This window comes from Streptomyces sp. NPDC050549 (genome assembly GCF_040655035.1).
Taxonomy (GTDB): Bacteria; Actinomycetota; Actinomycetes; order Streptomycetales; family Streptomycetaceae; genus Streptomyces.
This window is the reverse complement of the sequence record NZ_JBFAJD010000012.1, coordinates 55293-163271: the sequence shown is the minus strand read 5'-3', so window position 1 is coordinate 163271 and position 107979 is coordinate 55293. Positions and strand designations below refer to the sequence as shown.

General features: G+C 71.3%; 90 protein-coding genes and 5 pseudogenes (1 of these 95 cut by a window edge). 42 read left to right on the top strand and 53 right to left on the bottom strand.

Annotated features, from left to right (window positions below):
* Positions 1 to 176: 176 nt before the first annotated feature.
* Both AB0I51_RS19890 and AB0I51_RS19885 read right to left on the bottom strand, forming a co-directional pair.
* Positions 177 to 1958 carry an ABC transporter ATP-binding protein gene (locus AB0I51_RS19890; protein ID WP_362976797.1) on the bottom strand — a complete coding sequence of 594 codons (1782 nt, stop codon included), beginning with the start codon at positions 1956 to 1958 and terminating at the stop codon, positions 177 to 179.
* The gene (locus AB0I51_RS19885) at positions 1955 to 3796 is read right to left on the bottom strand and encodes an ABC transporter ATP-binding protein (RefSeq protein ID WP_362976795.1); all 1842 of its coding nucleotides are present in this window, start codon (positions 3794 to 3796) and stop codon (positions 1955 to 1957) included. The genes AB0I51_RS19890 and AB0I51_RS19885 overlap by 4 nt, the downstream gene beginning before the upstream one ends.
* 195 nt (positions 3797 to 3991) lie before the next feature.
* Between AB0I51_RS19885 and AB0I51_RS19880 the strand changes: the two genes are divergently transcribed.
* The 3 genes from AB0I51_RS19880 (at position 3992) to AB0I51_RS19870 (ending at position 7952) form a co-directional block, all read left to right on the top strand.
* Positions 3992 to 4741, top strand: coding sequence for a L,D-transpeptidase family protein (locus tag AB0I51_RS19880; protein ID WP_362976793.1), 750 nt, complete (start codon positions 3992 to 3994; stop codon positions 4739 to 4741).
* 10 nt (positions 4742 to 4751) lie between these two features.
* Positions 4752 to 6392, top strand: a complete 1641-nt coding sequence (locus tag AB0I51_RS19875; RefSeq protein WP_362976791.1) for a peptide-N4-asparagine amidase — start codon at positions 4752 to 4754, stop codon at positions 6390 to 6392.
* A 174-nt stretch (positions 6393 to 6566) separates the two neighbouring features.
* Positions 6567 to 7952, top strand: coding sequence for a cation:dicarboxylase symporter family transporter (locus AB0I51_RS19870; RefSeq protein ID WP_362976789.1), 1386 nt, complete (start codon positions 6567 to 6569; stop codon positions 7950 to 7952).
* Here the strand turns inward: AB0I51_RS19870 and AB0I51_RS19865 are convergent.
* Both AB0I51_RS19865 and AB0I51_RS19860 read right to left on the bottom strand, forming a co-directional pair.
* On the bottom strand, positions 7924 to 8244 hold the full coding sequence (locus AB0I51_RS19865; RefSeq protein WP_362976787.1) for a hypothetical protein: 321 nt from the start codon (positions 8242 to 8244) through the stop codon (positions 7924 to 7926). The two genes, AB0I51_RS19870 and AB0I51_RS19865, sit on opposite strands and share 29 nt — an antisense overlap.
* A 72-nt stretch (positions 8245 to 8316) precedes the next feature.
* On the bottom strand, positions 8317 to 9297 hold the full coding sequence (locus AB0I51_RS19860; protein ID WP_362976785.1) for a GlxA family transcriptional regulator: 981 nt from the start codon (positions 9295 to 9297) through the stop codon (positions 8317 to 8319).
* 96 nt (positions 9298 to 9393) lie between these two features.
* On the opposite strand from AB0I51_RS19860, the gene AB0I51_RS19855 reads away from it, so the two are divergent.
* The gene (locus AB0I51_RS19855; protein ID WP_362976783.1) at positions 9394 to 10032 is read left to right on the top strand and encodes an HD domain-containing protein; all 639 of its coding nucleotides are present in this window, start codon (positions 9394 to 9396) and stop codon (positions 10030 to 10032) included.
* A 21-nt stretch (positions 10033 to 10053) separates the two neighbouring features.
* Here the strand turns inward: AB0I51_RS19855 and AB0I51_RS19850 are convergent, their stop codons facing one another.
* A complete protein-coding gene (locus AB0I51_RS19850; protein ID WP_362976781.1) occupies positions 10054 to 10521 on the bottom strand; it encodes a MarR family transcriptional regulator in 468 nt (155 codons plus the stop codon).
* A 130-nt stretch (positions 10522 to 10651) separates the two neighbouring features.
* Here AB0I51_RS19850 and AB0I51_RS19845 point away from each other — a divergent pair, with 130 nt between their 5' ends.
* Both AB0I51_RS19845 and mltG read left to right on the top strand, forming a co-directional pair.
* The gene (locus AB0I51_RS19845; RefSeq protein WP_362976779.1) at positions 10652 to 12460 is read left to right on the top strand and encodes an ABC transporter ATP-binding protein; all 1809 of its coding nucleotides are present in this window, start codon (positions 10652 to 10654) and stop codon (positions 12458 to 12460) included.
* Positions 12461 to 12503: 43 nt separating this feature from the next.
* Entirely contained in the window at positions 12504 to 13349 is an 846-nt protein-coding gene (mltG, locus tag AB0I51_RS19840; protein ID WP_362976777.1) for an endolytic transglycosylase MltG, read from the top strand.
* A gap of 16 nt (positions 13350 to 13365) precedes the next feature.
* Here the strand turns inward: mltG and AB0I51_RS19835 are convergent, their stop codons facing one another.
* The 4 genes and pseudogenes from AB0I51_RS19835 to AB0I51_RS19820 form a co-directional block, all read right to left on the bottom strand.
* A complete protein-coding gene (locus AB0I51_RS19835; RefSeq protein WP_362976775.1) occupies positions 13366 to 14442 on the bottom strand; it encodes an NAD(P)-binding domain-containing protein in 1077 nt (358 codons plus the stop codon).
* A gap of 4 nt (positions 14443 to 14446) precedes the next feature.
* Positions 14447 to 14998 (bottom strand): annotated as a pseudogene (locus AB0I51_RS19830) (LLM class flavin-dependent oxidoreductase); the annotation flags it as partial.
* Positions 14999 to 15011: 13 nt separating this feature from the next.
* Positions 15012 to 15392, bottom strand: a pseudogene (locus AB0I51_RS19825) (ABC transporter permease); the annotation flags it as partial.
* A gap of 126 nt (positions 15393 to 15518) precedes the next feature.
* A complete protein-coding gene (locus AB0I51_RS19820; RefSeq protein ID WP_362976930.1) occupies positions 15519 to 15602 on the bottom strand; it encodes a putative leader peptide in 84 nt (27 codons plus the stop codon).
* A 122-nt stretch (positions 15603 to 15724) separates the two neighbouring features.
* On the opposite strand from AB0I51_RS19820, the gene AB0I51_RS19815 reads away from it, so the two are divergent.
* Positions 15725 to 16147, top strand: a complete 423-nt coding sequence (locus tag AB0I51_RS19815) for a secondary thiamine-phosphate synthase enzyme YjbQ (RefSeq protein ID WP_362976773.1) — start codon at positions 15725 to 15727, stop codon at positions 16145 to 16147.
* A gap of 67 nt (positions 16148 to 16214) precedes the next feature.
* On the opposite strand, the gene AB0I51_RS19810 is transcribed toward AB0I51_RS19815, so the two are convergent.
* From AB0I51_RS19810 to AB0I51_RS19780, 7 genes are all read right to left on the bottom strand, one after another.
* Positions 16215 to 16517: a ferredoxin gene (locus AB0I51_RS19810; RefSeq protein ID WP_362976771.1), complete on the bottom strand. Its 303-nt coding sequence runs from the start codon at positions 16515 to 16517 to the stop codon at positions 16215 to 16217.
* Positions 16514 to 17833 (bottom strand): NADH-ubiquinone oxidoreductase-F iron-sulfur binding region domain-containing protein, encoded by a 1320-nt coding sequence (locus tag AB0I51_RS19805; protein WP_362976769.1) that lies wholly within the window; start codon positions 17831 to 17833, stop codon positions 16514 to 16516. The genes AB0I51_RS19810 and AB0I51_RS19805 overlap by 4 nt, the downstream gene beginning before the upstream one ends.
* Positions 17830 to 18615, bottom strand: coding sequence for a ferric reductase-like transmembrane domain-containing protein (locus AB0I51_RS19800; protein ID WP_362976767.1), 786 nt, complete (start codon positions 18613 to 18615; stop codon positions 17830 to 17832). The genes AB0I51_RS19805 and AB0I51_RS19800 overlap by 4 nt, the downstream gene beginning before the upstream one ends.
* Entirely contained in the window at positions 18612 to 19799 is a 1188-nt protein-coding gene (locus AB0I51_RS19795; RefSeq protein WP_362976765.1) for an FAD:protein FMN transferase, read from the bottom strand. The genes AB0I51_RS19800 and AB0I51_RS19795 overlap by 4 nt, the downstream gene beginning before the upstream one ends.
* Positions 19796 to 20095 carry a hypothetical protein gene (locus AB0I51_RS19790; RefSeq protein ID WP_362976763.1) on the bottom strand — a complete coding sequence of 100 codons (300 nt, stop codon included), beginning with the start codon at positions 20093 to 20095 and terminating at the stop codon, positions 19796 to 19798. The genes AB0I51_RS19795 and AB0I51_RS19790 overlap by 4 nt, the downstream gene beginning before the upstream one ends.
* A 92-nt stretch (positions 20096 to 20187) precedes the next feature.
* Positions 20188 to 21591, bottom strand: coding sequence for a HAMP domain-containing sensor histidine kinase (locus tag AB0I51_RS19785; RefSeq protein WP_362976761.1), 1404 nt, complete (start codon positions 21589 to 21591; stop codon positions 20188 to 20190).
* On the bottom strand, positions 21588 to 22274 hold the full coding sequence (locus tag AB0I51_RS19780) for a response regulator transcription factor (RefSeq protein ID WP_362976759.1): 687 nt from the start codon (positions 22272 to 22274) through the stop codon (positions 21588 to 21590). The genes AB0I51_RS19785 and AB0I51_RS19780 overlap by 4 nt, the downstream gene beginning before the upstream one ends.
* 176 nt (positions 22275 to 22450) lie before the next feature.
* On the opposite strand from AB0I51_RS19780, the gene AB0I51_RS19775 reads away from it, so the two are divergent.
* The gene (locus AB0I51_RS19775) at positions 22451 to 24775 is read left to right on the top strand and encodes a heavy metal translocating P-type ATPase (protein ID WP_362976757.1); all 2325 of its coding nucleotides are present in this window, start codon (positions 22451 to 22453) and stop codon (positions 24773 to 24775) included.
* A gap of 101 nt (positions 24776 to 24876) precedes the next feature.
* Here the strand turns inward: AB0I51_RS19775 and AB0I51_RS19770 are convergent, their stop codons facing one another.
* Positions 24877 to 25281 (bottom strand): DUF302 domain-containing protein, encoded by a 405-nt coding sequence (locus AB0I51_RS19770; protein WP_362976755.1) that lies wholly within the window; start codon positions 25279 to 25281, stop codon positions 24877 to 24879.
* Positions 25282 to 25456: 175 nt separating this feature from the next.
* On the opposite strand from AB0I51_RS19770, the gene AB0I51_RS19765 reads away from it, so the two are divergent.
* The 3 genes from AB0I51_RS19765 (at position 25457) to AB0I51_RS19755 (ending at position 28027) form a co-directional block, all read left to right on the top strand.
* On the top strand, positions 25457 to 26824 hold the full coding sequence (locus AB0I51_RS19765) for an MBL fold metallo-hydrolase (protein ID WP_362976753.1): 1368 nt from the start codon (positions 25457 to 25459) through the stop codon (positions 26822 to 26824).
* Between the two features lie 70 nt (positions 26825 to 26894).
* Positions 26895 to 27284: a rhodanese-like domain-containing protein gene (locus AB0I51_RS19760; RefSeq protein WP_362976751.1), complete on the top strand. Its 390-nt coding sequence runs from the start codon at positions 26895 to 26897 to the stop codon at positions 27282 to 27284.
* Positions 27281 to 28027 (top strand): sulfite exporter TauE/SafE family protein, encoded by a 747-nt coding sequence (locus AB0I51_RS19755; protein WP_362976749.1) that lies wholly within the window; start codon positions 27281 to 27283, stop codon positions 28025 to 28027. The genes AB0I51_RS19760 and AB0I51_RS19755 overlap by 4 nt, the downstream gene beginning before the upstream one ends.
* Before the next feature lie 21 nt (positions 28028 to 28048).
* Here the strand turns inward: AB0I51_RS19755 and AB0I51_RS19750 are convergent, their stop codons facing one another.
* A complete protein-coding gene (locus tag AB0I51_RS19750; RefSeq protein ID WP_075032675.1) occupies positions 28049 to 28336 on the bottom strand; it encodes a metal-sensitive transcriptional regulator in 288 nt (95 codons plus the stop codon).
* Between the two features lie 83 nt (positions 28337 to 28419).
* Here AB0I51_RS19750 and AB0I51_RS19745 point away from each other — a divergent pair, with 83 nt between their 5' ends.
* Both AB0I51_RS19745 and AB0I51_RS19740 read left to right on the top strand, forming a co-directional pair.
* Complete coding sequence (locus tag AB0I51_RS19745; RefSeq protein ID WP_362976747.1) at positions 28420 to 29007, top strand: rhodanese-like domain-containing protein; 588 nt, start codon at positions 28420 to 28422, stop codon at positions 29005 to 29007.
* Positions 29008 to 29389: 382 nt separating this feature from the next.
* Entirely contained in the window at positions 29390 to 30136 is a 747-nt protein-coding gene (locus AB0I51_RS19740) for a phosphotransferase (RefSeq protein ID WP_362976745.1), read from the top strand.
* A 46-nt stretch (positions 30137 to 30182) separates the two neighbouring features.
* Here the strand turns inward: AB0I51_RS19740 and AB0I51_RS19735 are convergent, their stop codons facing one another.
* Positions 30183 to 30983 carry a class I SAM-dependent methyltransferase gene (locus AB0I51_RS19735; protein ID WP_362976743.1) on the bottom strand — a complete coding sequence of 267 codons (801 nt, stop codon included), beginning with the start codon at positions 30981 to 30983 and terminating at the stop codon, positions 30183 to 30185.
* Positions 30984 to 31082: 99 nt separating this feature from the next.
* Between AB0I51_RS19735 and AB0I51_RS19730 the strand changes: the two genes are divergently transcribed.
* Complete coding sequence (locus AB0I51_RS19730) at positions 31083 to 31775, top strand: TetR/AcrR family transcriptional regulator (RefSeq protein WP_362976741.1); 693 nt, start codon at positions 31083 to 31085, stop codon at positions 31773 to 31775.
* Between the two features lie 120 nt (positions 31776 to 31895).
* On the opposite strand, the gene AB0I51_RS19725 is transcribed toward AB0I51_RS19730, so the two are convergent.
* Entirely contained in the window at positions 31896 to 32228 is a 333-nt protein-coding gene (locus AB0I51_RS19725) for an aldehyde dehydrogenase family protein (protein WP_362976739.1), read from the bottom strand.
* A gap of 152 nt (positions 32229 to 32380) precedes the next feature.
* Here AB0I51_RS19725 and AB0I51_RS19720 point away from each other — a divergent pair, with 152 nt between their 5' ends.
* The 6 genes and pseudogenes from AB0I51_RS19720 to AB0I51_RS19695 all read left to right on the top strand — a co-directional run bounded on the left by AB0I51_RS19720 (position 32381) and on the right by AB0I51_RS19695 (position 37914).
* On the top strand, positions 32381 to 32911 hold the full coding sequence (locus tag AB0I51_RS19720; protein ID WP_362976737.1) for an SMP-30/gluconolactonase/LRE family protein: 531 nt from the start codon (positions 32381 to 32383) through the stop codon (positions 32909 to 32911).
* On the top strand, positions 32821 to 33366 hold the full coding sequence (locus AB0I51_RS19715; RefSeq protein ID WP_362976928.1) for an SMP-30/gluconolactonase/LRE family protein: 546 nt from the start codon (positions 32821 to 32823) through the stop codon (positions 33364 to 33366). Before AB0I51_RS19720 ends, AB0I51_RS19715 begins: the two co-directional genes overlap by 91 nt.
* Positions 33367 to 33451: 85 nt before the next feature.
* Positions 33452 to 34294, top strand: coding sequence for an SDR family NAD(P)-dependent oxidoreductase (locus tag AB0I51_RS19710; protein ID WP_362976735.1), 843 nt, complete (start codon positions 33452 to 33454; stop codon positions 34292 to 34294).
* A gap of 67 nt (positions 34295 to 34361) precedes the next feature.
* Positions 34362 to 35585 carry an amino acid deaminase/aldolase gene (locus AB0I51_RS19705; protein WP_362976733.1) on the top strand — a complete coding sequence of 408 codons (1224 nt, stop codon included), beginning with the start codon at positions 34362 to 34364 and terminating at the stop codon, positions 35583 to 35585.
* Between the two features lie 27 nt (positions 35586 to 35612).
* A pseudogene (locus AB0I51_RS19700) lies at positions 35613 to 36395 on the top strand (D-arabinono-1,4-lactone oxidase); the annotation flags it as partial.
* Positions 36396 to 36561: 166 nt separating this feature from the next.
* Entirely contained in the window at positions 36562 to 37914 is a 1353-nt protein-coding gene (locus tag AB0I51_RS19695) for a beta-1,3-glucanase family protein (protein ID WP_362976731.1), read from the top strand.
* 76 nt (positions 37915 to 37990) lie between these two features.
* Here AB0I51_RS19695 and AB0I51_RS19690 read toward each other — a convergent pair whose 3' ends face one another.
* Positions 37991 to 42262, bottom strand: coding sequence for a discoidin domain-containing protein (locus tag AB0I51_RS19690; protein WP_362976729.1), 4272 nt, complete (start codon positions 42260 to 42262; stop codon positions 37991 to 37993).
* A gap of 570 nt (positions 42263 to 42832) precedes the next feature.
* On the opposite strand from AB0I51_RS19690, the gene AB0I51_RS19685 reads away from it, so the two are divergent.
* A complete protein-coding gene (locus tag AB0I51_RS19685) occupies positions 42833 to 43243 on the top strand; it encodes a hypothetical protein (protein ID WP_362976727.1) in 411 nt (136 codons plus the stop codon).
* A gap of 28 nt (positions 43244 to 43271) precedes the next feature.
* On the opposite strand, the pseudogene AB0I51_RS19680 reads toward AB0I51_RS19685, so the two are convergent.
* From AB0I51_RS19680 to AB0I51_RS19670, 3 genes and pseudogenes are all read right to left on the bottom strand, one after another.
* Positions 43272 to 43376 (bottom strand): annotated as a pseudogene (locus AB0I51_RS19680) (DNA-binding response regulator); the annotation flags it as partial.
* A 716-nt stretch (positions 43377 to 44092) separates the two neighbouring features.
* Entirely contained in the window at positions 44093 to 44341 is a 249-nt protein-coding gene (locus AB0I51_RS19675; RefSeq protein WP_362976725.1) for a helix-turn-helix transcriptional regulator, read from the bottom strand.
* Positions 44341 to 44997: a DUF2975 domain-containing protein gene (locus AB0I51_RS19670; protein ID WP_362976724.1), complete on the bottom strand. Its 657-nt coding sequence runs from the start codon at positions 44995 to 44997 to the stop codon at positions 44341 to 44343. Before AB0I51_RS19670 ends, AB0I51_RS19675 begins: the two co-directional genes overlap by 1 nt.
* 289 nt (positions 44998 to 45286) lie before the next feature.
* Here AB0I51_RS19670 and AB0I51_RS19665 point away from each other — a divergent pair, with 289 nt between their 5' ends.
* Entirely contained in the window at positions 45287 to 47107 is a 1821-nt protein-coding gene (locus AB0I51_RS19665; protein WP_362976722.1) for a peptidoglycan recognition family protein, read from the top strand.
* On the opposite strand, the gene AB0I51_RS19660 is transcribed toward AB0I51_RS19665, so the two are convergent.
* Positions 47031 to 48203 (bottom strand): helix-turn-helix transcriptional regulator, encoded by a 1173-nt coding sequence (locus AB0I51_RS19660; RefSeq protein WP_362976720.1) that lies wholly within the window; start codon positions 48201 to 48203, stop codon positions 47031 to 47033. The two genes, AB0I51_RS19665 and AB0I51_RS19660, sit on opposite strands and share 77 nt — an antisense overlap.
* 369 nt (positions 48204 to 48572) lie before the next feature.
* Here AB0I51_RS19660 and AB0I51_RS19655 point away from each other — a divergent pair, with 369 nt between their 5' ends.
* Together AB0I51_RS19655 and AB0I51_RS19650 are read left to right on the top strand one after the other, a co-directional pair.
* Complete coding sequence (locus AB0I51_RS19655; RefSeq protein WP_362976718.1) at positions 48573 to 49007, top strand: OsmC family protein; 435 nt, start codon at positions 48573 to 48575, stop codon at positions 49005 to 49007.
* Positions 49008 to 49136: 129 nt separating this feature from the next.
* Positions 49137 to 50882 (top strand): hypothetical protein, encoded by a 1746-nt coding sequence (locus tag AB0I51_RS19650; RefSeq protein ID WP_362976716.1) that lies wholly within the window; start codon positions 49137 to 49139, stop codon positions 50880 to 50882.
* A gap of 54 nt (positions 50883 to 50936) precedes the next feature.
* On the opposite strand, the gene AB0I51_RS19645 is transcribed toward AB0I51_RS19650, so the two are convergent.
* The 6 genes from AB0I51_RS19645 to AB0I51_RS19620 all read right to left on the bottom strand — a co-directional run bounded on the left by AB0I51_RS19645 (position 50937) and on the right by AB0I51_RS19620 (position 61523).
* A complete protein-coding gene (locus AB0I51_RS19645) occupies positions 50937 to 51578 on the bottom strand; it encodes a cutinase family protein (protein ID WP_362976714.1) in 642 nt (213 codons plus the stop codon).
* 95 nt (positions 51579 to 51673) lie between these two features.
* Entirely contained in the window at positions 51674 to 52927 is a 1254-nt protein-coding gene (locus AB0I51_RS19640) for a helix-turn-helix domain-containing protein (RefSeq protein WP_362976712.1), read from the bottom strand.
* A gap of 122 nt (positions 52928 to 53049) precedes the next feature.
* Positions 53050 to 53973: an alpha/beta hydrolase family protein gene (locus AB0I51_RS19635; RefSeq protein WP_362976926.1), complete on the bottom strand. Its 924-nt coding sequence runs from the start codon at positions 53971 to 53973 to the stop codon at positions 53050 to 53052.
* A 113-nt stretch (positions 53974 to 54086) separates the two neighbouring features.
* Positions 54087 to 58148 carry a beta-ketoacyl synthase N-terminal-like domain-containing protein gene (locus AB0I51_RS19630; protein WP_362976710.1) on the bottom strand — a complete coding sequence of 1354 codons (4062 nt, stop codon included), beginning with the start codon at positions 58146 to 58148 and terminating at the stop codon, positions 54087 to 54089.
* On the bottom strand, positions 58145 to 59887 hold the full coding sequence (locus tag AB0I51_RS19625; protein ID WP_362976708.1) for a fatty acyl-AMP ligase: 1743 nt from the start codon (positions 59885 to 59887) through the stop codon (positions 58145 to 58147). The genes AB0I51_RS19630 and AB0I51_RS19625 overlap by 4 nt, the downstream gene beginning before the upstream one ends.
* Before the next feature lie 67 nt (positions 59888 to 59954).
* Positions 59955 to 61523, bottom strand: coding sequence for an acyl-CoA carboxylase subunit beta (locus tag AB0I51_RS19620; RefSeq protein ID WP_362976924.1), 1569 nt, complete (start codon positions 61521 to 61523; stop codon positions 59955 to 59957).
* 213 nt (positions 61524 to 61736) lie between these two features.
* Between AB0I51_RS19620 and AB0I51_RS19615 the strand changes: the two genes are divergently transcribed.
* A complete protein-coding gene (locus AB0I51_RS19615) occupies positions 61737 to 62588 on the top strand; it encodes a hypothetical protein (RefSeq protein WP_362976706.1) in 852 nt (283 codons plus the stop codon).
* Here the strand turns inward: AB0I51_RS19615 and AB0I51_RS19610 are convergent.
* Complete coding sequence (locus AB0I51_RS19610) at positions 62556 to 63017, bottom strand: MarR family transcriptional regulator (protein ID WP_362976704.1); 462 nt, start codon at positions 63015 to 63017, stop codon at positions 62556 to 62558. The genes AB0I51_RS19615 and AB0I51_RS19610 overlap by 33 nt on opposite strands.
* Before the next feature lie 64 nt (positions 63018 to 63081).
* On the opposite strand from AB0I51_RS19610, the gene AB0I51_RS19605 reads away from it, so the two are divergent.
* Positions 63082 to 63450: a VOC family protein gene (locus tag AB0I51_RS19605; RefSeq protein ID WP_362976702.1), complete on the top strand. Its 369-nt coding sequence runs from the start codon at positions 63082 to 63084 to the stop codon at positions 63448 to 63450.
* Between the two features lie 109 nt (positions 63451 to 63559).
* Here AB0I51_RS19605 and AB0I51_RS19600 read toward each other — a convergent pair whose 3' ends face one another.
* From AB0I51_RS19600 to AB0I51_RS19590, 3 genes and pseudogenes are all read right to left on the bottom strand, one after another.
* Positions 63560 to 64561, bottom strand: a complete 1002-nt coding sequence (locus tag AB0I51_RS19600; RefSeq protein WP_362976936.1) for a transposase — start codon at positions 64559 to 64561, stop codon at positions 63560 to 63562.
* Positions 64562 to 64575: 14 nt separating this feature from the next.
* On the bottom strand, positions 64576 to 64785 hold the full coding sequence (locus AB0I51_RS19595; RefSeq protein WP_362976934.1) for a hypothetical protein: 210 nt from the start codon (positions 64783 to 64785) through the stop codon (positions 64576 to 64578).
* A 154-nt stretch (positions 64786 to 64939) separates the two neighbouring features.
* Positions 64940 to 65086, bottom strand: a pseudogene (locus AB0I51_RS19590) (transposase family protein); the annotation flags it as partial.
* Positions 65087 to 65184: 98 nt separating this feature from the next.
* On the opposite strand from AB0I51_RS19590, the gene AB0I51_RS19585 reads away from it, so the two are divergent.
* Together AB0I51_RS19585 and AB0I51_RS19580 are read left to right on the top strand one after the other, a co-directional pair.
* Positions 65185 to 66138 (top strand): glycosyl hydrolase family 28 protein, encoded by a 954-nt coding sequence (locus AB0I51_RS19585; protein WP_362976700.1) that lies wholly within the window; start codon positions 65185 to 65187, stop codon positions 66136 to 66138.
* A gap of 97 nt (positions 66139 to 66235) precedes the next feature.
* Positions 66236 to 66775 (top strand): GNAT family protein, encoded by a 540-nt coding sequence (locus AB0I51_RS19580; protein ID WP_362976698.1) that lies wholly within the window; start codon positions 66236 to 66238, stop codon positions 66773 to 66775.
* A 22-nt stretch (positions 66776 to 66797) separates the two neighbouring features.
* On the opposite strand, the gene AB0I51_RS19575 is transcribed toward AB0I51_RS19580, so the two are convergent.
* Positions 66798 to 68147 carry a glycoside hydrolase family 125 protein gene (locus AB0I51_RS19575; RefSeq protein ID WP_362976696.1) on the bottom strand — a complete coding sequence of 450 codons (1350 nt, stop codon included), beginning with the start codon at positions 68145 to 68147 and terminating at the stop codon, positions 66798 to 66800.
* A 229-nt stretch (positions 68148 to 68376) separates the two neighbouring features.
* On the opposite strand from AB0I51_RS19575, the gene AB0I51_RS19570 reads away from it, so the two are divergent.
* The 4 genes from AB0I51_RS19570 to AB0I51_RS19555 all read left to right on the top strand — a co-directional run bounded on the left by AB0I51_RS19570 (position 68377) and on the right by AB0I51_RS19555 (position 72710).
* Entirely contained in the window at positions 68377 to 69339 is a 963-nt protein-coding gene (locus AB0I51_RS19570; RefSeq protein ID WP_362976694.1) for a sugar ABC transporter permease, read from the top strand.
* Complete coding sequence (locus AB0I51_RS19565) at positions 69323 to 70234, top strand: carbohydrate ABC transporter permease (protein WP_362976692.1); 912 nt, start codon at positions 69323 to 69325, stop codon at positions 70232 to 70234. The genes AB0I51_RS19570 and AB0I51_RS19565 overlap by 17 nt, the downstream gene beginning before the upstream one ends.
* 52 nt (positions 70235 to 70286) lie before the next feature.
* Complete coding sequence (locus tag AB0I51_RS19560) at positions 70287 to 71585, top strand: extracellular solute-binding protein (protein WP_362976690.1); 1299 nt, start codon at positions 70287 to 70289, stop codon at positions 71583 to 71585.
* A gap of 135 nt (positions 71586 to 71720) precedes the next feature.
* Positions 71721 to 72710 (top strand): LacI family DNA-binding transcriptional regulator, encoded by a 990-nt coding sequence (locus AB0I51_RS19555; protein ID WP_362976688.1) that lies wholly within the window; start codon positions 71721 to 71723, stop codon positions 72708 to 72710.
* 2 nt (positions 72711 to 72712) lie between these two features.
* Here the strand turns inward: AB0I51_RS19555 and AB0I51_RS19550 are convergent, their stop codons facing one another.
* Entirely contained in the window at positions 72713 to 73882 is a 1170-nt protein-coding gene (locus AB0I51_RS19550; protein WP_362976686.1) for a glycoside hydrolase family 76 protein, read from the bottom strand.
* 204 nt (positions 73883 to 74086) lie between these two features.
* Between AB0I51_RS19550 and AB0I51_RS19545 the strand changes: the two genes are divergently transcribed.
* Together AB0I51_RS19545 and AB0I51_RS19540 are read left to right on the top strand one after the other, a co-directional pair.
* A complete protein-coding gene (locus tag AB0I51_RS19545) occupies positions 74087 to 75700 on the top strand; it encodes a ricin-type beta-trefoil lectin domain protein (RefSeq protein WP_362976684.1) in 1614 nt (537 codons plus the stop codon).
* Between the two features lie 33 nt (positions 75701 to 75733).
* Positions 75734 to 77194: a glycoside hydrolase family 76 protein gene (locus AB0I51_RS19540; RefSeq protein ID WP_362976682.1), complete on the top strand. Its 1461-nt coding sequence runs from the start codon at positions 75734 to 75736 to the stop codon at positions 77192 to 77194.
* Between the two features lie 7 nt (positions 77195 to 77201).
* On the opposite strand, the gene AB0I51_RS19535 is transcribed toward AB0I51_RS19540, so the two are convergent.
* Both AB0I51_RS19535 and AB0I51_RS19530 read right to left on the bottom strand, forming a co-directional pair.
* Complete coding sequence (locus tag AB0I51_RS19535; protein WP_362976680.1) at positions 77202 to 78119, bottom strand: pyridoxamine 5'-phosphate oxidase family protein; 918 nt, start codon at positions 78117 to 78119, stop codon at positions 77202 to 77204.
* Positions 78116 to 78814 (bottom strand): hemerythrin domain-containing protein, encoded by a 699-nt coding sequence (locus AB0I51_RS19530; protein WP_362976678.1) that lies wholly within the window; start codon positions 78812 to 78814, stop codon positions 78116 to 78118. The genes AB0I51_RS19535 and AB0I51_RS19530 overlap by 4 nt, the downstream gene beginning before the upstream one ends.
* A gap of 167 nt (positions 78815 to 78981) precedes the next feature.
* Between AB0I51_RS19530 and AB0I51_RS19525 the strand changes: the two genes are divergently transcribed.
* Positions 78982 to 82407 (top strand): BTAD domain-containing putative transcriptional regulator, encoded by a 3426-nt coding sequence (locus tag AB0I51_RS19525; protein WP_362976676.1) that lies wholly within the window; start codon positions 78982 to 78984, stop codon positions 82405 to 82407.
* A 21-nt stretch (positions 82408 to 82428) separates the two neighbouring features.
* Here AB0I51_RS19525 and AB0I51_RS19520 read toward each other — a convergent pair whose 3' ends face one another.
* Complete coding sequence (locus AB0I51_RS19520; RefSeq protein WP_362976674.1) at positions 82429 to 83328, bottom strand: amidohydrolase; 900 nt, start codon at positions 83326 to 83328, stop codon at positions 82429 to 82431.
* Positions 83329 to 83605: 277 nt separating this feature from the next.
* Between AB0I51_RS19520 and AB0I51_RS19515 the strand changes: the two genes are divergently transcribed.
* Complete coding sequence (locus AB0I51_RS19515) at positions 83606 to 85087, top strand: MFS transporter (RefSeq protein ID WP_362976922.1); 1482 nt, start codon at positions 83606 to 83608, stop codon at positions 85085 to 85087.
* 3 nt (positions 85088 to 85090) lie between these two features.
* On the opposite strand, the gene AB0I51_RS19510 is transcribed toward AB0I51_RS19515, so the two are convergent.
* The 5 genes from AB0I51_RS19510 to AB0I51_RS19490 form a co-directional block, all read right to left on the bottom strand.
* Positions 85091 to 86914: an ATP-binding SpoIIE family protein phosphatase gene (locus tag AB0I51_RS19510; RefSeq protein WP_362976672.1), complete on the bottom strand. Its 1824-nt coding sequence runs from the start codon at positions 86912 to 86914 to the stop codon at positions 85091 to 85093.
* A 53-nt stretch (positions 86915 to 86967) separates the two neighbouring features.
* Positions 86968 to 87648, bottom strand: coding sequence for a class I SAM-dependent methyltransferase (locus AB0I51_RS19505; RefSeq protein ID WP_362976670.1), 681 nt, complete (start codon positions 87646 to 87648; stop codon positions 86968 to 86970).
* A gap of 195 nt (positions 87649 to 87843) precedes the next feature.
* Positions 87844 to 90018, bottom strand: a complete 2175-nt coding sequence (locus AB0I51_RS19500) for a hypothetical protein (protein WP_362976668.1) — start codon at positions 90016 to 90018, stop codon at positions 87844 to 87846.
* Between the two features lie 99 nt (positions 90019 to 90117).
* Positions 90118 to 90795, bottom strand: coding sequence for an HAD family phosphatase (locus AB0I51_RS19495; protein ID WP_362976666.1), 678 nt, complete (start codon positions 90793 to 90795; stop codon positions 90118 to 90120).
* A gap of 19 nt (positions 90796 to 90814) precedes the next feature.
* Positions 90815 to 91291, bottom strand: coding sequence for an Lrp/AsnC family transcriptional regulator (locus AB0I51_RS19490; protein ID WP_362976663.1), 477 nt, complete (start codon positions 91289 to 91291; stop codon positions 90815 to 90817).
* A gap of 170 nt (positions 91292 to 91461) precedes the next feature.
* Between AB0I51_RS19490 and AB0I51_RS19485 the strand changes: the two genes are divergently transcribed.
* Both AB0I51_RS19485 and AB0I51_RS19480 read left to right on the top strand, forming a co-directional pair.
* Complete coding sequence (locus AB0I51_RS19485) at positions 91462 to 92973, top strand: FUSC family protein (RefSeq protein WP_362976661.1); 1512 nt, start codon at positions 91462 to 91464, stop codon at positions 92971 to 92973.
* 60 nt (positions 92974 to 93033) lie between these two features.
* Positions 93034 to 94071 carry a lactonase family protein gene (locus AB0I51_RS19480; RefSeq protein WP_362976659.1) on the top strand — a complete coding sequence of 346 codons (1038 nt, stop codon included), beginning with the start codon at positions 93034 to 93036 and terminating at the stop codon, positions 94069 to 94071.
* A gap of 117 nt (positions 94072 to 94188) precedes the next feature.
* Here the strand turns inward: AB0I51_RS19480 and AB0I51_RS19475 are convergent, their stop codons facing one another.
* From AB0I51_RS19475 to AB0I51_RS19460, 4 genes are all read right to left on the bottom strand, one after another.
* A complete protein-coding gene (locus tag AB0I51_RS19475) occupies positions 94189 to 95112 on the bottom strand; it encodes a hypothetical protein (RefSeq protein WP_362976657.1) in 924 nt (307 codons plus the stop codon).
* 95 nt (positions 95113 to 95207) lie between these two features.
* A complete protein-coding gene (locus AB0I51_RS19470; RefSeq protein ID WP_362976655.1) occupies positions 95208 to 96209 on the bottom strand; it encodes a BadF/BadG/BcrA/BcrD ATPase family protein in 1002 nt (333 codons plus the stop codon).
* 194 nt (positions 96210 to 96403) lie between these two features.
* Positions 96404 to 97081, bottom strand: a complete 678-nt coding sequence (locus AB0I51_RS19465) for a uracil-DNA glycosylase (protein ID WP_362976653.1) — start codon at positions 97079 to 97081, stop codon at positions 96404 to 96406.
* Between the two features lie 172 nt (positions 97082 to 97253).
* The gene (locus AB0I51_RS19460) at positions 97254 to 98339 is read right to left on the bottom strand and encodes an exo-alpha-sialidase (protein ID WP_362976921.1); all 1086 of its coding nucleotides are present in this window, start codon (positions 98337 to 98339) and stop codon (positions 97254 to 97256) included.
* 281 nt (positions 98340 to 98620) lie between these two features.
* Here AB0I51_RS19460 and AB0I51_RS19455 point away from each other — a divergent pair, with 281 nt between their 5' ends.
* Entirely contained in the window at positions 98621 to 99205 is a 585-nt protein-coding gene (locus AB0I51_RS19455; RefSeq protein WP_362976651.1) for a hypothetical protein, read from the top strand.
* Between the two features lie 68 nt (positions 99206 to 99273).
* Here AB0I51_RS19455 and AB0I51_RS19450 read toward each other — a convergent pair whose 3' ends face one another.
* Positions 99274 to 101274 carry a HEAT repeat domain-containing protein gene (locus AB0I51_RS19450; RefSeq protein WP_362976649.1) on the bottom strand — a complete coding sequence of 667 codons (2001 nt, stop codon included), beginning with the start codon at positions 101272 to 101274 and terminating at the stop codon, positions 99274 to 99276.
* 86 nt (positions 101275 to 101360) lie between these two features.
* Positions 101361 to 103028 carry an acyl-CoA dehydrogenase family protein gene (locus AB0I51_RS19445; RefSeq protein ID WP_362976647.1) on the bottom strand — a complete coding sequence of 556 codons (1668 nt, stop codon included), beginning with the start codon at positions 103026 to 103028 and terminating at the stop codon, positions 101361 to 101363.
* A gap of 74 nt (positions 103029 to 103102) precedes the next feature.
* On the opposite strand from AB0I51_RS19445, the gene AB0I51_RS19440 reads away from it, so the two are divergent.
* Entirely contained in the window at positions 103103 to 103858 is a 756-nt protein-coding gene (locus tag AB0I51_RS19440; RefSeq protein WP_362976645.1) for a PaaX family transcriptional regulator C-terminal domain-containing protein, read from the top strand.
* Between the two features lie 39 nt (positions 103859 to 103897).
* On the opposite strand, the gene AB0I51_RS19435 is transcribed toward AB0I51_RS19440, so the two are convergent.
* Positions 103898 to 104692, bottom strand: coding sequence for a pectate lyase (locus AB0I51_RS19435; RefSeq protein ID WP_362976643.1), 795 nt, complete (start codon positions 104690 to 104692; stop codon positions 103898 to 103900).
* 32 nt (positions 104693 to 104724) lie between these two features.
* Positions 104725 to 105678, bottom strand: coding sequence for a polysaccharide lyase family 1 protein (locus AB0I51_RS19430; protein WP_362976641.1), 954 nt, complete (start codon positions 105676 to 105678; stop codon positions 104725 to 104727).
* A 249-nt stretch (positions 105679 to 105927) separates the two neighbouring features.
* Between AB0I51_RS19430 and AB0I51_RS19425 the strand changes: the two genes are divergently transcribed.
* Both AB0I51_RS19425 and AB0I51_RS19420 read left to right on the top strand, forming a co-directional pair.
* Positions 105928 to 107256: a PHB depolymerase family esterase gene (locus tag AB0I51_RS19425; RefSeq protein ID WP_362976639.1), complete on the top strand. Its 1329-nt coding sequence runs from the start codon at positions 105928 to 105930 to the stop codon at positions 107254 to 107256.
* Between the two features lie 52 nt (positions 107257 to 107308).
* Positions 107309 to 107979, top strand: partial view of an SGNH/GDSL hydrolase family protein gene (locus AB0I51_RS19420; RefSeq protein ID WP_362976637.1) — the 5' portion only. It continues 619 nt past the right edge of the window; the window shows 671 of its 1290 coding nt (coding positions 1-671); it begins with the start codon at positions 107309 to 107311; the stop codon falls past the right edge of the window.

Genomic DNA, 107979 nt, shown 5'->3' with positions numbered 1-107979 from the left:
ATCGTGGGCGACCGGCACCGACTCCAGGTGCTCCAGGAAGGTCGGCCCGCCGTACCAGTCCATGTTCGCGGACGGGTCCACCACGTTGGGCCCCCACCGGCCCGCGGCCGAGCCACGTCCCTCCCCGGCCGGTCACCACACCGACGCCCGGTGCAGTCACCGTCCGACGGGCGGAACTACCCGTGCCAGGACCGCCAGAGCGCCGCGTACGCACCCTCCGCCGCCACCAGCTGATCGTGGCTGCCCAGTTCGCTGATCCGGCCGTTCTCGACCACGGCGATGACGTCCGCGTCGTGCGCGGTGTGCAGCCGGTGGGCGATCGCGACGACCGTGCGGCCGTCGAGGACACGGGCCAGGGACCGTTCCAGATGGCGGGCCGCACGCGGGTCGAGGAGCGAGGTCGCCTCGTCCAGGACCAGCGTGTGCGGATCGGCCAGCACCAGCCGGGCCAGCGCGATCTGCTGAGCCTGGGCCGGGGTGAGCGCCAGCCCGCCCGAGCCCACCTCGGTGTCCAGGCCCTCGTCCAGCGCCCGCGCCCATCCGTCCGCGTCGACCGCGCCAAGCGCCGCCCAGAGCTCCGCGTCCGCCGCGTCGGTCCGGGCGAGCAGGAGGTTGTCGCGCAGGGAGCCCACGAAGACGTGGTGCTCCTGGTTGACGAGGGCCACATGGGAGCGGACGTGTTCGGCGGTCATCCGGGAGAGTTCGGCGCCGCCGAGGGTGATCCGGCCGTCCCGGGGCGCGTAGATACCGGCGAGCAGTCTGCCCAGGGTGGACTTGCCCGCACCCGAAGGGCCGACCAGGGCCAACCGGGTGCCGGGCGCGACCTCCAGGGACACCTTGCGCAGCACGTCGACGCCCTCGCGGTAGCCGAAGTGCACCCGGTCCGCGTGCACGTCCCGGCCCTCGGGGGACAGCCCGGCGTCCCCGGCATCGGGTTCGATGTCCCGGACGCCGACCAGCCGGGCCAGCGAGACCTGGGCGACCTGGAGCTCGTCGTACCAGCGCAGGATCAGGTTCACCGGGTCGACGAGCATCTGCGCGAGCAGGGCGCCCGTCGTCAGCTCGCCCACCCCGATCCAGCCGTGCAGGACGAACACCCCGCCGAGCATCAGGACCGAGCAGAGCACTGTCACGTGCGTGATGTTGATGACCGGGAAGAGCACCGACCGCAGCCAGAGCGTGTAGTTCTCCCAGTCGGTCCACTCCTTGACGCGGCGCTCGGAGAGGGTGATGCGCCGGTCGCCGAGGCGGTGTGCCTCGACGGTGCGGCCGGCGTCCACGGTCTCGGCGAGGGCCGCGGCCACGGCGGCGTACCCGGCGGCCTCGGAGCGGTAGCCGGCGGGTGCGCGCCTGTAGTACCAGCGGCAGCCGACCACCAGCAGCGGCACCGCGATCAGCACGGCCGGCGCCAGCGCCGGCACGGTCACGACAAGGCCGCCGAGCAGCAGCAGCGCCCATACGACACCGATCGCCAGTTGCGGTACGGCCTCGCGCATCGCGTTGGCGAGCCGGTCGATGTCGGTGGTGATGCGGGACAGGAGGTCGCCGGTGCCCGCCCGTTCCAGGACACCCGGCGGCAGTCCGACCGACCGTACGAGGAAGTCCTCGCGCAGATCGGCCAGCATCCGTTCGCCGAGCATCGCGCCGCGCAACCGCACCTGCCGGATGAACACGGCCTGGACGGCGAGCGCGGCCCCGAACAGCCCGATGGTCAGGCCCAGATGAAGTTCCCGCGCCCCGTCCGACACCCGCTCGACCAGGTCGCCGAGCAGATAGGGGCCCACCATCGACGCGATCACGGCGACCGTGTTCACGGTGACCAGGATGAGGAAGGCCCGGCGATGCCGACGGAACAGTTCGGACACGTAGGCGCGTACGGTCGCGGGGGCGCCGACCGGCAGGGTGTTGGCCGTGGTCGGAGCCGCCGGGTCGTACGCCGGGGGTGCCACGCCGATCATGCGCTCTCCTCGATTTCTTCCAGTGCGCCGCGCAGCGCGACATCGTGGTCGTCCAGGGTGCTCCGCAGAGCGGCCTCGTCGGCGACGGCGTTCCGCAGTGCCGTCTCCTCTTCCGTCTCGCGGGTCACCACGGCCCGGTACCGGGGCTCGCTCCGGAGCAGTTCCCGATGGGTGCCGACCGCCACGACCTGGTCCTCGTGCACGAGGACCACCCGGTCCGCGTGGTCCAGGAGCAGGGGCGAGGAGGTGAACACCGCCGTGGTCCGGCCGGTCCGCAACTTCCTCACGCTGTCCGCGATCCGGGCCTCGGTGTGGGAGTCGACGGCGGAGGTCGGCTCGTCCAGGACGAGTACCTCGGGATCGGTGATCAGTGACCGGGCCAGGGCGAGCCGCTGGCGCTGGCCGCCGGAGAGGGAGCGCCCGCGTTCGGTGATGCGGGCGTCCATCGGGTCGTCGGTGTCGAGCGATCCCTGCGCCAGCGCCACCAGCACGTCACCGCACTGCGCGGCGGCCAGGGCCTCCTCCGCGCCGACCGTACCCGAGGAGGGCACATCGAGCAGTTCGCGCAGCGAACCGGACAGCAGCACCGGGTCCTTGTCCTGGACGAGGACGGCGGTGCGTGCCGAGGCGAGGGGGAGTTCGTCGAGCGCCACGCCGCCCAGGAGCACGGAGGTGCCCGCCTCGGCGGGGTGTCCACCGAGGCGTTCCGCGAGTCGCCCGGCCGCGTCGGGGTCGCCGCACACCACGGCGGTGAACCGGCCGGACGGCACGAGCAGACCGGTGGCCGGGTCGTACAGATCCCCGGCCGGCACCTCGGCCGCGCGCGTTCCCACGGTGTCGGTGGCCCGCTCCAGGGACAGCACGCGCGCGGCGCGTTTGGCCGAGGGACGGGAGAAGGAGTACGCCATGGCGATCTCCTCGAAGTGCCGCAGCGGGTAGGACAGGACCATCACCGCGCTGTAGACGGTGACCAGTTCACCCACCGTGATCCGGCCCTCGCGGGCCAGGTGCACACCGTGCCAGACGACGACGATCAGCAGCAGACCCGGCAGCAGCACCTGGATCGCGGAGATCAGGGACCACATCCGGGCACTGCGCACGGCCGCGTGGCGGACCTCCTGGGAGGCGCGGCGGTAGCGGTCGAGGAAGAGTTCCTCACCGCCGATGCCGCGCAGTACCCGCAGTCCGGCGACCGTGTCGGAGGCCAGTTCGGTGGCGCGTCCCGCCTTCTCGCGCTGGACGTCCGCACGCCGGGTGGCGCGGGGCAGCAGCGGCAGCACGGAGACCGCCAGCACGGGCATGCCCACGGCGACGACGACACCGAGGGCCGGTTGGTACACGAACAGGCCGACGCACACGATGACGACGGTCAGCGCGGCGGCCAGGAAGCGGGACAGCGCCTCGACGAACCAGCCGATCTTCTCGACGTCACCCGTGGACACGGCCACGACCTCGCCGGCCGCGACCCGCCGGGTCAGCGCCGAGCCGAGATGGGCGGCCTGTCGGCCCAGCAGCTGCTGGACGCGGGCGGCGGCCGTGATCCAGTTGGTGACTGCGGCCCGGTGCAGGAAGGTGTCGCCCACGGCGATACCCGCTCCGCACAGCGCCATCAGCCCACCGGTCAGGGCGAGCCGGCTGCCGGAGCGGTCGATCACGGCCTGGACGGCGAGTCCCACGCAGAAGGGCAGCGCACAGACGGACACGAAGTGCAGCAGTCCCCAGGCGAGCGACTTGAACTGTCCGCCGAGCTGGTTCCGGCCGAGCCACCACAGGAATCGGGGCCCCGAGCGGGCGTCCGGCACGCCAGGGTCGGGATACGGAAGGTCTTGAATCTGCATGACGTCCCAGTGGCTCTGGTCGGGGCGGCGGAGGGAACCGCGGAGTGCGGCAACAAACCGTGAAAGGTTCGCCTCGCAGCGTGGTCGGAAGCAAGCGGTTTTCCCTCCCGGGGGTCAGAACCGGCGTTCACCCATCCGTGGCGAGATGTCCGTTACCTGAGGCAATGTCGCCGAACGCGATGTGACCATGGGCCGATGCAGAGTGGCGGCACACGACGTGCGATGGTCGCGATGGCGGCTCTCGGTTCCCTCCTGACGATGACGACCCTGTCCGCGTGCGGAAGCACGGAAACAAGACACACCGGCGGCCGGGAGGGAAGACCGGGCCCCCGGGCGACCCACCCGCGAAAAGCCGTCGCCGCCCCGACCCGCATCCCGGACGTCGGCGACCGGCTCCACCGCGAGATCCCCGCCGGGACACGCCAGGTCCTGGCTGTCTACGGCGACGGCAAGGACTCCCCGTACTCCACCGCCGTCCTGTTCACGAAACACGGCTCCACCTGGGACCGGACCCGCAGTTGGCCCGCGCACAACGGCAAGCGGGGCTGGACCCTCGACCACCACCTCGGCGACGAACGCAGCCCCGTCGGCGTGTTCACCCTGACCGCCGCGGGCGGTGTGCTCGACGACCCGGGCACGGCACTCCCGTACAGCCAGGACGAGTCGTACGAGGCGCCGCGCGACTGGGACGAGTCCCACTGGCACGATTTCGACTACGTCATCGCCATCGACTACAACCGCGTCAAGGGCACCCCGCCCGACGACGCGGAGCAGCCCGAGGGCGAGGACAAGGGCGGCGGGATCTGGCTGCATCTGGACCACGGCAGCGGTACGTCGGCCTGCGTCAGCCTGCCCAAGGAGGCGATGGAGTACCTGCTGCGCACGCTCGATCCCGAGCGGCATCCCGTGGTGCTGATGGGGGACAGGGCGGACCTCAAGGGGTAGAACCCCGCCCATGAGAAGCCGGATAGTCATGTCCATGCTCGCCGGGGCGACCCTCCTGGCGAGTACCCTCCTAGGCGTGAGCCCGGCCCGGGCGGCCGATGCCAAGGCCCCAATGGCCGATACCAAGGCTCAATCGGCCGATGTCCCCGCCGAGTTCGGCACCGACTGGCACGACCCCCTGACCGCCGCCCCGCCGATCGCCGAACCCACCACCAAGTCCTGCCAGGTCACCCTCGCCGACACCGAGTTCCGCGACTTCACCCCCTACGAGGGCACCTACACACCACCCAGGGCCTGCGGCGACCACTGGAGCAAGGTGGTGCTCCGCCTCGACGGCATGGTCAAGGGGCGCCAGTACGACAGGCTCGGCTACCTGCATGTCGGCGGTGTCGAGATCCTGCGCACCTCGACACCTGAGCCCTCGCCCGACGGCATCGCATGGTCCGTCGAGAAGGACGTCACCCGCTACAGCGCCACCTTCCGCAGCACACAGAACGTCGAGATGCTCATCGGCAACGTCGTCGACGACACCTACACCGGAGTCATCGGCGTCAAGGCCACGCTGACGTTCTACGAGGGGAGACCGCCGGCGGCGCAGACCCCCGACCGTGTCCTCACCCCCGGCACCGACTCGACCGTCACCACCCCGCGCAACAGCGAACGCATCGTCGCCGAGGTGTACGCCACCGGATCCGGCGGCGGCTGCGAGGAGTTCTGGTATCTCGCCGTCCCCGACTCGGTGCCGTACTCCTGCCAGGCCGACAAGGGCCCGTACCGAGAGGTGCAGATCAAGGTCGACGGCCAACTCGCGGGAATCGCCGCGCCGTTCCCGAACGTGTGGACCGGCGGCTGGTCCGACCCCTTCCTCTGGTACGTCATTCCGGGACCGCGCGCCTTCGACGTCAAGCCGATCGAATACGACCTCACCCCCTTCGCCGGGCTGCTCAACGACGGCCGCCCGCACCACGTCGACGTCTCCGTCGTGGGCGTGCCCGAGGGACAGAGCGGCTGGAGCGCGCCGGTGAACGTGCTCGTCTGGCAGGACGCGCAGCGCGCCCACGTCACCGGGAGGCTCACGCTCGACCGGGCGGGCGAACTCGCCAACTCCTCGACGTACACGCCCGGTTCGGAGGAACGCGTGGACACCGACGCGGGCCACCGGCTGACCGTCGCCGGTTACGTCGACACCTCGCACGGGCGGGTGGCGACCACTGTCGACCGGAAGCTCGCGAACACCTCCGTGCACCGCTGGATCGACGGCGAGAACATGGACGGGCTCGACGCGACCTGGACGGACGACGAGTCGGTGACCGTCGACGGGCGGGGACCCGCCCGGACGACGGCCATGCATCGGACGTACACGATGGACGGTGAGACGACGATCGGGACGGACGACCGGCTGCGTACCGTTCTCACGCTGGGCGACCGGGCGGCGGTCGTCGACACGCGCGACGGCCGGCGGACCGGGTGGTCGCGGCTCGACGACACCTACCGCGGGGACGCGACGTACACCCTCAATGTGCCCCGTGATCAGCGGCATGCCGTCGGCACATCGAGCGAGCGCTATCGGTTGTACAGCCCGGGCGGCTGCTACGACCGTTCGCTGGCGACCGCGCAGGGGGCGCTGACCGAGGACCGAAGCGGCTGCTGAGCCGTCGTGCGTGCGACGCGTCACTCAGGTGCGTGTTTTACACGGCTGTCACACGGAGGTTTTCCAGGGGATCAACAACGGCTCCAAAGTGATCCACCGGAAGCCGCTTTCCGTATCGCAGAAGTCGCCCCACCCTGCTTCCGCGAACGACCGTCCCCCCTCCAAGGAGTGCCCGTGCCGCCGTCCGTCCCGTCCCTGCCGCGACGCGTCGCACGCATATTGCGTACCTCTCTCTTCGCGCAGGTCGCCTGCGCGCTCGTCCTCGGAATCCTCGTCGGAAAGCTGTGGCCCGACGTGGCCACGGACTTCCAGCCCCTCGGCGACGGATTCACCCGGCTGATCAAGACGATCATCTCGCCGCTCGTGTTCTGCGTGGTCGTCGTCGGCATCGCCAAGGCCGGTGACCTCAAGGCCTTCGGACGGATCGGTCTCAAGGCGCTGATCTGGTTCGAGGTCGCCAGCACCGCGGCGCTGATCATCGGTCTCGTCCTCGGCAACGTCGTCCAGCCGGGCTCCGGGATGCATGTCGACCCGTCCACCCTCAACACCTCGGCGGTGGACGCGAAGACGGGCGGTGCCGCGCTGCCCTCGACGACCGAGTTCGTCGTCAACGCGCTGCCCACCAGTTTCATCGGCGCCTTCGCCGAGAACTCCCTGCTCCAAGTCCTCATCCTGGCCTGCCTGGTGGGCGCCGCGCTGCTCCACCTCGGCAACACCAAGGTGCCGCAGGTGCTGCCCGCGATCGAGCAGGCCCAGGAGATCATCTTCGCGATCGTCGGCTTCGTCATGCGGCTCGCCCCGCTCGCCGTGTTCGGCGCGATGGCCGTCCTCGTCGGCCAGTACGGGCTCGGCGTCATCAAGACCTACGCCAAGCTGATCATCCTCTGCTACGTCGCCGCCGCGCTCTTCGTCGCACTGCTCGCCGTTGCGCTGCGGATGGTCACCGGGCTCAGCCTCTGGAAGTTCCTCCGCTACATCCGGGAGGAGATGCTGCTCGCGCTCGGCACCGCCTCCACCGAGTCCGTCATGCCGCGCGTGATGCAGAAGCTGCGCAAGGCCGGGGCCCGTGACGACGCGGTGGGTCTGGTGCTGCCCACCGGCTACTCCTTCAACCTCGACGGCGCCTCCCTCTACCTGTCCATCGGCACGCTGTTCATCGCCCAGGCCGTCGGTGTCGACCTGAGCCTCGGCCAGCAGATCACTGTGATCCTGGTGCTGATGCTCACCAGCAAGGGCATGGCCGGCATCCCCGGTTCGGCCTTCCTCGCCCTGTCGGCGACAGCTTCCTCGCTGGGCGCGATCCCGGCCGGTGCGGTCGCCCTGCTCCTCGGCGTGGACCGCATCATGGACTCGATGCGCGTCGTCACCAACCTCCTCGGCAACTGCGTCGCCGTCTTCGCGGTCTCCCGCTGGGAGGGTGCGTTGGACATCGAGCGGGCGAAGAAGGTCCTCGACGGCGAGATCACGGTCGTAGAAGACGACGTCGTGGAGAGCCATCAGGAGGCGGACGCCGAGATCCCCGCGCAGCTCGTCAAGGAACCGGCCTCCGAGGCCGGTTGAGCCCAGTCGTGACGGGTCGCGGCTCCTGATCCACCCCTGGGGTGGGCAGGCGCGGCCCGTTCTTCTGTGCGTGGTCGACGAGGTCGACCGGGTAGGGCTCGTCGAAGTCGGCCGAGCGGCTGACCGGTTCCCATGCGGCCGCCTGTGCGATCTGGTCGTGGGAGTAGTTCTGTGCGAGCTCCACGGCGCAGGCACCCAGGATGAGGTGGGAGGGCAGGGTCGGCTGCTCGACGACCCTCACCAGGATCTCCCCGGCGCGTTGGCGCACGCGGTCGTCGATGTCGAGCCCCAACTCGCCCGCATCCTGGGCGTGTTGCTGGAAGGGATGCGGTCGAACGCGGCGTGAGGCCGGGGCCGGCGCGGTTCACGGTGTGGGCGTACGGCCGCGCGTGCTCGCGAAACGGCTGCGGTAGTGCGTCGGCGTGGTGTCCAGGTGACGGGCGAAGGCGCGGCGGAGGGTCTCGTCGGTGCCGAGCCCGCTGTGGTGTGCCGCGGAGGTGACGCTGTGGCCTTCGAGGAGCAGGTGCTGGGCGCGGTCGAGACGGACCCGTTCGACCCAACGGGCGGGTGTGGTCCCGAGTTCGGTGCGGAAGAGCCGGGTCAGGTGCCGGGTGCTGACGGCCGCGGTCGCGGCCATGGCGGGCAGGCTGTGATCGGCGGCGGGGTCGGCCAGCACGGACGCGATCAGTGACCGCAGGGGATCGGTGCGCGGTGGCGGGGTGGTGGTCGCCGCGGAGAACTGCGACTGCCCGCCCGGGCGTTGCATGAAGACGACCAGTTCGCGTGCGACGTCCCTGGCCACGGCCGCTCCGTGGTCGTCCTCCACGAGGGCGAGCGCCAGGTCGATCCCGGCGCTGATGCCCGCCGAGGTGACGAAGCGGCCGTCGCGGACGTGGATGGCGTCCGGCTCGACGTGAACCCGGGGGTAACGGCGGGCCAGGGTCGCGGCCTGCCGCCAGTGGGTCGTGGCCGAACGGCCGTCGAGCAGGCCGAGTTCGGCCAGGACGAAGGCGCCCGTGCAGACGGACGTGACCCGTGTCGCCCGGTCGGCGAGGGTGCGGGTCGTGCTCAACAGCCATTCCTCGGCGGGGTGTTGGGCCAGCAGGTCGCCCCCGGCGACCACCACCGTGTCCACCGGCCCGGCGTCGGCCGCGGTCACCGTGCCGGTCAGGGTCAGTCCGTTGGCGGTGGTGACCGGGCCGCCGTGCGGAGAGACCAGCACCAGCTCGTAGGGACGGCCGAGTTTGCCCGACTGGTGCAGCACCTCGGCCGGGCCGCTGACGTCGAGCAAGGTCACACCGTCGAAGACGACGAAACCGACCCGAGGGGGCGGGGCCGCTGTCATGTCCGAATCCGTGGTTTTCGTGGCTCTGGGGACATGGCTCCAGCGTACGCCGCCGAAGATCCTGGAGGCACAGGCCGACGAGGAGAGGGAAGAACGATGACCGAAGTGATCGCAGGCGTGGAGATCCCGGACACCGCTCTGGTGCGGGAGGCGACGGAACTGGTGCGCGAGGCCGCGTCGCCGCTGCTGTTCGACCACTCGCGGCGGGTGTTCCTGTGGGGCGCGCTGCGCGGCCGGGAGCAGGGTCTCGGCTACGACCCCGAACTGCTCTATGTGGCCGCGATGTTCCACGATCTCGGGCTCACCGGGAAGTTCCGCCGGACCGACCAGCGCTTCGAGATCGACGGTGCCGACGAGGCCCGTCGGTTCCTGTACGCGCACGGCATCACCGGTGAGCCGGCCGACCGGGTCTGGACGAGCATCGCCCTGCACACCACCCAGGAGATCCCGCTGCACATGTCGCCCGAGATCGCCCTGGTCAACCGGGGTGTCTCGCTGGACGTCGTGGGTATCGGCTACGACGCCGTGTCCGACGAGCAGCGCGCGGCCGTGGTGGCGGCGCATCCCCGACCGGACTTCAAGAACGGGATCCTCGCCGCCTTCACCGAGGGCATCAAGGACCGCCCCGAGACCACGTTCGGCAACATCAAGGCGGACGTGCTGGCCCACTTCGTACCGGGCTTCGTGCGCGGCGACTTCGTCGAGAAGATCAAGAACTCGGACTGGCCGGAGTGACACGGCAGCGACCGCGGCTGGTCAGCAGGGCCGCCCGTGCTCCTCATGGGTGCCGGGCGCTCCGTCCACCAGTGTGTCCAGCAACGTCCGCAACACCTCGCGTTCCACATCCGTGAGCGGCGCGAGGATCTCGTCCGCCGCGCTCCGCCGCGCGCCGCGCAGCTCGCTCAGCGCCTTGCGGCCGTCGTCCGTGATCTCGATCCGGATGACCCGCCGATTGGACGGGTCGGGCACCCGCCGTACCTTGCCGCTCGCCTCCAGGCCGTCGACCAGCGTCGTCACGGCACGCGGCACCACCTCGAGGCGCTCGGCGAGGTCGGCCATGCGGGGCGGCGAGCCGAAGTGCGCGAGGGTGCGCAGCAGGCGGGACTGGGCCGGAGTGATGCCGAGGTCGCGCTGCTCCAGATGGTGCTTCTGGATGCGGTGCACCCGGCGGGTGAGCCGCAGCAGCTGCTCCGCGAGGAGGCCGTCGGAATCGGGGGTGGTCATGCGGGAACAATATCAGGACCTGGTTCATTGTGAGTATAGGTAACAATGAGCTATGCTCCACGAGATCTCATTGCCCCACGAGTTCCGAGTGCTCGACCAGTCCTGATCGCCTCACCATCCGTAGGAGACCATGCCCCGCGACGACATCAACTGGACACCGTCCCCAGGCACCTCGACCGACCAGCCCCGGCAGGTGCGCCGCATCCTCAGGCTCTTCAAGCCCTACCGCGCCCGGCTCACGGTCGTCGGCCTCCTGGTCGGCGCCGCATCCCTGGTCACCGTGGCGACCCCGTTCCTGCTGAAGGAGACGCTGGACGTCGCCATCCCGCAGGGCCGCACCGGACTGCTGAGCCTGCTCGCGCTCGGCATGATCCTGAGCGCCGTCCTGACCAGCATCTTCGGCGTGCTGCAGACCCTCATCTCGACGACGGTCGGCCAGCGCGTCATGCACGACCTGCGCACCGCCGTCTACGGCCGGCTGCAGCGCATGTCGCTCGCCTTCTTCACCCGGACCCGCACCGGCGAGGTCCAGTCCCGCATAGCCAACGACATCGGCGGCATGCAGGCCACCGTCACCTCCACGGCCACCTCCCTGGTCTCCAACCTGACCAGCGTGGTCGCCACGATCATCGCGATGATCGCCCTGGACTGGCGGCTCACCGTCGTCTCACTGCTGCTGCTCCCGGTCTTCGTATGGATCAGCCGCAGGGTCGGCAACGAACGCAAGAAGATCGCCACCCAGCGCCAGAAGCAGATGGCCTCGATGGCAGCCACAGTCACCGAGTCGTTGTCCGTCAGCGGCATCCTGCTCGGCCGCACCATGGGCCGCTCCGACTCGCTCACCCAGTCCTTCTCCGAGGAGTCCGAGGGCCTGGTCGACCTGGAGGTCAGGTCGAACATGGCGGGGCGCTGGCGCATGGCCGTCATCTCGATCGTCATGGCCGCGATGCCCGCCGTCATCTACTGGACCGCCGGAATCGCCCTCCAGATGGGCGGCCCGGACGTCTCGATCGGCACCATCGTCGCCTTCGTCTCGCTCCAGCAGGGCCTGTTCCGCCCGGCCGTCAGCCTGCTGTCGACCGGCGTCCAGATCCAGACCTCGCTGGCGCTCTTCGCGCGCATCTTCGAGTACCTCGACCTCCCGATCGACATCACCGAGCGTGAGAACCCGGTCCACCTCGACAGCATCAAGGGTGAAGTCGCCTTCCAGGGCGTCGAGTTCCGATACGAAAGCAACGACAAGCGCCGTCCGATCCTCGACGGCATCGACATCACCGTCCCGGCAGGCAACAGCCTCGCGATCGTCGGCCCGACCGGCGCCGGAAAGTCGACCCTCGGCTATCTCGTACCCCGGCTCTACGACGTGACGGGCGGCCGGGTCACCCTCGACGGGGTCGACGTCCGTGACCTGGACTTCGACACGCTCGCGCGTGCCGTCGGCGTCGTCTCCCAGGAGACGTACCTCTTCCACGCCACGGTCGCCGACAACCTCCGCTTCGCCAAGCCGGACGCCACCGACGAGGAGCTGTACGCGGCGGCGCGCGCGGCGCAGATCCACGAGCACATCGCGGGCCTGCCCGACGGGTACGACACGGTCGTCGGCGAGCGCGGTCACCGGTTCTCCGGCGGCGAGAAGCAGCGGCTGGCCATCGCGCGCACGATCCTGCGCGACCCGCCGGTCCTCATCCTCGACGAGGCGACGAGCGCCCTCGACAACCGCACCGAAGCGGCCGTTCAGGACGCCATCGACGCCCTGTCGGCCAACCGCACCACGCTCACCATCGCCCACCGCCTGTCCACCATCCGCAGCGCCGACCAGATCGTGGTCCTCGACTCCGGACACGTGGCAGAACGGGGCACGCACGAAGAACTGCTGGAACTGGACGGGCGGTACGCGGCCCTCGTACGCCGGGATGCCCAACTGGAACCGACAAGCTGAAGATATGCCGGGATTGTGGCGATATGCGGGTTACCGTGCCCGCATGCAGATGAACACTCCGCCACGGAGCACGATTCGACTGACCCGCCGGGGCCGGGTCGCCCTCATCGCGACCGGGGCCGTCGTGGCCGGCACCGCCGTGGCGGTGCCGCTGCTCAGCCTGGAGGACGAAGGGGACACGCGCCCCACCTCACTGGTCATCCCGGAGGGCTGGCGCTCGGGCCAGATCTACGAAGCCGTCGACAAGGCCCTCGCGCTCCCGCCCGGCACCACCAAGAAGTCCATCCCGAAAGCCGGACTGAAACTGCCGAACGACGCGGAGGGCAACCCCGAGGGCTACCTCTTCCCGGCGACCTATCCGCTGAAGGGGAAGGCGACGCCCGCGTCGCTGCTGTCGTTCATGGTCGGCACCGCGAACCAGAAGTTCAACGGAGCGCCGGTCGCCGCCGGTGCGCAGCGCAACGCGATGAACGTCTACCAGGCGGTCACCATCGCGAGCATCGTGCAGGCCGAGGCGGCGTCCAAGGCCGACATGGGGAAGGTGGCCCGGGTCATCTTCAACCGCCTCGAACGCGGGATGCCGCTCCAGATGGACTCGACCATCAACTACGCGCTCAACCGCACCACGCTGAGGACGACCACGAGCGACACCCGGGTCGACAGCCCCTACAACTCCTACCAGCGCATGGGCCTGCCGCCCACCCCGATCGACAACCCGGGCGAGGACGCGATGCGCGCCGCGATCAACCCGCCCCCGGGCGACTGGCTGTACTTCGTCACGGTCAAGCCCGGCGACACCCGCTTCGCGGCCACCTACGAGGAACACCAGCGCAACGTGGCCGAGTTCAACGCGGCCCAGAAGAGCGGCAGTTCACAGCCCGCGAAGTGACCCGCCCGGGACAGCGTCAGACGGCGACCGGCTCCCCGGCCAACAGCCGTCTGATGTCCCGTACGGCCGCACGTCCCGCCCGGTTGGCGCCGACGGTACTCGCGGAGGGTCCGTAGCCGACGAGATGGACGCGCGGATCGGCGGTCACCCGGGTGCCGTCGAGGCGGATGCCGCCGCCCGGGCCGCGCAGCTTCAGCGGTGCCAGGTGGTCGATCGCGGCCCGGAACCCGGTCGCCCACAGGATGACATCGGCGTCCAGATGCCGGCCGTCGTCCCAGTCCACGCCGTCGGGTGTGATCCGGTCGAACATCGGCTGCCGGTCCAGGACCCCGTCCGCGACGGCCTGCCGGATCGCGTCGTTCAAGGGCAGCCCGGTCACGGAGACCACGCTCCTCGGTGGCAGCCCCTGACGTACCCGTTCCTCCACCAGCGCGACGGCCGCCCGCCCGACGTCCTCGGTGAACGGACCCTCGCGGAAGACCGGCGGGCGCCGGGTCACCCACGTCGTGGCCGCCGCGTACGGCGCCAGCTCCATCAGATGCTGCGTACCGGACGCGCCTCCGCCCACCACGACCACCCGCAGCCCGGCGAACTCCTCGGGTCCCGGGTGCTGGGCGGTGTGCAACTGCCGCCCCCGGAAGGTCTCCTGGCCCGGATAGCGAGGCCAGAACGGCCGGTCCCAGGTGCCGGTCGCGTTGATCAGCGCCCGCGTCGACCAGGTCCCGTCGGACGTCTCGACGAGCAGCCGCCCACCCTCGCCCTCCCGTACCGCCTTCACGTCCACCGGCCGCCGTACCCGCAGGTCGAAGGCGCGCTCGTAGGCGCCGAAGTACTCGGCGATCACCTCGGCGGACGGGCGGGCCGGATCGGCGTCGGTGAGTTCCATGCCCGGCAGCGCGTGCATCCCGTGCACCTTGCCGTACGTCAGTGACGGCCACCGGAACTGCCAGGCGCCGCCCGGCGCGGGCGCGTGGTCCAGCACCACGAAGTCGCGCTCCGGCTCGAAACCGGTGCGCCGCAGGTGATAGGCGCCGGCCAGTCCTGCCTGCCCGGCGCCTATGACGACCACGTCGACCTCACGAGAGTTGTTCACGTTTCTACGAACAGCCCCGGGGTCGTGGATCTTCCCGCGCGCAGCGCCCGCTGCCCACCGGGAACGGCACACCAGGCCGCGCCGCGCCCTCGGCCGGCCCGCGCGCCGCCAGCGCGGGAATCACACCCTCCCCGAACCAGTACGCCTCCTCCAGATGCGGATACCCCGACAGCGCGAAGTGCTCGACACCCGGCGAGTGGTACTCCTCGATCAGATCGGCCTCGGCGTGGCTGCCCACGAGCGCGGTGCCCGCGCCGCCCCGGACGAGACCCGCCCCCGCCCACAGGTTCGGGTGGATCTCCAGTTCGTCGCGCGAGCCGCCGTTCAGTGCCGGCATCCGCTGCCGGCCCACCGACTCGCTGCGCCCGAGCGCGGTCCGCGCAGCCGCGATCGTGTCCGCGTCGAGGTCGTGGAGCAGCCGGTTCACGGTCGCCCACGCCTCGGCCGACGAGTCCTGCGAGATGGTGTGCAGCCGCACCCCGAACCGCACGTCCCGCCCCTCGCGCTCGGCGAGCCCGCGAATCCAGTCGAGCTTCTCCTTGACCTGCGCCGGCGGTCTCCCCAGGTGACAGGCCGGAGACGAGGGCGAGTCCGGTGCCGACGACGGTGCCGAGGAGGAGTCCGATCGCGACGCGCTGCAGCGATGTCGTCATCGCCGAGGGCAGTGAACCGTCGGCGACCAGATCCCAGCCGACGTGCGCGATCCAGCCGGGCGAGGCGAGCACGTCGGAGGTCAACACGCCTGTGCCGCTGAGGAGTTGCCACAGCGCGAGCAGTACGAGCGAGCCGGTGGTGCGGCGCAGCCGGCGGGGGACACTGGTGCGACGTGAGGAGGTGGGGACGAGGGGGACGAGATCGAGGGGCGCGTGGCCGTCCGGGCCGGTCTCCGGGGTGGGTATACGGGAAATATCGGGCCCGGAGGAGCCGGGTGGGGCATGGCTGGTGCTCATGGGTGCTCCACGGAGTGGGGGCGAGCGTCCGGTGAGGAAGGGGTACGCCTCAACGCCGCCGCGTCACGACGGTGTACGCGGGCGCGGCGGAGTGCGGGGAATGAGGGGGCGAGGCGGAAGAAGGCGTCAGGGGCCGCGACAACACGCGGCGGAGGCCACCCGCAGCAGGTCGACGTGACCGCGCGTGGTGAGCAGGACTGAACGCAACATGCGGCCGAAACTGGGTCGGATGGCGTGCCACGGCCAACGGTGTCTCGCGTACTGGAAGCCTCGTATCACGGGCCGGTCGACCGGCCGGGTGGGCGACCCGGCGCATGGGTCAGGATGGGAGCATGTCAGCTGCCTTCACCACCCGAGTTCTGCATGTCGCCACCGGCTCCCGGGAGCGGGTCATGGATCTGACCCGTGACTGCGAGGCCTTCCTGCGGGAGGCGGCGGCCGGCCGTGACGGCCTCCTCAACGTCTTCGTCCCGCACGCCACCGCGGGCATCGCGATCCTCGAAACGGGCGCCGGCAGCGACGACGACCTCCTCGCCGCCCTGCACACCCTCCTCCCCGCCGACGACCGCTGGCAGCACCGCCACGGCAGCCCCGGCCACGGCCGCGACCACGTCCTCCCGGCCTTCGTGCCACCGCACGCGACGCTGCCGGTGCTGGGCGGGCGGTTGGAGTTGGGGACGTGGCAGTCGGTCTGTCTCGTCGATACGAACCGCGATAATCCGGACAGGGTGGTTCGGCTGTCGTTCCTCGCATGAGGCACCGGGCTCGGCGACTTCAGATGTGATGCGCGACTGGTTCCATCCAGGTGTGGATGACAGACAGTCATCCAGGCTGTCCGTGGGACACCGTTGGGCGCGGTGCGGTTGTGCCGCGGCTCGGGCGGCGATCGGGCGGAGGCGTGGGGACGCGGTCGAGGCGGAGAGCCATCACCGGGCAGGCGGCGACCGCGCGTCGGGCGTGGGGGAGCAGTTCGGCCGGGACCGTGGGGCTGTGGAGCACGGGGTAGCCCCATTCGTCCAGGCCGACCAGTTCGGGGAGCAGTTCGGCGCAGAGGCCGTGTCCGTCGCAGGCGGCGAAATCGACGGCCAGTACATGGGCCCGGGCGTCGGCCTGGGTGCGGGTCATCGCCATTCCTCCTCCTCGGGGGGCCGTGGAGCGGGCACGGGCAGGACGAGGGGGGCGTACGCGGCGCGGCACGGTCCTGTGTGCGCGTGCCGGTGGACGTCGTCGGCGAAGACCCGCAGCGCGGAGGCGGCCAGCCGCGCCGCGCCGTCGGGATGGCTGCACGCGCCGCGCCCCGGGAGCAGCCCGAGGCGGTGGTGCAGCCGGTCGATCCGCCGGGCGTCGGCGGTGCCCCGGGCGAGCGCGGCGAAGTCCTCGGCGACGCCCGGCAATCCGAACCGGCACGGACCGCACTGCCGGGCGCTCTGCGCGGCGAAGTACTCCAGCACGGCCGCCGTCTCGGCGAGACCGCAGGTCCCTTCGGGCAGGGCCACCAGGACGCCCGCGCCCCGTTCCGGCGCCGTGGTGCTCAGCGGCAGCGGCAGCCAGCTGCCGAAGAAACCGCCCGCGAGCACGGCGCCGAGTCGGCCCTGAGGGCCACCGGCCCGGGCCAGGGCGGCGGGTACCGGACTGCCCGCCGGGATCTCGTAGACCCCCGGGTGAGCCACGGCGCCCGAGACCGTGACCAACGTGGTGCCCGGTGCCCGGGAGCTGCCGCTCTCGCGGAACCAGGCGGGGCCGTAGCGGGCGATCAGCGCGAGGTGGGCCAGGGTCTCCACGTTGCCGATCAGGGTGGGCCGTTTGCCGACGCCCTTCTCGAAGGGGCGCGGTGGAGTGGCCAGGGGGCGGGCGTCGCCGCCGTTGAGCCACCTCACCAGGGACGTCTCCTCGCTGGACACGAAGTGGTGGGGCAGCGTGTGGACCTTCACCGGTACCGGGTCGAGCCGGGCGCGGCGCCGCTCGGCGACCGCCGTGGTGAGCTGGTCCGCCTGCGTCGCCCGGGTACGGGGCACGCACAGGTGCACCGCGTTCGCGCCGACCGCGACGGCCGCAAGTATCGCGCCGTCCAGGACGAGGTGCGGGGCGAGCGAGAGCAGCACCTCGTCCTTGTGGCTGGCCGGTTCGCTCTCCATCCCGTTGGCGACGACCACGGCGGGCCCCTTCGCCCCGGCGACCGAGCGGAGTTTGCGGCCGGTGGGGAAGCCCCCGCCGCCCCGGCCGGTCAGCCCGGCCTCCTCCACGGCGCGCACCAGCGGCATCGCCGTCCCACGGCCGCGTGCCGACGACAGCGGGACCGGGCCGTACCGGCCGAGGTGTTCCGTCAGGTCGGCGGTCCGGCCGGTGTCGTACCAGCCGTGGAGCAGGCGTTCGCCGTAGGGGCCGCTGGGGGCCGTCGCCGAGTGTTCTCCGGCGAGTACGGTCCCGGTGTCGGGGTTCATTCGGCGTCGTCTCCCTCGTGTTCGGCTTGCTGATCGGACTGCTGCGGTGGGGTCGGCGACTGGTGGGGGACCGCCGGGGAGGTGGACTGGGCCGGGGCTTGTGCCGTGCCGCCCGCGCGGTGTGCCCAGCCGGGCCGCAACGGGCCGCCCGCCAGGAACGCGACCAGTGCCACGGGCACCAGCACCAGGGCCGCCGTCGCCCACCGGCGAATCCGGACCGCTTCCGCTCCGGCCCGGACCAGCCGCCACCACACGGCGGCCACGACGGTCAGCAGACAGCCCGCGTACAGCACCAGTTGCGGGCCCAGACGGGTGTCCGTGCCGGTGCCGGCCGCGTGGAAGAGCGCCACCGGCCAGGACGCGTACGCCAGCCAGTGCACCGCCTTCCACCGGCGCAGGCCGAGGCGTCCGCGGACCGCGCTGGTGATCGCGACCGCCAGCAGCAGGTCGAGGGCCACCGCGCCCAGGCCCACCCACAGCGGACGGTAGGAGGCGATGAAGGGGACGAAGGCCGACGGCCAGGTCAGGTGGGCGTAGCTGTCGGCGATGGCGGTGACGATGTGCATCCCGAGGAAGGCCAGGGTGAGCAGTGACAGGTTGCGGTGCAGCGCGGACACCTCGAACCGGCCCAGGCGAACCGGCGCGTACCGTCCCGCCGTCGCGATGCCGAGCGCGACCGTCGCGGTCAGCAGCACCAGCGAGACGGTGCCGCCGGCCCTGGTGGCGTACCAGAGCGGGCTGGGGCCGGACGTTCCCGCGGCGAGCAGGACGGCGCTGTTCATCGGTCGCCCCCGTCGGCGGGCCAGGCGCCCAGGCACAGCACGCTTCCGTCGGTGCGGACCAGCCGGGCCGGCAGGCCGGTGCCGCGCAGCCAGTCGGGGGCGCGTTCGCCGAGGACCAGGGCGGCGGTGGTCGCGGTGTTGGCGTCCACGCAGGTGCCGGCGGCGACACTGACGGTGCGCCAGACGGGCGGCGGGACGTCGCCGGTGGCCGGGTCGACGATGTGGTGGAGGGTCCGGCCGCCGCGCCGCCAGGTCCGTACGGTCGTACCGGACGTGGCGAGGCCGCCGTCGCGGATCGAGACGACCGGGGGTCGGGGGGCGGCGTCCGGGACCGTGTGGTTGTCGGTGGTCGCAGGCTGCGGGCCGGTGTGCGGGGCCGTCCGGCGATCGACGGGCGGGGCCTGCGTACCGGCGTTCGGGGCTGTGTGGTCGTCCGCGATCCCGGCCCGCCAACTGGCCGCCGGGCCCGCGTGGTTGTCGGCGATGGCGACGCGCCAGCCGCCGTACGGCGGTTCGCCCGCCGCCGACAGGTCGCCGCCGAGGTTGACGAGGACTCCGCAGCCCACCGCAGCGGCGGCGTGGTGGGCCGCCCGGTCCGCGGCCAGGGCCTTGGCCGTGGCGCCGAGGTCGAGCGTGGTTCCGGCGGGAAGGCGCAGGAGCCGTAGGGCCGGGTCCCAGCGGACGGACCGCCAGCCGGGGGCGGGCCGGGGCGAGGTCGCCGGACCGGTGTCCTCGGGTCGCCGCGCGGCGACCTCGGCGAAGGTGCGGTCGTAGCCGAGTGCCACGACCGCCGGGCCCACTGTGGGATCGACGGCTCCGTCGGTGAGTTCGGCGGCGCGCAGGGCCACCTCCACGGCCTCGGCGAGCAGGGCGCTCACCGGTACGGGCCCGTTGCCCGCGGCGGCGTTGACCCGGGACAGCTCGGAGTCCGGACGGAACCGGCTGCACGCCGCGTCGACGGCGGCCAGCTCGGCCCGCAGGATCAGCAGCGCGTCGTCGGCGCGGCCCGGGTCGGCGGTCAGGAGTACGGCGGTGGTGCCCAGCGCGGAGAAGACCGCGGTCGCGGGCTCGGCGACGGCCGAAGTGGCGAAGGCGGGAGCAGTCGTGACCGTACGAACGGTCGCCGCCGGGAGCGCGGCGCCACCTCCGACTCGGCCGCGTGCGCCCGCCGACGTGGCGCTCACGACGCACCCGACTGGGTCTGCGGCGCCTGCCCGGTCGGCGCGGGCGCCTGCCCGGCCGGCTGAAGGCCACCGCTCGTGCCCGTACTGGTGCCGCTGCCGTGCTGGGCGGACCCGGTCGGCAGGGGGATGCCGGGGAGCGCGTGCGCGTACCCGGCGCCCAGTACGGCGGTGCCCGCGACGGCCGCGGCGGCCACCCAACGGGTCGTCACGCTCACCCGGCGCAGCCCTCGTTCGCGGCGCCGGACGGCATCGCGGACGGATCGGTCGGCTGCTGCGGGCTGCTCGGGAAGAGGCATGGATGAACTCCTCGCTCGGAGGGCGGTCTGTCCCACCACCCAGGCTGCCCGGTGGCCCGTCGGGAACCGGTTCAGGAGTTCTTCAGAAGAGGTTAAGATCCCGCCCGCAGGCCGCGCGACGGCCCCTGCGACGGCGGCGCGGGCAGTTCCAGCACCACGGTCAGCCCCCCGCCGACCGTGTCTTCGAGCCGGACGGTGCCGCCGTTGGCGGTGACCAGCCGGTGCACGATGGCGAGCCCGAGGCCGCTGCCGGACGCCTCCGGATTGCCGAACCTCCTGAAGGCCGCCTCACGTGCCGCCGCGCTCATCCCGGGGCCGTCGTCCACCACCCGCAGCAGCACACCGTCGCGCGTCGCCCTCCCCTCGACGCGGACAGCCGCGCCCCCACCCACCGCGTCCAGGGCGTTGGCCACCAGGTTGTCGATCACCTGCTCCAGGTCTCCCGCTCCCAGGTACGCGGTGAGCCCGGTGCCGCAGCGGCCGACGAGCGACACCCGCCGCTCCCGTGCCACCGGCTCCCACGCGGTGACCCGCTCGTCCACCACATGGTCCACCCGGACCGGAACCGGCCTGGGCACCGCGGTCTCCGCACGGGCCACCGCGAGCAGCCCGTCCACCAGCCGGGACAGCCGGGCGATCTCCTCCTGGGCGGCGGCGAACTCCGCCGCCGTGGCCTCGTCGGCGCCCGCCGCCAGCAGGTCGAGCCGCAGCCGCAGCGCCGTCAACGGCGTGCGCAGCTGGTGCGAGACGTCGGCGACGACCGCCCGATGCCCGTGGATCAGGGCCTCCATACGGGCCGCCATGGTGTTGAACGTCGAGGCGAGCCTGCGCACCTCCTGCGGGCCGTGCCCGCCCGGCGCCCGTACGTCGAGGGCGCCTTCGCCCAGCCGCAGCGCGGCGGCGTCCACGGCCCGCAGCGGACGTCCGACCCAGCGGGCCAGCGCCAGCGCCACCAGCCCGCCCGCCACCAGGCCACCGGCGCCGATCAGCGCCAGCCGCCCCCACATCGCGCCGATCCGTTCGTTCGTGGTCTTGGCCGACCGGGACAGCACCGCCACCCCGACCGGACGCGCGGTGTCGCCGATGGGCACGGCGACGACCAGCCGGTCGTCCCGCTCACGGGTGGCCGTCTGCGGGTGGGCGAGCACCTGGCGCGCCAGGTCGCCCCAACTGCCGGCGGCCTCGTCCTCCGTGCCGTCGTCGCCCGTCCGCCCGGGGCATTCGGTGGCCGCGACGACCTGTCCCGACGCGTCGAAGACCGCGGCGCAGTCCCCGGCCCGCTCGGCCTGTTCCAGGAGCTGTCGCATGGAGGCGGCGGAACGGTGGTCCGACAGGTGCTCCTCGGCCGCGGCGGCGATCGTCCGGTCCACCGCCTCGGTCGTGTCCCGGAAAGAGGTGCGCTCGCGCTGCGCCAGCGACAGTCCCAGCGGCACCACCGCCAGGACCAGCAGCATGACGATCAGCGCGATGAAGGCCAGTGCGATACGCCGGGTCATCGCGCACCGACGTCGGGGTCCTGGCCGGCATCGGGTGCGCCGAGGCGGAACCCACGGCCGTACACGGTCTCCACCAGTCCGGGTACGCCGAGCTTGCGGCGCAGCGCCGCGATGTGCACGTCCAGCACCTTGGTGGGGCCGTACCAGTGCGCGTCCCAGGCACGTTCCAGGACCTCCTGCCGGGTGACCACCCGTCCGGGGTCGGCGGCCAGGCACTCCAGGATGTCGAACTCCTTCGGTGTGAGGGCGACTTCGCGGCCGCCGACGGTCACCTTGCGGGTCCGCAGGTCCACCGCGAGGGGCCCGTGCCGCAGCAACTCGGAGTCGGGCGGCTGGACGCGGCGCAGCACGGCCCGGATCCGGGCCAGCAGCTCCGCCAGGCCGAACGGTTTGACCAGGTAGTCGTCGGCGCCCTCGTCCAGGGCCGCGACCCGGTCGGCCTCCTCCCCGCGCGCCGTCACCACGATGATTGCCGCCCGGGAACGGGCCCGCAGCCGGCGGCAGACCTCGACACCGTCCAGGTCGGGCAGCCCCAGGTCCAGCAGCACCACATCGGGCTCCGGGGCCGCGGCCAGCGCTTCCCGCCCGGTGCCGACGCGGCGCGTCCGGTACCCGGCCCGCTCCAGCCCCAGCACCAGGGAGGCAGCGATCCCCGGGTCGTCCTCGACCACCAGCACATGCACGTCGACATCCTACGATTGCGCCGCCCCTGCCCGAATTGGCCGACCGGCCCGTCGTTGTGGACCGTTCGGCCCTGCCGCCCGGTGCGCAGCGCGCGGTTGCATGGAAACCCGGGGATGCTGTCGCGCCCGGCGGCGTGCGTGCCCGGAGAAGCGGGAGGGCCGCTGTCGTGTCACGGATGGGAGCCACCGGAGACGGGCAGGGGCGGCAGGCCCGCAGTGTCCGTGGACTGCTCGAACCGGCCCTGCTGGCCGTGACGGCGACCGCCCTGCTGAGCGGGGGAGTCGCCTGGGCGGCGGGGAGCCGGGGCGTCGCCGACGCCTGCTGGGCGGCCGGCACGGTGGTGGCCCTCGTTCCCGCCGTGGCCTGGGTCCTGGCCGCGGTGCGGAAGGGGCGGGCCGGTGTCGACCTGATCGCGGTGCTGGCCCTGGCCGGGACCCTCGCGGTGGGCGAGTACCTGGCGGGTGCGCTGATCGCGCTGATGCTGGCGACCGGCCGGGCGCTGGACGCCGCCGCCGAGCGCCGGGCCTCGCACGACCTGCGGGCCCTGCTGGAGCACGCGCCCCGCTCGGCCCGCCGCCGGACCGGCCGGGAGGTGTCAGTGGTCCCGCTCGCCGAGGTCGTCGTCGGCGACGTGCTCGTGGTCGGTCCGGGAGACGTGGTCCCCGTCGACGGCAGTGTCCTGGACGGTACGGCGGAACTCGACGAGTCCGTGCTGACCGGCGAGTCCGCCCAGGTCGAGCGCGGCATCGGCGAGGCCGTACGCAGCGGCGTCGTCAACGCGGGCGGTGTCTTCGAACTCCGGGCGACCGCCACCGCGCAGGACAGCACGTACGCGGAGATCGTACGGCTGGCTCAGCACGCGGGCGCCGAACGGGCGCCGACCGTGCGGTTGGCGGAGCGTTACGCGGCCTGGTTCCTGCCGCTGTCGCTGGGGTTGGCCGGTGTCGCCTGGCTGCTGAGCGGGTCCGCCGTCCGCGCGGTCGCCGTCCTCGTCGTGGCGACCCCCTGCCCGCTCCTGCTCGCCGCGCCGGTCGCCATCGTCTCCGGGCTGTCGCGGGCGGCCCGCCGGGGTGTCATCGTCCGGGACGGCGGAGCGCTGGAGCGCCTGGGCCGGGCCCGCACCCTGGTGATCGACAAGACCGGCACCCTGACGGTCGGCCGACCGCACGTCCTGGCGGTTGCCACAGCCCCCGGGTGGTCCCCGTCCGAGGTGCTGCGCCTGGCCGCCTCGCTCGACCAGGTCTCCGCGCATGTGCTGGCCGACGCGATCGTCCGCGAAGCGCGAACCCGGGGCCTCGCGCTGTCGATGCCCGCAGACGTCACGGAAGAAGCGGGGCGCGGCCCCTCCGGCGCAGTGGACGGCCTCCGCGTCCGTGTCGGCAGGACCGGCCTCCCGCAGGCGGCCCTCCCCGACTGGGCCCATGCCGTGGACAACCGGGCCCTTCTCGACGGGGCCGCCATCGCCTGGCTCACCGTCGACGACGCCCTCGCCGGCGCCGTCCTGCTCCAGGACCCGCTGCGCCACGACGCCCCGCGCACGGTACGCCGACTGCGGTCGGCGGGACTGACCAGGCTCCTCATGCTCACCGGGGACCGCGCCGAACCCGCCCGCGAAGTGGGGGCCGTCCTGGGCCTCGACGACGTCAGGGCCGGTCAGCTCCCCGCCGACAAGGTCGCGGTGGTACAGGAGGAACGCGCGCGGGCCGTCACCGTCATGGTGGGCGACGGTGTCAACGACGCGCCCGCGCTGGCCGCCGCCGACATCGGTGTGGCCATGGGGGCCCGCGGCTCCACCGCGACCTCCGAAGCCGCCGACATCGTCCTCACGACCGACCGGGTCGACCGCCTCGCCGACGCCATGGAGATCGCCGTACGGGCCCGCCGGATCGCGGTCCAGAGCGCCGCGGGCGGCATGGCGATGTCACTGCTCGCCATGATCGCGGCCCTCCTCGGGTGGCTGCCGCCCGCCGTCGGCGCCCTTCTTCAGGAAGCCATCGACGTAGCTGTCATCCTCAACGCCCTGCGCGCACTGCTGCCGGCCCGTGGCGCCGGTACCGCTCTCGAACCGGACGCCGAGGACCTCATCCACCGCTTCGCGGCCGAGCACGACGACCTCCGGGACGCCCTGGACGCCATCCGTGAGGCCGCCGGCCTGCTCTCCGCGCAGGACGGTCCGGGATCACTGGCCGCCGTGCGCCACGTCGACCAGCTGCTCACCACCCGGGTGCTGCCGCACGAATACGCGGAGGAACACCAGCTGTATCCCGCGCTGAACCGACGACTCGGCGGCCCGGAAACCACCGAGACCATGAGCCGGGCCCACACCGAGATCGCCCGTCTGTCCCGCCGTATCACCACCCACCTCCGCATGGCCGACGAGGCGGGCGCCCTGAAACCGGAACAACTCGACGACCTGCGCGCCTGTCTGTACGGGCTCCACTCCGTCCTCCGCCTGCACTTCAGCCAGGAGGAGGAGAGCTACTTCTCGCTCGCTCCCTGAGCCGGCCCGCCGATGGGAGCCTGTTCCGGGACCGTCGTCCGCACGTCTTCTCCGCCGGGTCGGTCCGCGAGGACTCGTAGGACCCGGTGCCCGGCGCGATGTCAGCTGTCCGCGTCGGCCGTGGTGAGGGAGGCGAGGGCGGCGTCGAGGCGCTGGGTGGCCTCTTCGGCGACGGGGCGTAGCGCGTCGAGTCCGGTGAGGGCGACCATTGTGCCGGGGTCGAGTGCCTGTACGGCGGTGCGGTTGCCGTCGGTGCGGACGACGACGTTGCAGGGGAGCAGCAGGCCGATGGTGCGGTCGGTGTCCAGGGCGCGGTGGGCGAGGGGCGGGTTGCAGGCGCCGAGGATGACGTAGTCCTCCATGTCGTGGTCGAGCTTGGCCTTGAGTGTGGCGGTGACGTCGATCTCGGTGAGGATGCCGAAGCCCTGTGCGGCGAGGGCTTCGCGGACGCGGCTGACGGTGGTGGCGAAGTCGGTGTCGAGGTGGACTGTGCGGTCGTAGCGCATGGCGGTGGCCCTTCCGGTCGGTTCGCGTGGCGTGGGACGGGTGTCCCGCCGTGGGTGAGGCACTCGTGAAGCGTTTCCCGGACTTTCCCTGCCCTGGGAAATACCCCCTGGGGTACTAGTGTTACGGTCGTAAGCATACCCCCCGGGGTAATTCTTCGTTGGAAGGGAGTACCGCGTGTTCTTCGTCGACACGATCGAGGTGTCAGGGCTCGGCAACCGCAGCTATCTCGCGGGCGGTGAGCGGACGGCGGTGGCGGTCGATCCGCCGCGCGACGTCGACCAGGTGATCGCGGCAGCGGCGCGGCGGGGCGTGCGGATCTCGCACGTCGTCGAGACGCACGTCCACAACGACTACGTCACCGGCGGCCTGGAACTGGCCCGGATCACGGGTGCTGCCTACCTCGTTCCGGCCGGGGCCCGTGTCTCCTTCGCACGCGTGCCGGTGCGTGACGGCGACCGCACGGAGATCGACGCCGCCGCGGGCCTGACCCTGCGCGCGCTCGCGACGCCCGGTCACACCCCGCACCACACCTCCTACGTGCTGGAGGAGAACGGCACGGCGGTCGCGGTGTTCACCGGCGGTTCGCTGCTGATCGGCACGGTGGGCCGCCCGGATCTCGTGGAACCGCGGCTCACGCACCACCTGGCCCGGGCCCAGCACGCCTCCGCACGCCGGCTCGCCACCGAACTGCCCGACGAAGCGGCCGTGTTGCCCACGCACGGCTTCGGCAGCTTCTGCTCGTCCGCCCAGGCGCAGGGCAGCGACACCACCATCGGCAAGGAGAAGGCCTCCAACGAGGCCCTCACCCGGGACGTGGACGACTTCGTCGCCGGCCTGCTGGCCGGTCTGGACGACATCCCCGCCTACTACACGCACATGGGTCCGGCCAACGCCGCCGGACCCGCGCCCGTCGATCTGACCCCGCCCGCCGTCGCCGACGCCGGGGAGATGGCCGCCCGGCTGGCGGCGGGGGAGTGGGTGGTGGACCTGCGCAGCCGTGTCGCCTTCGCCGAAGGGCATGTGTCCGGCTCGTTCAACTTCGAGGCCGAGGGGCAACTCGCCACGTATCTGGCCTGGTTGATTCCGTGGGGCAAGCCCGTGACGCTGCTGGCCGAGTCGCCCGCGCAGCTCGCCGCCGCCCAGCGCGAGCTGGTCCGGGTCGGCATCGACCGCCCCGCCGCCGCGGCGACCGGCGCACCGGCCGAGTGGGTCCGGGAGGGAGAGACCCCGGCTTCCTTCCCGCGGGCCACGTTTGCCGACCTTGCCCGCCGGTATCCGGCGCAGGGCGTCGTCGTCCTTGATGTGCGACGCGGCTCGGAGCGGGCGGCCGGGTACATCGAGGGCTCGGTCCACATCCCGGTCCACGCCCTGCACCGCCGTCTCGGCGAGGTTCCCGCCGGTGAGGTGTGGGTGCACTGCGCGGGTGGGATGCGTGCCGCGATCGCCGCCTCCCTGCTGGACGCGGCCGGCCGTGAGGTCGTCGCCGTGGACGACTCCTTCGACGCGGCCGAGAAGGCAGGACTCACCGTACGGACGCCCTGACGGCGTCGGATGCCGTAGGCGTTCCACCGATCTTCACTGCCGACATGGGAAACAGGAGCGAGAAACCGAGATGAGCATCTTCCGACGAGGCCGGGGAGGCCCGGGCCGGGTGAGCGTGCAGGAGGCGGCCGCGCGCACCGGGCACGGCGACCCCGCCGAAGTCCCCACCGACGCCGTGCTGCTGGACGTGCGCGAGCCGTACGAGTGGCAGGCGGGGCACGCTCCCCGAGCCGTACACCTGTCCCTCTCGGCGCTGGCCGCCGGGACCGGACTGCCCGCCCGGGCGCAGGCGCGGCCCCTGGTCGTGATCTGCCGCTCGGGCAACCGCTCCCGGCAGGCGGCCGAACTGCTCGCCGCGCGGGGTGCGGAGGCCGTGGACGTGATCGGCGGCATGCGCGACTGGGCGGGAGCCGGTCTTCCGGTGGTGGACGCGAACGGCGGGAACGGCACCGTCGCGTGAGCACTCTCATACTCGCCCTGGCCGCCGGTGCGGTCATCGGCCTGGCGCTCGGCGCGCTCGGCGGCGGCGGCAGTGTGCTCGCCGTCCCCGCCCTGATCTACCTGCTCGGCTTCACCCCGGTCGCGGCCACCACGGCGAGTCTGGTCATCGTCACGCTCACCTCGGTCACCGCGATGTCCGCGCACGCCCGCGACGGGCACGTCCGCTGGCGGACGGGGCTGCTGTTCGCGGCGGCCGGGATCGGCCCGGCGATGCTCGGCGGCGCGCTCGCCGGTCGTATCCCGGCGGCCGTGCTGACAGCGGCCTTCGCCGTGGTCGCGGGAGCGGCCGCCCTGCGCATGCTGCGGTCCCGGCCGGCCGCGGAGGGCGCCGTGACGGTGCAGCCGGTGCGGGTAGCGGCAGCCGGTGGCGGGCTCGGCGCGGTCACCGGTGTCCTCGGTGTCGGCGGCGGCTTCCTCGCCGTACCGGCGCTGGTGGGGGTGCTGGGCCTGCGGATGCGCTACGCGGTGGGCACCAGCCTGCTCGTCATCACCGTCAACTCGCTGGCCGCGCTGGCGATGCGCGCCGGTACGGTCGAGGGGCTGGACTGGTCGGTCGTCGGGCCGTTCGTCGCGGCTGCGGTCCTCGGCGCCTGGGACGGCAAGCGGCTTGCCGTGAAGGTCTCCGGGCACACGCTTCAGCGGGTCTTCGCGCTGGTGCTGCTGGCGGTGGCGGCCTTCATGCTGACCGACGCGGTGCTGTGAGGGCTGCCGGGTCGGGAGCCCTCACGCCAGGGACAGGAACAGCTTCTCCAGGCGGGCGCGCATCTGCTGGGCGTCCTCGCCGTTCTTGCGGCCGGACTCGATGTCGGTCATGCACTGCTGCATGCCGGTCGCGATGATCGCGAAACCGGCACGGTCCAGCGCGCGGGAGGCGGCGGCGAGCTGGGTGACGACGTCCTCGCAGTCGCGCCCCTCCTCGATCATCCGGATCACGCCGGAGATCTGACCCTGCGCACGGCGCAGGCGGTTCAGCACGGCCTTCAGGTCCGCACCCTCAAGCTCCAGCTCCACGACCACTCCTCAAAGAAAATACCCCTAGGGGTACTGTACGTCCCGGTTCGGGACGGCGTCGACCATGAAGGATCACATCTGACATGACCAGCTCTCCCCTCCCCGTCACCCTCGCCACCGAGCAGGCCCGTACCCGGCTGCACGAGCTCACCGTCATCGACGTGCGCACGCCCGCCGAGTACGCCTCCGGCCATCTGCCCGGCGCCCTGAACATCCCCCTGGACCACGTCCGCCGCGCCCTGCCGGAGATACGCCACGCCTCGGAGCAGGGTGACGTCCTCGTCGTGTGCGCTTCCGGCGCCCGCTCCGGGAACGCCTGCAAGCTCCTGGCCGAGCAGGGCATACCGACCGCCACCCTCGCCGGGGGCACCGGCGCCTGGGCCGCCGACGGCCACGACCTGCACCGTCCGGCCGCCTGCGACACCCGGGCCGGCTGGAGCATGGAGCGCCAAGTGCGCTTCACCGCCGGCACGGTGGTGCTCCTGGGACTCCTCCTCGGCCTGCTCGTGCACCCCGCCTTCCAGCTCCTGGCCGTCGGCATCGCGGGAGGCCTCGTCTACTCGGCGGTCACCGACACGTGCGGCATGGCCGCCGTCCTGGGCAGGCTGCCCCACAACCGCCCTCGGGCAGCCGGCCTCGACGCCGCGCTCGCCGTCCTGCGCAGCCGCTGAACCGGTGTTCCCCGGTGCGCGGGCGCCCTGGAACGCGCCGGGGTGCCACCCTCGTTCCCTCGCGCCCGAGCCGGTGGGTCTCCTCGGGGCGGGGAAGTACACGCCGGTCGGTCACGGCGGGCAGGAGACCGGGGCCCGTGCAGCCGAAGAGGCCGGCGGCGTGCGACTCGGCAGGCTCGCGGCCCACGACCGGCGCCTGGCGGACACCGCGGCCGAACTCGGCTTCGGTGACGATCAGTTGGGGCTACGGCTGCATTCCGCCGGGTTCGGCCACCTGCTGCGCCAGGACGTCCCGGACAGATACCGGAAGCGGCGGCGAACCTGGGGCCGACGAGGCAAAACCCGGCGACGTCGGCGATCGTCCCCGGGATACTGGTCGCCCATGGATGAGGTCGAAGTCGTCGTCGCGCATTCCGAGCGCGCGACCCTGCGCGTCGGTGACGTGTTCCTGAAGGTCGACGCCGATCAGGCGCGCATCGACGTCGAGGTCGAGGCGATGTCCCTCGCGCCGGTCCCGACGCCGGAGGTGCTGTGGTGCAAGCCGCACGTGCTCGCGGTCGCCGCGCTCCCGGGGACGACGGTTGGACGCCTCGGCGGGCCGTCGACCGGCTCGCCGGCGGCGTGGGCCGCGGCGGGCGCCGCCATCCGCAAGCTGCACGACGCGCCGCTGCCGCCCCGGACCGGCGGGGCCGGCCGGAGCGTCGCCGAGCTGGCGGCGGAGCTCGACGACGAGTGCGCGTCGCTCGTCACGAACGGCCTCCTGCCCGCCGGCCTGGTCACCCGCAACCGCCGGGTCGCCGAGGCCGCGCTGCGGCCGTGGACTGCGGCGTTCACCCACGGCGACCTGCAGATCGCGCACGTCTTCGTCGACGGCGACGAGGTCACCGGCATCATCGACTGGTCCGAGGCGGGCCGGGGCGATCCCCTTTACGACCTTGCGACCTTCACGCTCGGACACGAGGAGCAGCTCGACGACGTCCTTGCCGGCTACGGCGCCGACGTCGACCTCGATGTGATCCGCGCGTGGTGGTCGGTGCGGAGCCTGCTGGCGGTTCGCTGGCTGAGCGAGCACGGCTTCGACCCGTTCGCGCCGGGCTGCGAGGTCGACGTGCTGAGATCCCGGATGTGAGGCTGCCCGGGCACCGCCGCGTTGCTCCTCACGGGGAGGACCGTGCCTACGGGTACGCCATATAGACGGTCGCGGTCGTTGGCGCCGTCACAGGACCGGTGCCGAGCCGGTCCGTCATCTTCCGCGTGACGGCGTCCCGGAGGGCCTGCGCGTCCTCGCGGGCCTCCACGGCGGCGCTCACCGGTGTGCCGGTGAGGAACCCGGTGGCGACGGAGGCCGCGGACTCCGCGACGCCTTCCAGCGTGACCTCCTCGGCGGCGGCCAGGGTCAGTCCGGCGGCCGTGAGGTCCGCGGTGACCACGGCCGGGTCCGAGTAGCCGTGGGGCACGTCGTTCAGGAACGAGGGTGCCCCGTCGGGCATGGACTGTTCCAGGGCGGTCTGGAAGGCCGCCCCGAATCCGTGCGAGGCCAGCGGGCCCCAGCTGTTGAACAGGAACCGCCCCCGCGGGGTCAGGACCCGGCGCACCTCGGTGTACGCGGCGGGCCTGTCGGGGAAGAACATCACCCCGAACTGGCACAAGACAAGGTCGAAGCTGCCGTCCTCGAAGGGCAGCTCCTGGGCGTCCGCCTGCCGCCAGTCCGCACGCGGTTCCCGGGCCGAGCCCGCGGTGACCATCGCTTCGTTGAGGTCGGTCGCCACCACCGAGGCCGTGGGCACCGCGGTGAGCAGGGCCGAGGTCAACGCCCCTGTTCCGGCGGCGAGTTCCAGGACCGTGCGGGGCCGCAGCGCCGCCGCCCTGGCAGCCAGGTCGGTGGCGAAGGGCCGGAAGAAGACCGGGACCAGGTGGCGTTCGTAGGCCTCGGGCATGGACCGTGTCCACCGCCGGTTCGCATCGTCTGTGCTCATCCGACAGACACTAGGCCCCGCGGGAACTCCGACGGTGGACGGCCGCGGCCACGGCTGCTTCGTGTCATGTTGGTCGACCGTCCAAGACGCTGCGATAGCATGAAGGCACACGCATTCCCGTTCCCGAAGCAGAAAGCGGGCCAGATGTCTCGTATGGCGGCCAAGGACCGACGCGAAGAGCTGATCGCGGCGGCGCAGCGAGTGATGATCCGCGACGGAGTCACGAAGGCGACCACGCGCGCGATCGTCAACGAGGCGAAAATGCCGCTCGGCGTCTTCCACTACTGCTTCACCTCGCGTGAGGAACTGCTGCAGGAAGTCCTCACCCGCTTCACCGACAGCACGGTGGCCGCCGCGCGCAAGATGTTCGAGGGGGAGGGGGACCTCGGATCACGGATCACCAGGAGCCTGGGTGCCTTCTGGGGCACGGTCGAGCTCAACCCGGGGGAACACCAGGTCAGTTACGAGCTGACGCACTACGCGCTGCGCCAGGCCGGGTTCGAGGACCTGGCCCGACGCCAGTACCAGCACTACCGCGAGGTCCACGAGGAACTCCTGGCGGAGGCCGCCGAAGCCGCGGACATCGAATGGGCCGTGCCCGTTCCGGTGCTCGCCCGCTATCTCAACTCGGTGCTCGACGGCATCACCCTGAGCTGGCTGGTCGACCGCGACGGCGAACAGAGCCGCGAGGTCCTGCGGCTGACCGGCGAGCACCTGCTGTCGCTGGCCCGCGAGCGGACCCGGCCGGCGGCCGGGCCGAGCCCGGTGGCGGAGCCGGGCCCGGCGTCGTAGACGCGCGCTGTCGGGGGTGTGCCTACTCGAACAGGTCGGGCTCTGCCGCCGTGACCTGATCCCACGGCGGACGGAACTGGAACCAGCCCGGCAACGGACCGGAGATCTGGTCACGGACCGTCAACGCCGTCTCGGGGTCGATGAGTCGAGGCTCTCCGGCGGCCATGGCCAGCAGCTGGGCCTGGCAGGACCGCTCCCGCTCGCGCAGTAGACGATCTCGACGACCGCGTCCTCCCGCGCCTTGCCGTTCTCCTCGACGACGAGGTCGGCGATCTCCTCCCGGTGGGCCAGCAGCCAGCGGCGGCCCCGCGCGAGGAACTCGGCGCGGGCCCGCGTGTCCAGCTCGGCCCAGCCCCGCTGCGCCCGCCGGGCGCGCTCCACCGCCTGCGCCGCCTCTGCCGCGGACGTGTCGGGCACTTCACCGACAACCGCTCCGGTGGCGGGGTTGTCCACCGCGATTCCCGTGCCCGCCGGGGGCCGTCCGCCATCAGGGCTTGATTCTGCGTCACCGAAAACTCCCCACCGGAACGTTGACTTCTCTTCATCCAGAATGTGACGGTCAATCGTCCAAGTCGTGCGTCTTGTGCAAGCGTCTAAGTGCGGGCGTGAAGGAGCGGTTGGATGAGAAGAACGACATCGATCGCACTGAGCGGCCTGGGCGTTCCCGAGTCCCTGCGCCGGCATGGGGGGCCCTGTGGTTCTCGGATCTCGCGCACGGCACGGTGCACCGATGGGACGGCACGGGGGAGCCGGAGACGGTGATCGAGGTCCCCGGCCGGGCCGGCGGTCTCGGCTGGCTTCCCGACGGCCGCCTGCTCGTCGTGTCCATGGACGGGGGCCGCGTCCATTGCCTGGAGGCGGACGGCGAACTGGTCGTGCACGCCGATCTGCGCCACGTCGTCGGCGGTCCGGTCAACGACATGCTCGTCGACCCCGAAGGGCGTGCCTACGTCGGCAACTTCGGCTTCGACTACCACGCCCCCTCCCGCGAGCACCCGAACTCCATGCTCTACGCGCCGCCCGGCCCGCCGGGTGCCCCGCTCGCCTGCCTGGCGCCGGACGGCAGCCTGCTCGGACTGACGAGCCCCTGCTCTTCCCGAACGGGACCCTGCTCACCCCGGACGGCGGGAGCGTGATCGTGGCGGAGACCCTGGCCATGCGGCTCACCGCCTTCTCCAGGAATCCCGACGGCACCCTGGCCCGTCCAAAACCGTGGGCGCCCCTGATCGCGCCGCTCCTGTGGCGCCTGGTGGACCATCCGGGGGCGGCCGGCCGGATCACCCGCAGGATCTCGGCGCTCCTCGACCACCCGGCCGTCGCGAAGCGCTCCTCGTCCCCGATCGCGCCGGACGGCATCGCGTGGGACGCCGACGGCGAGTCCGTCTGGGTCGCGAACGCGCTTCGCGGCGAGTGCGTGCGGATCGCGCGCGGTGACCGCGTCCTCGACCGGGTCGCCACCAGCCGGCACACCCTGAGCTGCCTGATGGCCGGGCCGGACGGACGCACCCTCTTCGCCGCCACCGTTCCGACCGACGATCCCGTCCGTGCCGCCGAACTCAACGGCGGGCGCATCGAGTCGGTGCGGCTGTGAGTCCGGCTGTGGGTCCCCGGTAACAATCCGGGGGAATGCGTTCTGAACAGTTGACTTGGACGCTCGACCAGGAGAATCTGTGGCCATGCCAACACCACCCGGAAAAGGCCAGGTCGTCCTCGTGACCGGCGCGGCCGGCGGCATCGGAGCCGCCATCGCGGAACTGGCGATCGCGCGCGGTCATCGCGTCCTGCTGACCGACGTCGACGAGGAGGCCGTTCTGGCCCGGGCCCACGCCCTGGGCGAGCGGGCCGCCGCACACGCCCTGGACATCCGCCGCCCCGCGGACTGGAACACGGCGTTCGACGCGGCCCGGGCACGCTTCGCCGCCGTCGACGTACTGGTCAACAACGCCGGCATCACCCACACCGGAACCGCCCGCGAACTCCGCCCCCAGCAGCGTCGCGACATCGTCGAGATCAACCTGCTCGGCACCATCACGGGGGTCTGCACCGCGATCGAGCGGATGACCGCGCAGGGCCACGGACACGTCATCAACGTCTGCAGCATGACGTCGTTCCTGCCGCTGCCCGGATACGCCACCTACGGCGCTACGAAGCACGCGCTGAGGGCCTTCCACCACAGCGTCGCGATCGAGGAACGCGACGGGCCGCTGGACTTCACGATCGTCCATCCGCCGTCCACCCGGACCGGCATGCTCGAACAGGAGATGGCCGATCCCTCCTCCGCCATCGCCTTCGCGGAGAAGTCCTACGCCCCGGAGCGCATCGCCGAGGCCGTTGTCGACGCCATGAGCGCCAAGCCGGTCGAAGTGGTGTTCCCGCCGTTCGCCGGCCGCCTCCAGCGGGCCGTCGGAGTCTTCCCCCGGCTGATGCGCCGAGTGATCCCCCTCGTCGAGGCCAAAGGCCCCAGAGAGCGGGAGCGGCTGCGCGCCGCTCAGGGAATCCCGGCAGCCGGGAACCGGTGAACCTCCTAGAAAGGACACTGAATTGAGTACGCACATGACGTCCCGGCCGGACGCGAAGAGGCCGGTCATGAGCAGGGCCGCATCGACCGGCACCGGACCGGACGAGGACCGGATGGTTCGACTCAGCAGGGCGACCGAGCACTTGGACCCGCCCTTCGCCGTGGTGGACCTGGACGCCTTCGACGCCAACGCCACGGAACTGGCACACCGCGCGGCGGGCCTGGCGGCCATCCGCCTGGCCAGCAAGTCGGTCCGCAGCCGTGAACTGATCGGGCGTGCCGCCCGGCACGAGGGATACCGGGGGATCCTCGCCTTCACCCTGCCCGAGGCCCTGTGGCTGGCCGAGGACCACGAGGACGTGGTGATCGGCTATCCGACGACGCACCGCGCCGCGCTGAAACAACTCGCCTCGGACGAGCGGGCCGCCGCACGAGTCACCCTCATGATCGACTCGATCGGCCAACTGGACTTCGTCGACGAGGTGGTGGGCCTCTCCCGCCCCGACCTCCGCGTCTGTATCGATCTGGACGCCTCGCTCGAACTGGCCGGTGGCCGCATCCACTTGGGCCCCTACCGCTCGCCCGTGCACTCACCCCGGCAGGCCGCCGCACTCGCCCGCGCCATCCGGGAACGGTCCGGATTCCGGCTCGCCGGGCTCATGTCCTACGAGGGCCAGATCGCCGGACTGGGCGACAACCAGCCCGGGTCGCTGCTCAGGCGGGCCGCGATCCGCGCCATGCAGCGCGTGTCCGCCGGCGAACTGGCCGACCGGCGGGCAGCGGTGGTCGCCGCCGTCGAGGCCGTGGCGCCACTGGAGTTCGTCAACGGCGGCGGCACGGGCTCCATCGAGCAGACCGCCGCCGAACACGCCATCACCGAGATCGGTGCCGGATCGGGGCTCTACGGCCCCGGACTCTTCGACTTCTACCGACGCTTCCGCCCGCGCCCCGCCGCCTACTTCGTGATGTCCGTCGTACGCCGCCCGAGTCCCAGGATCGCCACCGTGCTGGGCGGCGGCTGGATCGCCTCCGGCCCGCCCGGCCTCGACCGCCAGCCGACGCCCACCTGGCCGCACGGCCTGCGCACCAATACCAGGGAAGGGACCGGCGAGGTCCAGACACCGGTCCTGGGCGCCGCCGCGCACGGGCTGCGGCTCGGCGACCACGTGTGGTTCCGGCACGCCAAGGCCGGCGAACTGTGCGAACGCGTCAACACCCTCCACCTGGTGTCCGGCGCGGAGATCGTCGACGAGGTCGCGACCTACCGGGGCGAGGGGCACGCCTTCCTGTGATCCGTACCTGAACAGGCCCGTTTCCGTAGCGCGCTCACGTTCGCAGTCGAGCCGCTCTTCCTTCTCGCCGCGCACGAGGAACCGATGAAGTTCGACACGGTCACCGCGCGATTCGACGAACTCCACGCCCACAACGACCACTTCGAGTTCTACTGGTTCCCGCACACGGGCAACTGCACCACCCTGCGCAACAACCGGACCGTCGGCCCGCACGCCCGGCTGGGCCGGCTCAGAGCCTGGTTCGAGGACGAGTTCCTCGCCAACAGCGTCTTCCAGGCGCTCAATTCGGTGGGCAGCGCCATCCCCTCAGCCGTCCCCGCGATCGCTCGGATCACCAGCCAGGGACTCTCGGCCAGGACCTGCACGGACATCCCGTACAAGGTCTTCACCAGCCCGCGCAGGGTCCGGATGATCGAGATGGAGTACGCCGTTCCGTGCGAGGCCGTCCTCGACGTCCTCCGCGAACTGAAGGCCATGATCGAGCGCTCCGATCTGCGCATCGGCTTCCCTGTGGAGGTCCGCACCACGCCCGCCGACGACATCGCCCTCTCCACGGCGTCCGGACGCGACAGCGCCTATGTCGCCGTCCACGTCTACCGGGGGATGCCCCATCAGCAGTACTTCGCCGAGGCGGAGCGCATATTCGTCACCCACGAGGGGCGCCCGCACTGGGGCAAGCTCCACAGCCGGGACGCCGCCCACCTCGCGAACGCCTACCCCCGCTTCGACGAGTTCACGGCACTGCGCGACCGGCTCGACCCCGACCGGCGCTTCACCAACGCCCATCTGCGCAGGGTGCTGGGCGACTGACCCGCGCCCGTCGTCCTCGGCGGTCACCCGAAAGTCCATACCGGAGGCGTCAAGTCATGGAGGAAAAAGGTGAGTGGGGATGAGTGGCGCCTTCAGTTGTTGACGGCGTCCAGTGGCGCGGCTACAACCCGGGGAGAGCGCTCCCAACCTTGAGGAGACCCCCCCCATGCAGACCTCCGCCGGCACATCCGGCAGACCTTCGCCCGCCGTCGTACGCTCCCGTACGGCCCTTGGTCTGGTCGTCGTCCTGATAGTCGCCTGCTTCGCCGCCCTGACCCCCTCGCCCGCCGGCGCCGCCGACCAACTCCTGTCCCAGGGGCGGCCCGCCACCGCGTCCTCGACCGAGAGCACGTCCTTCCCCGCGGGCGCGGCCGTCGACGGGAACACCGGCACCCGCTGGTCCTCCGCCTTCGCCGACCCGCAGTGGCTGTCGGTGGACCTCGGATCCGTCCAGCAGCTCTCCCGCGTCTCGCTGAACTGGGAGACCGCCTACGCCACCGGCTACCAGATCCGGACCTCGACCGACGCCACCACCTGGACCACCGTCTACTCCACCAGTACCTCGACGGGCGGCACCCAGAACATCACCCTCACCGGCAGCGGACGCTACGTCCGCGTGTACGGAACGGCCCGGGCCACCCAATGGGGCTACTCCCTGTGGGAGTTCCGGGTCTACGGCCCGGGGAGCACCACCCCGCCCGACGACTTCTGGGGCAGCACCAGTGACATACCGGCGGCCAACAACGCCGTAGAGGTGAAGATCCTCAACCGCACCAACGGCAAGTACCCCGACAGCCAGGTGTATTGGAGCTTCAACGGGCAGACGCACTCCATCGCCGAGCAGCCCTACCTCGACATGCCGGCCAACTCCGCGGGCCGGATGTACTTCTACCTCGGCTCGCCCACCAGCTCGTACTACGACTTCATCGAGTTCACGGTCGGCAACAACGTCTTCAACGGCAACACCACCCGCGTCGACGCCTTCGGCCTCAAACTCGCCATGCGCCTGCACAGCAAGGACGGTTACGACACCGAGGTCGGCGAGAACCGGGCGACCTTCGCCGAGGACCGCGCGACCACCTTCCAGCGCTTCACCGACGCGGTGCCGTCCCAGTTCAAGGTACTGGCGCAGACACAGGCGCCGTACCGGATCATCGCGCCCGGCAGCGACCCGAGCTTCCGCGCGGGCGGCGTCAACGCCAACTACTTCACGTCCTACGCCCAGTCGGTGGGCGTGAACGCGGCCACCTCGGACATCTTCGGCTGCGCGGCCTCGCTGGCGGCCGACCCCAATATGTGTGCCGCCCTCAACCGCCATGTGGCCACCCTGCCGGCGTCGCAGCAGTCCGACCCGGCGCAGTTCTACAAGGCGGCACCCGCGAACTACTACGCCGAGTTCTGGCACGACAACGCCATCAACCAGCTTGCCTACGGCTTCCCCTACGACGACGTGGCGGGCCAGTCCTCCTTCGTCTCGCGCGCCAGTCCGCAGTGGCTCCTGGTCGCCGTCGGCTGGTAGGCGCGGAGGAGGCGTCGTGAAGCGGGGCCGCCCTTGTCAGGAAGGGCGGCCCCGTGTCATGGGGTGGTGTTCGTGGTCACTGGACGTTGATCGTGAAGGTGGACGTGGTGTTGCGGATGTCCTGGGCGTTGCCGCTCATCCGCAGGTTGACGAAGGTGGCCGAACCGACGGCCGGTCCCTGACCGGGCTCGGGCAGCTCGTTGGCCCAGATGCCCCACCCGGACTTGGCGTCGAACGCGTCTCCGCTCTTCTTGGAGTTGGTGATGGAGATGTCGGTGAAGATCGTGTCCTTCACCGGGAACTGCGGTTGTCCGCCTACGTAGTTGGTCTGGAACATCACTCCTCCGTAGGTGGAGTTGTCGATGTCGACGTCGTTGACCCGGATGCCCTGGAAGACCTTGGAGGCCGAGAACGCCCAGATGGCGGGGAAGACCTGGGAGCCCCAGAAGTGGCCGCCCGTTCTGTCCAGGGAGACGTTCTCGATCGTTGTCGGATCGGTCCCGAAGCCGTTCATCGGGTAGCCGAAGTCCAGCGAGGAGATCGTGATGCCGGAGTAGACCAGGGTGTCGGCGACCCGGATGTTGCGGAAGGTGTTGCTGTAGCCGCCGTAGACGGCGATACCGGCCGCACGCCAGGTGAGGGTCGACGTCAGGTTCTCGTAGAGGTTGTTCTTCTCGTCGGCGCCGCCCGCGTCGATCGCGGAGAAGAGGGCGAAGCTGTCGTCGCCCGTGGCGCGGGCGTCGTTGTTGACGACGTGGTTGTCCGTGGAGCCGTTCGTCATGTTGATGCCGTCGGCGAACGTGTCACGGATCCGGGAGTTCGAGATGGTCATGTTGTCGGTGTTTGCGCCCCAGTAGAGGCACACCATGTGCTCGGCCCAGATGTTGTCGATGGTGATGTCGGAGACGTTGGAGAAGTCGAACACCTTGCCCGGGCCGTCGATCCGGGACGTGTAGTTGCCGAAGTAGGCGAAGCCGGAGAACGTCGAGCCGTTGGCCGTGGACTCGGCGCGGAAGCCGATGTCCGTGTTCTCCTGCGAGGAGGGGGCGCGGAAGCGGGTGAACCACGGGCCCGCTCCGACGACCTTGACCGCCTTGCCGTAGACCTGGAACTTGCTTGAGGTCTCGTAGTCACCGGCCGGCAGATAGACGCCGACGAGCTTGCCGGTGGTGTCCATGCGGACCTTGTCGAGGGCGTTCTGCACGTCCTGCTGCGCGAAGCCGGCCGGGACCGTGTAGGCGGCCGGGTCGGGGTTCGGGATCGCCGTCGCCTGTTCGAGGTTGATGAAGTCGATCGCGTAGGTGGAGGAGTTGGCCGCGTCCTTCTGGAGCCGGATCTTGGAACCGGCCGGTACGGTCCTGCCGAGCAGCAGGTTCGCCTCGTCGTAGATGTGGCGCTGGGCCCCGGCGCTGGGCGAATTGCCGGGCGCGGTCTCGTTGCCGTACAGCCAGGCGTACTTGGAGGTGAGGTCGATCGCCTTCAGGAACTGGCCGTCCACGTAGACGTCGAGGGTGGAGTCGGTGCCGTCCGGGATCGAGAAGCGGGTGACCAGGGTGTTGGTCGCCGCGCGGATGGTCCACTCGACGTACTGGCCGGTCGAGTCGAGGGTCACCGCCTTGCGGCCGCTCGCCTCGCCCGCGATGTCGCCGATGGTCCGGTTCGGGCCGACCACCGTGGCGCCACCGCCGACCGTGCCGTCCTCGGCCTCGTACATGTCGTACGGCATGTCGGCGCCGCGGCCGACGAACAGGGGTTGCGCGGTCGTGTTGTTGGTCCGCTTGACGGGGAGTTCGTTGGCGTCGTCGGCGATGACCGTCCTGACGGTGTACTTGCCGTTGACGGCCGTCCACGAGCCGAGGGCGACCGGTGCGGTCGTCTGGCCGGAGGCGATGGTGCCGCTGTAGGAGCCGGTGAGTGTCTTGACGGTCGCGCCGTTCGCGTCCTGGATCGTGAGTGTCACGCCGTGGGAGCCGGAGGCCGAGTCGACCGATCCCTGGTTCTTGATCGCCACGCTGAACGCGACGTTGTCGCCCGCGGAGGGGCTGGACGGGGTCCAGGCCACCGGTGCGGCGACCAGGTCGGAGCTGGAGACCGGCTTGACGACGAGGGCGTCGGAGCGGGTGAAGGTGTTGTTCCCCTCGTTCTGCTCGATGACCTTGTTCGACGGATCCACCTCGGCGCCGAGCGGGTAACTGCCCGCGTCCCGGGTGCCGATGCTCGCGGTGACCGTCGCCGACGCGCCTGCCGCGAGGGCCGGGACGTCCGCGGTGGCGGCCTTGGTGCCGCCGAGCGTGAAGCTCAGGTCGGTGGCCTTGGACGCCTTGCTGCCGCTGTTGGTGACGGTCGCGGACAGGCTGATGGCATCCGACTCGACAGGCGCCGCAGGCGAGTTGGTGATGCCGGTGACCTCGAGGTCCGGGTTGGCGGCCGGGGTGCCGATCACCTGGAACTCGGCGACCTGCGCGCCCGGGGCGCCCGTGTTGGAGGCGAACTTGAGCTGGACGTCGGCCGCCGCACCGGAGACCGGGATGGTCACCGTGTTGCCGGTGGCCGGGTTGAACGTGTAGTCCTTCGCCGCGACGAGGCTCGTGAACGCGGTCGCTTCCTGGTCGCGGCCGAGCACCTGGATGTTCTGCGTGCGCGTGGACCAGGCGGCGTCCGGGTTGAGCTTGACGACGACCTGACCGAGGTCGGCGTTGGCACCCAGCTTGGTGGTGAGGGTGGCCGGGTAGGCGCCGCCTCCGCTCTCCCAATAGGTCGCGATCTGGCCGTCGTTGGCGTTCGCGGCGACATAGGTGAACGTGTACGAGGAGGCCTCGACGGGCTTGCCCTGCGCGAGGTCGGAGCCCGCACCGTTGCCGGCCCGGGTGACGCTGTTGCTCGCCACCGACACGTTCCCGGCGGCGTCCTTGGCCTTCACGCAGTAGGTGACCGTGGCCGTCGCCGACGGGGTGTCGGTGTACGAAGTCACGTCACCCGCAACGGACTTGAGCAACTGGTCGTTGGCATACACGTCGTAGCCGGTCACCTGGACGTTGTCGCTCGACGCCTGCCAGGTCAGCTTCACGTCGTTGCCCGACTGCGTGTAGGCGAGGTTGCCCGGCGCGGTGGGCGCCTGGGTGTCGCCGCTCGACCCCTTGCGGGTCACGCTGTTGCTGTTGGCGGAGACATTGCCCGCCGCGTCCTTGGCCCGCACGAAGTACGTGATGCCGCTGCCGGCGGGCTGGGTGTCGGTGTAGGTCAGGACGTTCCCGGCGACGCTCGCCCTCAACTGCCCGTTGGCGTAGACGTCGTAGCCCGTCACGGCGGTGTCGTCGGTGGCCGCGCTCCAGGTCAGCTTGATCTGCCCGGTGGCCGGCTCGGTGTAGGCCAGGTTCGCCGGGGCGGTGGGCGCCTGGGTGTCGCCGGTGACCGGCCCGTAGACCTCCAGCTCGGACGCCTGGCCCGCGGGCCAGCCCGAGTTGGCGGTGAACAGCGCGCGCACGTACCGCGTGGTGGTCGTGTCGAAACCGATCGTCGTCGACTGGTCGTCGGAGCTGTCGAAGGTGTACGCCTTCGAGGCCGTCAGGTCGGTGAAGTTCGAGTTGTCGGTCGAGCCCTGGATCTTGAAGGTCTGGCTGCGGCTCGGCCAGCCGCCGGGCAGCCGCAGCGTCACCTGGTTGATCTTGACCGACGAACCCAGGTCGACCTGGAGCCACTGGGGGAAGGCGTTGTTCGTGCTCTCCCAGTAGGTGTCGCGGTTGCCGTCACCGGCGTTGGCCGCGCCGTAGACGTCCGCGTGCCCGCTCTCGCTGAAGGGCCTGCCCTGGGCGAGGTTGGGGGTCGAGGCGGCGGTCGTGAGGACCTGCATCTCGCCCAACTGAGCTGTACCGGCGACCGAGTTGGCGCTGAAGTCGGCGCGTACGTACCGGGCGAGGGTCGCGGGGACGGAGACCTTCACCGTGTTGTCGTTCGCCGGGCCGAAGACGTACTGCGCCGATGACTTGAGGGTGGCGAAGCTCTTGCCGTCGTCGCTGCCCTGGAGCGCGAACGTCTGCTTCCGGGTCTGCCAGCCCTCGGGCAGCCGCAGCACGACCTGGCGGACGCGCTTGCTCTTGCCGAGGTCGGTCTGCACCCACTGGGCCGACTTCTTCCCGGCCTGCCAGTAGGTGTCGAGGTCGCCGTCGGTGATGTTCGCGGCGGTGTGCTTTCCACGGGTGCTGCCCGCCGAAGTCCTGGCGTCGGCTGCGGCGTTGGGGCCGCCGGCCGCGTGCGCGGCGACGGCGGGCAGGCCCAGGACCATGACGGTGGCGGCGAGCGCGGCGGTCGCCGCGCGCCGCCCGGGGGATCTCTGCTTGTGTCGAGTCATGCGGGGGTCGCTTCCTGCGGAGGCTCGCGCGCCGGTGGGGCGGCGAGGGCGGCTCATTCCTGACGGAGTGGTGCAGAAAGGTGCGGGACGATCGGTGCGGTGCTCTGCTGCTCTGCGAGGACCGTAGGGTAGGATTTTGCGTTGTTTCATCGAAATATTGCAGAGTCGAGTGAGTCGGTCTACAGCCTGAGCGGCATAATTTTCACCAGAAGAACTCATGGCCCAAGAGTGTTGGTGGCGCGTGCGTCACTTCCGGGCCGACGGGGCCGTCAAGTGGCGCGCGCCATGGCAGGTTTGGCAGGCGTATATGGTCCGGCCCGTCACCTGAGGATGCTTGCGGGGCTTGCGCTCCGAGACCGCAAGTGAACGCAAGAAGGGCAAATTCTTGCGTGATTCTGCGTCGCGGGTGACGAGCGTGGCAGCATTGGTCACCTATTGCGAGCTTCTCCCCTGACGTGCGAAACGGGAGCCAGTGTGGCCGGGACACCGATAACAACCACCTTTGTCAGCACACCGGCCACGGTGCTTCGCTCCTATCGGGCGTGTTCCCGACGCGGGTACATCCAACGAGTGGCCGTCACCATCGGACTGGTGGCGGTCGGCGCCGCCGCGGTGGCCGCCGGGCTGGCCGGAGTGTCCGGCGCCGCCGGGCCCGGGGTGATGCTGATGCTGTCCGGGGCGGGATTCTTCCTGCTGCGTGAGCGTTCCGTTCGGCGCCAACTGGCGCCCTGCCTGGGGGCGGAGCGCGAGGTCACCGTCACCATGACGGACTCGGAGTACCGCGCCGAGGGTCCCGACCGGGCCACCTCCCGGACCTGGACGACGTTTCGGAGCGTCTCGCGGGTCGGCGACTTCTGGGTGCTGCGCGTGTCTCCGCGGCTGGCCATGGGATTGCCGGTCACGGCTCTGGACGACCAACAGACGGCCGCATTCGTCGAGTTGCTGCGGGAGAAGGGGCTGTACGCGGCGACGTCCCCCTGACGCGGCGAACGCTCAGCCCCGGTCGCCCCAGCCTCGCGTCGCGGGCCAACAGGGCGGCCTGGACGCGGTTTCCGGTGCCCGGGGCGCCGAGGATCCGGCTGACGTGTGAATTGAGGGTGCTCTCGCGCATCCCCGACAGGACCCCGTCCCTCCGGCAAACCCCGGCCCGACGTCTCGCCGACCGCCGGTTGTTCCTCGCCGAGACTCTCCGGACCTTCCGTGCGACCGGGGCCGTGACCCCCGGCAGCCGGCGCCTCGCCGAGGCACTCGCCGCGCCGCTCGCAGAGCGACCGGACGGCCGCGCACCGTGCTGGAAGTCGGTGCCGGAACGGGTTCGGTCTCCCGCGTGCCGGCGGATCTGCTCGGCCCCGAGGACACGCTCGTCCTGGTCGGGGCCAACCCCCGCTTCGCCCGGCTCCTCGCGGTCGACCTGCGGGACGACCCGCGGCCGGCGGCCCGCGGGGACCGGATCTCGTTGATCGCGGGGCCGGTCGAGCGACTCGACCCACAGGCGTGCCACGACGTGATCGTCTCCGGGCTGCCGTTCGCCGACTTCCGCTCCGGTGAGGTGTCGGACCTGCTCGCACGCTGTCTGGCCGCGCTCAGGCCCGGCGGCCGGCTTACCTACTGCGGCTACCGAGGCACCGCCCGCCTCCGCGTGCTGCCGGGCACCTTCCGGAGTCTGGCCCGGCACAGCGGTGTCACCCATGTGCTCGACACGTTCCAGCAGACCCACGGCGCCGACTGCCGCACCGTGTGGAGCAATGGTCCGCCGGCCCGCGTGTGGCACGTTCGCGCCCCCGCGGTGACGCCCCGTCGGTGCCGGGGGAAACCGCCCGGACCGGCTGATCACCGTCCCGAAGTCCCGTGCTGCGGGCGGTGGGTGAGGAGGTCGCCTGGCTGGCAGTCCAGGACCTCGCAGATGCGGGTCAGGGTGCTGAAGCGGATGGCCTTCGCGCGGCCGTTCTTGAGGATGGACAGGTTGACGTTGGTGACGCCCACTTGGGTGGCCAGTTCGGCCAGGGTCATGCCCCGTTCCTCCAGGATCCGGTCAAGGTGGACCTCGATGGCGTGCGGGTCGGCTTCGGCGGGGGACATCAGATGACGCCTTCGAGGTCTTCGCGCATCGCCGTGCCGACGCGCATGATCCGGGCCAGGGAGAGCAGCCCGATGCCGGTGAGCAGGGCGAAGTACGGGACGCCGTGGTCGACGTCGTAGAGCAGAGGCCGGTGGTCGGCCGCCCGCAGGGAGTTGAGCAGGGCGGCTCCCGCGACGCGTTCGGTGACGTGGCAGACGATGCTGCCGACGGCCAGGTACCAGCCGAGGAGGCGCAGGCGGCCTGCGGTGCGGACGGTGTACGGGCCGTCCTGGCGGGCGGCGCGGATCACCCAGTACAGCAGGAGCAGCGCGCCGATGTAGAGGGTGGAGGACGGCAGTTCGGTCAGCGTGCTCAGCAGGCGTGCGCCGCCGCTCGGGGAGTTGTCGCAGTACCGGGGCGCGAAAAGGACCTCGATGCCCGGCCCGGGCTTCATGGTCCGGCTCAACCAGTCCTCGCCGCCGGCCTGTGTGGAGGGGGCGGTGGCGCAGACCGAACCGGCGCCCCATCCGAAGGCGCCGCCGATCCCGACCGCGGCGAACGTCTTCAGCACCAGGAACACCGCGACCAGCGCGCAGAGCGCGGTGACCACGCCGGTCATGGGTTCCAGCGGGTTTCCGGAGCTGCTGCTCCTCGTTCCGGCCGACTCGTCGGTCATGACGGACCGCCCCCTTGGTTATCGTTTTTCGATGTTATCGAAAAACGATACAGCATTCGTCAACTACGCTCCATCAGGCACCAGTTGCGGAACCTCCCCCTGCGGGTAGGGCCGGAGGCTTCCGCGGGGTGGTTCGGGCAGGCGTCGCCCCGTTCGTCTGCATCAGGGCACTACGTGCAAGGGAAGACCGTTGCAGGAATCCTCGCGTTCAAGATCCCCCCGGAAGTCGTGGGCCGGGATTCTGGCCGGCGGCCTCGTGGTCGCAGGCTGTTTCGCAGTTCTGCCGTCCATGGCGCAGGCCGCCCAGACCTCCTCCACCACGGCGGACCGGCAGTCCTCCTTCGCCGACGCGGCCAAGGAGTTCGGCGTACCGCTGCCCGTGCTCCTGGCCGTGTCTTACCAGGAGTCGCAGTGGGACGACCACGACGGGCAGTACAACACCGCGGGCGGATACGGTCCGATGAACCTGACGGACGTCACCGCCAAGATGGTGTCCGGGGGCGCGGCGGGCGCGGCCGGCCGTGGTGACCTCGCCGAGCTGACGGCGGACCCGGCCCTGCACACCCTCGACGCGGCGGCCGGACTCACAGGCATACCGGAAGCGAGGCTGCGCTCCGACGACGGCGCGAACATCCGAGCGGGTGCCGCGCTACTGGCCTCCTACCAGAAGGAGTTGACGGGGAAGGGATCCGCCGACCCGGCCGACTGGTACGGGGCGGTTGCCGAGTACAGCCAGTCGTCTGACAAGAAGGCGGCGCAGCTCTTCGCCGACCGCGTCTTCAAGACCGTGACAACGGGCGCCTCGCGCACCACCGTCGACGGTCAGCGCGTCCGGCTCGCGGCGCAGCGCGCGGTACACCCCGAGACGCAGCAGCTGTCCGAGCTGAAGCTGACAGCCGCCGCGACGGACACCGACACCGAGTGCCCGCCCACGGTGGACTGTACGTTCCTCGCCGCGGCCGCCTCCAACGGGCAGGTGGCGGGCCGGCCCGGCGACGGCGTGCAGATCAAGTACATCGTCCTGCACGACACCGAGTCGTCCTACGACGCCGCGATCAAGACCTTCCAGACAGCCGGCTCCGGCGACTCGGCGCACTACGTCATGCGGTCCGCCGACGGGGCCGTGACGCAGATGACGCCCACCAAGAACATCGCGTTCCACGCCGGCAACTACTGGTTCAACATGCACTCGATCGGTATCGAGCACGAGGGCTACGCCGCGCACGGCGCCACCTGGTACACGCAGACGCAGTACCGGGCGACGGCCGATCTGGTGAAGTACCTCGCCGCAAGGTTCGACATTCCGCTCGACCGCGAGCACATCATCGGTCACGACAACGTGCCCGGCCCGCGGGACAGTTACCTCGCGGGCATGCACTGGGATCCCGGGCCCTACTGGGACTGGACGGCCTTCATGAACATGGTCGCCCCGGCACGGACGGCCCGCGCGCACAGCGCCGCCCGGCACATCCCGACGATCGGCTCGGCGGTCACCATCAGCCCGGAGTTCGCGACCAACGAGCAGACCGTCCAGGTCTGCCCGGCCGACGACCCCACGGGCGCCACCACCGAGTGCACCGAGACCACCGCGCCCTCCAACTTCCTTCCCGTGCGCACCGCCGCCAGTGCGGACGCGCCCCTGTTCGCCGACCAGGCCATCCACCCCGGCACGAGCGCCGGCACCGACTCGATCCACGACTGGGGCAGTACCGTCGCGGCGGGCCAGCAGTTCGTGGTCGCCGACGTCGACGGCGACTGGACCGCCATCTGGTTCAGCGGTGCGAAGGTGTGGTTCTACAACCCCGGCGGCGCCAACACCTGCGCCGCGCCGGACGTCGTCGTCGTCCACTCCGGCGACCAGGCCGCGACTCTCTACGGCTCCGGCTACCCGCAGGCATCGGAGTACCCGTCCGGCCTCTCCCCGTCCACGCAGAAGCCCCTGACCCTCTACACCTTCCCGGCGGGCCAGGCCTACGTGGCCACCCAACCGCCGGTCAGCGCCGACGACTTCTTCGTCTCCGGCGACACCTACGTCACCGGCGCGGCCCAGTACTACACCATCCAGTACAACCACCGGGTCGTCCTCGTCGACGCCTCGCAGGTGTCCTGAACCGATCGGTGCGAACCCGGCCCGCTACCCGGTGACCCCGGCAGCGGGCCAGGTCCGAGCGGGAACGGACCCCCGACCTTCGGCAGACGCGGGTGAGATGCGCCTCGATCGTCCTGCGGGACAGGAAGAGCGACGCGGCGGCGTCCACATTGCTGAGACCCTCACCTGTGGCACGCGCCATCTGGAGCTCCTGCGGGGTGAGCAGTGCCACTGCGGGCGATTCGTTCCCGTGGACGGCGGAGCGGTGCCCGGTCGCCCCGACCCCCGCGTCGGTCCGGACCGCCCACGGCACGGCGTCCGGCGCGGTGAACGTCTGCTGCGCGAGCAGCAGCGGCTCACCTGCGACGAGTCGTGTCCGAGCCGCCTCGAAGGCCGTCTCCTTGCCGCCGTGGACGCGTTCCGCGACGTCCAGCCGGTCGGTGGCCTCCTCGGCGGACCGGGCGAGCATCACCCGGCACCGGGCGTGTGCGGCCGCCGGCCACGCCAGACCGGTCGCCGTGTCCCGCTCCCGCAGCCAGTCCGCGACGGCCCCCTCCCTCGCCCCCGTGCGCAGACGGGCCTCGGCGAGATCGGCCACCCACGGCATGAGAGAGGGATTGACCAGTCCCGTGTCGTCCGCGAGGGCGAACGCCGCCTCCAGGTGCGTACGCGCCGCCTCCGGATCACCGGCGGCGAGCGCGGACGTGCCGAGCGCACCGCGCGCGAACAGGGCCGGGCCCGCAGCCGACCGCCGCACCAGCGCTCGTACTGGGCCATTCGCTCCCGGCAGTCCTCGAAGTCGCCCCGCAGGGCGTCCAACCGCGCGAGCTGCACCAACGCGTAGCCCGTCACCGCCAGATGCCTCCTCCGCCCAGCGCAGCGCCCCGGTGGCGTCCGCGCGAGCCATCGACAAGTGCGACCACATCTCCACCTGGCCCCGCGCCGGCAGCGCGTACGGCAGCAGGGCGGGGGAGTGGTCCCGGCGCATCCCCTCGATCACCGTGTCCAGCACGCCGCGGGCGAGATCTCCCTCGTCGGTCCAGGACAGGCCCTGCGCGATCTCCATCGTCACCTCGCGTTCCTCGGGACCGCTGAGGCCGCGCGTCTCCTCCAGCAACGCGAGCAGGGTCGTACGGCCCTTCGCGCACGTCGCCGCCTACCTCGGCGACAAGGCGGTACGCGACGCCGTGCTGGAGGCGGCTGCTGGTCCGGGGACCGGTCCGGCCTGGGCAGGTGGACGTGTGGCTCAACGTGCGGGCGGTGGGAAACGCCGTCGCCATCGGCTGTCCACTCGGCGACACCTGGTCACAGGTTCGCAACGTGCTCTGCGCCAACCCGAAGGATCGGGCACACGACATCACGCAATACCTGTCCCACCCCCGCGTCGCAGCCGAGATCGGGCGCGGCGCCCGCCCGTAGCCCGTAGCCGGGGGACCGGCGGCGCGCGGCGGAGGATCCGGTGGAGCTTTCTGGAAAGATCGCCACCATGAGCGAAAACCCCCTGCGCCTCGTCACCGTCGACCGCACCGGCCCCGGCCGGTTCACCGCCACCAACGCCCGCGGCGGCACCGTCGAGTTCGGTACCGCCGGCGGTGGCGGCGCCGAGTTCACCCCCGTCGAGCTGCTGCTCGCCGCGATCGGGGGCTGCACCGCGGCCGACGTCGACGTGGCCACCACGCGGCACGCGGAGCCGGACGGGTTCACCGTCACCGTGACCGGCAACAAGGTCAGCGACGACCTCGGCAACCGGATGACCGACCTCGCGGTCACCTTCGCCGTCACCTTCCCGGAGGGCGAGGCCGGGGACCGGGCCCGCGCCATCCTGCCCCGCGCGGTCACCGTCTCCCACGACCGGCTGTGCACGGTCAGCCGCACGGTGGAGACCGGCACGCCCGTCACCGTGACGATCAATGAGGCCTGACGGACAAGGGATGACCGGCCTCACCGCTCCCTGCCTTCTCTGCGGGCCGGTGACAAGGGGTTCGCCGGGCGCTGCGTTCTTGTGAGCACTGCCTGATCCCGGGAGTGCGGGCGCCCTACGGTCCCGGCCATGAAGACGAGTCGCAGCACAGAACGGACAAGGGCAAGGGCAAGGGCAAGGGCATGGCGCGGTGCCGCGCTCGCGGCGCTGTTGACCGCGGGCGCGCTCACCGTCGCCGCCCCGCAGGCACAGGGCCAGAGCGCGCGCACCGAGACCCCGGTCGCGTCGACGCATCCCGCCGACGGTGTGGTCGAGTCGGTGGTGCGTGTGCAAGTGCCGTTACCGCAGTCGTTCGGCGCCCATCCGGCGGCGTGCGACTGGCTGTCGTATCTGCGTTACCGCTCCGCCGACGGGCCGCGCGCCTCGGCCGACGCGGACCGGATCCTCGTGGCCCAGCCCGGCATCCTGGAAGGAGCCGGAGCCTTCGACAGCGTCGCCCGCGACACGGTCGCCAGGGCCGCCGCGCAGGGACGGCACGTCGAGTTCTGGGCCCTGGACCGGCGCTCCAACTGCCTTGAAGATCCCACCGGTATCGCCTCCGGCGACCAGCACACGGCCGTCGACTACTACTACCGCGGCAAGGCCGTCGACGGCCGGACCTTCGCCGGGTTCGTCGGCAACGACCAACTCGGCTGGATGGCCAAGCTCGGCATCGAGCAGACCGTGCGGGACGAATACGACCTGCTCGTCACCGAGTTGCCCGACCAGGGTATGCGCAGGAGCAAGGTGCTGTGCGGCGGACACTCGCTCGGCGGAGTGATCACCGGGTACTTCGCGACGGCCGACTTCGACGGGAACCCCGCCACCATGGCCGACGCCGGACAGAACCAGTGCGCCGGGTACTTCGCCCTCGACACCACGATCTCCACCTCCCTCGCCGACCTGAGCGGCAGCATCCCGGACGACACCGACCTGCCCGACGTCGGGCTCGGTTACGCCGTCGTGCAGGCCGGCCTGGACAGCGGGGTGCTGTCGCGTTCCCTGTCCGCACCCGTGCTCCTCAACCCCGAGACCATGACCCTGCTCGCCATCGCGGGACTCGGCGCCGCACGCGACCCGGACGGCGAGTCGGACCTGCCCGCCTCCCTGCCCTCCAACGTCAACATCGAGGCCACGAACCGGTTCCTGTTCTCAAAGGACACCGCCACCTTCCTCACCGGCTCACCCGCCGTGAAGGATTTCCGGCTCACCAACGACGCCGTGCTCGGGGCGCTCATGGACGACAACTCCGAACCGCTGGCATTCCTGCAGAGCAGCGTGGGCCTCTTCGACGGCGGACCGCTCACCGACAAGAACTTCCCCGGCGCCAACGGGAGTTCGGACCAGTCGCAGTTGTTCGGCGTCGAGTACAAGGCCATTCCGGCGCAGCCGCACGGGCCGCTCTACACCTGGCGGAACTACGACCGGGTCGGCGCCGCCGACGACCCCGGGTACCGGTCGGCCGACGGCACCCCGTTCACCAACGCCTCCAAGGAGGTCACCGACATCCACGAGCTGGCCCGCAGCATGGGGGAGCAGCCGCTGGACTTCACCGAGCAGTACTTCCCGACCAAGCTGGTCACCGACATCGAGCTGGCCACCTCGCCGCAGGTGAAGCAACTCGTCGTCCATCCGGGCGGGTTGACCGCCGACCCGACGCTCACCGTCCTCGCGGGCGACGGGCTCCTCGCGGGCCGCGTCCCCGCCGACCTGCACCCTGTGATCGCCCCCGGCTACCAGCACCTGGACGTCCTGACGGCGGCACCCGTGCAGAACAACGGCCGGCCCGAGGTCGTTTCCAGCAGCCTCGCCGGATTCGCCGCATCACCCAAGTAGGCCTGACAGGGGCCCGGGAGGATCAACTCCCGGGCCCCACAGTGCTGTTACGGCTCAGACCTTGCCCGCTGCGAACGTCGCCGCCGCGTCGGCGTCGGAGGTGTAGCCGAGGTGTGCCAGGACGTCCGTCCCGCCGTTCTGGCAGATGGGGTCACCGGTGGCGCAGAAGTCGATGGTGCGGCTCTGGTAGGTGCCGGTGACGCTCTTGCCGAGGGCGCGGATCGGGTTGCCGAACAGCAGCACCGCGGCGACCTTGGGTTCGACCGCCGCCGGGATCGTCGCCACGATCGGGCTGCCGACCACCGCGCCGTCGCTGCTGATCCCCATGGAGTTGTCGACGACATTCGCGCCCTGCGAATATCCGACGAGAATGAAACGCTGATTCGGGCAGGCCGCCGCCTGCGCGTTCACGTGGTTCACCAAATCGGAGTTTCCCGTCGCGGCAGACGTCAGGGAAAGGTCGGCGGGATAGTTCACCGCATAGCTGGAGAGGGTCTTTCCGGTGATTTTCTGCTGGAGCGAGGAGAGCACCGGGTCGCCGACGATCAGGCCCAGAGTTCCCGGCTCGAAGGTGCCGCGAGCGGCCACGACGTCGAGGTCCGCGCAGGTGGCGGCCGACGCCGTGGGCGCGGTGAGGGTGGCGAGACCAGCTCCGCCGACCAGCGAGAGTGCGGCCAGGCACAAGCGAATACGCATGGGAATCCTTTGAGGGTGGGGCGCGTGCGACGCGCCTGCGGAAAGGACACCTCGAAGGTATTCGCGTTGTTTCACCGGGTGTTATGGACGGGAATTCAGAAACCGTCCCTTTTTTTGTCGGGGCGTGAGTCGCGCTCGCTCTCCCGCGACGACGCGGAACGCAGCGCGAGAATCAGGTCCAGCCGGGTGCCGGGGTCGTGCAGGGACTCGCCGAAGAGCTTCTCCAGCTGGCGCAGGCGGTAGCGGACCGTCTGCGGATGGATGTGGAGCCGGGCGGCGACGTCGGGGACGTTGCTGCCGCTGAGCAGCCAGGCGAGCAACGTCTCGGCCAGCCGGGCGCGTTGGCCCTCGGACGCCGCGTCGAGCGGTGCCAGGGCCCGGGCCTCCAACTGTGCGAGCAGCGGCTCGTCGCCGTGCAGCAGCAGCGTCGACAGATGATCGGCGCACAGCACGACGCCCTGCCGGGGCAGCACCCCGCGCCCCATCAGCCCCAGCGCCCGCGTGGCCCAGCGCAACGACCGCGCGGCCTCCGACACCGGGACCGTGGGACCGATCGCCGCCGGACGGCCGCCCAGGCCGAGGACGAACGACCGGCCGCCGAACCGGCCGTAGCCCTCCGGATCCGGCACCAGCACGCGCGGTGGCCGTGACTCCATGTCGGCCAGCGCGCCGGGTATCGCCGGCGGACGGTCCTCCGCACGCGGGTCCGCGGGTCCCGCCAGCGCGATGACGGCGACCCGCGAAGGCACCCGCCACCGTGCGCCGTGCGCCAGGTCCTGCACATCCTCCGGGGACACCGGCCCCTCGCCCAGCAGCAGATCGAGCAGCCGTCCGCGCCGCCGCTCCAACTCGTCCGCGCTGTGCGACCGCGCGTCCGAATAACCCGCGGCTGCCGCCTCGGCGACCTCGTGCACGGTCCGGAACGCCAACTCGCCGAGCGCGGCCACGACTTGCGAGTCCAGGCCGAGTTCCTCCGCCGTGCGCCCCATCAGCCGCCAGGCGTGCAGCCCGCCGACCCGTAACGCGGACTGCACCGCGTCCAGGCTGCGGCCGTCCAGCGCCACTCCGCGCCCGATCTCGTAGTACGTCGTGGCCATCGTGGACCGTTGGTCGCGCGGGTCGGCGATGTGGTCGATGAACAGGGCGAGCGCCTGCACCACACCGGCCCGCAGGTTCTCGCGGTAGACGGCGCCGGACGGCAGCCCGTACTCGGGCACCTGTCTGCGGACCTCCTCCTCCACCTCGTCGGCGACACGCGGCAGTTGGGCGCGCAGCAGTTCGGCCAGCTCGGGCGGTACCGAGGCGGTGGCGGGATCGGCGGGCACTCCGCGCGGGGTGGGGACGGCCACGACGGACACTCCTTTCCCCCGGAGGCGGCTCACCCACGGGCCGTTGCCCGTGGGACGAGGGGGACGTCCTGTGTTGGACGGCCGTCCCCTGCGCTCCGTTCCGTGCCCAGGCTGCACCGACATCACTCCGGCAGCCCCAGCGCGGCGGCGAGCATCGGCCACGAGGCGGTGAACTCCCCTTTCCAGTAGGCCCAGCTGTGTCCTCCGCCCGGATAGAAGTGGGTGGTGACCGGAATGCCGAGCAGCGCGAGAACACCGGTGAAACTGTGCGCGGAAGGCCACAGCAGACTCTCCAGTGCCTCGGGCAGCCAGTCACCCGAACCTCCTGCCACACCACTACCGTTGGACACGTACAGCGGTGTGCCGCGCAGCCCGCCGGCCTGGGCGCGCGGATTGAAGGCCCGCCAAGTGAGCCCGTCCAGCAAGGGGTTGCCCCACAGCGTGCGGGGCGCCAGGCTCTCGCGGGCCACAATGGCGTCCACCAGGGAGGGCACTCCGGGTGCCGTGGTGTCGAGGATCCCGCTGTAGGACGCGGCGGCGGTGAACGCGCCCGGGTGGCGGGCCGCGTGCGCCATCGCGCCGTAGCCGCCGGTGGACACCCCGGCGACCGCCCGCACACCGGACGCCCGGTAGTCGCGGGCCAGCAGCGCCGGAACCTCCAGCAGTTGGAAGGCCTCGTAGTCGGGGCCCTCGCGCCAGACACTGGGGATGCCGGTCGGACCCGCGTCCGGCATCGCGACGATGAGATCCCGCCCCTCGGTGAAGGCCTCGATGTCCGTCTCCCGGGTCCAGGACGTGTAGTCGTCGTGTGCCCCGTGCAGCAGATACAGCACGGGATACGTCCGACCGGGCTGCGCGGCGAAGTCCGACGGCAGGATCAGCCGCACCGGCGCGCTGCGGCCCAGCGCGGCCGAGGACACGGACACGTCGAAGGTACGCGCCGAGACCTGCGTCGCGGCCCGGGCACGGCCCACGCCGGCCGTGGCACCGAACAGGACGGCGAGCCCAGTGGCTGCGGCGACCCGCGTGGCGGCGCGCCGGGACATTCCGTCGGAAGGGCGCTGTGGGAGGGCGGCGCGCGGGGGGATTCCGGCGGGGTGCTGCGGTGTGGCTGGGCGATGGTGCGGCATGGCGGCTCCTCGGTCGGGTCGGCGGGTCCTCAGGCCGGTGCGGTGGGTCCGTCCGGCGAGGCCAGCACCCGCCGCAGATGGGCGGCGATCTCGTCGACGTGCGGCGGGTCGAGCAGCGACAGGTGGTGTCCCGACACCGGTACGACCGTCAGGCGCGGGCACACCTCGTCCCAGCCGAGCGCGTCGTCGTCCCGCTCGTACGCCGGGTCGCGCACGGTGTGCGGCGCCGGTTCCGTGGCCCGGTACAGCACCACCCGGCCCTCGTACCGGCCCGGACGGTGCGTCTCGCCGATCCGCAGATCCAGGTACGAGGCGCGCTGGTGCTCCAGCGCGGCGGGCGGCACCCGCACGGCCCCGCGCAGGGCGCGCAGCACGGCGTCGATGCGGGCGCGGTCGTCGTCCATCGCCACGAGTTCGTCGTACGGCAGCGGCAGTTGGACGCCGTACGTGTCGGCGACATGCCGGGCGAAACCGGTGAGGCGGGCGCGGACACGGTCGGCGGGGGTGCGGCCGGGCCGGGGGAGGGGGCGTACGGAATCGATGAGCGCGACGAGTTCGACGTCCCGCCCCGCCGCGACGAGCCGGCGTGCCGTCTCCTGGGCGAGGAATCCCCCGAAGGACCAACCACCCAACACACAGGGCCCGTTGGGGTGCACGGTGGTGATCTCCTCGACATAGCGCCGCGCCTTCTCCGGCACCGTGCGGGCGTCCTCGATCCGGTCGAGGCCGTGCACCGGCCGGTCGTCGCCCAGGTGTTGGGCCAGTGCGCGGTAGACGTCGGCGGTGCCGCCGGCGGCGTGGAAGAGGAAGAGCGGGGCGTGCGTGCCGCCTGCGCGAAGCGTGCGGAGCGGGGGCGGCTCGTCCGTCGACTGCCGTATCCGGTCGGCCACTTCGTCGATCGTCGTGGCGTCGAACAGGTCGCGCAGCTGCAGCTCGACCCCGAACTCACGGTCCAGGGCGGTACGGATCCGGACGGCCAGCAGGGAGTCCAGGCCGAGGTCGGCCAACGCGGTGGTGGGGGTGATGCGGGCCGTGGGATGGCCGGTGACGGCGGCGACGTGGTGACTGACGCGGGCGACCACCGAAGTGGGCGGGGACTCCACAGCAGCGGTGGGCTCCGGGACAACGGCGGGTCCCGGCGACGGATCCCCTGTGACATGCCCCCGCCCGTCCGTCCACCAGTACCGGACATGCCGCCAGCGCGGCAGCGGAAGGTCGACGACCCGGCCGGCCGGCACCGGCAGGGGCAGCCCCGCCGCATACACGGCACCCAACTCCGTGAGAAACGCGGCGGATCCGGCCGCGTCGCGCCGCAGGGTGCCCACGGTGAACGCGCCGGGCACGGTGTCGGTGACGGCCCTGGCCAGGACCGGATGCGGCGAGATCTCGACGAAGGCGGTACGACCGGCCGCCGCGGCCGCCGCGAGGGCCCGGTCCAGTCGCACCGGCCGGCGCAGGTTGGCGGCCCAGTGCTCGGCGTCGAACTCGCAGGCGCCGCACGGGTCGTCGAGGACGGTGGAGTAGACGGGGATGCGTGGTGACCGGCCCCGGAGGTCCTTGAGGGCCTCGACCAGCTCCGGCAACAGCGGGTCCACCTGGGGCGAGTGTCCGGCGCCGACGACCCGCATGGCCCGGGCGGCACGCCCCCGTTCCTCCATCCGGCGCACCAGTCGGGCGACCGCCACCTCGTCGCCGGTGACGACCTTCTGCCGGGGCGAGGAGTGCACGGCGACCTGGACACCAGGGAACTCCCGCTCCAGGTCGGGCAGTTCATCGTCCTCCAGGTCCACGACGGCCATCGCGCCGCCGCGCAGTCCGGCGAGCAACCGGGCCCGTACGGCGACGACCCGGGCCGCGTCCACCACGTCCAGCGCGTCCGCGCACACCGCGGCGGCCACCTCGCCCAAGGAGTGGCCGATCACGGCGGCGGGCTCCACGCCGTAGGCCCGCCACAGCTCGGCGAGCGCCAACTGGACGCCGAAGAGCACAGGTTGGGACACGTCGAGCCGGTCGAGCGGTCCGGCGTCGGCCAGGTGCGCGCGGAGGGAGAAGCCGAAGACGTCGGTGAGTCGGGCGTCGAGTCTCTCCACGGCGGCGGCGAAGGCCGGTTCCTCCAAGAGGAGTTGGCGTGCCATGCCGGTCCACTGGCTGCCGTATCCGGAGAACACCCACACCGGACCGCGCCCCACCCGGTCGCGGTCGCCGGTGACCACCCGCGGATCGCGGACGCCCTGTGCCAACGCGCCCAGCGCGTCAACCAGTTCGCGCCCGTCGCAGGCGACGACGGCGGCGCGCACGGGTCCTCGCCCGGTACGTCCCGCGAGCGTGTGTGCCACGTCGGCGGGGCGGGCCGCGCTCCCCACGGGAGTGCGCAGCCACGCGGCGAGCCGGGCGGCGGTGTCCCGGACCCGCTCGGTGTCCAGGTCGGAGAGGAGATGGAGGCGGGCGGCCGGCTCCTCGACCGACGTCCCCCCGCCCCCCTGAGTCGCAGGCACGGTCGGCCGCCACTCCTCCAGTACCGCATGGGCGTTGGTACCGCCGAAGCCGAAGCCCGAGACGCCGGCGGTGGCCGTGCCGCCGTAGCGGGGCCAGGGTTCGGGCTCGGTGACCAGGCGCAGCCGTGCGTCGGGGAGGGAGGTGCCGTGCAGCGAGGGCGGGACGAGGTCGTGGTGGAGGGCGAGGACCGTCTTCACCAGGCCGGCGAGACCGGCCGCGCACTCCAGATGCCCGAGGTTGCCCTTCACCGAGCCGAGCAGCAGGGGCTGTTCACGGTCGCGGCCCGCACCCAGCACCGCGCCGAGCGCGCCCGCTTCGATCGGGTCGCCCAGCGGGGTACCGGTGCCGTGCGCCTCCACGTAGTCCACGTGGGCCGGGGCGAGTCCGGCCCGCCCGTACGCCGTGGCCAACAGGGCCTGCTGTGCGGCCGGGTTGGGGGCGAGCAGGCCGCCCGAGCGGCCGTCGGAGTTGACCGCGGTGGCGCGGATCACCGCGAGGACGCGGTCACCGTCGCGCTCGGCGTCGGAGAGCCGTTTCAGCAGCACCGCCGCGCAGCCCTCTCCGCGCCCGATGCCGTCGGCCGTGGTGGCGAACGGCTTGCAGCGGCCGTCCGGCGCGAGCGCCCCCGCGCGGGCGAAGGCGACACCGACGGCGGGGGAGAGCAGGACGTTGACCCCGGCGGCGATCGCCGTGTCGGTCTCGCCCTCCCGCAGGCTCGCACAGGCCTGGTGCACGGCGACCAGGGAGGACGAACAGGCCGTGTCCACCGCCATGTTGGGGCCGTGGGTGTCCAGGACGTACGCCAGCCGGCCCGCCGTCACACTGAGTGCCGCGCCCGCCGGGGCCCACGGGTCGACGGCGTGCGCGTCGGCGCCGGTGAGGCGGCCGTACTCCGGGGCCGAGACGCCGACGTAGATGCCGGTGGCCGTGCCCGCGAGGGCCGTGGCCGGGACGCCGGCGTGGTCGAGCGTCTCGCGGACGACCTCCAGGAGGATCCGCTGCTGGGGATCCATCACCGCGGCCTCGCGCGGGGTGATCCGGAAGAAGTCGGCGTCGAACCCGGCGATGTCGTCCAAGTAGCCGCCGTACGCGGGTGTTTCCGCGGGCGGGAACGGCGTGAAGTCGCCCCATCTGTCCTCGGGGACGCGTCTGATCGCGTCGACGCCGTCGATCAGCAACTGCCAGTAGTCGTCCGGGCCGTGCACCCCGCCCGGCAGCCGGCAGCCGACCCCGATCACCGCGACGGGCTCCCCGGGCGCAGCCCGCACGGCCGGTGCGGGGAGGTGACGCGGGCCGGGCCGGAGGCCGGTGCCGCACAACCGCGCCACCAGCGCGTCCACGGTCGGGGCCTCCCACAGCAGCGTCGCCGGCAGCTCGTGCCCGGTCAGCAGCGACAACTCGCCCGCCAGCACGACCGCGTCCCGCGAGGACATGCCGAGTTCGGCCAGCGGCCGGTCCATCGCCACGTCACGCACCGGCGTGCCGTGCCACTCGGCCACCCGCTCCACGATCCGCAGCCGCAGCGCGTTCTCGTCGGCGGCCGTCACCCGTTCCCCCGTCCCGGAGTTCGGCCCGCTCCCGTCGACGGCCGTCATCCCGCGGTCCCCGTCGCATAGTCGCCCTCCAGATACCGGGCGCGGGTCAGGGCCCGTGACACCTTGCCGCTGGAGGTGCGGGGCACGGTGCCGGGAGCGACCAGGACGACATCGGCGAGCCGCAGCCCGTGCCGCGCGGAGACGGCCGCGCGCACGGCACGCGTCAGGGCCGGCACGTCGAGGTCGGCGAGACTGGTGCTCCGCGTGTGCTCGGCCACGACCACCACCCGCTCGCCCGCGCCGCCCGGCACCCCGAACGCGGCGAGCCGGTCTCGTCGTACGGCCCGGTGCGCGTCCTGCGCGGTGGCCTCCACGTCCTGCGGATAGTGGTTGCGGCCGTCGACGACGATGAGGTCCTTGAGCCGGCCCGTGACGATCAACTGTCCGTCCAGGACGGTCCCCAGATCACCGGTGCGCAGCCAGCCGCCCGGCGCGTCCGCGCCGAGCGAGGCGCCGAACACGCGCCGGGTCTGCGCGGAGTTGTTCCAGTAGCCGCGCCCCACATTGGCGCCCCGCACCCAGATCTCCCCGACCTCCCCCTCGGCCAGCACGGCACGGGCGACCGGATCGACGATGCGGACCCGCTGCCCCACCGGAGTTCCGCAGCCCGCGAGGAGCACGGCCCGTGGATCCTCGGGCCGCGCGGGCAGGGCCTTTCCGGCGGAGAGGGCGTCCCGGTCGAGGGCGAACCGGCCGAGCGGCCGGCCGGGCCGGGCGGCGCTGACGAACACGGTGGCCTCGGCGAGCCCGTACGACGGACAGTGCGCGTCTGCCGCCAGCCCCTGGGCGGCGAAAGCGGCGTGGAAACGGTCGGCGGTGCCGGGCCGGACGGGTTCGCTGCCGTTGATCAGCGCGGCGACCCCGTCCAGCCGCAGCCCCTCCTTCTGCGCCTCGGTGACGGCGGAGGCGCAGTAGTCGTAGGCGAAGTTCGGCGCGGCACTCAGCGCACGCGGATGCGCGGCCAACAGCCGTAGCCAGCGCGCCGGTTCGTGCAGGAACGCGGCCGGGTCCATGAGTACGGAGGGCACCCCGCGTACGACGGGGGCCGCCACGCTCAGCACCAGCCCCATGTCGTGGTAGAGCGGCAGCCAGCCCACGCAGGTCACCGGATGCGCGTCGGCGCCATAAGCGGTCAGCGCCTGGCGGGCGTTGGCGACGACGTTGGCGTGGGTGATCTCCACGCCCGCCGGAGCCCGGGTCGACCCGGAGGTGTACTGGAGATAGGCGGTCGCGTCCGAATCCGGCTCCGGCGCAGGACGGTCGAGGGCGGCGGTGTCGGGCACCCGGTCCGCCGCGAGGACCGGCACCTCCGCACGCTCGCAGAAGTCCGTCACCTCGGCGAGAACACGGCCGGTGGTCATCACGACCGCGGGCCGCGCGTCCCCCAACACCCCGACGAGCCGGTCGCCCTGCCCGGGCAGACCGGGCGGATACAGCGGTACGGCGACCATCCGGGCGGCCAGCGCCGCCAGGAACGCGGTGATGTAGTCCGTCCCCTGCGGGCACAACAGGGCGACCCGCGAACCGGGTTCGGCCTGCTCGGTGAGCCGGGCGGCCAGTGCCCGTACCCGCAGATCGAGCAGCTGCCAGGTCAATGTGCGGTGCACACCACGGGAGTTGGGGGCGGGATGGTCGACGAAGGTGAACGCCCGGCGGTCCGGGGTGATTTCGGCCCAGTGCCGTACGTACTCGGGCAGGGTCCGGTACGCGGGCGCGAGCGGCGGGCGGCGACTGTCCATCGGACGGGCTCCTCACGAACAGCGGGGCGAGCGGGGGGAGAGCGGTGTGCAGGGGTGAACTCGGCGGTCAGAGCGGGATGTTGCCGTGCCGTCGCTCCGGCATCGGGGCGCGCTTGCCGCGCAGCGCGCGGAGGGCGCGGCCGACGTGGACGCGGGTGTCGCGCGGCGTGATGACGTCGTCGACGTATCCGCGTTCGGCGGCGAGGTAGGGAGTCCCGTGCGTGGCCTCGTACGTGGCGACGAGGTCGGCCCGCAGCGCCTCCGGGTCGTCCGCCGCGGCGAGTTCACGCCGGTGCAGCACCCCCACGGCACCCTCCGCGCCCATGACGGCGATCCGTGCGGTCGGCCACGCGAGGTTGAGGTCGGCGCCGAGATGCTTGGAACCCATCACCGCGTACCCGCCGCCGTACGCCTTGCGCACCACCACGGTCACCTTCGGGACGGTCGCCTCGGCGTACGCGTACAGGAGTTTGGCACCGCGCCGGATGATGCCGCCCTGCTCCTGGCACACGCCGGAGAGATAGCCTGGGACGTCGGCGAAGGTCAGCAGCGGGATACCGAACGCGTCGCAGAACCGCACGAACCGCGCGGCCTTCTCGGAGGCGTCGATGTCGAGGACGCCGGCCGAGTGCAGCGGCTGGTTGGCGACGACCCCGACGCTCGCCCCCTCGATCCGGGCCAGCGCACAGATGATGTTCGGCGCGAACAGCTCCTGGACGTAAAGGAGTTCACCGTCGTCCACGACCGCGCGCAGGATGTCCCGCATGTCGTAGGCGTGACCGAGCCGGTCGGGCACGAGCTCGTCGAGCAGGTCCCCGGCGGCGACGGCTCCGGGCGCGTACTGCGGGGGCCGCTCCAGGTTGTTGGCGGGAAGGTACGACAGCAGGTCGCGTACGGTGTCGAGCGCGTCCTCCTCGTCGGTGGCGAGGAAGTGGGCGTTGCCGTTCACGGAGTTGCTGGTGCGGGCGCCGCCCAGCTCCTCGGCGGTGGTGCGTTCACCGGTCACCGCCTCGATGACGTCGGGTCCTGTGACGAACATGTGCGAGGAGCCGTCGACCATCACGGTGAAGTCGGTGATCGCGGGGGAGTAGGCGGCGCCGCCCGCACACGGGCCCAGGACGACGGAGATCTGCGGGATCACCCCGGACGCCTTCACATTGCGCCGCACCAACTCGGCGTACAGAGCGAGGGAGTTGACGCCCTCCTGGATGCGGGCGCCCCCGGAGTCGTTGAGCCCCACGACCGGACACCCGGTCTTCAGGGCGAGTTCCATGAGTGCCACGGTCTTCTCGCCGAAGGCCTCGCCCATGCTGCCGCCGAAGACCGTGGAGTCCTGCGCGAACACACAGACCGGCCGTCCGTCGACCGTGCCGTATCCGGTGACGACCCCGTCTCCGTAGGGCCGTTGGGCACCGTCCCCCACCGCTCTCGCCCGCACGAACACACCGGTCTCCGCGAACGAGCCCGCGTCCAGCAGCCGTTCGATCCGCTCCCGCGCACCGAGCGCCCCGTGTCTTCTCGGCGCGCCGGTGACCACCGCCCGCGCCCGTCGCTCCTCCAGGTCGGCGATGCGTCCGGCGGTGCGGTCCGCCGCGGGTGTCGCTGCCGTCAGGGATGTCGTCGCCTCTAGCGTCACAGCCACCTCCGAAGTGGTTCTCGAATATGGCAGCGATTCGGCGACGGACCGGAGGATCGCCGTTCTGTTTGCGGGAGTTGAGTCCCGGGCGACGCAGGTTCGTCCTGAAGTGACAACGGACCGGAAAGGGGCCGCAAGGGGCTGGGGGGTTCCGTGGTCCAGACCACTATTTTGGGATGGCAATGGAAACGTTGCCCTTCGGGAGGACGCCGGATGAGACCACCACTGACACCGATCGCCGGAGCCGGAAGCCCCCTCCGCCGCCTGTCGGCCCTCGGACTCACCGCGCTCCTGCTCGGCGTGGCGGCACTCCTGGGAACCCCGAACCCGGCCCGTGCCGCGGCGGGGACCGTGACGGCGTACCCGGTCCCGTCGATCTGCCCGGCGTCGACGGACTACAAGTTGACCGTCAACGGAACGTCCGTACCGGTGACGAAGTACACGGGCTACGACATCGCGCAACTCGCCCTCGGATCCGGCACCGCCACCATCACGGTGACAAAGCTCAACAACACCGCCATCGGCGCGTACAGCGTCAGCCCGCAGAAACTCGGCATCACCGGGACCGTCAGCGGCCCGACCCTGACCTTCACCGTCCAGAACGACGAGTACCTGATCGTCAAGCTCGACGGGCGCCCGAACCTGGTCATCGCCGCCGACCCGGCCGAGACGAACCGTCCGGCCACCGGCGGCACCGGTGTCTTCAACGTGCAGAGCGCGCCCTACTCGGCCCAGCCGAACACCGGCGCCTACACCACGACGGCCTTCCAGACGGCCCTCAACGACGCAGTCGCGTACGGCTCCGCGAACAGCACCCAGGGCATCGTGTACGTCCCGGCCGGCGTCTACACCCTCGGCAATCTCTACCTGCGCAGCAACCTCGCGCTCTATCTCGCACCCGGCGCGGTCCTCCGCTACACGGGGGAGGCCGCCCACTACGTGGTGAACGGACACAAGAACTGGCTCTGGCGCCGATCTTGTGACGGCGTCGGATCAGGGCAGGGACACGGCAAAGTCGTAATTCCGGAGCGGTTACGTCGCCGATGCGGGCGGTTCGATCAGTGAGGCGATGCACGCAGTGAGCAGGCGCCGCATCTGGTCTTGTTCGCTGGCATCCAGATTGGCCAGCATGTCTTGCTCGACGCGGCGAACCGCGGCGCTGGCCACCTTGAGCTGGCGGCGCCCGCGGGCGGTCAGCTCGGTGGGCAGGACCCTGCCGACGGGTGCCTGTGCCGGGCGGACGACGAGTCCCTGGCGTTCGAGGGCCTGCAGAAGCACGTTCATCGACTGCCGGGTGACGAAGGTGCCGCGGGCAAGCTCGGAGTTGGACAGACCCGGTCGCTGGGCAAGCAGCTCCAGGCAGGAGTAGTGGGTGATCGTCATGCCCAACGGCCTCAGCACGGCCTCCAGAGCTGAGTGCAGGGCGCTCGCGGCCGCCTTCAGCATGTACCCCAGTGATGTGTCCAGCTCGATTCCGGGCTCGCCTTGACTCATGTCAGTAGTCTGACATACATTCCGGCGTGTCAGAAGACTGACATGTCTTGAGGAGGTAAGAATCGTGGCCGTTACCGGACCCGACTTCATTTCACTGCAGGTGCGCGACCTGGAGCGCTCTGCCGTTTTCTACGAGCAGTACCTGGGGCTGAAGCGCTCTGACGCAGGACCGCCGCACGCTGTCGTGTTCGACACCAAGCCGATCGCGTTCGCCGTCCGCGACGTCGTCGCGGGCGTCAACCTGGACGCGATCACACAGCCGGGCCAGGGAATGGCGCTGTGGCTGCACGCCCCCGACGCGCAGGACATCCACGACGCCCTCGCCGCCGCTGGCACGACGATCGTCTCAGCGCCCGTCGACGGGCCGTTCGGCCGCACTTTCACGTTCGCGGACCCCGACGGCTACCAGGTGACCCTCCACGACCGCGGCTGAGACTGGCGTCCTGGTCTTCGGCGCGGCAGGCGCCCTGAGCGGGCTACTCGCAACGGCAGTTATGACACCTGGCACGGCCTACTTCATGACTTTGCCGGGCCCCTGCGGGTCAGGGCGTGAGGAGTACGCGTTTGCGTAGGAAGTCGAGGTTGGCTCGTCCATACCCTTGCCTTTTGGGGAGTTTCGTCCTAGTAACCTGGCCTTCGACCTGGCCGGAGCTCCAGGGGGTGGAGAGCCCGGCGGTGACGGCGTCGATGTCGCGGCTCAGCCCGATGATCAGGGAGTGCAGGGCGGGCAGGTCATCGGCGAGGGCGCGCTCCATCCAGGCGGGCAGTTGATCGCCCCGCAGGTCACGGATCATGGCGGCGAAGTCGCGGACGTGGTGGGTGACGGCGTCGAGTTCGCTACAGCCGGTCCGGATCTCCTTGAGGTCGGCGGCATCATCGGCGGTCAGGTTTCCGGGGTCGGCCATGATCCAGCGGACGATGCGGCGGGGCCGTGGAGCCGAGCGGCGCGCGGGTGGCCCAACGGTGGCGGTCTTGAACGGGCGGAGGTAGCGGCGGACGGTCTGGAGGCTTCCGGCGAAACCAAGGGCCACGATCTCCTGGTGGAGTTGGGCACTGCTGTGACAGCCCTCGATCCACCGCTGGTGCAGGTAGGGCTTGTACTCGTCCAGGATGGTGGAGCGGTTCGTCGCTTTGACCAGCAGCTCGTCGATACTGGTGGCGCGGGCGAAGCGGCGCACGGTGGACCGGTCCAGCTGCAGTGTCCGGCAGATGTCCTCCAGCGTGCTGCCGTCGTCCAGGAGCTGTCGCACGGCTGTGTGGCGTTCCCTGGTCCGGGTCACCAGTCGGCGTTCCCGTCCGCAGACGTCGAGCAGCGCGGCAGCCGGCGGCGTCAGCCATATGTCGTCGCCGGCCGGCGGGGTGGCCGGGACGGTGTTCTCGAACGTGGTCCGGACGCAGGAGTGGTGGGCGGAGACGGTCTTTTCGACGGCCGCGCCGAGGTTGTGCCACAAATGCCAGGCGTCGGCGACCTGCACCGCTTGCGGGGCGCCGGTGCGGGCGCCCTCGGCGTAAGCCCCGGCCCGGTCCCGGCAGATGATCTCCACTTCCGGATGGACCTTCAGCCGTGCCGCGAGCGGTTCGGCGTCACGCCGGGCAGCATGTCCACCGGGCGCCGTGTCTCCAGATCCACCAGGATCGTGGCGTACGAGTCCCCCTTGCGTAGCGCGAAATCGTCGACCCCGAGCACGCGGATCTGTCCGACGGGTTCTTCCGGCGCGGCGCGGACCAGGCGTAACAGGGCGTCCTTGGCGACGCGCAGGCCCAGCACCTCCGGCCAGACGGGCTCCCGCCCGGCCGGCCAGCGCGAGAGCGATCGAGGTCAACTGCTCACGAACCAGTGGCGTGTAGCGGGCATGCGGGCTCGTTAGCCCCGCGATCTGCTCGGCGAACGTCACCGCCTGGCAGGCCAGGTTCGGGCACTTGAAGCGCCGCACCAGCAGCTCGATCACCACTCTGACGCCGCCGACCGCGGCATCCGCAAGCCGTCGCATATACCGGCCGTGTGCCCGGTCTGACGCACTACCGCAGTGCGGACAGTCCGCACCCGTCGAGCGGGCCCGCGCATGCATCGTGACCACCCCGGCCGCAGCCTGCTCGACCAACTCCACCACGACACCGGCCAGATGAGGGAACAACGCCCCGAAACTCCGCGAAGAACACGCGAGCCATGATCACAGCCACCACTGACACCGACAGCGTCACAAGATCAGCGCCAGAGCCCAAGGACTCCCAGGGGCGCGACCTCACCTGGTTCATCTCCACCCGGTACTCCTCCACGAACATCAAGATCTACGGCCGCGGCGTCATCGACGGCAACGGCCAGGCCGCGCTCGCGCCCTTCAACCTCGGCGTGAACCTCCTGGCCCCGATCTACACGAGCGGCTTCACCGTCGACGGCATCACCTTCCGGGAGTCCAGCAGCTGGGCGGTCATCCCGCTGCGTTCCTCGGACCTGACCTTCCGGAACATCAAGCTGTTCAACAGGTTCGACATGGGCGAGAACGACGGCATCGACGTCATGGAGTCCACCAACGTCACCGTCGACCACGCGATCGGCATCGGCCTCGACGACCCCTTCAGCACCAAGACCTGGCCGGCCGGCGCCGACATCTACAACTCGGTCCCCGGCACCCCCCGCCCTCTCGGCGACGTCACCTTCAACGACCTCGTCTCCTGGACCTATTGCTACGGCGTCAAGGTCGGCCAGGGCGTCTACGAGCCGCAGAACAAGGTCACCTTCCAGCACGTCGTCGTCTACGACGCGGCCGTGGGCATCGGCGTCCACCACAAGTACGGCACGGCCGCAGCGACCGACCTCAAGTTCGACGACATCGACATCGAGCGGCTCAGCTACAAGAACGACGACAACCGCACCTGGCTCGCCCTGATGACCGGCAGCACGGCGGGTGTCGGCCCGGTCACCGGCGTCACGGTCTCCAACGTCCGGGTCCGCGACGCGGGCGTCACCGCAGCCCGCATCAACGGCCAACCGGGCGCGCCCATTTCGGACATCACCCTGAGCCGCATAGTGATGCCGGGAACCACGACCGGGGCAACGACCCCGAGCCAACTGAACCGGACCGACCTCTCGGACTACGGCGGCCTCACGATCACGCCCTGAGCTCGGAGGGCGACAGTAGGGGGCGGCCCGACGACCGGGCGGGCGGCAGCGAGGGGACGCCGACTTCCCACACCCCTCGGACCGTTGGCCTGCACGCATGTCAGACCTGGGACCCGTCGCCTGGCCGCCCGAGCCGATGCGGACCGGGAGGCTCGTGCTCCGTGCGCCCGAGGCCCGGGACCGTGCGACGTTCATCGAGCCGTCGGCGTCACCCGAGGTGCACACCTACCTCGGGGGTCCCCGCCCGCGTGCCGAACTCGAGCGCGAGTTGCCCGGGACTCCCGAGCGGTGGCCCGGGAGTTTCGGCGTCGGGCTCGACGGGGCGACGATCGGCCAGATCCTGCTCAGGAGAGCACCGGAGCACCGTCGCCCGGCTGCGGAAGGAAAGGTCGATCTCGGCTACCTGTTCCTGCCGCGGGCGTGGGGATCCGGGTACGCCGCCGAGGCGTGCCCGGCGGCACCCGACCCGTTCGACGGCGTCCTTCCCGGTGAGGCGGTGGTGCTCGCCACCCGGACCGCCAATGGCGGCTCGATGCGCCTCGCGGCAAAGCTGGGGTTCACCGAGGTGGAGCGGTTCGAGGCCTGGGAGGCCGAGCAGTGGCTCGGCCTGCGGTCCCCGGTCTCGCCGTCCGCCTGACCGCAAGGCGTCCGACCCCCGCTCACGCCACCCCACCACCCGCTCCCGGCGTCGCGGGCAGAGTCCGCGGATGCACCGGGAACAAATGCCGCACCCCCTCCCCGGACACCGCAAGCGCGAGCTCACAGAACATCGCGTTCGCCCAGCCGAACCACTCCCGGGTGAACCGGCCCGGCGCGTCGACATGGAAGCTCTCGTGCATCAGGCCGGTACCGGCGGTGGTGGCCGCCAGGATCTCCAGGGCCCGGGCCGCCTCGCCCGCGTCGCCCGTCAGACCGGCGGTGGCGATCGCCAGCGGCCAGACGTGGCGGTCAGGCGTGTGCGAACTGCCGATCCCGGAGGCGTAACCGCCGCTGAAGTACGAGGGGTTGGCCTCGGAGAGAGCGAAGCGCCGGGTCGCCCGGTACAGCGGGTCCCCGGGTGTGCACCAGCCGCTCAGCGGAAGGCTCAGCAGACTCGGCAGGTTCGCGTCGTCGCAGAGCAGTGCGCCTCCGAGACCGTCCACCTCGTACGCGAGGACGGCGGCACCGTCGACCTCGGTCACCGCGTGCGCCAGGATCCCGGCGTCGATCTCGTCCGCCAACCGCCAAGCCGCATGGGCGAGTTCGGTGTCGTCGAGCACCGCCGCGGCCAGCTCGGCCAGCCCGTGCAGACTCGCCGACGCCAGCGCGTTGGCCGGCACCAGATAGCCGTGGACGCATGCGTCGTCGCTCGGCCGGAAGCCCGACCATGTCATACCGGTCCAACCCGTTTCCGCGCCACGCCCGTCGAGCGGAAGACTGTCACCGGCGAACGGGCCGGACGGGCGGACGAACCGGTAGGGCGAATCCCGCCCGTGGGACTGCTCCGCCCGCCACAGCCGCACGATCGTCCAGGCCGCGCGGTGGAACGCCTCGTCGAGATGGTCCTCCCGGCCGGTCGCCCGCCGGATCGCGTACGCCAGCTGCAACGGTGCGCAGAGCGAGTCGAGTTCGTACTTGCGCTCCCAGATCCAGTCGCCCGGCGTGGGCCGGTCGCAGGGTTCGCCGTGCGCGCCGCTCGGGCCGTCGTTGAAGGCGTTGGCGTACGGGTCCAGCAGCACGCAGCGGATCTGCCGCCGCGAGACGGCCGCCAGGACGTCACCGACCTCCGGGTCCGTGGCCACCGCGAGGTAGGGCCGGACCTGTGCCGTACTGTCCCGCAGCCACATCGCCGGGATGTCACCGGTCTTGACGAACACCTCCGGGCCGTAGGCCGACCCAGTGCCCCAACTCATCGACGTCGTCCAGGTGTTGGTCAGGCACCGCTCGACGATGTCCGCCGCCGCACCGCCCCGCAGCCCATCGGCCAGCCGCCGCCCGAGCGTGCTCAGCGACTCCGGAACTGCCCACATTGTTCCGGATGTTGACCCGGGAAACGTTACCATCGCGCCTCTTGACTCCCTCATGTGGCGTGCGCCACGGTGTGATCGCCAGGGAATGGAAACGTTACCTTGCGACGGTCGGCGACCACCAGACGGTCGGGTCGGACCCGGTCCGGGGCTTCGCCAACTCCTCGGAGGAAGAAGGTGAGCGCGTGTGACAACCGCTCCGCACCAAGAGACGAGAACCACCGCACCACCCGTGGACCGACCGCCCGACCGGGGGAGCCCGGGGCGCTTCGGACGCCCCTGGCGACGGCGGCGCGGGCGCTCCTCGGACACCCTGGCCGCGTACGTCTTCCTCGCCCCGGCGCTCATCGGCTTCACGGCGTTCGTCGTCTACCCACTGTTCCGGTCCGCCTACTTCGCGCTGACCAGCTACAACGGCCTGTCCGACCCGAAGTTCACCGGCCTCGACAACTTCCGCCGGATGTTCACCACCGACCCGTCCTTCTGGCCCTCGGTGCGCGCCACCCTGCTGCTCGTCGTCCTGTACGTGCCGCTGTCGCTGGCGATCGGGCTGGCATTGGCGGTGTTCTGCAACCAGCGGATGCGCGGCGTCAGCCTGCTGCGCACCCTGTGCTACCTGCCGGTCGTGCTCCCCGTGGTGGCCACCATCACGCTCTGGAAGTTCGTGTTCAACCCCCAAGTCGGCCTGGCCAACGAGGTGTTGAACTGGCTCCACCTGCCCACCAGCGAGTGGCTGTCCGGGGACAACTCGGCGATGCCCTCGATCGTGATCGTCATGCTGTGGAGCGTCGGCTCCACGATGATCATCTTCCTCGCCGCACTCCAGGCGGTCCCCACCGAGCTGTACGAGGCGGCCAGACTCGACGGCGCCGGCCCCCGCACGGTCTTCTTCCGGATCACCCTGCCGCTGATCAGCCCGATCATGCTGCTGCAGGTGGTCATGCAGATGGTGACGGCCCTCCAGGCCTTCAACCAGCCGAAGATCCTCTCGCCGGACAACCAGGGCGGTCCCGGGTTCAGCACCAGGACCCTGATGCTGTCGATCTACAACAACGGCTTCCCCAGGCTCGGGCAGGTCTCCCAGTTCGGCTATGCCTCCGCCCAGGTCTGGGTGCTCTTCCTCGTCATCGTCGTCGTGATCGCCGCGACCGCCCGTTTCTCGTCGATTTGGACCTACAGTGACCACGTCTCCTGACGTCACGAGGGCGCCGACGACGGCGCCGAAGCCGACCGCCCCGGCCAAGCCGCGCGGCAAGGCCGTACGCACGGTGTCCTGGTACGCCACCGCGCTGCTGATCAGCTCCGTGATGATCGTGCCCATCCTCTGGATGCTCACCGTCGCGCTGAAAGGCCCCTCGGCGGTCTTCGAGGTTCCGCCCCGGCTCCTGCCCCACGAGTTCCACTTCAAGAACTTCATCGACGGGCCGAAGGTCATCCACTTCCCCCGCCTGCTGCTCAACTCCGTCGTCATCACCGGTCTTTCGGTGATCGGCGGTGTGATGACCTCGATGATGGCCGGCTACGCCCTGGCCCGGCTGCGCTTCCCCGGCCGGAAGGTGTGGTTCTACGTCTTCGTCGGCAGCATGCTGCTGCCCCCGGTGGTCGGCATCATCCCGCTGTTCCAGCTGTTCAAGGACATCGGCTGGTACGACACCTGGCTGCCGCTGATCGTCCCGGCCTTCCTGGGCGGCAACCCGCTCTTCATCTTCCTGGCCCGCCAGTACTTCCTGTCGATCCCGCACTCCATCGACGAGGCGGCCAAGGTCGACGGCGCGGGGCACGTCCGGATCTTCTTCAGCGTGATGCTGCCGATCACGAAGCCCGCCTGGATAACGATGTCAATCCTGGCCTTCCAGATGTCCTGGAACGACTACCTCAACCCGCTGATCTACCTCTACTCGTCCCAGAAGTGGCCGCTGAGCGTAGGCATGGCCTCCTTCGTCACCCAGTTCGCCGGCCAGACCCCGGACTGGAACCTCTACATGGCCACCAACCTGCTCTACATGCTCCCCCCACTGGCCGTGTTCTTCGTCGCCCAGCGCTACTTCATCCAGGGCCTGAGCGCCCTGGGCACCGTCAACCAGCGCTGATCCGCACCTCGACCCACTCACGAGCCGTGTACCGGCCAGGTACCAGGAGGGCATGATGAAACGATTGATCCGTCTCGGCGGAGCGTTGCTGACGGCGGGGGGACTGCTCGCGACGGCGGCCTGCGGCGGCTCGTCCGGGAATCAGTCGGACGGCAAGGTGACGGTCACCCTCATGACCTGGGAGTCCGCCACCACCAACAAGGCCATCGACCAGGCCCTGACCGGTTTCCACGACCCGAACATCACGGTCAAGCGGGTCGACACCCCCAACGGCAACTACAGCGACAAGCTCGCGGCCCTCACCCAGGCCAAGAAGCTGCCCGACCTGTTCTGGTGCGGCAACGACACCGAGCAGCAGTACACCAGCCAGGGCCTGCTCACCGACTGGGCCTCCCGGCTCTCCGGCTCCGGCGACTTCGGCGCGAGCAGCTTCGTCTCCTCCACCATGAAGAACTGGAAGACCGCCGACGGCAAGATAGGCGGCGTCCCCTCCCTGCTGAACACCTACGGCATCTGGTACGACATCGACGCCTTCAAGGCCGCCGGCCTCACCGTGCCCGGGGCCGGCTGGACCTGGGACCAGATGTTCGACGACGCCGCGAAACTGCACGCGAAGGGTGCCAAGTACGGCCTGGTCGCGGACGCGTTGACCTCCACGGACGGCCCGTTCTCGCTCAGCACGTACTCGCTCTCGGCGGGTGGCGCGCCGTTCGCCGACGACGTCCACCACCCCACGAAGACGACCATCGACACGACGTACACCGAAGGCGTCCGAAAGGTCGCGGCGGGGATCAAGAGCGGGGCCGTCGCACCTCCCGGCTACGACATCAGCAACCAGCAGGCGCTGTTCTCCGCCGGACAGATCCCGATGCTGTGGAGCGGCCAGTGGCTCGCCGCCGGCTTCCTCACCGACAAGCCGAAGATCAAGTACGGCTTCGCGCCGCTGCCGCAGCAGACCAAGCCGGCCACCCTCTACGACGCGGTGGGCATCTGCACCCCGTCGTACACCGAGAAGGCGGACGCCACCTTCAAGGTCCTCAAATACCTCGACTCCACCGTGTGGACCAAGGTGCTGCCCGACTCCCCGGTCGCGGCCCCGGCCTATCTCTCGTCCCAGAGCGCCTACTTCGGCGCCCTCGACAAGGCCGGTCTGACGACCGTCGCGTCCACCGTCAAGACAGGTCTGAACACCCCGACCACCATCGGCGTGCGCTTCACCACCCAGTGGGCCAGCCAGTCGAACGACCTGATCACCGCCTACTGGCCGGACATCCTCAACGGCAAGAAGCCGCTGTCCGACCTCCAGACGATGACCGGCAGGATCAACGATGTGATCAAGAGCAACGGTTAGCTCCCCGGGCCGAGCGGCGGGCCGGGACCCGATACGTATATTGAGGGCGGTCCCGGCCCCCGGTACGCGATGGAAGGTTGGTCTTCAACTCACGTGAGAAGTCGTCCCCCGCACAGCCAGAACACCAGGCCCACGATGCGCGACGTCGCGGAGCGGGCCGGAGTCGCCGTAGTCACCGTCTCCCGCGTCGTCAACGGCATCGGAACGGTCCGGGAGGAGACGGCCGAGCGTGTGAACGCGGCGATCACCGCCATCGGCTACCAGCGCAACGAGATCGCGCGCTCCCTGCGCCCCGGCCAGAACTCGATGACCATCGGGCTGCTGCTCGGCGACCTCACCAACCCGTTCTACGCCTCCCTCGCCAAGGCGGCCGTCGAGGTCGCCAACGAGGCCGGATACGCGGTTCTGCTGAGCACCGCCGACGAGGACCCGGAGGTCGAGCGCCGGGCTGTCGGCGAGCTCATCGGACGCCGGGTCGCGGGGCTCATCATCGTCCCCGACCAGGGCGACCACGCCTTCCTCAACGAGATCAACGGCCACGACCACGTGCCCATCGTCTTCGTCGACCGGCCGGCCACCGGAGCCGAGGCCGATGTCGTCCTGGTCGACAACGAGGAGGGCGGACGCAAGGCCACCCAGCATCTCGTCGACCAGGGCCACCGCCGGATCGCGATCCTCGTCGCGCCCTCCTACTACAGCACCGGCCGCCGGCTGCGCGGCTACCGCAAGGCGCTGCGCCGCAGCGGCATCGAGCCCGACAACGACCTGGTCGTCACTCTGCGAGCCGGCACCACCGAGGAAGCCGAGGCCGCCACCCGCACCCTGCTGACCTCGGCGAACCCGCCCACCGCGGTCTTCTCCACCACGGGCTTCCTCACCGAGGGCGTCCTGCGCGCCTGCCGCGAGCTCCAAGTCTCGGTGGCGGTCGTGGGGTTCGACGACTTCAAGCTCGCCGACATGCTGCCCACCCCGGTCACGGTCGTCACCTCCGACACCGAGGAACTCGGCCGCAGGGCCGCCCACATCCTGCTGGGCCGTATCGACGGCGACGACTCCCCCTCCCAGCGGACCGTCCTGCCGGTCGAGTTGATCGCGCGCGGCACGGGGGAGATCGGGCACCCGTAACGTCAGTACAGCGTCCGCCACTTGGCACGGGGCCACGCGAGCACGGCGTAGAGCTGCGCCAGTGCCGCCTGTTGGATCGCCTGGGTGCCACCGGCCGTGTCGAAGTGCACGAGTCCGGTGGCGGGATCCCGCATCGTGTCCCACACCTGGTCGGCGTAGTCGGCCATCGCCCTGTGGTAGGTGTCCTTCCCGGTCACCGACTCCAGGAGCAGCAGGTTCTTGAAGAAGATCGAGTTGAAGAACACGGGTTGCGTGAACAGCCGCCCCTGCGTGACGTAGTAGGCGTACGCGGCGGCGGCAACCCGCTCTGCCTGGCGCAGATGGGCGCGGTCCCGGGTGATCTCGTACAGCAGCACCGCCACTCCGACCGGCACGCCCTGGTTGTAGGACCAGAACGTCTTCTCGACGGTCCCTTGGAGGTCAAGGTGGTCCCAGTACAGGCCACTTGGGCTCTGCAGATGCGTGTTCGTCCAGTCGTAGAAGCGCTTCGCCCAGTCCAGGTGGTCCGCCTCGCCGGTGATCTGGTGCAGGCGCAGGGCGAGTTGGGCGCCCGGCATGTTCGAGACGGTGTTGCGGTCGTGGCTCCAGTCCGCCTGTGTCCAGAAGACGCCGCCCGGCGCGGCATGACCGCTGTCGGTGTCCCAGCCGGACCGGACCAGGGCGAAGATCTCCTTCGCGCGGGCCAGCGCGGCGGCGTCCCCGGTCTGCAGATGCCGTTGGATCTTCGCGAGGCCGACCCATTCGTTGTCGTCGTAGAACATGTCACCGCCCGAGCCGTACGGCGCGACGGGGTAGGAGGCGTAGCCGGGAAGGCCGGTGGTGCCTCCGCCGGGCTTCCAGTAGTGCTCCTGCGCCGCCGCCCGTCGGGACAGTTCCGGCTCGAACTCCCCGTCCACGGCGGCGAGATCGAGAGCGGCGATGTGCACCTGCGAGAAGGGCCATTCGTACGAGTACGGGTTGTCGCCGCCCGCCGCCGGGATCTGCTCGCGGACGAGCCCGGAGCCGTCAGCCGTGTCGAAGTGTCTTTTCAGCGCGGTGTACGCGTCTCTCGCGCGGGACAACGCCTCTGTGGAGCTCGGCCGTTCGGCCGCGTCCGCCGGTGTGACGGCCGTCGCCGCCAGCGCGGCCAGACCGGAACCGATCATCACTCGCCGGGAGGGGCGCAGGGACATGGTGGCCTCCAAGGGTGCGGGTTATGGAAACGTTGCCATCGACTCAGGAGGCCGTCAACGCCTCTGACAGCACGGGCAGTTCACTCCCGGGGCATTCTGGTCCGGACCATTGACGGCCGAACCCGGCTGGTGGAACCCTCTCGATGGTTACGTTTCCAACGATGAGTTCGTGCAGCCCCCCACGGCGAAGCAGGAGACCTCGACATGACCTCACCGGCCCCCTTCAGGAGACGCCTGAGCACCGCCCTCACCATGGCGCTGCTGCTGGCCCTCGTCCCGGCCCTGCTGGTGCTGCGCGCCGCACCTCCCGCGCAGGCCCTCGACAACGGCCTCGCCAGGACGCCCCCGATGGGCTGGAACGACTGGAACGCCTTCGGCTGCAACGTCACGGAGCAGCTCGTCGAGCAGACCGCCGACTACCTCGTCTCCTCCGGTCTGAAGGACGCCGGGTACCAGTACGTCAACATCGACGACTGCTGGATGACCTCGGCCCGCAACGCGGCGGGCCAACTCGTCCCCGATCCGGTCAAGTTCCCCGACGGCATCAGCGGCACAGCCGCCTACGTCCACAGCAAGGGCCTCAAGCTCGGCATCTACGAGAGCGCCGGCACGGCCACCTGCGCCGGCTACCCGGGCAGCCTCGGCCACGAGCAGACCGACGCCAACAGCTTCGCCGCCTGGGGCGTGGACTACCTCAAGTACGACAACTGCAACCACCAGAACGTGCCCGACCAGCAGCGCTACACGGCGATGCGCGACGCCCTCGCGGCAACCGGCCGCCCGATCGTCTACAGCCTCTGCAACTGGGGCCTCGCCGACGTGTGGACCTGGGGCGCGGGCGTCGGCAACAGCTGGCGCACCACCGACGACATCAACGTCAACTTCTCGACCGTGGTGTCCATCTACAAGGCCAACGTCAAACTCGCCGCGTACGCCAAGCCGGGCGCCTGGAACGACCCCGACATGCTCGAGGTCGGCAACGGCATGTCGTTCACCGAGGACCGCACCCACTTCAGCCTCTGGTCGGAGATGGCCGCGCCCCTGATCGCCGGCACCGACCTGCGCAAGGCCAACGCCGCCACCCTCTCCCTCTACGGCAACAAGGACGTCATCGCCGTCGACCAGGACTCCCTGGGCAAACAGGGCACCGAGATCTCCAACTCCGGTGGCCTGCACGTCCTTTCCAAGCCGCTCGCCAACGGCGACGTCTCGGTGGTCCTCTTCAACGAGAACTCCTCCGCCGCCACCATCACCACCTCCGCGACGGCGGCCGGCCTCCCCTCGGCGTCCTCGTACAAGCTCAACAACCTCTGGTCGCACGTGATCAGCAGCACCACCGGCACCATCTCGGCGAGCGTCCCCGGCCACGGCTCGGTCATGTACCGGGTCTCCGCCGGAAGCGGCACCAGCGTCGGCACCACCCACCCGCTCGTCAGCGCCTCCTCCAACCGCTGCCTCGACGCCTACAACGGCGAGACCACCCCCGGCACCAAGATCGAGATCTGGGACTGCGGCGGCGGCACCAACCAGGCCGTGACCATCACCGCCGCAGGTGAACTCCGGCTCTACGGCGGCACCCAGTGCGTGGACGCCTACGACAACCAGACCGCAAACGGCACCAAGGTGGAGCTCTACACCTGCAACGGCGGCGCCAACCAGAAGTGGAGCCTCAACCCCAACGGCACCGTCACCGGCACCCAGTCGGGCCTCTGCCTCGACGTCACCGGCGGCGACCAGGCCGCGGGCAACGTCAACGGCACCGCGCTGGAGCTCTGGTCCTGCAACGGCGGCGCCAACCAGCAGTGGCGCCTGGGCTGACCGCCCGCATCCCCCCACAACCACGGAGCCGGTATGAATTCAACAGTCAGACGAATCAGGCGGATCGGGACCGGTCTGATCGCCGCCCTGGCCCTGTTCGTGCCGTTCTCCACCGGCGTCGCGAGCGCCGCGGTCGAGGCGACGATCTGCAACAAGTACTGCGACGCCCGCGACCCCGCCCTGTCCCCGGTGGACCGGCAGCCCGTGTCGGCCACCATCTACTCCCGCAGCATCGTCCTGCACTTCGACGACACCGACGCGATGGGCTGGGCCTCGATCACCAACGGCAGCCCCGGTGACGAGGTCTGGCTCGACCGCTCCTTCGACGGCGGTCGCACCTGGAGCTCGGGCAGCAAGCTCGGCGACACCACCATCCCCGCGGGGCAAGGCGGTTGGCGCACCCTGATGTACAACGTCGACGACTGGAACGCCCTCGGTGTCGGCGCCCTGCGGGCCTGCGGCAAGGCCGGCGACCGGGCCGAGATCGCCTGCACTCAGTGGGCCCGGACGACCTGGAACGCCGGCAGCCGCGCGACTGCCGCCGCCACCGCGCTGATGCAGTCGTACAACCTGGGCACCGGCCTCTTCGACACCACCGGCTGGTGGAACTCGGCCAACGCCCTGACCGCCCTCGTGGACAACATCCGCGTCACCGGAATGGGCAGCTACAAGTACGCCGTCGCCAACACCTACGACCGCAACCTCTCCGCCCAGGGCGGCAACTTCACCAACGACTACATCGACGACACCGGCTGGTGGGGGCTGGCCTGGGTCGACGCGTACGACCTGACCGGAGACTCCCGCTACCTCGACACCGCCCGCGCGGACGCCGATTACATGGCCCGCTACTGGGACTCGACCTGTGGTGGCGGGGTGTGGTGGAGCACGGCGAAGACCTACAAGAACGCGATCGCCAACTCCCTCTACCTGGAGCTGAACGCGGCCCTGCACAACCGCATCGCGGGCGACACGACGTACCTGGGGCGCGCCAACGCCGAGTGGTCCTGGTTCAAGGGCACCGGCATGATCAACGGCTCCCATCTGGTCAACGACGGCATCAACCTGGCGACCTGCGGCAACAACGGCGACACGACATGGTCGTACAACCAGGGCGTACTGCTCGGCGGTCTCTCGGAGCTGTACCGGGCGACCGGCGACTCCACCCTTCTCACCACCGGCCGGCAGATCGGGGACGCCTCGACCACGTCGACGGCCCTCAACTCCGGTGGCATCCTGCGGGAACCGTGCGAGACGAGCGGCTGCGGTGGTGACGGGCCGTCGTTCAAGGGGGCGTACATCCGGGGGCTGAGTGCCTTCAACTCCCGTCTGTCCGACCGCCCTTACACCTCGTACATCGCGCGGCAGGCCACCGCCGCCTACGCGAACGACCGCAACGCCCTGGACGCGTACGGTCTGCACTGGGCCGGACCGCTGGATTCCACCGACGCGGCCCGGCAACAGAGCGCGCTCGACCTGATGAACGCGGCGAACTGACGGGCCGTCACTTGCGTTTCGCGGCCACCGCCAAGGCCTTGAACTCGTCCCACCGCACCCGGGGGCGAGCAAGGCCGCGCCGTTCCAGATAGCGGGCGGTGGCGCGGCGGGTGTCGCGCAGGACGCGGATCGCGTCGGTCGGGCGCCCCGAGCCCATGGGTTCCACCACCTTGGCCGGCACCAGCAGCCAGCCGTCGTCCACGGCCTTCAAGGTGCCCCGGACAAGGGCGTTGTGCATGTTGTTCAGCTGCGCGTCGTGCCGGTGCACCAGGAGCGAGGCCGGACCTTCGGTCGCCGCGCAGTCGGCGGGTACCTTCACCGTGAAGCCGTCCCCAGCCGGCACGGGCCGGGTCCGGGCCAGCAGCGGTGCCCCGGACGCGTCGCGCGTGGCGAGCACCGCCGAGGAGAACCGGGCGAGTTGGGCCGCGCCCGGCAGCGAATGCCCTGCCTCCGGGTTCTGTCGGTCCGGCGCGTGGAGAGGCGGGCGTACGACGGTCCGGTCCGGGGTGACGGTGATGAGCAGCCGGAGGTAGTACCAGTCCATCAACCGTCGCAGCGGAGGGGAGACGTACGCCTTGCTGTGCGGCTGCCGTTCGAAGAGCATCCGCCAGTAGTCCTCGGCTCCCTGAGGGCCCGTCATGATTTCGTCGGGGCACTCGGCACGGCCGCCGACGAAGATCTGCGGGGCGTGGTCGAGGCCGCTGCCGGTGGGGTCGGAGAAGAGGAGGGCGACGCGGCCGTCCCGGCGGATGTTCAGCGCCTTCTGCGTGAAGGCCAGGGATGTGCTCAGCAGGAGCGTGCCGTCCTGCTGCCGCCGTACGGCGGTCGGCCAGGCCAGCGGTGTGCCGTCGCCGCCGAGGGTGGCGAACTCGCAGGTGCGGTAGGCGTCCAGGACGTCGAGCGGCGCGGAGTCGAGAAGGGTCATCGGCTCTGCTCCCCGTCCAGCGGGCCGCGTATCGCCCGGCAGGCGGCGGCGTACTGGCGGCGTCCGACGGCCTTCCACAGCAGCCGGCCGACCAGCGGGGTCCTGTCGAGGAAGTACTCCCGCTCCTCGGGCGTGGCGTCCTCCAGGATCGCGCCGAGCGCGATCAACAGCCTGTTCCTGGGGATCTGTTCCAGTCCGCGGCGCCCGACCAGGTCCCATTCCCCGGCCGACAGATGCTCCGCGACCAGGGGCAGCACCAACTGCTCCTCGTCGTCGAGGTGTTCGAGCAGCACGGCCGAGTGCTGTTCCAGCGCGAGCGCCAACTCCTCCCCGGCGACGGTGTCCGCCGCCCGCTCCCACGCGGCCGCCCACTCCGTCACGACCGTCAGACTCACGTCGACGCGCTGGTGCTGCTCCTCCATGCGGGCCACCGACCGGCCGTCCGTTACCCGGTTCTGGAGGTGCGGCCAGATGAGTTCGTCCTCGACGGAGTGGTGGCTGTGCAGTCCCGCCACGTACTCGCGCAGATGCTTCGCGACCTTTGCCGCGCGGGCCGTGTCGCCGTCGGCGACGGCCCGCACCAGGCGGGGCAGATACGCCGACTCGCGGCGGAAGACCCGGTGGACCACGATCATCTCGTGGGTGTACGGACGCCCGGCCGCGGGAAGTTCGTCCGTGGTGCTGGTGGGTGACACGCTTGCTTGCTCCAACGATCGCATATCGGCAACTCCCTCCCAGGGTCGTGCGGCCCTCTTGGCGTCCACTTGGCGCGGTCGCCGCGGTGATCTCCGAAGGCCTTGTCGGATGGGCGTTTATCGTCTGTTGACCGGGCTCAAGCACGGCTCGGGTAGATTCCCGCGCCGTGCTGCGTATTCGAGTCCTGGGTTCGTTGGGCGCCGATGACGAGGGGCGACCGGTGGGACTCGGTGCTCCACGCCAACGGGCCGTGCTGGCGCTGCTGATCGCGGCCCGCGGCACCGTCGTACCCGTCGACCGGATCGCGGACGCGCTGTGGCGCGGGGCACCGCCGAACCGGGCCACGGTCTCCCTGCACACCTATGTGTCCCACCTGCGCCGCGCCCTCGAACCGGGCCGGCCGCCGCGCACCCCGGCGACCGTGCTGGTCACCTCGCCGCCCGGTTACGCCCTGCGGCTGCCGGAGGACGCGGTGGACGCCTGGCGCTTCGAGACCTGGGTGGCCCGAGCCCGGCAGGCACCGGCCGAGGAGGCCCGCGCACTGCTTGCCGAAGCGCTCGCCTGGTGGCAGGGCCCGGCCTTCGCGGAACACGCGGACGAGGCCTGGGCCGAACCGGAGGCGACCCGCCTGACCGCACTGCGCGCCGAGGCCCGCGAACTCGCCGTCGCCGCCGACCTGCACACCGGACGCCCCTCCGAGGCGGTACCGGCGGCCGAACTCCTCGTACGGGAAAGCCCGTTGCGGGAGGAGGGATGGCGACTGCTCGCCCTCGCCCAGTGGGCCTGCGGACGACAGGCCGACGCCCTGGCCGCACTGCGGGGCGCGACCCGGGTGCTGCGCGAGGAACTCGGCTGCGACCCCGGCCAGGCGCTGGCCGAACTGGAACAGGCGGTACTGAACGGACGGCTCGACGTGCTGCGCGAACAGGTGCCGCACCGTGGTGAACTGCCCGTCCGGTCAAGCGTGTTGGTCGAAAAGCGTGGCGAACGCCGTGCCGGGACAGGCACGTTCGGCGGCCAACCGGGCGCGGAGATCGACTTCGTCCCGGGCCACGGCGGTGAACCACGCGCCGGAGCCGCCCTCTTCGTGGGCCGTGACAGCGAGCTGTGCGCGGTGGAGACCGCCGCGCGGGCCGCCCGCCGGCGGGGCGGTGTCGTGCTGGTCACCGGTGAGGCCGGGGTGGGCAAGTCCGCGCTGCTCGGGCGGGTCGAGGGACGACTGCGGTCGGCCGGGTGGACGGTGGTGGTCGGGAGGTGCCCCCAGTACGAGGGCGCGCCGCCCGCCTGGGCCTGGACGGAAGCGCTCGGCGCGCTCGCCCGCGAACTTCCGCCCACCCGGCCCAGCGAACTGGCCGTACTGCTCCGCGAGCAGGACAGCGCGGCCGTCACGAACCGGGACGAGGCGACCGCCGGCCGCTTCCGGATGCATCGCGCCTTCGCCGCCTGGCTCCGCGCGGCGGCCGGGGAGTTCCCCCTTGCTGTCGTCCTGGAGGACCTGCACCGGGCCGACGGCGAGACCCTCGCCCTGCTCGAAGCCGCGTCCACCGTCACCGGAGTCCCCCTGCTCACCGTCGCCAGCTACCGGCCCGCCGAGGCGGGGGAGCACCTGGGCAAGACCCTCGCCCACCTCGCCCCCGCCGCACCGTGCCGCGTCGCGCTGACCGGTCTGGCCCCGCACGACGTCGCCACCATGGTCGACGCCGTGTGCGGTGAACCCGTGGACCCCTGGACCGTCACGGCCCTCGCCGAACGGACCGGCGGTAACCCGTTCTACGTCCTGGAGAGCGCACGGCTGCTGGCCGGCGAGGGCGCTCTCGTCGCCGTCTCCGAGGTCCCGCAGGGCGTACGCGACGTGCTGCGCAGACGGCTCGCCCTGCTGCCCGCCGCCGCCCGCGCGGCCCTGCGGCTCACGGCCGTCGTGGGCCTGGAGGCCGATGCGGCCGTCCTCATCGACGCGGCCGACACCGACGAGGACACCGTACTGGAGGGCCTCGACGCCGCCCTCACCGCCGACCTGCTGACCGAGTCCGGCCCCGGACGCGTCCGGTTCGTGCACGCGCTGGTCCGCGACACCGTGTACACCGACCTGTCCGGGGTGCGACGGGCCCGCCTGCACGCCCGCGTCGCGCAGGCGCTGCGCCGCCACCGGCCGCACGAACTCGCAGCCCTGGCCCACCACTTCGCCCACTCCGGCAGCACAGCGCACGCGCCCCTCGCCGTCGACTACGCGCTCCGCGCCGCCGAGGCGGCCGAACGGCGCTACGCCCACGACGCCGCCGTGGACCTGCTCCAGCAGGCGATCGAGACCCGCGCCGCCGGCGAACCGGCCCGGCCGGACGACACGGTAAGCCTGTTGGTGAGACTGCTCGGCGCCCAGATCAGGGCCGGTTCCACCGACGCGGCCCGCCGCACCCGTCAGCGCGCCGTCGAACTCGCCGAACAGGCCGACCGCGGCGACCTGGTGGCCGCGGTCTACGGCGCCTGGACCGAACCCTCGCCCTGGCGCAGCAGACTGGAGGGCTTCCGCGACCGGACCACCCTGGAGCGGCTGCAACGCCTCGCAGCCGATCCCGGCCTCGACGACCCCACCCGCGCACGGGTGCTGCAGGTCTACGTCGAGGCGGTGGCGGCCGAGAACGCGCCCCACGCCATGGAAGCGGCCCGCACCCAACTCGCCCTGGCCCGCTCCAGCGGCGAACCACGCCTGCTCGCCGCAGCGTTGATGACCTCGGCCAGGCTCCTGCCACTGGAGACACAGGGCGCCGCGCGGCCCCCCCTGGTCGCCGAACTCCGCCGGCTCGCCCATGCGCACGACCTGCCCGCGTACCGCTGGGTCTGCGAACACCTCGACGGCATGACCGCCGGCACGCTCAACGACCCCGCCGCGGTACGCCGGCACACCGGGCGCGGCCTCGAACTCGCCCACCGCTACCGCATGGTGCGGGCGCAGGGCCTGGGCGTCGCGACCTCGGCCATGCTGGCGACGGTCACCGGCCGCTTCGACGCGGCGGAGGCCCGGTACGCCGAGGCCGACGTCCTCCTGCGACGCGTCGGCTCGCACCACGCCCGCGGACTGCACACGCTGGGCCTGACCAGCATCCGGCTCGCCCAGGACCGGATGGCCGAGATCGAGCCTGTGATGCGCAAGGTGTACGAGACCGTCGGCGCCCCCGTCGGAGTGGCGCTCGCTCTCATCCTGGCCCGCCTCGGCAGACTGGACGAGTCACTCGCGGTGCGCTGCCCGCCGGAACCCGTGACGGACCACCTGTACGGCCTGGAGCTCGACTTCCGCGCCCAACTCGCGGTGCTGCACGGCGATTTGGACCTGGCGTCGGCACTGGTCCCGCAGCTGCTGCCGGTCCGGGACCAGCTCGCCGGCGCGGCCGGAGCCGCCTACGCGACCCGCCCCCTCGCCCACGCCCTCGCCGACCTCCACCGGCTCCTGGGCGAGGACGCTCCGGCGGCCGACAACTACACCCTGGCCGAGCACACCGCCCTCGCCTGGGGCTCGACCCACCTGGCCGACCGGGCCCGCGAGGCGAATGCGGCCCTGGCGGCAGCACGAGCGCGACGGCGGACATTCGCGACGTAGGAAGGGCGAGGAGCCGGCCCTTCAGCCCTGTCCGGTCAACAGCCTTCGCGGATTGGCGATGCGGAAGGCGTACGCCGCCGCTCCGCCCAGCCCGTGCCCCGGATACCGCGGCGGCTCGGCGTAGGGCCGGTCCGAGCCCTGGACCACGGCGTTCACACCGAGGGCGCGGACGGTCGCCTCGACGGCGGTCGGGCCGTACGACGACGTTTCGACGAACACCCCGAGGTCGGCCCGCCTGGGTCCGCCGCCCCGGGCGGCCATCCGTTCCCCGTGCAGCGGGGCCAGTCCGGCCAGCAGGGCGAAGCACACCCGCAGGCGCGGGTGGCGCGGTCGGCCGAAGGCGTGGAAGGCGTACCAGGCGGCGTGCATCTGCTGGACGTAGGGCACCATCGCGGGCCACCAGCCGGGGTCCGCCGAGGAGCCCACCGCGGGTCCCGGGTGGACGAGAAGGGGGAGGCCGCGTTCTTCGAGCAGATCGAGCAGCGGGGCGCAGCGGTCGTAACCGGCCGCGTCCGCAAGGGAGTTCGCGGGCAGTTGGAGACCGGCGAAGCCGCGGTCGAGGTCCTTGGCGGTCGCCTCCGTGTCGATGTCCCGCACACAGGCCGCGGCCCAGGCCCCGAACGGCTCGGGCAGCGCCGCCGCGCCGTCGTGGTAGGCGTCGAGCAGCGGCCGTGCCTCGGCCGCGGGCAGCCACTCGACGCCGATCGGCGCCGACAGCGAGATGAGCACCTGGTCGAGACCGTCGACTGCGGCGAGTTCCACGCGCCGGGCGATGTCATGGTCGGCGGGCGATATCTCGAAGGGCGGCTCACCGTCCAGGAACAGGGTCCAGCCGTCCAGATAGGGCGGTTCGCGGCGGGCGCGCAGAGCCGTCACCAGCGAGGGGGTCCACAGATGCTGGTGTACGTCGACGTTGGTCATGTCGCTTCTCCCGCCAAGGCGTTGAGTGTGCCGTCGACGACGACCACGGTCATCCCATGGTCTCTCCCCATGTCCTGTCATGTGTGAACCTAGCCCCTCGGCGGCTGATGATCGAGTGGTGGGCAGCGGAGGCCGGGCGTACCGTCGAACGGTGAGCATCCGGTGGGCGTGACCGTCCACCGTCATCTCGCGAGTGCGAAGCACCATGAGCAGCGGCCCTCGGCAGGACTCCCCAGCGCAGACCACCACCCGGGACACGGGCGGTGGCGGAAGCACCATGGCGCTGCTGGTCATCGCGGCCTGTCAGCTGATGGTGGTTCTCGACATCACCATCGTGAACATCGCGCTTCCGCACATCCAGAGCTCCCTGGGGTTCTCCACCACCAGCCTGGCCTGGGTCGTCAACGCCTACACCCTCACCTTCGGCGGTCTGCTGCTCCTCGGTGGCAGGGCCGGCGACATCCTCGGCCGGCGGCGCGTGTTCGTGTTCGGCGTGCTGCTCTTCGTGATCGCGTCCCTGCTCGGCGGGCTCTCCCAGAGCTCCGGCGAACTCCTCGCCGCCCGTGCCCTCCAGGGCGTCGGCGGTGCCATCGCCTCCCCGACCTCCCTCGCCCTCATCAGCACGACGTTCCGCGAAGGACCGGAGCGCAACCGGGCGTTCGGGGTCTTCGCCGGTGTCTCGGCGGGCGGCGGTGCGATCGGGCTGCTGATGGGCGGGATCCTCGTCGAGTGGCTGAACTGGCGGTGGGTGCTCTTCGTCAACGTGCCCATCGGACTGCTCATCGTCCTCGCCACCCCGCGCTGGATCCGCGAGTCCGAACGCCACCCGGGCCACTTCGACGTCACCGGCGCGCTGACCTCGACCGTGGGCATGGTGCTGCTGGTCTACGGCTTCATCCGGGCCGCGCAGGAGGGCTGGAGCGACTGGCTCACGCTGGCCTCGTTCGGCGCGGCCGTGGTGGTCCTCGCCGCGTTCGTCCTCGTCGAGCGGCACTCCCGGCAGCCGATCACCCCGCTGCACATGTTCAAGGACCGCAACCGGGCCGGGACGTACGCCATCATGCTGTGCCTCTCCGCGGCGATCTTCGGGATGTTCTTCTTCCTCACCCTCTTCGTGCAGGACGTGCTGGGCTTCAGCCCGCTCATGGCCGGTATCGCCTTCCTGCCGGTCAGTGCCGTGATCGCGGTCGGCGCCGGCCTGGCCTCGCGGTTCCTGCCGATCTACGGGCCCAAGCCGTTCATGGTGGTGGGCGCGGTCCTCGCCGCCGGAGGCCTGTCCTGGCTGACGCTGACGGACGTCCACTCCACCTACCTGGGCAGCGTCCTCGGCCCGATGCTGGTGTTCAGCCTCGGCATGGGCATGGAGTTCGTCTCGCTGACCCTGATGGCGCTCTCCGACGTCCCCGTCCAGGAGACCGGCGCGGCCTCCGGACTCCTCAACGCCATGCAGCAGGTGGGCGGTTCACTCGGACTGTCCATCCTGGTGACGATGTTCGGCACGGCCAGCAGGAACGAGGCGAAGGACCAGATCCCCGCGTTCCTGTCGCAGGCGACCCCGGCCGAGCGGCTCCGGTTCCAGCACACCGGGCAGCTCCCTGGCGTCTGGGGCGACCAGGTCCTCACCTCCGGGGCGTCGGCCGCCTTCGTGATGGCCGCGATCTTCACCGTGGTCGCCGCACTGACCGCCGTAGTCGTCATCCAAGTCCGTCCCTCCGACCTGGAACGCCTCAAGGGCGGCACGGGCGTCGGACCCGTCTGAACGTCAACTCCCTTGATACGGCGGCACCTTCGGGATTCGCTGCTCGAACCACACCACCTTGCCCGTGCTCAGCCGCGTCGCTCCCCAGCGCTGCGCGAGCCGGTCGACGAGGAACAGTCCGCGACCGCCCTCGTCGCCCGGCCCGGCCTCCCGCATCCGGGGCACCTGGGGCGAGTCGTCGGTCACCTCGCAGCGCAGCACGTCGGTGCGCAGCAGCCGTAGGGAGATCGGGCGCGAGGCGTACCGCACGGCGTTCGTGACGACCTCGCTGACCATGAGTTCCGTGGTGTCGAGCAGGGCGTCCAGGCCCCAGCGGCGCAGCACCCGACGGGTCAGCCGGCGGGCCTGGCCCGCGGTGAGCGGATGCGGGTCGAGGTGCCAGTAGCCGACGCTGTCCGGCGGGAAGCCCTCGAAGCGGGCGGTGAGCAGCGCGATGTCGTCGTCGCGCGGCCCCGGCGCCAGGGCGGCGAGGATGCGGTCGCACAGCCGCTCCAGCGAGTACAGGCGGTGTCCGTGCCGAGTGGACTGGAGGTGGGTGCGCAGGGCCTCGACACCCGTCCCCACGTCCACGTCGCGGGACTCGACCAGGCCGTCGGTGTAGAGCACCAGGGTGGTGCCGGTGGGTGCGGGCATCTCCACCGACTCGAAGACGACTCCGCCGACGCCGATCGGGGCGCCCGGCGGGACGCGCAGGACCTCCGCTTGGCCGTTCGGGCGCAGCAGGACCGCGGGCGGGTGGCCGGCGTTGGCCATGAGGAGGCGGTGCGAGATCGGGTCGTAGATCGCGTACAGACAGGTAGCGATGTGGTCGCTGCCCAGGCGCTGGGCCTGTTCGTCGAGGTGGTGCAGCACCTCGTGCGGAGGCAGGTCGAGACCGGCGAGGGTCTGCACGATGGTGCGCAGCTGGCCCATGATCGCGGCCGAGGTCATGGAGTGGCCCATGACGTCGCCGACGATCAGCGCGACCCGGTTGCCGGGCAGCGGTATCGCGTCGTACCAGTCGCCGCCGACCTGCGCGGTCTTCGACGCGGGCAGATAGCGGCTGGCCAGCTGGACGCCGGTCGGCTCCGGCAGCGAGGACGGGAGCATGGTGTGCTGGAGCGTGTCCGCGACGGAGGCTTCGTGTCCGTACATCACCGCCTTCTGGACGCCGATCGCCGTGTGGGTGGCCAGCTGGGAGGCGACGAGCAGGTCGTCGCCGGTGAACACGGAACGGTCGGGGCGGCGCAGCAGCACGACCGTGCCCATGACGTGGTGGCGGCCGTGCAGCGGGGCGATGATCAGCCTCCGGCCCGACGGCAGCGTGCCCGGCGCGCTCGCCGCGGGCCCGAGCAGCTCGGCCACCGCCGGGCCGATGTCCGCCGCGTCGCCGAAGGCCGGCTGCCCGGCCAGCAGCAGCTTCACGAGACGTCCGTCGAGCACCGGCTCTATCCGCTCGGTCACGTCCGCGTCCTCGGCGTGCGGCACCAGCAGCGCGGTCCTCGCCTCCGGCGCCCGGTCGATGCTGTGCAGCTGCAGGACCACGGGCGCGGCCGACTTCTCGTCCCCGACGGGCAGCGGATCGTGCAGGTGGATGACGATCGCGTCGGCGAACGCCGGCACCGCCGCCCACCGCAGCTCCCGCAGCGTCCCTTCCAGGTCCATCCCGCGGGCGATCCGCCGGGTCGCCACGTCGAGGTACTGGAGCCGGTCGGTCTGCGGTACGGGTGCGAGAGGCGCCCGGTCCCATGCCGGGTCCGGCGGCGGGACCGGGGCCGGGCCGCTCGCCGAACCGCCTCGCCGGGCGGTTCCGGCGGGGCCTTCGCGGGGGCTGTGTGGCTCCGTCACGCTTCGTCCCGTCCACTGGTGCGGCACTGGGCCGCCGGGTCGGTGCTACGGCCTCAGTCGCGCCGTCGGCAGCAGAGGAAGACCTGTTCCTCGGGCGGCACGTCGGCGATCGCCGGGGCGTAGGTGTAGGAGGTCTCCTTCACGATATCGAAGCCCGCGTCGTCCAGGATCCTGTGCAGGTCGTCGAGGAGGTAGCCGGAGACCCTGATCGTGTTGCCGAGGAAGGGGATCGCGAAGTCGTCCACATGGGCCTCCACCATCGACAGGGCGAACAGACCGCCCGGGGTCAGCAGGTGGTGGATCGTGCGCAGGGCGAGGGGGATCTCCGCGCGCGGCAGCATCAGCAGGGAGAAGAACGCGGTGACGGCGTCGAATCGGCCCAGGTCGGTGGGGCCGCCCGGACGCAGGTCGGCCAGGTCGAGCTGGTGGAACGTGCCGGCGGGGACGTACTTCCCGGCCAGCTCCACCATCCGTCGGGACAGGTCCACGCCCACGAGCTCGAAGCCCGCCTCCGTCAGCTGCCGGGCGGTCGGCACGCCGGTGCCGCTGCCGAGGTCCAGCACCCGGGAGCCGGGACGGAGGGACTCGATCAGCCAGTCACCGGCGGCGATCTGGCCCTCCTTGTGCGGGAAGGCCTCGTCGTAGCGGTCCCCGATGGCGTCGAAGGCCTCGGCCTGACCCGAGCGGTCGAGCCGCAGCCTGCCGTAGTCGGCCCCGTCGTTCGCTCTGCTCACTGAAGTGGCCTTTCATCCGCGCATAGAGGATTGTCCCACAAGTGGGGAAAGCGCGTTTCAAGTGGGAGAACGCAGTGAGGAGTGCCCCAGGGCACCCCTCACGCGACGTAGGGGCGAGGAAAGCGAACGGACTAAATTCATTAGGAAGATGAGAAGGAAGCCCGTTCATGGCCTCGCCACCACTGACGCTAGCAGTCAGGCGGGGATCAGGTCACGCAGATTTTCCAGGGTCACGATCCGCGAGCCCTCTGGCAGCCCGTCCGGGCGGCGCAGCCCGATGTAGGTGACCGGACCGTCGTCCGGCACCGTCCCGCCGTCCCAGAACGTCGTCTCGGTCGCCTCCCCGGTCATCAGCTCGACGAGATGGCGCACCGTGAGCTGCTCGCGCTCGACGATGCCGCGCAGCAGGGTCGCCACGGTCACCCGGTTCTCCTCCACCCGGTTCGCGGACGGGCTGCCCTTGAGGTACAGGTGCAGCCACTTCGCCCGCCAGCGGCCGTCCTCCCCGCGCAGGAACACCAGTGGCAGCGCCACCCGCCCCGCCCCGCGCAGCTCCGACTTCATCCGCACGGTACGCGGCTCGAACGGCTGCCCCCGCTGCTCGCCCTCGCGCAGCATGAACCCGAAGAACGACTCCTCGACCTCCTCGAAGCCCTCGCCCGCGAAGATGTTGACCTGCGGCACGATGAACGCCCCGCGCACGGCACCCAGCCGCAGATTGATGAACTCCGAGGCCCCGTCCGGCGCTTCGACGATGTCACCGGAGTGCTCACCCTCGACGTCGGTGAGCGAGGTGTACGACAACCAGGTGTTCGTCGAGTAGTCCGCGTTGAGCATCAGCGCCGACAGATCGAAGTCGGTCCGCTGCTCGGACTCCTTCCAGTACACGAAGAAGCGCAGCAACTCGCCCTCCACCGCCGACACGGAGCCGCGCGGCAGCACCCCGAGCCCGCCCGCCGTCGCCTTCCCGCTCAACGGCAGCGCCACGTCGAGTACCTCCGGATCGACCAGCAGCCGCTCCGGAGAGGGCAGTCGACGCCGCGTCTCGTCGTCGAGCGCAGCGATCAGCCGCGCCCGCTCCGCCGGTCCTACGACCGTCCGCCCGTCGTCGGTCACCCAGGCGCGGCCGCGCCGGTTCACGAACACCCTCAACTCCCCGGTCTCCCGGGCCCTGTTGTGCAGATGCTCGCGCACCGACAGCACGACCCGGCCGGACACCTCGGGCGCGACCTGCTCGGCGGCCGCCACCACGGCGTCCCGCTCCTCCTGCGTGAGCGCGCAGCGCAGCAGCCGGTCCAGCGCGCGGAACAGCTTGCCGGGCGCGGACTTCAGCAGCTTCACCGCCCCCAGCACGTCGTTCTCCGCGAGGAGTTCCTCGACCCGGCTGTCGAACGACCGCGCCCTCAGCTCGCCCCGCGCGACCGCGAACACCTCGGCGGCGTGCGGCCACTTCGGGTACTCGTGCGGGTGCAGCCGCTCGCCGAGCCGCTTCCACTCCTCGCGGTGCGCGGCCACGTCGGCGAGCCTGGCCGGCGACGCGGCGACCACCGAGTCCAGCCCCGCGAGCAGCGCCCGGCGCACCGGACGCGACAGCGACTTGAAGCGGGTCGGCTCCGCGAGCGCCACAGCGCCGTCGGACAGCGCGCAGGCCAGCCGCAGCACATCGGTGACGGTGTCCAGCAGCAGTTCCGAACCGGCCGCCAACCGGGCCTCGTTGACCACCGCGCGGTTCTCCCGGACCGGGATCGCCTCGGGCTGCGGCCCGTCGGCGCACCGCTCGGCCAGCGCCCGCAGATCACGCAGGTGCTCCTCACCGAGCGGAGTCACGCTGCCCGCCAACGCCAGGTACAGGGTGGTGAGTTCACCGGCCAGGTCGCCGCCCGGGTGCAGCACCGTGAGCCGGTCGCCCGCCGCCGCGATCAACTCGTCCTGGGCGGCCAGCATTTCGGCGTACGTGTGCTGGTACCTGCCGTAGGTCGGCAGGTCGAGCAGGTTCACCACGCCGGTCCGCACCTGCTTGAGCGTCGCGGCCGGGGTCTCCTCGTCGCGGAGCGCGTCGGCGACGCACGCCATCCAGAAGTCCACGGTGTCGGGCACACCGGCCGGGAAGTCGATGAAGTAGACGTTGTGCCGGACGTGGTCGCCTACCATCTCGCGGACGGTCCGCAGGGTGCGCGCGGCAATACCGACGACCGTTTCGCCGGACAGCCCCGACAGCCGTTCCAGCAGCTCCGGGGAGAGCTTGAATCCCACGGAGAGCAGCGCGGCGTCGAACTGCCGCGCGACGGTGGCGCCTTCACCCACGGGACCCGTGGGCGTGGGGACGCGGAGCGTGTGCCGGATGACCAGCGGTTCGAGTCGGTCGATCATTCCGGCATCGTCCCAGAACCGAACAAGCGGGCGCATTCGGGTTTCTCGCAGACCATTTCGTGCGGCCTTTCGGGACTCCTCCCCTTGCGGTCCCGGACGTCAGGTCAGCCAGTCGTACGCCCCCTGCGCGCTGAACTCCGCCTGGCCGCCCCGCAGCAGCAGCCCCGCCGTGGCGAACTCGGGGGCGTCGGCCTGCGCGGTCACGTACGGGATCGCGATGCAGCGCATGCCGGCCGCGTGCGCCGCCGCCGCGCCCGGAGCCGCGTCCTCCAGGACGACACAGTCACCCGGAGCCGCCCCGAGCCTGCGGGCCGCCTCCAGGAAGACGTCCGGCGCGGGCTTGCCCCGCGCCACCTCGTCCGCCGAGACCACCGTCCGCAGCACCTCGTCGAGCCCGGTCCCCGTCAGGATCGCCTCGATCGCCTCCGGCGACGAACCCGAGGCCACGGCCATCGGCACCCCTTCGGCCGCCAGCAGCTCCACGAACTTTCGCATCTCCGGATACGTGTGCGTGGCGGCCCGGGCCAGCGCCAGATAACGGCTGTTCGTCTCTGCGAGCAGCTCCTCCACCGGCGCCTTCAGCCCGTGGCGCTCCTTCAGCAGGACAAGGGTCTCCTGGGTGCTGATGCCGACGAAGCGTTCGTGCTGCGCCCATGTGAAGTCCGGGACGCCGTGCTCGGTGAGGGTCTGCCGGGTGGCTTCGTAGTAGTTCGGCTCGCTGTCCACGAGTGTTCCGTCGAGATCGAAGATGACCGAGAGGCCGCCGAGGTTGCTCATGGGTTCAGGATGCCAAGGGTCACTTCCCGGCCGCGCGGCCGACCGCCTCCACCAGCGGCAGCAACCGGTGCGGGACCCGCTCGCGCAACACCATCTCGGTGCGCGTGCGCACCACCCCCGGCAGGCTGATCAGCCGCTGGATCACATCCTCCAGATGACCGTTGTCCCGCGCCACGACGCGGGTGAGCAGATCCCCGCCACCCGTGATCGAGAACGCCTCCACGATCTCCGGTACGGCGGCCAGCGCGTCCCCCACCTCGTCGAGATGCCCCTGCGTGACCTCGATGTGCACGAACGCGAGCACCGGGTGGCCGAGGGCGGCGGGGGAGAGGAAGGGACCCGTACCGGTGATCACGCCGTCCCGCTCCAGCCGGTCGAGCCGTGCCTGGAGGGTGCCCCGGGCGATGCCCAGGAGCCGGGCGTACTCGCGCACGCTGGTGCGCGGCTGCTCCAGGAGCAGTCGCAGGATGCGGGTGTCGAGTTCGTCCACGCTCATGGGATCTGACTGTACCAATGGCTCACTCGCAACGCGCTGCACCAATGGTCCAGTGATACGGAGGTCACTTGAGCCAGCATGCCGGGTGGTGCTGTGATGGGCGGGTCGATGGCGCTGCGGACCTCCGTGGCGCCCTTTTCGTGTGGGTGTGCGCAAGGGGCGGGGAAGCAGTGCTGAAGCGGGTGTTCGTGGCTCCGGACCCGGGGCGGATGCGGCTGCGGTTCGCCGCGCGGGCCGTCCTCGGCATCGGCCTGGCGGTGGTCGTCTGCGGTCTGACCGGACAGTCCCTCGCGGGCGCCGTCACCGGCGGCCTCGCCGCGCTGCTCGCCCTGTTCACCGTCACGGACGCCACAGTGCGGGGACAGGCCGTCACCACCGCGCTCCTGCCCTGCGTGGGCCTCCCGGTACTCGCCGCCGCGGCCGAACTGCACGCCCACCCCGTCGCCCGCGACCTCACCTTCCTCGCCGTGGTCGGCGCGGGCGTCTACGCCCGCCGCTGGGGACCGCGAGGCCACAGCCTCGGTGTGTTCGCGTTCATGACCTTCTTCGTGGCCCAGTTCCTGCACGCGACCACCGCCCAACTGCCCGCGCTCTACGCCGCCGTGGCCCTCTCCGTGCTCACCGCGGCGGCGGTCCGCTTCGGCCTGTGGTGCTACGAACGCCGGCTGCCCCCGCCCGCCGTACCCGCCCCGCCGACCGGCCGCGGGCTGGCCCGGGTGACCACCCGACAGGCCGTCCAGGCGACCGCGGGCGCCGGATTCGCCCTCGTGGTGGGCCAGTTGGTGTCCGGTCAGCGCTGGTACTGGGCCGTCGGCGCCACCTGGTGGATCTTCGTCAACACCGCCTCGCGCGGCGAGACCGTGGTCCGCGGCTTCCGCCGCGTCGTCGGCACGGTCCTCGGCATCGCCCTGGGCCTGCTCGTCGCCGTACCGGTCCACGGCGCCCCCGTCCCCACCGTGATCCTGGTCGCCGCCTGCGTCTTCGCCGTCTTCTACTCGGCCGCCGTCTCCTACACCTGGATGATGCTCTCGGTGACCTTGATGGCAGAGCTGCTCTACGGCCTCCTCGGCGTCCTGAACCCCGGCCTGCTGGCCCTGCGGTTCGCGGAGACCGGCGTCGGCGCGCTCGGCGCCGTACTGGCCGTCCTGCTGGTGCTCCCGGTGACCACCCACACCACCACTAACGCCTGGATCCAGCGAGCCCTGCGCTGCGTCCACACCTGCACCGCCGAGGCCACCGCCCGCCTCGCCGGCTCCGGTCGCGCCGACCCCGCCGAACGCATCACGGAGCTCGAACAACTCCTCGGCCGGGTACGGCTCTCCGTCGCACCCCTCGTGCACCCGCTGAACCCGATGCTCGGCCGCAAACGCCGCGCCCGCCGGGTGTTGGCCCTGCTCGACGACTGCGCCCACGAGATCCGAGGCCTGGCCACGGCGGCCGCCGACCCGCAGGCCTCCCACGACACCCGCCTGACCGCCGCCTGCCGCCGTGTCGAGACTGCCGTCGAGGCGCTCACCGTCGGCGCGGCGTCGCCGCTCACGGCTAGTGCGGGCGAGCCGCCGGTGGACCATCCGGCGCTGGCCCATCTGCACGGGCTGGAACGGGCTCTCTCGGAACTCGCGGAGCCGCTGCGCGCACGGTCCGCCATGTCCCGCTGGAACAGACTCGGCGCTATGGTCTAGACCGCTCATGATCGACTGCTACCGTCACCCCGGACAGCACTGAACCGAGAGGGGACTGCGGTGACAGACGGCGGCAGGCGGCAACGGCGGGCCTTCATCGGGTCGTTCACGGCGGCGGGCGGTCCTGGTGTCGTCGTGGCGGCCGTGGACGCGCACAGCGGTGCGCTGACCGTCCTGAGCAGTGCCGACGGCGTCCCCGACCCCTCGTATCTGGCCCTGGCGTCCGACGGGGACACCCTCTACGCGGTCAGCGAGACGGCCGAGGGCGCGGTGGCCTCGTACCGCGTCAACGGCGGCAAACCCGAGCCGCTCGGCCCGCCCGTGCGGCTCGGCAGCGCGGGACCGACCCACCTGAGCCTGTACGCGGGGCACATCCTGACCGCCGACTACGGCTCCGGCAGTGTCACCGCCGTGCCGGTCCGCCCCGACGGCACCCTGGCGGACCGCCCCTCCGGACAGCTCCGGCACACCGGCTCGGGCCCGCACGAACTTCGCCAGCAGGGTCCGCACGCCCACCAGATCCAGCCCGACCCCAGCGGCCGGTGGGCCGTCGGCATCGACCTCGGCACCGACTCCGTGCTGGTGTGCACGTTGGACGACGGACGCCCCGCACTGCACCGCGAGATCGCCCTCAGACCCGGCTCGGGCCCCCGCCACCTCGCCTTCCACCCCGACGGCGACCGCGCCTACGTCCTCAACGAACTCACCCCGACCGTCACCGTCTGCCACTGGGACGCCGAGCGCGGCGCACTGAAACCGCTGGCCGAGATCCCGGTACTGCCGGGCGCCCCGGCAGGTGACGCCGCCTACCCCTCCGGCATCGTGGCCTCAACGGACGGCCGCTTCGTCTGGACGGCGACCCGCGGCGAGGACGTACTGTCCGTGCTCGCCGTCGAGGGGGACGGGCTGCGCCTGGTCGGGACGGTGCCCTGCGGGGGACATTGGCCGCGCGCCCTCGCCGAGTCCGGCGGCTGCTTGTACGTGGCCAATGAGCGGTCCGGAGACGTGTCCTGGTTCGCCGTCGACCCCGCCACCGGCGTCCCGCGTCGCGGCGGCTCGATCGACGTGACCGCCGCGTCCTGTGTGGTGTTCGACTGACTCCACCGCTGTGACCACGGCATGCCGAAGGGCCCACTCCCGCGTGAGGAGGGGCCCTTTCGGCGCTACGGCGTTACACGTGCCAGGTCAGGGCGAGCGAACTCGGACCTGATCGGGTCAGCGGACCGGTGCACCCTGCGGCTGGGGCGGGGCGATACCCAGCGCCGTCGTGTACTTGGAGAGCGCGAGCTTGCCGATCGCCGGGTACGGACCGAGCGCCTCGGCGGCCGAACAGCCGGCCTCGGCAGCCGCGGCCTGGAGCAGACCCGGGTCGATCTCGGGGCCGATCAGGTAGGGCGCCAGCGCCAGTTGCTGCGAGCCGGATCCGCGCAGCTGTTCCGCGATGGCCGCGATCGAACCCTCCTGGTCCAGCGCCGCCGCCATCACCGGCACGGCGAGCCGCGCGGCGAGCAGCATGCCGGTGATACCGGCCGCCTGCACGGCCTCCTCGCCGCCCACGGACGCGAGGATGATGCCGTCCGCGGCGGTCGCCACGGTGAACAGCCGGGCCCGGTCGGCGCGGGCCAGCCCGGCCTCGGAGAGCCGTACGTGCAGCGCCTCTGCGAGCAGCGGGTGCGGGCCGAGCGAATCGGTCAGGTCGGCCGCGACCCGGCTGTCCATGACGGCCTGGCGGACCTGACGCAGCAGCGCGCTGTCCGGACCGGCGAGCAGCGGCACGACGACGGCCACGGGACCGTCGGGCTCCTTGACATCGGCACCGGCGGCCTTGGCCTGCTCGAAGCGGGCGGTGCGCTCCTCGGCGGCGTGCGCGAGCACGGACGTCAACGTGGGGAACTCGGCATCGTCCCCGTCGAGGTAACCGATGCGCCCGTCCAGACCGGGCAGCTCGGAGCGCGCGATGCTCACGACCTCCTCGGCGAGACTGCGCGTGGCGGCGCTGGGCGTGCCCGGCACGGCGAGCACCAGCGCGGGCGCGCCCTCGGGAGCCGCCAGCGGCTCGGGTCGGCGGTGCCGCCCGGGCTGGCGAGGTCGCGGCATTCGTACTGGCAGGCCGGACGCGGGCCCAGTGGGGGAGCTCATGGCGAGGCATGTTACTGGCTTCTTGGGCTCCCCTGTTCGGGGAGGGTGCAGGTGAGCGGTATCCGTCCTGTTTTGTCTGATGAGTTACGTACGGATCAGAAGTGATCACCTCGGCCCGCCGTGCTCACCACGTGCACCATCACGCCGTCGGCCGGCAGGGTGAGCGCGCCCGCCGCGAGGTCGCGCGCGATCCGCACGGCACCGTCCAGCGGATCGCCCACCGCCGCGACCGGTCGCGCGTGCGGCAGCCGTTTCGCCAACTCCTCGCGCACGGGTACGAGGAGGGGGTCGCCCATCCTGAACAGGCCACCGGTGAGGGCGACCTGGGGCTCGCCGGCCGGCGGACAGACCGCGGAGGCCGACTCGGCCATGTGCCGGGCCGCGGCACGCAGAATTCCCGCCGCCACCGGGTCGTCCGGGGCGCACTCGGCGACACGGGGCGCGAAGGAGGCCAGTACGGCGGGACGGTCCGGCCGTGGATACAGCTTGCCGGGCAGGCCGGACATCGGCCCGAACCGCTCCTCCGCGCAGGCCAGCAGAGGCCCCGACCCGCCGTCCCGCCCGTCGTACGCCCGCAGCGCAGCCTCCAGCCCGGCCCGGCCGATCCACGCCCCGCCGCCGCAGTCGCCCAGCAGATGTCCCCAGCCGTCGGCCCGCCGCCAGCCGGTGAGGTCGGTGCCGATCGCGATGAGTCCCGTACCGGCCGCGACCACGGCACCGGGCCGTATCCCGAGGGCACCGACATAGGCGGTGACGGCATCGGCGACGAGCGCGACGGTCCGCACCCCGAACTCCCGCGCCAGCGCCCCCGGCAACTCGTCCCGCAACCCGTCCCCGAGGGTGGCGAGCCCGGTGGCCCCGATCACCGCCGTACCCCACTCGGAGCGCCCGGCATCACCGGCCAACTCCTGCACCATGGGCACCAACTGCTCCATGAAATGCCCGGCGTCGATCCCCCGCACACCGGTCCGCACGGGCTCCCCTGACGCGAGCGGCACGGACACGGGACACCCGACTTCCCCCACCACGACCCGCAGTCCGGAACCTCCGGAGTCCACGGCGAGAAACCGGACCCGGGCGTCCTGCGCGGGAGGCACGGCAGAGGGATCCCCCTCGTGGAGCCCACCCGACGAACTCCCGGCCGCAGCGCCCGGTTCTCCGAAGGACACCGGTCCACCCGAAGTCCGCTCGGCACCGCCTCTGGCCTCGGCGGGACCGCCGAGGGAACTCGGTCCGTCCGGCGCTCCCGGCGTTTCCGCCGCCCCGTTGGGACCGTCGTCCCCCGGACCCGTCACGGCAGGCGCCAGTCCACCGGTTGTCCTCCCTGGCGGACCAGCAGGTCGTTGGCGCGGCTGAAGGGGCGGGAGCCGAAGAAGCCGCGGTCGGCCGACATCGGGGACGGGTGGGAGGACTCCACCGAGGGCAGGTCGCCGAGGAGGGGGCGCAGGTTGCGGGCGTCGCGGCCCCACAGGATGGACACCAGCGGCTTGCCGCGCGCGGCCAGAGCCCGTATCGCCTGCTCGGTGACCTCCTCCCAGCCCTTGCCGCGATGCGCGGCGGGACTGCGCGGGGCGGTGGTCAGCGCCCTGTTGAGCAGCAGCACCCCCTGCTGACTCCACGGCGTCAGATCACCGTTGGACGGCTGGGGCAGCCCCAGGTCCGTGTTGAGCTCGCGGTAGATGTTGAGCAGGCTCGGTGGCAGCGGACGTACGTCGGGGGCCACCGAGAAGGACAGCCCCACGGCGTGCCCCGGGGTCGGATACGGATCCTGTCCGACGATCAGGACGCGAACGTCGTCGAAGGGCTGCTGGAAGGCCCGCAGGACATTCGGCCCGGCCGGCAGGTACGTGCGCCCGGCGGCGATCTCCGCGCGCAGGAAGTCCCCCATTTCGGCGACGCGTCCGGCCACGGGTTCCAGAGCTTTCGCCCAGCCCGGTTCGACAATCTCATGCAACGGTCGTGGTGCCACGGGCGTCACCCTACTGCCGCACACGGCTCGACGATCAACCGGTGCTCCGAGCCCGACCGAGAACGACCGGACTGTGGGCCCGCGTGAACGGAGCCTCCCCATAAGGCAGTTGCCCGCACGGCGGTTCCGGCACCCGGGACCGACACCGACGCGTGCGGGGGAGTTCCCGTCCTCATGCGATCACCGCGGCGCGCACGCACAGCACATCGGGGAGATGGGACGCCAACTGCCGCCAGCTGTCCCCGTCGTCGTCCGACGCGTACACCTCGCCGTTGCGATTTCCGAAGTACACGCCCGCCGGGTCCGCGCCGTCCGTGCACATCGCGTCGCGCAGCACCGTGCCGTAGTGGTCCTCGGCCGGCAGCCCCGCCGACAACGCCTCCCAGCTTCTGCCCGCGTCGGCCGTACGGAAGACCCGGCACCGGTGCCCGGCGGGCACCCGGTCCGCGTCCGCGTTGATCGGGAACACATAGGCGGTGTCGCCGCGATGGGGATGGGCCACCGCCGCGAAGCCGAACGTGGACGGCAGCCCCTCGCCGATGTCCGTCCAGTGCGCGCCCGCGTCGTCGCTGCGGTACACCCCCCAGTGGTTCTGCAGATACAGCCGGTCCGGGGTCGCCGCGTCCTGCGCGATCTTGTGCACGCACTGGCCGAACTCCGGGTTCGGATCCGGCAGGAACACCGCGGAGACACCGGAGTTGGACGGCTCCCAGCTCGCGCCCCCGTCCCGTGTGCGGAACACCCCGGCCGTGGAGACGGCGACCGTCACGGCCTTCGGGTCGCGCTTGTCGGTGAGGACGGTGTGCAGCCCCTCTCCGCCGCCGCCCGGCACCCAGCGCGAGCGGGTGGGGTGGTCCCAGAGGGGCCGGACGAGGTCGAAGCTCTCGCCGCGGTCCTCGGAGCGGTACAACGCGGCCGGTTCCGTACCCGCGTACACCACCTCGGGTTCTGCCGCGGCCGGGTGCAGCTGCCACACCCGCTCCAGTGAAGCCCCCGTGTCCTTGGGGAACTTGACGGCCGGCCGCTCCGGCTCGACCCATGTACGCCCGAGGTCGTCGGAGTGGAACACGGACGGACCCCAGTGGGCGCTGTCACCACCGGCCAGCAGTCTCGGTGTGTGGCCCCGTGTATCCACGGCGACCGAATACAGCGCCTGCGCGTTGAAGTACGGACTCTCGTCGAACTCCCAGACTCCACCCCGCCTGCGCCCGATGAACAGGCCTTTTCGCGTGCCCACCGCGAGCAGCACCTCGGTCATGACGATCACCTCCACCGCGATTTTGGCCATTTCGCCCTCTCACCCGTCAGTCTGCACCCCACCACTGACAGTCACCCCTGGAACGGACGTCACCGCAGGTCAGAGCACCGATCCGGGTCCGAAGGGCAGCTCCCGGGGACGCCTCTCGCGAAAAGCCCGCGAACACCTCGTCAGCCATGGGACCGTCGAGTCCGGGGTATTCGTCGTGAGCATCGAGGAGGCGTCTCCCGTATGGGAGGGCGGTTCGGCATGTCAGTGCGTTCATGAGGAGGATGCCTTCGATGGCGTTCCGAGGTCCGAAGGTGTGGCTGTGGCGGTGGCGGCGCAATCCGCTCAAGCGCCGTGCCGATGCGGTGGAGTCGTGGATCGTGCTCGGTGCTTGGCTGATCACCGTCCTGGCAGGCGTGCTGGCCGGTCTGACGGCGACCCGGTCCGTCGAACACGAACTGGCCCAGGAACGTGTCGAATGGAAACCGGTGGTGGCGCTGGTGACCCAGGACGCGCCCGGCCCCTCCCCGGCCAACTCCGGCAGAACGAACACCGAGCTCGTGTGGGCGAAGGTCCGCTGGACGGCTGTGGACGGCTCCTCGCACACCGGCCAGATCCGCGTTCCCTCCGGTAGTGGCATCGGCACTCCGGTGACCATCTGGACCGACCCGCAGGGCCATCTGGTCACCAAGCCCGCCACCGCGTCCCAGGCGCAGTTGCGGGCCGCGCTGATCGGCACCCTGCTGGGAATGGGCGCGGCGGCCGTCCCCTTCATCGGCGCGCGTGCCCTCCGGATCCGGCTGGAACGCCGGCGCATGGACCAGTGGGACGAGGAGTGGGCACGCTTCGGCCCGCTGTGGAGCCGTAAGACGGGCTGAGCAGGACGGGCCGCCCGCCCGGCACGGCATGAGCGCCCCTGGCACGAAATTCGACGCAGGGGCCCTCGTCATGCCCGGCCCCCCTCCCCACCCGCCATCACCTCACGGCACATCCCCAACAACCGCTCGTCCTCCGGGACGTCCTGACTCCCGTGCCCGCCGGCCCGCGCCAAATGCCGTCGCGGAGCGGCGAGTTCCGCCTCCACCAGGTCATGCAGGGATGCCCCGGCGGCCCCCATGCCGACCAGGCACGCGGCGACAGCGCCCCGCACCCGCGGATGCCCGCTCCAAGCCGACCGCAGCACCGGAAGCACCCTCTCCGCATCCCCGGTCACCCGCCACAGCGCCCGCGCACCCGCGACCCGCTCCTCCACGCACTCCGCCTCCATCATCCGCGCGAGCCCGTCCGACGCGACCCGCGCGGACACTCCCACCCGCGCCAGCACATCCGCCGCCACCCGGCGCCGCTGCCCGTCCGAACTCGCCAACTCCCGCAACAGGGAAGGCAGTACGGCCGACGCATCCCCCTCGACCGACCACAACGCACCCGCCGCGGCACCCGCACACTCGGACTCCAACAGCTCCCGCAGCACCGGTACGACACCCTCCGCCGCGACCCCGAACACGTCGAGTGCCCGGACCGCCGACTCCACGACCCGCTGCCTGGACCGCACCCCGTCCGGCATCCCGCGCAACAGCCGCAGCACCTCCGGCACGGCCTCCCGGTCGCCGAGCGCGCGCAGCGCGGACAGCAGCGGTACGGCGCGGTCGGACGTCTCCGGGGAGCCGAGGGGCACACGGCCGAGCCGGTGCCGCAACGCCGGGGCGAGCGGTGCGGCGGAACGGCCCAGGTGGACGATCACCCGTCCCAGGCCGTCGGGTACGACGGGCCGCGCGAGCACCTCGGCCAGCACCGGCGCCGCCCGTGGATCGCCGCTGCGGGCAAGGGCCTTGAGCGCGCCGCCCAGGACCGGCGCCCCACGCTCCCAGCTCTGCGTCCACAGGTCGGGGTGCGCGATCACCAGCGCGTGCAGGTGATCGGCGGCCGGCGCGGCCAGGTGGAAGAGTTCCCCCAGGACCGACGACCCGGCATCGCGCAACCGGTCGGCCTCCGTGTCCAGTTGCTCACCGACCAGCGCGACGAGTGCCGAATGGTCGGCCCGCCACTCGCGAAACAGTCCGGCCGACATCCACACCCCGTTGCACCGGTCGGTGGGGTCCGGTGCAGTCAACTGCCCTTCCAGCAGGGCGATCCGATCGGCCACCCGCCCGCCGAGCGCGGTGTGCAGCGTGCGCACCAGTTGGGCGCCCTCCTCGTCCGAGGGGCGCAGCCGCCGTAACCGCCCGGCGATCGTGTCCGGGCAGTCGATGTTGTCCCGCGCGCGGTAGTCCGACCGACGCCGCTCGGACCGCTCCCCGAGCAGGCCGACGACCGTCGGGACCAGGTCGGCGGGGAGCAGATCCGGTGCGCAGCCCGCGAGTTGACCGAGCGCGGCGAGCCGTAGCCCGGGGTCGTACGGTGGAGTGCCGAGTGCCAGCAGGGTGTCCAGCGCCTCGGTGGCGTGGGCCGGACAGCGTCGTACGAACAGGCCGAGGCTCTCGACGAGGGCGAGCAGAACCCGGTCGTCGCGCTCGACCGTGATCCGCTGCCGCAACAGGTCCAGCACGCGCGCGGGTTGATCGAGGAACCGGACCAGCCCCTCGGCCGCGGCCCGGCGCACACCGGGGTCCCGGTCGCCGGCGAGCACGACGAAGTCCTCGACCCCCGTCCGTAAGGCGGCCTCCGCCGACCCGCGCCCCCGCCCGACGCTGACCAGAAGCTCCACCAGCTCGCCCCGCTCCGCGACCCCCTCCTCAGTGGCCAGCGCGAGCAGAAACGGAACGCAGGCGAGTGTCGAGTCGTACACCCTCCCCTCGTGGTGCGCCGCGCCGTACATCCCGTCGAGGGCGCTCGCCCGCTCGACGGGGTCCGCGGAGGCCAGTCCCCTGAGCAGTCCGGGCACGTCCTCCGCACTGCCGTACGCATGGCGCAGCGAGGCCCAGTCGACCTCGTCGATCCCCGTGAACACGTTGCCCTCCCCAGACGAAGTGCCAACTGATCGCGAGTCTGCACCACGCCACTGACAACGAAGCGGAATCGGGAGGTGACCGAGGGTCAGTCCCCGTCGGGCAGGGCGCGGGAGAGGATCGCGCCGAGGTCGGCGGAGTCGGGGAGTGTGCCGAAGGCGTGCCCCCAGTCGCCGCCCAGCCGGGTCGCGCAGAAGGCGTCGGCGACGGCCGGCGGGGCGTGTCGTATCAGGAGAGACGCCTGGAGGGTGAGCGCCATCTGTTCGACGAGGCGCCGCGCGCCCGTCTCCGTCGCCTCACTCAACGTGCTCTTCAACCGGCTCACCGCCGCGTCCAGTCGGGCGTCCGCGCCCTGCGCCAGGGCGAGTTCGGCGAACAGGGCCTCCGCCGGGCCGGGGTCCCGGCTCAACGCCCTCAGTACGTCAAGGGCGTTGACGTTCCCCGAGCCCTCCCAGATGGAGAGGAGAGGCGCCTCGCGGTAATGGCGGGGCATGCCCGAGTCCTCGACGTAGCCGTTGCCGCCGAGGCACTCCAGAGTCTCCGCCGTGAAGGCCGGGCCGCGCTTGGTGACCCAGTACTTGCCCACGGCGGTGGCGATCCGGCGGAACGCGGACTCGGCGTCGTCCCCGCGCACCGCACGGTCGGCGGCGCCCGCCAGCCGCAGGGTGAGGGTGGTCGCGGCCTCGGACTCCAGCGCCAGATCGGCCAACACGTTGCGCATCAGCGGCTGTTCGAGCAGGCGCGCGCCGAACGCGCCGCGGTGGCGCACATGGTGGCCCGCCTCGACGAGCGTCTTGCGCATCAGCGTCGCCGACATCATCACGCAGTCCAGACGGGTGCAGTTGACCATCTCGATGATGGTCTTGACGCCGCGCCCCTCGGGTCCGACCAGCCACGCCACGGTCCCGTCGAACTCGGGCTCCGAGGACGCGTTGGACCGGTTGCCCAGCTTGTCCTTCAGCCGCTGGATGCGGAACACGTTGCGGCTGCCGTCGGGCAGAACGCGGGGCACCAGGAAGCACGACAGCCCGCCCGGAGCCTGAGCCAGCACGAGGAACACGTCGCACATCGGCGCCGACGTGAACCACTTGTGCCCGCGCAGCGTGTACACCCCGGGTTCGGCGGTGGGGGTGGCCGCCGTGGTGTTCGTGCGGACGTCCGAGCCGCCCTGTTTCTCCGTCATCCCCATCCCGGCCAGCAGTCCGCGCTTCCCGGTCGGGACGCGCAGGCCCGGTTCGTACACGCGGCTGGTGAGCAACGGTTCGTAGACCGCGGCCAGTTCGGGCTGGGCGCGCAGCGCGGGAACGGCGGCGTACGTCATCGACGTCGGACATCCGTGCCCGGCCTCGGTGTGTCCCCACACCAACCCGCCTGCCGTACGGGCCACATGGGCACCCGGGCGCTCGTCCGCCCAGGGCGCACCGGCCAGTCCCTCGGCGACGGCGACGCCCATCAGCCGGTGCCAGCTCGGGTGAAACTCGACCTCGTCGATCCGGCTGCCGTACCGGTCGTGCGTGCGCAGCTCCGGTTCGTGCCGGTTCGCCTGCTCACCCCACTCCTGCGCCTCCGCACTGCCCGCCGCCCGGCCGAGCCGCCGTACGTCCTCCTCGGCCCAGCCGGCGCCCTCCCGGCGCAGCCCCTCGAGCAGGGCCGTGTCCTCGGAGGCGTCGTACGGGGTCAGGGGCGGGGGCTGGTTGGTGACGTCGTGCGTGGCGTTCCGGGGCTGCGGCGGTGTGTGCGCGAGTGTCTGGGCCATGCGGGAAGTGTTGCACTATCTCTGCGGTCGCAGCAATGATGTAACACCGGGATCGGTGCGTAGAGTGCGAGGCCATGCGGATGGACGAGTGGGAAGGGCCTGGTGAGGTGGATCTGCGCCCGTTGTCCGCGCGTTCCGTCGTGCTCAGTCTGCTGCTGGGCACGCATCCGCCCGAGCTGCCCGTACGGGATCTGCTGCGGGCCGTAGAGCCGCTCGGCGTGGCCGGCTCCACCCTGCGGGCCGCGCTCAGCCGGATGGCCGCGGCCGGAGATCTGCGGAGTACGGACGCCGTCTACCGGCTCAGCGACCGGCTGCTGGAACGCCAGCGCCGCCAGGACGCCGCCGTACACCCCGAGACCCGCCCCTGGGACGGCGACTGGGAGATGACCGTCGTCACCGCGACCGGCCGCGGCCCCGCCGAACGCGCCGAGCTGCGCGGCAGGTTGACCGCACTGCGGCTCGCGGAACTCCGGGAGGGAGTCTGGCTCCGCCCGGCCAATCTGCTACGACCCCGACCGGACGAACTCGGTGCGGTCGCCCGGCACTTCATCACCCGCCCGGAGGAGTCCGCCCGCCAACTGGCAGGGAACCTTTGGTCACTTGAGGCGTGGGCGAAAACGGCCGGGGCGCTGCTCGCTCGGATCGAGGCCACCGCCGACCGTCCGGCCGACCGCTTCACCGTACTCGCAGCCGTCGTACGCCACTTGCTCGCCGACCCGGTCCTGCCCCCCGAACTCCTGCCCGCCGACTGGCCGGGCCCCGCCCTGCGCGCCGAATACACCGGTCGCCGACGGGAGTTGATCGCGGCCGTGCTGGGAAACCCGGGATGAACCGGGGAACCCGGCACGGCCGCCCTCACCGCGGTGTGCTCACTTGTAGGTGATGTCCGAGGCCGCGTACTTGCAGTAAGTGCCGTCCGCGCCCGTGCCGTTGGTCGTCGGCTCCGCGCCCGTGTTGTTCCCGATGTACTTCTGGCAGGGGATCATCTTCTTGCTGGTGTCCCCGACGATCGTGATGGCCTTCAGGGTCGCGCTGTCACCGTAGTTGGTGTTGATGCCGACGATCCGGCTGCCCTTGTAGGTCGCCTCGATGGTGTTGAGGTTGATCGTGCGCTTGTACTGCGTCTTGCAGTTGCCGCACGAGCGGACGAACGTACCGAAGGTCTGCGCCGCGAAGTTGGAGACGTTCAGCGTGCCGGCGCCGTTGAACTGGAAGACCTTGTCGCTGGCCTCCTTCGCTCCGCCGCCGTTGACGGTGTAGACGTTGGACGACGAGGAGCCGAGGAAGGTCGCCGCGTCCTCGCCGACGTCCTCCCACCAGACGTTCTGCAGCGTGCAACTGCCCAGGCAGTGGATGCCGTCGGCGGCGGGGGAGCCGATGATGACGTTCTTGACGACGGCACCGGGGGCCAATTCCAGGATGGGTCCCTGGTCCTCGTCCTGGCTGCCCGTGCCCAGGTCGCCGCTGCCGTACAGGCGCAGCATCCCGTAGTCCTTGGTGCCCGAGACCGGGATGGTCGAGGTGACGGCCTGGCTGCCGCTCGCGGTGGGCCAGGTGGCGGCACTGGCCGGCGAGAGGGCGCCGGATGCCATGATCATGCCAAGAGAAAGTCCGAAGGCCGTCGCCGCGCCGGTGAGTACGCGTGGCCGTAGGGAAGAAGTCATGTCCCGATTCCTTCTCCGAGGTGGGGGAGTGGTCAGAGCTTTCCGGTGCCCGCGCCCGCGGTCACCGAGGCGACGACGGTGGAGGCGGGCTCGGCGGTGTAGCTGTAGGGCGGGCTGGTGAACGTGCCGACCTGCGAGATCTCGGTGGCGGCTCCGCCGAGGTCGTTGCCGCTGAGGTTGGCGAAGCCGTCCGCGTCGCTGTCCCGGTTCGTCGTGACGGCGACCTCCGTGTCGCGGAAGACGTTGTTCTGGACGAGCATCTGGGCACCCATGCGTGAGTGCACGGCGGTCTCGGCGCCGACGACGTAGTTGTCGTAGAAGTGCCCGGTGCCGAAACGCAGGCTGGGGATACGGGAGTTGACCTGGTCGAACCAGTTGTGGTGGTACGTCACCCGCAGATGCCCGGTGTCCTCGCTCGCGTTGTTGTCGCTGTGGCCGACGAGCGAGCCCTTGTAGTGGTTCTTGAAGGTGTTCCAGGAGACGGTGACGTAGTCGGACGCGTGGCTGATGTCGACCAGGCCGTCGTAGTAGTCCTTGCCGTGGTCGAGGTCGGACGAGAAGGCGTTGTGGTCGATCCACACCTTCGTCGACGCCTGCACGGTGATGCCGTCGGCGGGCGCGACCGGCTTGCTGATGTTCAGGTTGCGGACGACGACGTTCGTGACCTTCTTCAGGCGGAGCCCGCCGCCGGTGAATCCGGACGCCGAACCGACGCCCAGGACCGTCGTGTTGGACCCGATGTCGACCTGACCGCTCAGCGGGATCAGGCCGTTGACCTTCACCACCTTCGAAGTGCTGCCGGTGACCGCCGACTTGAAGGCATCCAGCGTCGACACCGTGACCGCCGATGCGCTGCCGCCGCCGGTCGTCCCGGCGCCGAATCCCACCAAAGAGGCGTCGGCCGCGGAGGCGGACTGGGGGAGCCCGAGCGTGGCGACGGCGGCGGCGAGAGCGACCGCCGTCAGAGCTGATCTTCGAGTACGCATGCGGGTGCGTCCCTTCGAGAGGGCATGGGTGATCGGATACGTGAACGATGTATGCCATGAAGGACCGCGCGGTCACACTTCTGAACGGAACGTAGGGTGCAAGCGCTTTCTAGTCAACGCTCCGCGCGAAACTATTCGGAGCGTGGGAGCGCTTCCATGGGACTCATGTCCATGCCACGATGCCGATGGTTCCCCACCCGAACGACGCCGCACGAGCCGTACGAGCCGCGATCAGGAAGGGACGATGACGTGCGCCCCACAGCCGCCGACAACACCCTCAAGTCCGTCCGGAAGAAGCCGCGTTCGGTACTCGTCGCCCTCTTCGGAGCGCTGGTGCCGTTGCTCGCGGCCCTGACCCTCCTGGCGCCCCCGGCCGCCGCCCGCACCGAGGCCGTCCCCACCGCGACCCTCACCGAGGTCACCGGCTTCGGCACCAACCCCAGCAACCTCCAGATGTACGTGTACGTCCCGGCAGCCGTCACCGCCCACCCGGCGGTCGTGGTGGCGGTGCACTACTGCGGGGGATCGGGCCCGGCGATGTACTCCGGCACCGAATACGCCTCGCTGGCCGACCAGTTGGGCTTCATCGTCGTCTACCCGTCGGTCACCCGGGCCAGCAAGTGCTTCGACGTCTCCTCGCCCCAGGCCCTGCACCGCGACGGCGGCAGCGACCCGGTCGGCATCAAGTCCATGGTCGACTGGGTGAAGAGCGCCTACTCCGCCGACCCGGGCCGCGTCTTCGCCCTGGGCATCTCCTCCGGCGCGATGATGACGAACGTCCTGCTCGGCGACTACCCCGACGTGTTCGCGGCCGGCGCCGCCTTCGCCGGCGTGCCGTTCGGCTGCTTCGCCACCACCGACGGCTCCGAATGGAACACCGCCTGCGCCAACGGCACCGTCACCCGCACCCCGCAGGAATGGGGGGACCTGGTACGCGGCGCCGACCCCGGCTACACCGGCCCCCGCCCCCGGATGCAGCTCTGGCACGGCACCGCCGACGAGACGCTGCGCTACCCCAACTTCGGCGAGGAGATCAAACAGTGGACGAACGTGCTGGGTGCCGGCCAGACCCCGGCCGCGACCGACTCCCCGGCCACCGGCTGGACCCGCACCCGCTACGGCGCCATCGGTGACCGGCCCCCCGTCGAGGCGATCAGCCTCCAGGGCGTCACCCACAACCTCTACACCTACGGAATGGGCGCCCGCGTCCTCACCTTCTTCGGCCTCTCCGGCGCCGGCACCACGCCCCCGCCCCCGACCGGCCCCTGCAAGGTGACGGTCACGACCAGCGCCTGGAACACCGGCCTCACCGCCTCCGTGACGATCACCAACACGGGCACGAGCACGCTCGACGGCTGGCAACTCGGCTTCACCCTGCCCACCGGTCAGACCGTCACCAACGGCTGGGGCGCCACCTACACACCGGCCTCCGGCGCGGTGACGGCCACCAACGTGTCGTACGACGGCACGATCGCCCCGAACGCGAGCGTGACCATCGGCTACCAGGCGAACCACACCGGCAACAGCGCCGCACCCACCGCCTACACGCTCAACGGGACCGCCTGCACGGTCGGTTGACCCGCACCCCGTGCCTCAAGCCCCCAACTCCTTCCCGAGGAAGGTGGATTCCGTGCACCCCACGAGACGGACCGCGATCGTCGCCACGACCTCGGCGCTGTCGGCCCTGCCAGCCCTCGCGGCCCCCAACTCCGCGCACGCAGAAGAAAGTGCGACACGCCCCGGCTCCCACTGGGTGAACACCTGGACGGCGATGCCCCAGCTCACCGAGCCCGGCAACCTGCCGCCCGCGCCCTTCACCGGGCCCAGGTCCGTCCTGGTCGACACCACCCTGCGACAGACCCTCCGCGTCACCACCGGAGGCCGGACACTTCGCCTGCGCTTCTCCAACGCCTACGGCGACACCCCGCTGCCGCTCACCGCTGTGACGGTGGCGCTCCCGCTCGACGGCAGGGCGGGTGCGAGCGCGATCGTGCCCGGCAGTGGCAGACCGGTCACCTTCGCCGGTCGTGGCTCGGCGACCGTCCCGGTCGGTGCCCAACTGGTCTCGGATCCAGTGGACTTGGACCTGGCCGCCGCATCCGTCCTGACCGTGACGGCCTATCTGGAGACGGGTCAGCCCTCACTCGCGCTCACCTCGCACCCGGGCTCGCGCACGACGTCGTACCTCCAGCTCGGAGACCACACACGGGACGAGGACCTGCCCGGTGCGACCCCGGTCGACCACTGGTATCTGCTGAGCGACATCGAGGTGCTGGCCCCGCGCACCACCACGGCCGTGGC

What these genes read in the sequence shown, in the direction of transcription:
- AB0I51_RS19500 (WP_362976668.1), bottom strand. Translation starts at nt 90,018, where the DNA reads ATGATCGACCGACTCGAACCGCTGGTCATCCGGCACACGCTCCGCGTC.
- AB0I51_RS19650 (WP_362976716.1), top strand. Translation starts at nt 49,137, where the DNA reads ATGAAGACGAGTCGCAGCACAGAACGGACAAGGGCAAGGGCAAGGGCA.
- AB0I51_RS19540 (WP_362976682.1), top strand. Translation starts at nt 75,734, where the DNA reads ATGAATTCAACAGTCAGACGAATCAGGCGGATCGGGACCGGTCTGATC.
- AB0I51_RS19520 (WP_362976674.1), bottom strand. Translation starts at nt 83,328, where the DNA reads ATGACCAACGTCGACGTACACCAGCATCTGTGGACCCCCTCGCTGGTG.
- AB0I51_RS19655 (WP_362976718.1), top strand. Translation starts at nt 48,573, where the DNA reads ATGAGCGAAAACCCCCTGCGCCTCGTCACCGTCGACCGCACCGGCCCC.
- AB0I51_RS19745 (WP_362976747.1), top strand. Translation starts at nt 28,420, where the DNA reads ATGACCAGCTCTCCCCTCCCCGTCACCCTCGCCACCGAGCAGGCCCGT.
- AB0I51_RS19645 (WP_362976714.1), bottom strand. Translation starts at nt 51,578, where the DNA reads ATGCGTATTCGCTTGTGCCTGGCCGCACTCTCGCTGGTCGGCGGAGCT.
- AB0I51_RS19580 (WP_362976698.1), top strand. Translation starts at nt 66,236, where the DNA reads ATGTCAGACCTGGGACCCGTCGCCTGGCCGCCCGAGCCGATGCGGACC.
- AB0I51_RS19440 (WP_362976645.1), top strand. Translation starts at nt 103,103, where the DNA reads ATGCGGATGGACGAGTGGGAAGGGCCTGGTGAGGTGGATCTGCGCCCG.
- AB0I51_RS19705 (WP_362976733.1), top strand. Translation starts at nt 34,362, where the DNA reads ATGAGCAGGGCCGCATCGACCGGCACCGGACCGGACGAGGACCGGATG.
- AB0I51_RS19675 (WP_362976725.1), bottom strand. Translation starts at nt 44,341, where the DNA reads ATGTCCCCCGCCGAAGCCGACCCGCACGCCATCGAGGTCCACCTTGAC.
- AB0I51_RS19435 (WP_362976643.1), bottom strand. Translation starts at nt 104,692, where the DNA reads ATGACTTCTTCCCTACGGCCACGCGTACTCACCGGCGCGGCGACGGCC.
- AB0I51_RS19670 (WP_362976724.1), bottom strand. Translation starts at nt 44,997, where the DNA reads ATGACCGACGAGTCGGCCGGAACGAGGAGCAGCAGCTCCGGAAACCCG.
- AB0I51_RS19550 (WP_362976686.1), bottom strand. Translation starts at nt 73,882, where the DNA reads ATGTCCCTGCGCCCCTCCCGGCGAGTGATGATCGGTTCCGGTCTGGCC.
- AB0I51_RS19735 (WP_362976743.1), bottom strand. Translation starts at nt 30,983, where the DNA reads ATGAGCACAGACGATGCGAACCGGCGGTGGACACGGTCCATGCCCGAG.
- AB0I51_RS19575 (WP_362976696.1), bottom strand. Translation starts at nt 68,147, where the DNA reads ATGTGGGCAGTTCCGGAGTCGCTGAGCACGCTCGGGCGGCGGCTGGCC.
- AB0I51_RS19630 (WP_362976710.1), bottom strand. Translation starts at nt 58,148, where the DNA reads ATGACGGCCGTCGACGGGAGCGGGCCGAACTCCGGGACGGGGGAACGG.
- AB0I51_RS19460 (WP_362976921.1), bottom strand. Translation starts at nt 98,339, where the DNA reads ATGACCGAGGTGCTGCTCGCGGTGGGCACGCGAAAAGGCCTGTTCATC.
- AB0I51_RS19495 (WP_362976666.1), bottom strand. Translation starts at nt 90,795, where the DNA reads ATGAGCAACCTCGGCGGCCTCTCGGTCATCTTCGATCTCGACGGAACA.
- AB0I51_RS19695 (WP_362976731.1), top strand. Translation starts at nt 36,562, where the DNA reads ATGCAGACCTCCGCCGGCACATCCGGCAGACCTTCGCCCGCCGTCGTA.
- AB0I51_RS19810 (WP_362976771.1), bottom strand. Translation starts at nt 16,517, where the DNA reads ATGACCCGCACCCAGGCCGACGCCCGGGCCCATGTACTGGCCGTCGAT.
- AB0I51_RS19760 (WP_362976751.1), top strand. Translation starts at nt 26,895, where the DNA reads ATGAGCATCTTCCGACGAGGCCGGGGAGGCCCGGGCCGGGTGAGCGTG.
- AB0I51_RS19585 (WP_362976700.1), top strand. Translation starts at nt 65,185, where the DNA reads ATGATCACAGCCACCACTGACACCGACAGCGTCACAAGATCAGCGCCA.
- AB0I51_RS19730 (WP_362976741.1), top strand. Translation starts at nt 31,083, where the DNA reads ATGAAGGCACACGCATTCCCGTTCCCGAAGCAGAAAGCGGGCCAGATG.
- AB0I51_RS19820 (WP_362976930.1), bottom strand. Translation starts at nt 15,602, where the DNA reads ATGTTGCGTTCAGTCCTGCTCACCACGCGCGGTCACGTCGACCTGCTG.
- AB0I51_RS19845 (WP_362976779.1), top strand. Translation starts at nt 10,652, where the DNA reads ATGCCCCGCGACGACATCAACTGGACACCGTCCCCAGGCACCTCGACC.
- AB0I51_RS19785 (WP_362976761.1), bottom strand. Translation starts at nt 21,591, where the DNA reads ATGACCCGGCGTATCGCACTGGCCTTCATCGCGCTGATCGTCATGCTG.
- AB0I51_RS19775 (WP_362976757.1), top strand. Translation starts at nt 22,451, where the DNA reads ATGGGAGCCACCGGAGACGGGCAGGGGCGGCAGGCCCGCAGTGTCCGT.
- AB0I51_RS19490 (WP_362976663.1), bottom strand. Translation starts at nt 91,291, where the DNA reads ATGAGCGTGGACGAACTCGACACCCGCATCCTGCGACTGCTCCTGGAG.
- AB0I51_RS19800 (WP_362976767.1), bottom strand. Translation starts at nt 18,615, where the DNA reads ATGAACAGCGCCGTCCTGCTCGCCGCGGGAACGTCCGGCCCCAGCCCG.
- AB0I51_RS19635 (WP_362976926.1), bottom strand. Translation starts at nt 53,973, where the DNA reads ATGTCCCGGCGCGCCGCCACGCGGGTCGCCGCAGCCACTGGGCTCGCC.
- AB0I51_RS19805 (WP_362976769.1), bottom strand. Translation starts at nt 17,833, where the DNA reads ATGAACCCCGACACCGGGACCGTACTCGCCGGAGAACACTCGGCGACG.
- AB0I51_RS19855 (WP_362976783.1), top strand. Translation starts at nt 9,394, where the DNA reads ATGACCGAAGTGATCGCAGGCGTGGAGATCCCGGACACCGCTCTGGTG.
- AB0I51_RS19875 (WP_362976791.1), top strand. Translation starts at nt 4,752, where the DNA reads ATGAGAAGCCGGATAGTCATGTCCATGCTCGCCGGGGCGACCCTCCTG.
- AB0I51_RS19850 (WP_362976781.1), bottom strand. Translation starts at nt 10,521, where the DNA reads ATGACCACCCCCGATTCCGACGGCCTCCTCGCGGAGCAGCTGCTGCGG.
- AB0I51_RS19555 (WP_362976688.1), top strand. Translation starts at nt 71,721, where the DNA reads ATGCGCGACGTCGCGGAGCGGGCCGGAGTCGCCGTAGTCACCGTCTCC.
- mltG (WP_362976777.1), top strand. Translation starts at nt 12,504, where the DNA reads ATGCAGATGAACACTCCGCCACGGAGCACGATTCGACTGACCCGCCGG.
- AB0I51_RS19560 (WP_362976690.1), top strand. Translation starts at nt 70,287, where the DNA reads ATGATGAAACGATTGATCCGTCTCGGCGGAGCGTTGCTGACGGCGGGG.
- AB0I51_RS19860 (WP_362976785.1), bottom strand. Translation starts at nt 9,297, where the DNA reads ATGACAGCGGCCCCGCCCCCTCGGGTCGGTTTCGTCGTCTTCGACGGT.
- AB0I51_RS19475 (WP_362976657.1), bottom strand. Translation starts at nt 95,112, where the DNA reads ATGAGCTCCCCCACTGGGCCCGCGTCCGGCCTGCCAGTACGAATGCCG.
- AB0I51_RS19545 (WP_362976684.1), top strand. Translation starts at nt 74,087, where the DNA reads ATGACCTCACCGGCCCCCTTCAGGAGACGCCTGAGCACCGCCCTCACC.
- AB0I51_RS19890 (WP_362976797.1), bottom strand. Translation starts at nt 1,958, where the DNA reads ATGATCGGCGTGGCACCCCCGGCGTACGACCCGGCGGCTCCGACCACG.
- AB0I51_RS19885 (WP_362976795.1), bottom strand. Translation starts at nt 3,796, where the DNA reads ATGCAGATTCAAGACCTTCCGTATCCCGACCCTGGCGTGCCGGACGCC.
- AB0I51_RS19790 (WP_362976763.1), bottom strand. Translation starts at nt 20,095, where the DNA reads ATGCCTCTTCCCGAGCAGCCCGCAGCAGCCGACCGATCCGTCCGCGAT.
- AB0I51_RS19515 (WP_362976922.1), top strand. Translation starts at nt 83,606, where the DNA reads ATGGCGCTGCTGGTCATCGCGGCCTGTCAGCTGATGGTGGTTCTCGAC.
- AB0I51_RS19455 (WP_362976651.1), top strand. Translation starts at nt 98,621, where the DNA reads ATGGCGTTCCGAGGTCCGAAGGTGTGGCTGTGGCGGTGGCGGCGCAAT.
- AB0I51_RS19815 (WP_362976773.1), top strand. Translation starts at nt 15,725, where the DNA reads ATGTCAGCTGCCTTCACCACCCGAGTTCTGCATGTCGCCACCGGCTCC.
- AB0I51_RS19665 (WP_362976722.1), top strand. Translation starts at nt 45,287, where the DNA reads ATGGCGCAGGCCGCCCAGACCTCCTCCACCACGGCGGACCGGCAGTCC.
- AB0I51_RS19880 (WP_362976793.1), top strand. Translation starts at nt 3,992, where the DNA reads ATGCAGAGTGGCGGCACACGACGTGCGATGGTCGCGATGGCGGCTCTC.
- AB0I51_RS19610 (WP_362976704.1), bottom strand. Translation starts at nt 63,017, where the DNA reads ATGAGTCAAGGCGAGCCCGGAATCGAGCTGGACACATCACTGGGGTAC.
- AB0I51_RS19710 (WP_362976735.1), top strand. Translation starts at nt 33,452, where the DNA reads ATGCCAACACCACCCGGAAAAGGCCAGGTCGTCCTCGTGACCGGCGCG.
- AB0I51_RS19740 (WP_362976745.1), top strand. Translation starts at nt 29,390, where the DNA reads ATGGATGAGGTCGAAGTCGTCGTCGCGCATTCCGAGCGCGCGACCCTG.
- AB0I51_RS19445 (WP_362976647.1), bottom strand. Translation starts at nt 103,028, where the DNA reads ATGGCCCAGACACTCGCGCACACACCGCCGCAGCCCCGGAACGCCACG.
- AB0I51_RS19535 (WP_362976680.1), bottom strand. Translation starts at nt 78,119, where the DNA reads ATGACCCTTCTCGACTCCGCGCCGCTCGACGTCCTGGACGCCTACCGC.
- AB0I51_RS19430 (WP_362976641.1), bottom strand. Translation starts at nt 105,678, where the DNA reads ATGCGTACTCGAAGATCAGCTCTGACGGCGGTCGCTCTCGCCGCCGCC.
- AB0I51_RS19690 (WP_362976729.1), bottom strand. Translation starts at nt 42,262, where the DNA reads ATGACTCGACACAAGCAGAGATCCCCCGGGCGGCGCGCGGCGACCGCC.
- AB0I51_RS19615 (WP_362976706.1), top strand. Translation starts at nt 61,737, where the DNA reads ATGAGACCACCACTGACACCGATCGCCGGAGCCGGAAGCCCCCTCCGC.
- AB0I51_RS19770 (WP_362976755.1), bottom strand. Translation starts at nt 25,281, where the DNA reads ATGCGCTACGACCGCACAGTCCACCTCGACACCGACTTCGCCACCACC.
- AB0I51_RS19625 (WP_362976708.1), bottom strand. Translation starts at nt 59,887, where the DNA reads ATGGACAGTCGCCGCCCGCCGCTCGCGCCCGCGTACCGGACCCTGCCC.